Source organism: Chryseobacterium sp. 7, from assembly GCF_003663845.1.
Taxonomy (GTDB): domain Bacteria; phylum Bacteroidota; class Bacteroidia; order Flavobacteriales; family Weeksellaceae; genus Chryseobacterium.
Window position 1 is genome coordinate 2,883,570 of record NZ_RCCA01000001.1, and the last position, 115,343, is coordinate 2,998,912.

Annotated in this window: 95 protein-coding genes and 3 pseudogenes (2 of these 98 cut by a window edge); 36 read left to right on the plus strand and 62 right to left on the minus strand. The window is 35.7% G+C overall.

Translation table 11 applies throughout. From position 1 onward, the window contains the following. From CLU97_RS13325 to CLU97_RS13340, 4 genes are all read right to left on the minus strand, one after another. Window positions 1–1,036, minus strand: the 5' portion of a protein-coding gene (locus CLU97_RS13325; protein WP_121488362.1) for a hypothetical protein. Its footprint begins 1,733 nt before the window's first position; only the first 1,036 of its 2,769 coding nucleotides appear in the window; it begins with the start codon at window positions 1,034–1,036; the stop codon falls past the left edge of the window. Between the two features lie 65 nt (window positions 1,037–1,101). Next, window positions 1,102–3,012 (minus strand): vWA domain-containing protein, encoded by a 1,911-nt coding sequence (locus CLU97_RS13330; RefSeq protein ID WP_121488363.1) that lies wholly within the window; start codon window positions 3,010–3,012, stop codon window positions 1,102–1,104. A gap of 119 nt (window positions 3,013–3,131) precedes the next feature. Then, the gene (locus tag CLU97_RS13335; RefSeq protein WP_121488364.1) at window positions 3,132–5,537 is read right to left on the minus strand and encodes a vWA domain-containing protein; all 2,406 of its coding nucleotides are present in this window, start codon (window positions 5,535–5,537) and stop codon (window positions 3,132–3,134) included. Window positions 5,538–5,549: 12 nt separating this feature from the next. Beyond that, window positions 5,550–6,068, minus strand: a complete 519-nt coding sequence (locus tag CLU97_RS13340) for an RNA polymerase sigma factor (protein ID WP_121488365.1) — start codon at window positions 6,066–6,068, stop codon at window positions 5,550–5,552. Between the two features lie 205 nt (window positions 6,069–6,273). Here CLU97_RS13340 and CLU97_RS13345 point away from each other — a divergent pair, with 205 nt between their 5' ends. After that, window positions 6,274–7,476 (plus strand): aminopeptidase C, encoded by a 1,203-nt coding sequence (locus CLU97_RS13345; protein ID WP_121488366.1) that lies wholly within the window; start codon window positions 6,274–6,276, stop codon window positions 7,474–7,476. Window positions 7,477–7,563: 87 nt separating this feature from the next. On the opposite strand, the gene CLU97_RS24200 is transcribed toward CLU97_RS13345, so the two are convergent. After that, the gene (locus CLU97_RS24200; RefSeq protein WP_262690162.1) at window positions 7,564–7,695 is read right to left on the minus strand and encodes a hypothetical protein; all 132 of its coding nucleotides are present in this window, start codon (window positions 7,693–7,695) and stop codon (window positions 7,564–7,566) included. A gap of 87 nt (window positions 7,696–7,782) precedes the next feature. Further along, window positions 7,783–8,052: an ASCH domain-containing protein gene (locus CLU97_RS13350; protein ID WP_121488367.1), complete on the minus strand. Its 270-nt coding sequence runs from the start codon at window positions 8,050–8,052 to the stop codon at window positions 7,783–7,785. Between the two features lie 139 nt (window positions 8,053–8,191). Here CLU97_RS13350 and CLU97_RS23705 point away from each other — a divergent pair, with 139 nt between their 5' ends. After that, the gene (locus CLU97_RS23705) at window positions 8,192–8,350 is read left to right on the plus strand and encodes a hypothetical protein (RefSeq protein ID WP_183084568.1); all 159 of its coding nucleotides are present in this window, start codon (window positions 8,192–8,194) and stop codon (window positions 8,348–8,350) included. Window positions 8,351–8,536: 186 nt separating this feature from the next. On the opposite strand, the gene CLU97_RS13355 is transcribed toward CLU97_RS23705, so the two are convergent. Further along, complete coding sequence (locus CLU97_RS13355; protein WP_121488368.1) at window positions 8,537–9,598, minus strand: NADH:flavin oxidoreductase; 1,062 nt, start codon at window positions 9,596–9,598, stop codon at window positions 8,537–8,539. A 166-nt stretch (window positions 9,599–9,764) separates the two neighbouring features. On the opposite strand from CLU97_RS13355, the gene CLU97_RS13360 reads away from it, so the two are divergent. Then, the gene (locus CLU97_RS13360; RefSeq protein ID WP_121488369.1) at window positions 9,765–10,118 is read left to right on the plus strand and encodes a winged helix-turn-helix transcriptional regulator; all 354 of its coding nucleotides are present in this window, start codon (window positions 9,765–9,767) and stop codon (window positions 10,116–10,118) included. Window positions 10,119–10,195: 77 nt separating this feature from the next. Here the strand turns inward: CLU97_RS13360 and CLU97_RS13365 are convergent, their stop codons facing one another. Continuing rightward, window positions 10,196–10,483, minus strand: coding sequence for a hypothetical protein (locus tag CLU97_RS13365; RefSeq protein WP_121488370.1), 288 nt, complete (start codon window positions 10,481–10,483; stop codon window positions 10,196–10,198). Between the two features lie 109 nt (window positions 10,484–10,592). On the opposite strand from CLU97_RS13365, the gene CLU97_RS24050 reads away from it, so the two are divergent. Then, a complete protein-coding gene (locus tag CLU97_RS24050; protein WP_228437699.1) occupies window positions 10,593–10,847 on the plus strand; it encodes a carboxymuconolactone decarboxylase family protein in 255 nt (84 codons plus the stop codon). A gap of 163 nt (window positions 10,848–11,010) precedes the next feature. Here CLU97_RS24050 and CLU97_RS13375 read toward each other — a convergent pair whose 3' ends face one another. The 8 genes from CLU97_RS13375 to queA all read right to left on the minus strand — a co-directional run bounded on the left by CLU97_RS13375 (window position 11,011) and on the right by queA (window position 20,526). Continuing rightward, window positions 11,011–11,850, minus strand: coding sequence for a DUF7003 family protein (locus CLU97_RS13375; protein WP_147436484.1), 840 nt, complete (start codon window positions 11,848–11,850; stop codon window positions 11,011–11,013). A 126-nt stretch (window positions 11,851–11,976) separates the two neighbouring features. Then, entirely contained in the window at window positions 11,977–14,409 is a 2,433-nt protein-coding gene (locus tag CLU97_RS13380; protein WP_121488372.1) for a thiamine pyrophosphate-dependent enzyme, read from the minus strand. Between the two features lie 432 nt (window positions 14,410–14,841). Beyond that, window positions 14,842–15,819: a polyprenyl synthetase family protein gene (locus CLU97_RS13390; RefSeq protein WP_121488373.1), complete on the minus strand. Its 978-nt coding sequence runs from the start codon at window positions 15,817–15,819 to the stop codon at window positions 14,842–14,844. Between the two features lie 73 nt (window positions 15,820–15,892). After that, entirely contained in the window at window positions 15,893–16,801 is a 909-nt protein-coding gene (locus CLU97_RS13395) for a hypothetical protein (RefSeq protein WP_121488374.1), read from the minus strand. Window positions 16,802–16,995: 194 nt separating this feature from the next. Continuing rightward, on the minus strand, window positions 16,996–17,946 hold the full coding sequence (locus CLU97_RS13400) for a sterol desaturase family protein (RefSeq protein ID WP_121488375.1): 951 nt from the start codon (window positions 17,944–17,946) through the stop codon (window positions 16,996–16,998). A gap of 74 nt (window positions 17,947–18,020) precedes the next feature. Continuing rightward, window positions 18,021–19,055 (minus strand): 23S rRNA (adenine(2503)-C(2))-methyltransferase RlmN, encoded by a 1,035-nt coding sequence (gene rlmN / locus CLU97_RS13405; RefSeq protein ID WP_121488376.1) that lies wholly within the window; start codon window positions 19,053–19,055, stop codon window positions 18,021–18,023. A 34-nt stretch (window positions 19,056–19,089) separates the two neighbouring features. Beyond that, the gene (locus CLU97_RS13410; RefSeq protein ID WP_121488377.1) at window positions 19,090–19,437 is read right to left on the minus strand and encodes a four helix bundle protein; all 348 of its coding nucleotides are present in this window, start codon (window positions 19,435–19,437) and stop codon (window positions 19,090–19,092) included. A gap of 39 nt (window positions 19,438–19,476) precedes the next feature. After that, window positions 19,477–20,526 (minus strand): tRNA preQ1(34) S-adenosylmethionine ribosyltransferase-isomerase QueA, encoded by a 1,050-nt coding sequence (gene queA / locus CLU97_RS13415; RefSeq protein WP_121488378.1) that lies wholly within the window; start codon window positions 20,524–20,526, stop codon window positions 19,477–19,479. A 154-nt stretch (window positions 20,527–20,680) separates the two neighbouring features. Here queA and CLU97_RS13420 point away from each other — a divergent pair, with 154 nt between their 5' ends. The 6 genes from CLU97_RS13420 to CLU97_RS13445 all read left to right on the plus strand — a co-directional run bounded on the left by CLU97_RS13420 (window position 20,681) and on the right by CLU97_RS13445 (window position 26,803). Further along, on the plus strand, window positions 20,681–20,974 hold the full coding sequence (locus CLU97_RS13420) for a hypothetical protein (RefSeq protein ID WP_147436485.1): 294 nt from the start codon (window positions 20,681–20,683) through the stop codon (window positions 20,972–20,974). 26 nt (window positions 20,975–21,000) lie between these two features. After that, a complete protein-coding gene (locus CLU97_RS13425; protein WP_121488380.1) occupies window positions 21,001–21,693 on the plus strand; it encodes an AIM24 family protein in 693 nt (230 codons plus the stop codon). Between the two features lie 57 nt (window positions 21,694–21,750). Next, window positions 21,751–23,286 (plus strand): peptidase M61, encoded by a 1,536-nt coding sequence (locus CLU97_RS13430; RefSeq protein ID WP_121488381.1) that lies wholly within the window; start codon window positions 21,751–21,753, stop codon window positions 23,284–23,286. Between the two features lie 193 nt (window positions 23,287–23,479). Continuing rightward, a complete protein-coding gene (locus CLU97_RS13435; protein ID WP_121488382.1) occupies window positions 23,480–24,877 on the plus strand; it encodes a Gfo/Idh/MocA family protein in 1,398 nt (465 codons plus the stop codon). Further along, window positions 24,867–25,781, plus strand: a complete 915-nt coding sequence (locus CLU97_RS13440) for a sugar phosphate nucleotidyltransferase (RefSeq protein WP_121488383.1) — start codon at window positions 24,867–24,869, stop codon at window positions 25,779–25,781. Before CLU97_RS13435 ends, CLU97_RS13440 begins: the two co-directional genes overlap by 11 nt. Further along, a complete protein-coding gene (locus tag CLU97_RS13445; RefSeq protein WP_121488384.1) occupies window positions 25,772–26,803 on the plus strand; it encodes a phosphotransferase enzyme family protein in 1,032 nt (343 codons plus the stop codon). The genes CLU97_RS13440 and CLU97_RS13445 overlap by 10 nt, the downstream gene beginning before the upstream one ends. Before the next feature lie 160 nt (window positions 26,804–26,963). Here CLU97_RS13445 and CLU97_RS13450 read toward each other — a convergent pair whose 3' ends face one another. Both CLU97_RS13450 and CLU97_RS13455 read right to left on the minus strand, forming a co-directional pair. Then, window positions 26,964–27,455, minus strand: a complete 492-nt coding sequence (locus tag CLU97_RS13450) for a DNA-deoxyinosine glycosylase (protein ID WP_121488385.1) — start codon at window positions 27,453–27,455, stop codon at window positions 26,964–26,966. Window positions 27,456–27,586: 131 nt separating this feature from the next. Next, entirely contained in the window at window positions 27,587–29,581 is a 1,995-nt protein-coding gene (locus tag CLU97_RS13455; protein WP_121488386.1) for a S9 family peptidase, read from the minus strand. Window positions 29,582–29,889: 308 nt separating this feature from the next. On the opposite strand from CLU97_RS13455, the gene CLU97_RS13460 reads away from it, so the two are divergent. After that, window positions 29,890–30,729: an alpha/beta fold hydrolase gene (locus tag CLU97_RS13460; protein ID WP_121488387.1), complete on the plus strand. Its 840-nt coding sequence runs from the start codon at window positions 29,890–29,892 to the stop codon at window positions 30,727–30,729. 92 nt (window positions 30,730–30,821) lie between these two features. Here the strand turns inward: CLU97_RS13460 and CLU97_RS13465 are convergent, their stop codons facing one another. The 4 genes and pseudogenes from CLU97_RS13465 to CLU97_RS24370 form a co-directional block, all read right to left on the minus strand. After that, window positions 30,822–31,166 carry a phage holin family protein gene (locus CLU97_RS13465; RefSeq protein ID WP_121488388.1) on the minus strand — a complete coding sequence of 115 codons (345 nt, stop codon included), beginning with the start codon at window positions 31,164–31,166 and terminating at the stop codon, window positions 30,822–30,824. A gap of 118 nt (window positions 31,167–31,284) precedes the next feature. After that, window positions 31,285–31,707 (minus strand): PaaI family thioesterase, encoded by a 423-nt coding sequence (locus CLU97_RS13470; protein ID WP_121488389.1) that lies wholly within the window; start codon window positions 31,705–31,707, stop codon window positions 31,285–31,287. A 120-nt stretch (window positions 31,708–31,827) separates the two neighbouring features. Beyond that, complete coding sequence (locus CLU97_RS13475; RefSeq protein ID WP_121488390.1) at window positions 31,828–33,381, minus strand: GMC family oxidoreductase; 1,554 nt, start codon at window positions 33,379–33,381, stop codon at window positions 31,828–31,830. A 16-nt stretch (window positions 33,382–33,397) separates the two neighbouring features. Then, window positions 33,398–34,803, minus strand: a pseudogene (locus CLU97_RS24370) (aldehyde dehydrogenase family protein). Between the two features lie 102 nt (window positions 34,804–34,905). Here CLU97_RS24370 and CLU97_RS13485 point away from each other — a divergent pair. Continuing rightward, window positions 34,906–35,775 (plus strand): helix-turn-helix domain-containing protein, encoded by an 870-nt coding sequence (locus CLU97_RS13485; protein WP_121488391.1) that lies wholly within the window; start codon window positions 34,906–34,908, stop codon window positions 35,773–35,775. 308 nt (window positions 35,776–36,083) lie between these two features. Continuing rightward, window positions 36,084–36,563 carry a hypothetical protein gene (locus tag CLU97_RS13490; RefSeq protein ID WP_228437701.1) on the plus strand — a complete coding sequence of 160 codons (480 nt, stop codon included), beginning with the start codon at window positions 36,084–36,086 and terminating at the stop codon, window positions 36,561–36,563. On the opposite strand, the gene CLU97_RS13495 is transcribed toward CLU97_RS13490, so the two are convergent. After that, window positions 36,546–37,313 (minus strand): IS5 family transposase, encoded by a 768-nt coding sequence (locus CLU97_RS13495; RefSeq protein WP_121486240.1) that lies wholly within the window; start codon window positions 37,311–37,313, stop codon window positions 36,546–36,548. The genes CLU97_RS13490 and CLU97_RS13495 overlap by 18 nt on opposite strands. Before the next feature lie 87 nt (window positions 37,314–37,400). On the opposite strand from CLU97_RS13495, the gene CLU97_RS13500 reads away from it, so the two are divergent. The 7 genes from CLU97_RS13500 (at window position 37,401) to CLU97_RS24375 (ending at window position 45,518) form a co-directional block, all read left to right on the plus strand. After that, window positions 37,401–37,787, plus strand: coding sequence for a helix-turn-helix domain-containing protein (locus CLU97_RS13500; RefSeq protein ID WP_228437703.1), 387 nt, complete (start codon window positions 37,401–37,403; stop codon window positions 37,785–37,787). A gap of 200 nt (window positions 37,788–37,987) precedes the next feature. Then, window positions 37,988–38,482, plus strand: coding sequence for a hypothetical protein (locus CLU97_RS13505; RefSeq protein WP_121488392.1), 495 nt, complete (start codon window positions 37,988–37,990; stop codon window positions 38,480–38,482). A gap of 419 nt (window positions 38,483–38,901) precedes the next feature. Beyond that, window positions 38,902–39,777: a pirin family protein gene (locus tag CLU97_RS13510; protein WP_121488393.1), complete on the plus strand. Its 876-nt coding sequence runs from the start codon at window positions 38,902–38,904 to the stop codon at window positions 39,775–39,777. A gap of 60 nt (window positions 39,778–39,837) precedes the next feature. Further along, entirely contained in the window at window positions 39,838–40,566 is a 729-nt protein-coding gene (locus tag CLU97_RS13515; RefSeq protein WP_121488394.1) for a M17 family peptidase N-terminal domain-containing protein, read from the plus strand. Window positions 40,567–40,648: 82 nt separating this feature from the next. Next, entirely contained in the window at window positions 40,649–43,309 is a 2,661-nt protein-coding gene (locus tag CLU97_RS13520) for a DUF4365 domain-containing protein (protein WP_183084569.1), read from the plus strand. 83 nt (window positions 43,310–43,392) lie between these two features. Next, window positions 43,393–45,405 carry a DNA topoisomerase 3 gene (locus CLU97_RS13525; protein ID WP_228437705.1) on the plus strand — a complete coding sequence of 671 codons (2,013 nt, stop codon included), beginning with the start codon at window positions 43,393–43,395 and terminating at the stop codon, window positions 45,403–45,405. Further along, window positions 45,369–45,518 (plus strand): hypothetical protein, encoded by a 150-nt coding sequence (locus CLU97_RS24375; protein ID WP_410493426.1) that lies wholly within the window; start codon window positions 45,369–45,371, stop codon window positions 45,516–45,518. Before CLU97_RS13525 ends, CLU97_RS24375 begins: the two co-directional genes overlap by 37 nt. A gap of 163 nt (window positions 45,519–45,681) precedes the next feature. Here the strand turns inward: CLU97_RS24375 and CLU97_RS13530 are convergent, their stop codons facing one another. From CLU97_RS13530 to CLU97_RS24060, 8 genes are all read right to left on the minus strand, one after another. Continuing rightward, complete coding sequence (locus CLU97_RS13530; RefSeq protein WP_121488396.1) at window positions 45,682–46,266, minus strand: Crp/Fnr family transcriptional regulator; 585 nt, start codon at window positions 46,264–46,266, stop codon at window positions 45,682–45,684. 10 nt (window positions 46,267–46,276) lie between these two features. Next, window positions 46,277–46,588 (minus strand): hypothetical protein, encoded by a 312-nt coding sequence (locus CLU97_RS13535; RefSeq protein WP_121488397.1) that lies wholly within the window; start codon window positions 46,586–46,588, stop codon window positions 46,277–46,279. 279 nt (window positions 46,589–46,867) lie between these two features. After that, window positions 46,868–48,478, minus strand: coding sequence for a Na+/H+ antiporter (locus CLU97_RS13540; protein ID WP_121488398.1), 1,611 nt, complete (start codon window positions 48,476–48,478; stop codon window positions 46,868–46,870). Between the two features lie 213 nt (window positions 48,479–48,691). Then, complete coding sequence (locus CLU97_RS13545) at window positions 48,692–49,312, minus strand: alpha/beta hydrolase (protein ID WP_121488399.1); 621 nt, start codon at window positions 49,310–49,312, stop codon at window positions 48,692–48,694. Window positions 49,313–49,317: 5 nt separating this feature from the next. After that, the gene (locus CLU97_RS13550) at window positions 49,318–50,271 is read right to left on the minus strand and encodes a ring-cleaving dioxygenase (RefSeq protein ID WP_121488400.1); all 954 of its coding nucleotides are present in this window, start codon (window positions 50,269–50,271) and stop codon (window positions 49,318–49,320) included. 160 nt (window positions 50,272–50,431) lie between these two features. Continuing rightward, window positions 50,432–50,728 (minus strand): GNAT family N-acetyltransferase, encoded by a 297-nt coding sequence (locus tag CLU97_RS13555; RefSeq protein WP_121488401.1) that lies wholly within the window; start codon window positions 50,726–50,728, stop codon window positions 50,432–50,434. Window positions 50,729–50,787: 59 nt separating this feature from the next. After that, window positions 50,788–51,378, minus strand: coding sequence for a VOC family protein (locus tag CLU97_RS24055; protein WP_228437707.1), 591 nt, complete (start codon window positions 51,376–51,378; stop codon window positions 50,788–50,790). 32 nt (window positions 51,379–51,410) lie between these two features. After that, window positions 51,411–51,719, minus strand: a complete 309-nt coding sequence (locus CLU97_RS24060) for a VOC family protein (RefSeq protein ID WP_228437709.1) — start codon at window positions 51,717–51,719, stop codon at window positions 51,411–51,413. A 684-nt stretch (window positions 51,720–52,403) separates the two neighbouring features. On the opposite strand from CLU97_RS24060, the gene CLU97_RS13565 reads away from it, so the two are divergent. From CLU97_RS13565 to CLU97_RS13585, 5 genes and pseudogenes are all read left to right on the plus strand, one after another. Then, window positions 52,404–53,399, plus strand: a complete 996-nt coding sequence (locus CLU97_RS13565; RefSeq protein WP_121488402.1) for an EamA family transporter — start codon at window positions 52,404–52,406, stop codon at window positions 53,397–53,399. A 23-nt stretch (window positions 53,400–53,422) separates the two neighbouring features. After that, window positions 53,423–54,451: a methionine ABC transporter ATP-binding protein gene (locus CLU97_RS13570; protein WP_121488403.1), complete on the plus strand. Its 1,029-nt coding sequence runs from the start codon at window positions 53,423–53,425 to the stop codon at window positions 54,449–54,451. After that, complete coding sequence (gene metI, locus CLU97_RS13575) at window positions 54,444–55,100, plus strand: methionine ABC transporter permease MetI (RefSeq protein ID WP_121488404.1); 657 nt, start codon at window positions 54,444–54,446, stop codon at window positions 55,098–55,100. Before CLU97_RS13570 ends, metI begins: the two co-directional genes overlap by 8 nt. A gap of 98 nt (window positions 55,101–55,198) precedes the next feature. Then, window positions 55,199–56,007 (plus strand): annotated as a pseudogene (gene metQ, locus CLU97_RS13580) (methionine ABC transporter substrate-binding lipoprotein MetQ). 224 nt (window positions 56,008–56,231) lie between these two features. After that, window positions 56,232–58,495: pseudogene (locus tag CLU97_RS13585) on the plus strand (glycoside hydrolase family 3 C-terminal domain-containing protein). Between the two features lie 347 nt (window positions 58,496–58,842). Here the strand turns inward: CLU97_RS13585 and CLU97_RS13590 are convergent. The 4 genes from CLU97_RS13590 to CLU97_RS13605 all read right to left on the minus strand — a co-directional run bounded on the left by CLU97_RS13590 (window position 58,843) and on the right by CLU97_RS13605 (window position 64,417). Further along, complete coding sequence (locus CLU97_RS13590) at window positions 58,843–61,029, minus strand: outer membrane beta-barrel family protein (protein ID WP_121488405.1); 2,187 nt, start codon at window positions 61,027–61,029, stop codon at window positions 58,843–58,845. Window positions 61,030–61,406: 377 nt separating this feature from the next. Then, on the minus strand, window positions 61,407–61,958 hold the full coding sequence (locus CLU97_RS13595; protein ID WP_121488406.1) for a DUF2652 domain-containing protein: 552 nt from the start codon (window positions 61,956–61,958) through the stop codon (window positions 61,407–61,409). A gap of 203 nt (window positions 61,959–62,161) precedes the next feature. Next, window positions 62,162–62,911, minus strand: coding sequence for a metallophosphoesterase (locus CLU97_RS13600; RefSeq protein WP_121488407.1), 750 nt, complete (start codon window positions 62,909–62,911; stop codon window positions 62,162–62,164). A gap of 117 nt (window positions 62,912–63,028) precedes the next feature. Next, complete coding sequence (locus CLU97_RS13605) at window positions 63,029–64,417, minus strand: MFS transporter (RefSeq protein WP_121488408.1); 1,389 nt, start codon at window positions 64,415–64,417, stop codon at window positions 63,029–63,031. A 142-nt stretch (window positions 64,418–64,559) separates the two neighbouring features. On the opposite strand from CLU97_RS13605, the gene CLU97_RS13610 reads away from it, so the two are divergent. Further along, the gene (locus CLU97_RS13610) at window positions 64,560–65,030 is read left to right on the plus strand and encodes an Lrp/AsnC family transcriptional regulator (protein WP_121488409.1); all 471 of its coding nucleotides are present in this window, start codon (window positions 64,560–64,562) and stop codon (window positions 65,028–65,030) included. Between the two features lie 137 nt (window positions 65,031–65,167). Here CLU97_RS13610 and CLU97_RS13615 read toward each other — a convergent pair whose 3' ends face one another. Both CLU97_RS13615 and CLU97_RS13620 read right to left on the minus strand, forming a co-directional pair. Beyond that, the gene (locus CLU97_RS13615; protein ID WP_121488410.1) at window positions 65,168–65,674 is read right to left on the minus strand and encodes a hypothetical protein; all 507 of its coding nucleotides are present in this window, start codon (window positions 65,672–65,674) and stop codon (window positions 65,168–65,170) included. A gap of 17 nt (window positions 65,675–65,691) precedes the next feature. After that, a complete protein-coding gene (locus CLU97_RS13620) occupies window positions 65,692–66,708 on the minus strand; it encodes a hypothetical protein (RefSeq protein WP_147436486.1) in 1,017 nt (338 codons plus the stop codon). A 455-nt stretch (window positions 66,709–67,163) separates the two neighbouring features. Here CLU97_RS13620 and mnmE point away from each other — a divergent pair, with 455 nt between their 5' ends. From mnmE to CLU97_RS13650, 6 genes are all read left to right on the plus strand, one after another. Continuing rightward, entirely contained in the window at window positions 67,164–68,549 is a 1,386-nt protein-coding gene (mnmE, locus tag CLU97_RS13625) for a tRNA uridine-5-carboxymethylaminomethyl(34) synthesis GTPase MnmE (RefSeq protein ID WP_121488412.1), read from the plus strand. Between the two features lie 80 nt (window positions 68,550–68,629). Beyond that, window positions 68,630–68,746: a hypothetical protein gene (locus CLU97_RS24380; RefSeq protein ID WP_121488413.1), complete on the plus strand. Its 117-nt coding sequence runs from the start codon at window positions 68,630–68,632 to the stop codon at window positions 68,744–68,746. A 28-nt stretch (window positions 68,747–68,774) separates the two neighbouring features. Continuing rightward, window positions 68,775–68,879 (plus strand): hypothetical protein, encoded by a 105-nt coding sequence (locus tag CLU97_RS24385; RefSeq protein ID WP_410493383.1) that lies wholly within the window; start codon window positions 68,775–68,777, stop codon window positions 68,877–68,879. Window positions 68,880–69,407: 528 nt separating this feature from the next. Beyond that, window positions 69,408–70,205 (plus strand): LuxR C-terminal-related transcriptional regulator, encoded by a 798-nt coding sequence (locus CLU97_RS13640; RefSeq protein WP_121489746.1) that lies wholly within the window; start codon window positions 69,408–69,410, stop codon window positions 70,203–70,205. Between the two features lie 188 nt (window positions 70,206–70,393). Continuing rightward, window positions 70,394–71,440 (plus strand): threonine aldolase family protein, encoded by a 1,047-nt coding sequence (locus CLU97_RS13645; RefSeq protein ID WP_121488415.1) that lies wholly within the window; start codon window positions 70,394–70,396, stop codon window positions 71,438–71,440. Between the two features lie 998 nt (window positions 71,441–72,438). Continuing rightward, complete coding sequence (locus tag CLU97_RS13650; RefSeq protein WP_183084570.1) at window positions 72,439–73,059, plus strand: LuxR C-terminal-related transcriptional regulator; 621 nt, start codon at window positions 72,439–72,441, stop codon at window positions 73,057–73,059. A gap of 642 nt (window positions 73,060–73,701) precedes the next feature. Here the strand turns inward: CLU97_RS13650 and CLU97_RS13655 are convergent. The 4 genes from CLU97_RS13655 to CLU97_RS13670 form a co-directional block, all read right to left on the minus strand. After that, window positions 73,702–74,664 (minus strand): hypothetical protein, encoded by a 963-nt coding sequence (locus tag CLU97_RS13655; RefSeq protein ID WP_147436487.1) that lies wholly within the window; start codon window positions 74,662–74,664, stop codon window positions 73,702–73,704. Window positions 74,665–75,923: 1,259 nt separating this feature from the next. Then, window positions 75,924–76,424 carry a hypothetical protein gene (locus CLU97_RS13660; protein WP_121488418.1) on the minus strand — a complete coding sequence of 167 codons (501 nt, stop codon included), beginning with the start codon at window positions 76,422–76,424 and terminating at the stop codon, window positions 75,924–75,926. Window positions 76,425–76,444: 20 nt separating this feature from the next. Further along, window positions 76,445–82,003, minus strand: a complete 5,559-nt coding sequence (locus tag CLU97_RS13665) for a DUF11 domain-containing protein (RefSeq protein WP_121488419.1) — start codon at window positions 82,001–82,003, stop codon at window positions 76,445–76,447. A 62-nt stretch (window positions 82,004–82,065) separates the two neighbouring features. Beyond that, window positions 82,066–82,593 (minus strand): hypothetical protein, encoded by a 528-nt coding sequence (locus CLU97_RS13670; RefSeq protein WP_121488420.1) that lies wholly within the window; start codon window positions 82,591–82,593, stop codon window positions 82,066–82,068. 990 nt (window positions 82,594–83,583) lie between these two features. On the opposite strand from CLU97_RS13670, the gene CLU97_RS23710 reads away from it, so the two are divergent. Genes CLU97_RS23710 through CLU97_RS13680 form a run of 3 tightly spaced genes read left to right on the plus strand, consistent with a single transcriptional unit; the run spans window position 83,584 to window position 85,003 of the window. Beyond that, window positions 83,584–83,754, plus strand: coding sequence for a hypothetical protein (locus CLU97_RS23710; protein WP_183084571.1), 171 nt, complete (start codon window positions 83,584–83,586; stop codon window positions 83,752–83,754). A gap of 41 nt (window positions 83,755–83,795) precedes the next feature. Beyond that, on the plus strand, window positions 83,796–84,182 hold the full coding sequence (locus CLU97_RS24215; protein ID WP_262690743.1) for an FAD-dependent oxidoreductase: 387 nt from the start codon (window positions 83,796–83,798) through the stop codon (window positions 84,180–84,182). Beyond that, entirely contained in the window at window positions 84,170–85,003 is an 834-nt protein-coding gene (locus tag CLU97_RS13680; RefSeq protein WP_121488422.1) for a flavin monoamine oxidase family protein, read from the plus strand. Before CLU97_RS24215 ends, CLU97_RS13680 begins: the two co-directional genes overlap by 13 nt. 618 nt (window positions 85,004–85,621) lie before the next feature. Here the strand turns inward: CLU97_RS13680 and CLU97_RS13690 are convergent. The 3 genes from CLU97_RS13690 to CLU97_RS13700 form a co-directional block, all read right to left on the minus strand. Further along, window positions 85,622–86,041: a transposase gene (locus CLU97_RS13690; RefSeq protein WP_121489747.1), complete on the minus strand. Its 420-nt coding sequence runs from the start codon at window positions 86,039–86,041 to the stop codon at window positions 85,622–85,624. A 351-nt stretch (window positions 86,042–86,392) separates the two neighbouring features. Next, window positions 86,393–88,210, minus strand: a complete 1,818-nt coding sequence (locus tag CLU97_RS13695) for a hypothetical protein (RefSeq protein WP_121488424.1) — start codon at window positions 88,208–88,210, stop codon at window positions 86,393–86,395. Window positions 88,211–88,298: 88 nt separating this feature from the next. Next, on the minus strand, window positions 88,299–89,018 hold the full coding sequence (locus CLU97_RS13700; protein WP_121488425.1) for a hypothetical protein: 720 nt from the start codon (window positions 89,016–89,018) through the stop codon (window positions 88,299–88,301). A gap of 203 nt (window positions 89,019–89,221) precedes the next feature. Between CLU97_RS13700 and CLU97_RS13705 the strand changes: the two genes are divergently transcribed. After that, the gene (locus CLU97_RS13705; RefSeq protein ID WP_121488426.1) at window positions 89,222–90,190 is read left to right on the plus strand and encodes a helix-turn-helix domain-containing protein; all 969 of its coding nucleotides are present in this window, start codon (window positions 89,222–89,224) and stop codon (window positions 90,188–90,190) included. 19 nt (window positions 90,191–90,209) lie between these two features. Here CLU97_RS13705 and CLU97_RS24390 read toward each other — a convergent pair whose 3' ends face one another. The 18 genes from CLU97_RS24390 to CLU97_RS13795 form a co-directional block, all read right to left on the minus strand. After that, window positions 90,210–90,338 carry a LytTR family DNA-binding domain-containing protein gene (locus CLU97_RS24390; RefSeq protein ID WP_410493385.1) on the minus strand — a complete coding sequence of 43 codons (129 nt, stop codon included), beginning with the start codon at window positions 90,336–90,338 and terminating at the stop codon, window positions 90,210–90,212. A 269-nt stretch (window positions 90,339–90,607) separates the two neighbouring features. Further along, window positions 90,608–92,362 carry a hypothetical protein gene (locus CLU97_RS13715; RefSeq protein WP_228437711.1) on the minus strand — a complete coding sequence of 585 codons (1,755 nt, stop codon included), beginning with the start codon at window positions 92,360–92,362 and terminating at the stop codon, window positions 90,608–90,610. 10 nt (window positions 92,363–92,372) lie between these two features. Continuing rightward, window positions 92,373–93,728 carry a PKD domain-containing protein gene (locus CLU97_RS13720; RefSeq protein WP_121488427.1) on the minus strand — a complete coding sequence of 452 codons (1,356 nt, stop codon included), beginning with the start codon at window positions 93,726–93,728 and terminating at the stop codon, window positions 92,373–92,375. A gap of 28 nt (window positions 93,729–93,756) precedes the next feature. After that, entirely contained in the window at window positions 93,757–97,032 is a 3,276-nt protein-coding gene (locus tag CLU97_RS13725) for a SprB repeat-containing protein (RefSeq protein WP_121488428.1), read from the minus strand. Window positions 97,033–97,047: 15 nt separating this feature from the next. Beyond that, entirely contained in the window at window positions 97,048–99,135 is a 2,088-nt protein-coding gene (locus CLU97_RS13730; RefSeq protein ID WP_121488429.1) for a fibronectin type III domain-containing protein, read from the minus strand. Window positions 99,136–99,288: 153 nt separating this feature from the next. Continuing rightward, window positions 99,289–100,686, minus strand: coding sequence for a hypothetical protein (locus tag CLU97_RS13735; RefSeq protein ID WP_121488430.1), 1,398 nt, complete (start codon window positions 100,684–100,686; stop codon window positions 99,289–99,291). 40 nt (window positions 100,687–100,726) lie between these two features. Continuing rightward, window positions 100,727–100,954: a CPCC family cysteine-rich protein gene (locus CLU97_RS13740; RefSeq protein ID WP_121488431.1), complete on the minus strand. Its 228-nt coding sequence runs from the start codon at window positions 100,952–100,954 to the stop codon at window positions 100,727–100,729. Between the two features lie 46 nt (window positions 100,955–101,000). Next, window positions 101,001–101,189 carry a hypothetical protein gene (locus tag CLU97_RS13745; RefSeq protein ID WP_121488432.1) on the minus strand — a complete coding sequence of 63 codons (189 nt, stop codon included), beginning with the start codon at window positions 101,187–101,189 and terminating at the stop codon, window positions 101,001–101,003. A 14-nt stretch (window positions 101,190–101,203) separates the two neighbouring features. Then, window positions 101,204–101,554, minus strand: coding sequence for a hypothetical protein (locus CLU97_RS13750; RefSeq protein WP_121488433.1), 351 nt, complete (start codon window positions 101,552–101,554; stop codon window positions 101,204–101,206). Between the two features lie 34 nt (window positions 101,555–101,588). After that, a complete protein-coding gene (locus tag CLU97_RS13755; RefSeq protein ID WP_121488434.1) occupies window positions 101,589–101,951 on the minus strand; it encodes a hypothetical protein in 363 nt (120 codons plus the stop codon). A gap of 116 nt (window positions 101,952–102,067) precedes the next feature. Then, window positions 102,068–102,403, minus strand: coding sequence for a hypothetical protein (locus tag CLU97_RS13760; RefSeq protein WP_121488435.1), 336 nt, complete (start codon window positions 102,401–102,403; stop codon window positions 102,068–102,070). 9 nt (window positions 102,404–102,412) lie between these two features. Further along, the gene (locus tag CLU97_RS13765) at window positions 102,413–102,889 is read right to left on the minus strand and encodes a pentapeptide repeat-containing protein (protein WP_121488436.1); all 477 of its coding nucleotides are present in this window, start codon (window positions 102,887–102,889) and stop codon (window positions 102,413–102,415) included. Window positions 102,890–102,998: 109 nt separating this feature from the next. After that, on the minus strand, window positions 102,999–103,472 hold the full coding sequence (locus tag CLU97_RS13770) for a SitI3 family protein (protein ID WP_121488437.1): 474 nt from the start codon (window positions 103,470–103,472) through the stop codon (window positions 102,999–103,001). Window positions 103,473–103,486: 14 nt separating this feature from the next. Beyond that, window positions 103,487–104,059 carry a hypothetical protein gene (locus tag CLU97_RS13775; RefSeq protein ID WP_121488438.1) on the minus strand — a complete coding sequence of 191 codons (573 nt, stop codon included), beginning with the start codon at window positions 104,057–104,059 and terminating at the stop codon, window positions 103,487–103,489. Further along, the gene (locus CLU97_RS13780) at window positions 104,059–107,601 is read right to left on the minus strand and encodes a fibronectin type III domain-containing protein (RefSeq protein ID WP_183084572.1); all 3,543 of its coding nucleotides are present in this window, start codon (window positions 107,599–107,601) and stop codon (window positions 104,059–104,061) included. Before CLU97_RS13780 ends, CLU97_RS13775 begins: the two co-directional genes overlap by 1 nt. Before the next feature lie 31 nt (window positions 107,602–107,632). Then, window positions 107,633–112,330 carry a hypothetical protein gene (locus CLU97_RS13785; protein ID WP_121488440.1) on the minus strand — a complete coding sequence of 1,566 codons (4,698 nt, stop codon included), beginning with the start codon at window positions 112,328–112,330 and terminating at the stop codon, window positions 107,633–107,635. Between the two features lie 580 nt (window positions 112,331–112,910). Beyond that, window positions 112,911–113,609, minus strand: coding sequence for a DUF1826 domain-containing protein (locus tag CLU97_RS13790; RefSeq protein WP_121488441.1), 699 nt, complete (start codon window positions 113,607–113,609; stop codon window positions 112,911–112,913). A 157-nt stretch (window positions 113,610–113,766) separates the two neighbouring features. Next, window positions 113,767–115,343: the 3' portion of a T9SS type A sorting domain-containing protein gene (locus CLU97_RS13795; protein ID WP_121488442.1), read on the minus strand. Its footprint extends 286 nt past the window's final position; only the last 1,577 of its 1,863 coding nucleotides appear in the window; its start codon lies beyond the right edge, outside the window; its stop codon occupies window positions 113,767–113,769.

Sequence of the window (115,343 nt, forward strand, 5' to 3'; positions counted from 1 at the left end):
AAGATATGGGCGTAAGCAATGAATTCTGATAGGCTCTGTTGAACAATCCTATTCTGTTGGTGTTGGTTGCTTTATCTTCTTCGTAATTAAAGGCAAGATTTATAAAATATCCGGAAAAATTTGTATTTAATTTTGCTTTAAAGGCGTTAGCAATATCAAACTGATCTATGAAATACATCTGGTTCTTTTGCTGACCAAGGTTTAGTGAAAGGCGTATTTTTTCTTTATCCTTCTCTTTTATGATGGCATTTACATTCAGTTGGTTATTGTGTCCTATCGTAGTTTTAAATAGGGTGTTATTATATTTTTGTGCACGCTGAAGTCCGCCAGCCCAGGGAATTAGCTTTCCATTCTGATCGTATTCATAAGGCTGTCCGTTAAATCCCAATGCAGAAATATCGGGTCCAAAACTGAACATTTCATTGGTTTCAGGGCCTTTCCATACTAAGTTTCCGTTTTCTGATCTTCCCTGTGCATAGTTATTTTGAGTGCCCGGGATGGTATTTCTGTTTTTAATATCAACAGATGTTGTAAAGCTGCCATTCAACAGGAATGTTCTCTGATCGAGACTTTTTAAGATATAAATACTGTCATTTTTCTGCCTTACTTTTCTTACTTTATCAAAATACGGATAGGAATTTTTACTTAACCGGGTCTTCGCTTTTTCAATACTGAACTCATCTTTAGTCTCTTTTGAAACCAGACTGTCATAAGCTTTGCTGTAAATATTCTCTACACTTACCTTTGCCGTTTGATTTTCCAGAATCGATTTTAATTCTCTCAGCTCATAGGTAGCAATAACATGGGTATTTTTCCCTTGATTCCATACGAGCGTATCATAGGGCTTGGCAGCAATAATGGCAAATCCTTTATCATCAGTAAGCTCATAAACTCCACTGTTTTTATTATGAATCTTTAAAAAATTCTGCGCTTTATTTTTAGGTGTTAAAAATTTTCCAGAATAATATAATTGTGAATTTTGCGCCTGCAAAATAGTAATGGTAAACGGCAATAACAGCAAATAATTCTTTTTCATCCAGTTATTAGTATGCTTAAAAATAAGAAAAAAGAAATTTCGGGGGAAATTTCTTTTTTCAAGGTTTATTTTTGAATTGTTTTATAGCTCTCTATCAGCCTTATAAATTCTGATCGGTAGCCTTCTTCATCTTTATTTTTTCCTTGTTTAGCCAGGTTTTCAATATCTGAAAGATCTTTTTTTGTAATCAGTTCTGAGTTTCTGAGTACCAAACCGAACCACGCCACGGAAGAAGCAAATTTAAAATCCGGACTTATGGAAGAGGTGCTTTCTTTTTTAATCACTTTACTGATTTCCACACTTTTGTCTCCGTCAGGCTTTTTGTACCGGAATTTTACAGTTCCCAGTTCGTTTCCAAAATTTGTTGTTCCTGAAGTTTCAGAGTATTTTAATTTTGTTGCTTTTGGAGTGAATTCTGACTCTACATTGACCGGAATAATTTCATACAAAGCTGTAACTGTATGGCCGCTTCCCAACTCTCCTGCATCAATTTTATCATTGATAAAATCTTCATTTCTTAGTTTTCTGTTTTCATAGCCTATTAAACGGTAAGATTTTACAAACTTAGGATTAAATTCAATCTGGATTTTCACATCTTTAGCAATGGTATAAATATTTCCTGCAAATTCTTTTCCCAAAAATTTATTGGCTTCCTGCATATTATCGATATAGGCGTAATTTCCGTTTCCTTTATCGGCAAGGATTTCCATTTTATTATCTTTATAATTGCCCATTCCGTAGCCAAGACAGGTAAGGAAAATCCCTGTTTTCCTTTTTTCTGTAATCAGTTTTTCGATATCGGTAGTGGAAGAAGCTCCTACATTAAAGTCGCCATCTGTTGCCAGAACAACTCTGTTATTTCCTCCTTTGATAAAGTTTTCCTTTGCCAGTTTGTAAGCCAATTCAATTCCTGCTCCTCCTGCAGTGCTTCCTCCAACCTGAAGATTATCTAACGCCTTAATAATTTTGTCTTTTTCTCCTGCTGATGTAGAAGGAAGAACCATTCCTGCATTTCCTGCATATACTACGATTCCTACTTTATCTTTAGGTCTGAGCTGTTTCAGTAAAACTTTAAGAGAAGACTTCAGCAGCGGCAGCTTATTTTCCTCACTCATTGAACCAGACACATCAATAAGAAAAACAATATTGGAGGCTGGTAGTTTATCCATTGGAATATTTTTTCCCTGAAGCCCTATTTTAAGTAACTTATGCTTAGGATTCCATGGAGAATTACCATATTCAGTATTAATCGAGAAAGGATTACCCGTTTCAGGCTGGGGATAATCGTATTTAAAATAATTGACCATCTCCTCTACCCTCACTGAATTTTTATCAACTTTATTTCCATAATTAATCATTCTTCTGACATTGGAATAGGATGCATTGTCTACATCAATAGAGAAGGTAGAAAGAGGCTGACTGCTTGTCAGCTCAAATGCATTTTCAACTAACGCTGCATATTCTTCATTGTTATAATCAATATCCTGATTGGCTTTTTTTGCAGTCTTTTCAACATTTTTTTCTCCAACCTGATGGTTGTAAACCCTTGCTGATTCATAGAATCTCTCTGATCTGCTACTTGACACTTCCATTGCAGTCACTGATTTTGGTTTCGGACAGCCATTATACTCCGGCATTCCCGGAACTGTAGGACAGGCATCATCTTTATCCAAAATACCATCACCATCTGTATCTGGCCATGGACAGCCGTTATTTTCAGGTGGTCCGGGTACTGTAGGACATGCATCGTCTTTATCAATAACACCGTCTCCGTCCGACTCTGGCCAAGGACATCCGTCATTTTCTACAGGTCCGGCAATATCAGGACACTTATCCAGCTTATTAGGAATGCCATCCTGATCCTTATCTTTACGAATATTGTAAGTCTTTGGTTCACCGGATGTTTCAGTATTTTTTTGAGTTTTACAGCTTGTCAATGCGGCAAGCCCTAACATGGTTATTACAATTTTTTTCATCTACTATTAATTTCGGCAGGAAATTATTAAAATTAATTTAAACCTCCATCATTATTAAATAAAACAGATTCCTGTGAATGTAGAGGAGAAATTACCCGAAGAAATATCTCCTCTTAAAATCACTTCTGAACTGTTTTATAGCTCTCTATCAGTCTTATAAATTCTGATCGGTAGCCTTCTTCATCTTTATTTTTTCCTTCTTTTGCGAGATTCTCAATATCGGAAAGGTCTTTCTTCGTAATCAGTTCTGAATTTCTGAGAACCAAACCAAACCACGCCACGGAAGAAGCAAATTTAAAATCCGGACTTGCTGAAGATATTCTGTTATCAGTATTTTTAACGACCTGGGTTATTTCCCGGCTGATATCTCCGTCAGGCTTTTTATATCTGAATTTTATGGTTGCCAGCTCATTTCCAAATCCCTTCGAAGAAGCTTTTTGGGTATATTTCAAATCACTTTCTTTAGGAGCAAAGTCCGAGTTTACATCTGCAGGGATCACTTCATACAAAGCAGTAACGGTATGCCCGCTTCCCAGTTCTCCGGCATCTATCTTATCGTTTGTAAAGTCCTCATTTTTCAGTTTTCTGTTCTCGTAACCAATCAAACGGTATGATTTTACATATTCAGGATTAAATTCAATCTGAATTTTTACATCTTTGGCAATGGCATACATACTTCCCGCAAATTCTTTCCCCAAAAACTTATTAGCTTCCTGCATATTATCAATATAGGCATAATTTCCATTTCCTTTATCGGCAAGGGTTTCCAGGGTATTGTCTTTATAATTACCCATTCCAAAACCCAGGCAGGTAAGAAAAACTCCGGACTTTCTTTTGTCCTCAATCAACGTTTTAAGATCCGAGGTAGAAGACGTTCCTACATTGAAATCTCCGTCTGTTGCAATAATAACACGGTTATTACCATTCTTCACGAAATTCTCCTCTGCCAGCTTATAGGCCAATTGAATACCTGCTCCACCAGCTGTACTTCCTCCGGCCTGAAGATGATCTAATGCTTCAATAATTTTATTCTTCTCTCCTGCTGATGTAGGTGGCAAAACCATTCCCGCACTTCCGGCATAGACTACAATTCCCACTTTATCTTGTGGTCTGAGCTGATTCAGCAAAACTTTAAAGGAAGATTTCAATAATGGTAATTTATTTTCATCACTCATTGAACCTGAAACATCAATAAGGAACACCAGATTGGAAGCAGGTAATTTATCCATTGGAATATTTTTTCCCTGAAGCCCTATTTTAAGTAACTTATGCTTAGGATTCCATGGGGCGTCGCTGTATTCTGTATTGATGGAAAAAGGATCTCCGTTTTCAGGCTGAGGGTAATCATATTTAAAATAATTAACCATTTCTTCGATTCTCACAGCATTCTTATCAACGACCCGCCCATTATTGATCATTCTTCTTACGTTGGAATAAGAGGCATTATCAACATCTATAGAAAAGGTAGATAAAGGCTGGTTTCGGGTTAACTCAAAAGGATTTTCAACAAAAGCATCATAGCTTTCATTATTTTGAGTAGCCGGGGTAATCTGCTGCTGTTTACTGATTTCCTCCTGAAGCTTCTTAAGTTTTTTTCTTTCTCTTCTGGAAAGATCTTTGGTAGTCACTACAATAACTCCATTTGCTGCCTTACTTCCATAAATTGCGGTCGCAGAATTTCCTTTCAGAACATTAATGCTTTCAATTTTGTTAGGGTCTAATTTTCTGAAATCTTCGTCATTTGTCATCATTCCGTTCACAACATATAGAGCTTTGTTTTCCTGTTTTATAGAAGCCGCTCCTCTGATCACCAACTGATTCTTAATATTAATATATCCCGGAGCGATATTAGTCCCTTGATTCCCTGATCCATTGATTTGAATTCCCTGTGCAGTCCCCTGCAAGGAAGAATAAACCGCAGGCTGGGGCAGGTTACTGACAGAACTTGTAACGGTACTGGATACTGTCATTTCCTTTCTTTTAACCACTTTTGAATACCCCATTACTACAACCTCTTCAATCTGTTTTGTTTGTAAGGTATCATTATAAATTTGAGGTAAAGATGCTGTTATTCTATCAGGAGCTTCAACTGGCCGTGGTAAGCTGCAAGTAGGATAAGGCTTATAAGGTTCCATTATTACAATAGGCGGAGACTGATATGCTATAGGATTAGGAACAGTTACAGGCAGTTCTTCTTTTCTGATATTTTCTTTTATGGTACTTTCTATTTTTGCAATATCAGATTTGTTAATTGGGCCCCTTGATGTTGTATTTTCTGCTATCACAGGCTTTAAAGGTTCAGCAGATTCTTTTTTATTCATAAAATAAAATGCTCCCATGCCAATCACCAGACTCGCAGCAATACCATATGGCAGCCAAAGAGGAATCATTCTCTTTTTCTCTTCTTTTGTATCTAATTTTTCTTCAATTTTCCCCCAAACTTTTTCAAAACCAGGAAAAACTGTTGGTTCTTCTGAAAGCTTAGACGCTTCATTGAATTGTTGATCTATATGATTATTTTCCATTGTTGTAAAAGTTTAAATGTTTTGATTAACGAGAAGTTCCTGTAGCTTTTTTCTTGCAAAATTGAGCTGAGATTTTGAAGTACCTTCACTAATGGAAAGCATGGCTGCAATCTCCTTATGAGGATACCCTTCAATAGCGAAAAGATTAAAGATGGCTCTGCAGCCTTCCGGTAGAAAATTCAGTAAACTCAGAATGTCTTTTTCCAGGGAAAGGTTTTCTGTAGTTCCTGCAGAATGATCAATGAAGTTTTCTTCCAAGGAAATAAACAGTCCTTTATTGGTTCTTAATTTCTGCAGGCATTCGTTTACCGCAATTTTTCTCGCCCATGCTTCAAAAGTATCAGCATTCTGAAGCTGGTTAATTTTCGTAAAGATTTTGTAGAATGTATCGGCTAATACTTCTTCTATGTCTTCATCGTTTTTCAAATAGCGTCTGCAGACTGCGTAAAGCCTGCCCGCCATTTTCTCGTAAACTTTCCGCTGGGCATTGCGGTTGCTGCGCTGGCATTCCAATAATAATTCTTGTTCCATAGTCAGGAGTTATACTATTATAGATGCAGAAACTTTTGTGAAGGTTGGAAACATGGTTAACTTTTTTTATTTAAATAAGAAAAAGCAAAACTGTAAATCAAATTTCTAGTTTTTTAGTATTTTTTTTCATTTCAAATTTAACTTTTCCTTGTGTAACAAATCTCTATTAACAACGACTCTTAATATAAATAATCTTTTTATAGTAATGAAAAATGCCAAAATTGCATCATTACTTTTTGTTTTGTCTGCAGGAAGTATGATGTTTGCCCAAGATGACTTAATCAACAAGTTAAAAAACAACCAATCACAAAATGCTAATTTTCAGTTCACAACGTTAAAAGACGTGGGTGCAACTTCTGTAAAGAACCAAGGTTCTTCAGGAACTTGCTGGAGTTACTCCGGAAACTCATTCCTTGAATCTGAAATGCAGAGAATGGGCAAAAAACCTGTAGATCTTGCTGAAATTTTTACAGCAAGAAACTCTTATCATGATAAAGCAAAATTATACGTTCTGAATAATGGAGCTATCAGCTGGGGTGACGGAGGAGAACTTCACGATGTGATCAATATGTACAAGAAATATGGAGCGGTTCCTCAGGATGTTTATACGGGATTAAAATCCGGACAGACTACAAACAACTTCAAAGAAATGCAGGAGAAACTGAAACCGGTTCTTGATAGTTTAGTTCAGGCTTCTTCAAAAGGAAAACTGACAGATAACTGGATGGATTCCGTAGATGCTATTCTTGATGAGTATTTAGGAAAAGTACCTGCTAACTTCACCTATGAAGGAAAAAACTACACGCCAAAAACATTTGCTAAGGAAGTAGTAGGAATTAATCCTGAAGATTACGTAGAATTATCTTCTTATAAAGACTATCCTTATTTCCAGAAATTTGTAGTTCCGATTCCTGATAACTGGAGCCACGATTCTGACTGGAATATTCCGATGAAAGATCTTACAGCGATCATTGACAATGCAGTAACTAAAGGATATTCTGTAGGTTGGGCAACCGATGTTTCTGAGCCTTATTTTTCTTACAAAAACGGGGTAGCTTACGTTCCGGATATGGATCTTGATCAGATTACCGCAGAAAACAAGCAGACATTGTTTACTGAACCTAAAAAAGATAAAACCATTACTGAAGATATGCGTCAGAAAGCGTTGAACAACCTTTCTACAACGGATGACCACGGTATGCACATCGTAGGTTTGGCAAAAGACCAGACGGGTAAAGAATATTATATGGTGAAAAACTCATGGGGAGTAACCAATGATTTCGCCGGATATATTTATGTAACAAGACCTTATGTTGAATACAAATCAACGGCTATTCTTGTTCACAAAAATGCAATCCCGAAAAACATCTTAAAGCAATTGAAGCCAACTAAGAATATTGGTTTATAGAAGAAATCATTTCTGCCTGTTTAAGGCAGTTTTAGATATTTAAATCTGTTAAAACCCGCTTCCGGAAATTCCGGAAGCGGGTTTGTTTTATTCTGAAATATTGTTTTCTATCAGAGATTCTTTATACATTACTTTAAAATATTCACAGACCATAGGGATATTGGATCCAGGTATTTTTCCAATACGTTCATATTCAGCCTGAATATATTCCCAATACATTTCCCTCTAGCTTTCCAAAGTCCGGTCTCCTTCTCCACAGGCATAAGCAAACTTTCTTTCTACTTTATCAAAGGGAATTACCGACAGTTATATAGTTTCAATAATACAGACCGGACGGTCGTCAGAATCTGTAATGATATTATATTCTCCTACCGAAGGAACTGGATTATTTTCTGACTCAAACACCCAAAGCAATGAACCCGTAGCCGTTTTAATACCGGATATGACAAGTTTTGCAATAGATGTTGCATCTTCTTTTCCTCCAAAATGAAAGAAACCTGCTAATTCTGGTAATTCTGACGAACTACCGTTCAAACTGTTTAAAAATTGTATCCAATATGTTGTGATTTGAGACATGACGTTGCTGTTAGGAAGGTAAATATAATAGTTTCAAAAACATATGTATTAAAGTACAATAATATTTCACATTCTAGTGCAAAGTATTGTCCCGCTTCCAAAAAATATTATATTTGTATCAATCAACAAATTATTACCTATGAAAAATCTTAAAAAGCTATTAAAATCAGATTTAAAGAAAATTAATGGAGGGAATGCTCCAGAGTGTACGCCGGGAACCACAGCCTGCTATATCCCGGGAAGCAATGGAATTCCTCCCCGTTGGAAATGTGTACCAGATTCAGTAGAATGTCCATAAATTGACAAAATCGGCTTTCAGGAAATCCTGAAAGCCGATTCTTTAATAAATAGGTGAAAATTAAATATAAAATAAAGTGAATTATGCTGATTTAATACCGGTTGAATTGTCAATTTTACTTCGCAGTGAATAAATTATGCTGTTAAAAAACTGACAGCGAAGCGAATCACCAATTCATTCCCGGTATTAAAATAAAACGTTCATACTTTCTGCTGAAAAATCAAGAAGAGCTTCTGTGTTTCCGTCTTTGATTTTCTGTACCCACTGAGGATCCTGCAAAATAGCTCTTCCTACAGCAACCAGATCAAATTCTTCATTGTCTAGTCTTCTGATCAGTTCCGTAAGATCTGTTTTTTCTGTTCCCTGTCCTGCAAAAGCATTCAGGAAATCTCCGTTTAAGCCTACAGAACCTACTGTAATGGTTGGCTGCCCGGTAATTTTTTTAGCCCATCCTGCAAAATTTAAATCAGAACCTTCAAATTCAGGTTCCCAGAAACGGCGCTGTGAACAGTGGAAAATATCTACACCAGCCTCTTTTAATGGCAACAACCATTCTTCCATTTCGTTTGGAGTAAATGCCAGTCTGGTCTTATAATCCTGCTGTTTCCACTGTGAAAGACGGATGATAATAGTAAAGTCCTCTCCTACTGCTGCTCTGATAGCTTTTACTACCTCTACAGCAAATCTGCTTCTTTCTTTTAATGTTTTGCCCCCGTATTCGTCAGTTCTAGTATTGGTAACTTCCCAGAAAAACTGGTCGATAAGATATCCGTGAGCGCCATGAATTTCAATACAGTCGAAACCAAGATCTTTCGCTGATTTTGCAGAGGCTGCAAACTGGGCAATCGTATCCTGAATATCTTCAATAGTCATTGTTGAAGCTTTTTCCATTGGAACCAAAGGATAGTCTTCTGACATTCTTGTGTCTCCTACGTGCCAAATCTGAGGTCCCATTTTACCTCCATTCTGATGTACGGTATCAATGACGTTTTTCCAGCTGTTTAAAGCTTCTGTTCCATAGAAATCAGGAATATTCTGCATATTTTTGGATCCCGGTCTGTTGATTACCGTTCCTTCGGAAAGAATCAATCCTACTTCTGAAGCGGCTCTTCTTCCGTAATAGTCTGCGATATTCTGTGTAGGAACTCCATTATCAGACTGTGCTCTGGTCATGGGAGCCATTACAATTCTATTTTTAAGCTGTAAATTCTTGTATTGAAACGGTTTAAATAATGATGATGTGCTCATATTTAAATTTATATTTTATAATTGTTACACAAAGTAACTAATAATAGTTCACTTTTGTATCTTTTATTGAAAAAATAGTGGTAACTTCGCAGTAACTTACATTAGTAACATCCAAGTAACGTATGAATTCTAATTTCTTACGATTATTTAAAATAAATTTCGCCTTATGAAAAAGAATGAATTAATGCAATACAGCTGTCCTCTGGGTAAGGCAATGGCCGCTTTGGGAAGTAAATGGAAGCCTATTATTGTTCTTGTTATTAAAGACAGGAAGTTACGCTTTGGGGAACTGGCAGTACGCATTAATGTCATTTCCAGAAAGGTCTTGACTGATCAGCTGAGAGAAATGGAAACCGATGGATTGGTTATCCGTGAAGAGTTTAAAGAACTTCCTCCGCGAGTAGAATATTCTCTTACAGAAAAGGGATTGGCTTTGTTGCCTATTCTCTATTTGCTGGAAGAATGGGAAGCAAAATATCAGGTAAAAGGACAGCATGAAGATAAAGATTGTTCTTTTTGAATGAAGATGTAAAAAATAAAAAAGCTGTCAATATTTGATGGCTTTTTGCTTTTTAAAACAGTTCTGAATATCATTTATTAATTATCCGGCTTACTTTTTATAAATAGGGATAAAATAAAAAATGTAATTAAAAACATAATAAATTGAATCAAAAAAACGGGCCATATACTGGGATCAGCATATCTGCAGGCAAAACTTAAAACTGACACAGGAAATGTTATCAGCAAAGCATATAAAGTCCATTCACCATATAATGGATCGCTGCCGTAAGCTGAACATACTGCCAATGTTCCGGTTCCTACATAGAGTAGCGAAATAATGAGTGCCCATTTTCGGGACTTCAAAAATGAAATTATTTCTTTCATTTTTTATTTATTATAATTGAGCACTTTCAAAAAGGTAAGTATATCACCAAAATGTAAGCATATAGGTTCTAAATCATTTCTGATGCAAATTTGCAGAAAAATATTCATTATGAATTACAAAGACATTGCAAAGGAAACGATTGGGAATCTTTATAAAGCCCACCACAGCATTAGAAAATCCGGTATTGATGAAAAGCTGATCGCTTTAGTGGAGCTGCGTGTTTCTCAAATCAATGGCTGTGTTATTGCTGCAGTTATCACGCTAAAGAATTATCCGATTTTAGCTTTGAACAGGATGTCATCAACAGGCTTCCGGGCTGGAAACATACCCGTGCATTCAATGATCAGCAAAAGCTTGTTTTAGAATAGGCAGAGGCTCTCATTGACAGCAAAGATAATTGGAAAAGTACCAAAGCAAAGCTTATAGATCAATTTACAGAGCGGGAAATTGTAGAGCTTACTGCAAGTATCACCTTGATGAATACTTTGAATAAACTGAGGATTACTTTAGCAGAAAAGGATTAAAGTTATATGTTTCCGGATTCCCAGTTACTCCAATGATTATTAAAAGGCAATGTAGGTTTCCAATAAGAAGAATCTCTGGTAACCAAAACCTTGGCTATCATCTTATAGGTTTCCTGCTTGCTTGGTAAAATTGCCCTGTCATAATGAAACTTGTCTATAGTCATTATTTTTTTTAGTTTCTTGGGAATATGCATTTTTATTTCATCTTCTGAAGCATAGAGTAATGAAGGATTTGTTTCATTATAATATCTTATTAAATCTCCAAACCCTATCAGCCGCCTATCACTATCAAGGTTTTCTATTTTAATTCCTACTTTCTCATAATCTCTATAATCATAATTAAAAGGAACAAATTGATTGCGGATTTTTATTTCTTTAACCTGTTCTCCAATATGTTCGAATTTTTCTAAATCACTTCCTTCTTTATTTTCTATTCTTACGAATTCATCACCATCAATTAAAACAATATAATTAGTATTACTGATATAATTTATCTCTCCGTGTCTTTCTATTGAGTAACTAATACAATTACCAATATAATTAAGCTCTATTTCTGCTCTTGTTGCTCTATTTTGATATCCATTTTTTTCAAAAACTATAGCCCATTGTCCTTCATCATTTCCATATAAATGTATTCGGTTTCCCGCTGTCATAAAATAACCATGCTCCAAATCCAGAAAAAAATTATATTGAATTTCACCTGATTTCTTTTGAGGAAAATACTGACTTGGTTTACCATTAAAAGCCAAATCCAATTGATTTAAAATTTCAGCTTCTTTATAGTTCTGTGCTTGACAAAAAAATAATGCAAAAAACATATATATGATGGATACCCGTTTCATAGAATTGATTTAAAGATAAGCTAAAAAACATTATATAAGTCTTTAAATATACAAATTTCCTATAATGATAAAAACTAAAACCGCTCCCAAAAAGGAAGCGGTTTTAAAATTTATCTAAAATCCCAATTAGAATATCGCCGGATATTTCTGAGGATTTGTTTCATTAAACATTGCGTAGATCTTTTCTACCATATCATCTGTAGACGGCTTGCTGAAATAGTCACCATCACTTGCATAGGCAGGTCTGTGATCATTTGCAGAGATCGTCAACGGATCTGAATCCAGATATCTGAATGCTTTTTGTTTTTCAAGAATCTGCTGTAAGATAAATCCTGTAGTTCCTCCTTCCACATCTTCGTCAATTACGACTAATCTGTTTGTTTTCTTAACACTTTCAGCAATTTCATGAGATAAATCGAAAGGAATCAATGACTGAATGTCAATCACTTCTGCAGAAATTCCTAATTTTTCTAATTCGTTAGCTGCTTCAGTTACAATTCTCCATGTAGAACCGTAAGTTACCAACGTAACGTCTTTTCCTTCTTTAGTTACTTCAATTTTTCCTACTGGAACAGTGAAGTCACCTAAATTATCTGGTTGCTTTTCTTTTAATCTGTATCCGTTCAGACATTCTACAATGATCGCAGGCTCGTCTGTCTGAAGCATTGTATTGTAGAATCCGGCAGCTTTCGTAAGATTTCTTGGTACCAATACTAAAATACCTTTTGAAAGGTTAAGAATACCCGCCATTGGAGAACCTGAGTGCCAGATTCCTTCTAATCTGTGACCTCTTGTTCTGATGATCAATGGAGCTTTCTGACCTCCTTTGGTTCTGTAATGTACTGTTGCCAGATCATCACTCATTCCCTGTAAACAGTAAAGAACATAGTCTAAGTACTGGATTTCAGCGATTGGTCTCAAACCTCTCATCGCCATACCAATTCCTTGTCCAAGAATCGTTGCTTCACGGATTCCTGTATCAGCGATACGTAAAGCACCATATTTTTCCTGCATTCCTTCCAATCCCTGGTTGACGTCACCAATATTTCCGGTATCTTCTCCAAAGATTAGGGTTTCAGGATATTTTTCAAAAATTTTGTCAAAGTTATTTCTGATCACTACTCTTCCGTCTACATCTTCAGAGCTGTCAGAATATACAGGTTTGATTTCCTGAATATTTTCAGCTTTCCACTGAGACTGAGAATATAAGTGAGAAGAATAGTTGTCTTTTTCAACAGCTGCTACTTCATTGTATTTCTGCATCAGTTGAGTTCTTTCTGCAGAGTTTGTCCCTCTTGTTGCCAATAAAGCTTTTCTTACCAAATGGAAGATATCTTTTTTAGCTTTTGAAACCAATTTGTTGAATTGAGCAATATACGTTTCCACTTCAGCATTCTGACCTTTAAGGTTTTCCACTAAAGGTAAAATAGACTGAATAAGTTCTGAAATTGATTTCTGATAGTTTTCCCAGGCCGTTTTCTGTCCTGCTTTTGCAATCTTTTTGGCTTCATCATCAATGGCTTCCAGTTCTTCGCTGGTAGCAATTACTTCCTCTTTTCCTTCAATTTCAATAGAATAGTTCAGAATCCATTCTTTGAATTTTGCCAGACCGTCATACTCAGCTTCCCAAGCCAGACGCTCTTCGTTTTTATATCTTTCATGAGATCCTGATGTAGAGTGTCCCTGAGGCTGAGTAACGTCAATCACATGCACTACTACCGGAACACTTTCTGTTCTTGCAAAATGTTCTGCCTTAGCATACGCATCTAATAATGCCGGATAATCCCAAGCTTTCACCTGAATAATCTCACATCCCTGGTTTTCTCCTTCTTTTCTCTGGAAGCCGCTCAGCATTTCACTGATGTCCCCTTTTGCTCTCTGGTTTTTTGTAGGAACAGAAATTCCGTATCCGTCATCCCAGATAGAAACAATCATAGGAACCTGAAGCGCACACGCTGCATTCAGAGTTTCCCAAAAGTGTCCTTCTGCTGTAGAAGCATCTCCAATAGTTCCGAAAGCAATTTCGTTACCTTCTCTTGAGAATTTTTCTGAACCGTCAAATTTTACGCTTTTATAGATAGTAGAAGCCTGGGCTAATCCCAATAATCTTGGCATCTGTCCTGCTGTTGGAGAAATATCCGAAGAAATATTTTTTTGAGCTGTCAAATCTTTCCAGCTTCCGTCTTCATTTAAACTTCTTGTTGCGAAATGCCCGTTCATCTGTCTTCCCGCTGAAGCAGGCTCTCTTTCCACGCTGGTATCTGCATACATCTGTGCAAAGAAACTTTCTACTGTTAAGGCATCTATTGCCAATGCAAAAGTCTGGTCTCTATAATATCCTGAACGGAAGTCTCCATTTCTGAAAACTTTCGCCATTGCAAGCTGAGGAAGTTCTTTTCCATCCCCAAAAATTCCGAATTTAGCTTTTCCCGTAAGTACTTCTCTCCTTCCGAGATAAGACATTTCACGAGAAATCCTTCCTAACCTGTAGTCTTCAAGTATCTGATTTTTAAAATCTTGAAAGGATATTTGCTGTGTTTCAATATAGGTTGTTTGCATAGCTAAGTAAAAAAGTTTTTAATCTTCAAGTATTTTGCTAATATACACTTTTTAAATTAATTTTAATTTTTAATAATCTTTTTTAAAAATTTGATAATAAAAAAAATTGTGCTTTATTTTGATAAAAATTGTAAATGATGGAAAAAAAGTCACCTCACATTTTGAACGCTTCGAGCAATCTTTTAGGATTTTCACTGATTATTATTACTTCGTTAAAAATCGCTAAAATCAGTCAGAATACACATTTGGACGAATTTGCGGGATTTGCCTGTATTCTTTTTGCCTGCAGCTGTTTTTTTTCTTTTCTGGCGATCAGAACGAAAAATATAAAGCGGGAATCTACATTTGAGAACATTGCGGATTATTTATTTTTAATCGCTTTATTTTGTATAGTCCTAGCTGTTATTATTGTAACCCTGAAAATTATTTAATTTAAAATTTTCGCTCAATTACGTAATCCAGCATAATATGTAACGATTTTCTTGCTTCAGAATCCGGAAATTCATTCAGAATGTTTTTCGCTTTCTGCTGGAAATCTTTCATAACCGTAATGGCATATTCCAACCCACCGGAGCTTTTAACGAATTCTATAAGCTCTTTTACACGTTTGGGATTGTTATTATAACGTTTTATGGTATCGAAATAGTATTTTCTGTCTTTTTCATCGGCTATCTTTAAGGTATGAATTAAAGGCAGTGTCATTTTCTGTTCTTTAATGTCAATTCCTACAGGCTTACCGATCACGTTTGAACTTAAATAATCGAAAAGGTCGTCTTTGATCTGGAATGCCATTCCTGTAAAGGTTCCGAAATCCATCATCTTCCTAGCAAGAGCTTCGTCTGCATTATTAGAGAGAACTCCTATCTCACAGCAGGCAGCAATCAAAGTGGCCGTTTTCTGACGAATAATTTCATAATAAACATCTTCTGTGATATCCAGTTTTCTGGCTTTTTCAAGCTGAAGAAGCTCTCCTTCAGACATTTCACGGATGGTTCTGGAAATTACCCCAAGCAGGTCATAATCTTTATGGTCTGTAGATAATAAAACTGATTTTGACAAAAGGTAATCTCCTACCAAAACCGCAATTTTATTTTTCCACAAAGCATTGATTGAAAAGAAATTACGACGTTTAAAACTTTCATCCACCACATCATCATGTACCAGTGTAGCCGTGTGAATCAATTCGATCATAGAAGCACCACGATAGGTCTTTTCCGTCACTTCTCCCACCAGTTTAGCACAAAGAAATACAAACATAGGACGCATCTGCTTTCCTTTGGTGGTAACAATAAAACGGGTTACCTTATCCAATAAGGCTACTTTACTCTGCATTGATTCATAAAACTTCTGTTCAAAAAGTTTCATTTCGTCATTGATCGGTCGTTTAATCTCTTCTACAATGTTTGCCACAATCTGCGAATGCTGGGTGAATAATTATTAATTCTCACAAAGATAATTTTTTTCGCTCAATTTTAAGATAAAATTAATCTCTGAGTTGATCTTTGGGGATAAAATAAAAAGAGGGTTTTGTAGTTCCCAATGGAGATCTGAATTTTTCTCCAGAGATATAAATTCCCGTTTCGTCTACACTTATTCCTTCAATCTGTGATAATGAAAGCGCCGTTCCAAGGTAATAATGCTTTGGTTTTTCTTTAAAAAATATTCCGGGTTCTGTCTCTGTAAAGACATCTAAAAAAACCTCCGTTTTCTTGGTGTAGCCTACTAAATAAAGTTTTTTATCAAAATAAGAAGCATCTGTAACGACAAAACCCGTTTTATAGGTTTCTATTTTTTCAGCTTTTTGCAATTCTGATACTTGAGGATCTACAATATAATGAGAAGTTGCTTTTGAAGCCCATTCTTTGGTAAATATATGCAGCTTTCCATTCAGATAAATCATAGCTTCTGCATCAAAATCGTTCTTTGTATTTTTAGAAATAAATTCAGTCTGTTCAGGGTAATAAAATAAAATTCGTGTTCCGTCTAAAGACCTTTCCGAGCCTGGAATTTTAATGATATTGGACGAATCAAGACGCCCGTAAGGAACTTTATAAATCATCAGATCCTTCCTTGTTCCGGCGTTATTTCCGAAATCTCCGATATAAAAATTTTCGCCATCATTGGTCAAAGCTTCCCAATCCGTATTGATAAGGTTAGTTTTCAGTGTTCTGATAATCTCCCCACTCTTTTTATCAATTTCAAAAAGCTGAGCCGGGTTTCCGCTATCATTGAATGTATAGAGTTTTCCGTTTAAAATATTCAGCCCTGAGGTTTCTTCAATCTTGTCATCCAGATAATTAGCTCTGTACTTTTTTATTTTCAGAAAGTCGGTCTGCTGGGAAAATGCAGATTGAAAGACAACAAGAGTAACAATGAGAAGAAGCTTTTTCATAGGACAAAAATAGGGTTTTATTGTGAGCTGGTGTGTTTATGCGTTTGAGGGTTAAAGATATTTTTTTGCAAATTACCTGGCTCTTTTACCTTTTGCCTTTTACTTTCAACTTTTGTCATCCCCTTCTTAAAACAGAAAAACGAGCTAAAATAGCCCGTTTTTCCCTTAGATTTCTATTGATTTTAAATCAGAAGTTAAGCAGATTTCTGCTGTTTCTGATTTTGCTGTTGTTCTTTCTTTTTCGCTTGTTTTGCAAAATACTCTTTCTGATATTGCCTTACCGTTTTTCCGGTTCCGTCATGTCTCCATCCTGGTGAGTTGAAAATATAATTAACTCTGTCTGTGAATTTTAAACCCGGTTGTTTCAAATCTTTCCAGATCTTTCTCCATTCATAAAAAAGAACAGTATCTGGTCTATTATCCGGCATTTTAGGATAAATACCATATTTAACAGGAATATTGGGATCTTCTTTCTGAAAGGTTCCGAATATTTTATCCCAGATAATAAGACACATTCCCATATTTTTATCCAGATATTTCACATTACAAGCATGATGTACGCGGTGATGAGAAGGAGTTACCAGAATATATTCCAAAAATCCCATACTCTTCACAGTCTGTGTATGCACCCATGTTCCATACACCTGTCCGATAGCGTAAGCCACCATAATATGCCATGGATTGAATCCTAAAAATGCAAGTGGTGAAAAATACAAATATCTGTAAAGCGGCTGTAAAACAGGGCTTCTGAATCCTGTGGTAAGGTTAAAGTATTCTGAGCTGTGGTGTGTGATATGAACTGCCCAGAATGCTCTGGAACGGTGATCTACGTAATGCAAAACGTAATAGGCAAAATCTGTGATGATAAAGCAAGCCAGCAGATACCATACACTCAAATCCCATGAAAAAAGTCTGTGATCGTAAAAGAAAAACATTACGCCCATGGCAAATGCTTTCATAATAAGATCCAGACCAAAATTCATCAGTGCCAGATAAACATTGGTAGCAAGATCTTTTCCACTATATAGCTTAGCTTCTGAAACATGGCTGTAAATCATTTCAGCTAAAATAACAGTAGCATGCAACGGAATAGCCCATGCATATACATTTTCCAGCCCGTCCTCGCTCATTAGAAAATCCATCATCACAAAATAATTTGTGCAAAGGTAGGGTTTTAACCTATGTTTTAAGAAAGCCTTAGGATTTTTTTAAGGAAATTTTAATCTGTTGCTTTGTTGGCCAACTGACCACAAGCGGCATCAATATCACCTCCACGGCTTCTTCTGACCATTACAGTAATTCCTGCATTTTCAAGCTGACGGATATAATTTTCTTCCGCCTGTTTGTTGCATTGGTCATACTTTCCATCCCCAATTGGGTTATACTGAATAAGGTTTATTTTAGAAGGAACCTGTTTGCAATATTTAATTAAAGCTTTGATATCTTCGTCTCCATCATTAATTCCTTTCCATACGCAATATTCAAAAGTAATGACAGAGCCAGTCTTCTGATACCAATATTGCAGAGACTCCATAATATCCGTCAACGGGAATTTATCAGAGAAAGGCATGATCTCATTACGCTTGGATTCGATAGCTGAGTGAAGGGATAAAGCCAGCTTCACACGCAGTTCATCATCTGCAAGCATTTTGATCATCTTAGGAATACCGGATGTAGAAACGGTAATTCTTCTTGGAGACATTCCCAATCCTTCCGGCTGGGTAATTTTTTTGATAGCTTCCACTACGTTTTTGTAATTCATCATCGGCTCTCCCATCCCCATAAATACGATGTTGGTAAGCGGTCTGTCGAAATACATTTTACTCTGGCTGTCAATCAGGGCTACCTGATCTACAATTTCAGCTACTTCAAGGTTTCTCATCCTTTTCAGTTTGGCTGTGGCGCAGAATTCGCAGTTTAATGAGCATCCTACCTGCGAAGATACACAGGCTGTTGTTCTTGTTTCTGTAGGAATAAGGACAGATTCCACCATCAGTCCGTCATGAAGTTTCACTCCGTTTTTGATGGTTCCGTCAGAACTTTTTTGAAGAAGGTCTACGGAAACAGGATTAATGGTATATTCTTCCGAAATTTTCTCACGAAGTGATTTGGAAAGATTCGTCATTTCGTCAATCGAATGGAGGTTTTTACTCCATAACCAGTCGTAGACCTGTTTCGCACGAAACGGTTTTTCTCCTAAAGACACAAAGTAGTCTTTAAGCTGGTCTAGTGATAATATACGGATATCTTTCATAATATTAAAGAGCCAAGTTAAAAGTTAAAAGTTTTTAAAGTTTAGTATTATTAACTATTGCAGCCAAAATGTTTTTCAATTCGCTACTTTCAATTAGCAAAGCTTTAAATTCTTCAGAATCATAACCATCCAGTTCTTCTAAAACCCGAAGCCAAAAATGGCTTTCTCTTGCTTCTCTTAAAGCAATTTTCACTTTATTTCTAAAGTCAGCTTTAGAAGATCCGGCTTGGGATTCTTCATAATTAGCACCTATTGAAGTAGCAGATTTTCCAAGTTGAAATCTTATTAATTTACTTTCGGAATCATTTGGAAGTGTTCTTAAAAATTTAAGACAATTAACTCCAAATGTAAAAGTCCTTATCAGTAAATCATTTTGTCTCATCTCTACTTGTATTACTTTTAACTTGGCTCTTTTTACTTTTTATAGAATTAACATTGCGTCACCGTAAGAATAGAATTTATACTTTTCTTTTACGGCTTCTTCATAAGCATGCATTACGAAATCTCTTCCTGCAAATGCAGCAATCATCATCAATAATGTAGACTTCGGTGTGTGGAAGTTGGTAATCATTGAGGTAGCAACTCCGAAATCGTGAGGCGGATAAATGAATTTATTAGTCCATCCGTTGAAAGCAGAGATCTTTTTGTTTGAAGAAACAGAAGTTTCCAATGCTCTCATCGTTGTAGTACCTACTGCACAAACTCTTCTGTGAGAATCTACCGCTCTGTTGATAAGCTCTGCATTTTTCTCATCAATAATGATTTCTTCAGACTCCATTTTGTGCTTAGAAAGATCTTCTACCTCAATTGGGTTGAATGTTCCCAATCCTACGTGAAGTGTAACTTCTGCAAAATTGATCCCTTTGATCTCTAATCTCTTCATCAAATGCTTAGAAAAATGAAGACCTGCTGTAGGGGCAGCTACTGCTCCTTCTACCTTTGCATAGATTGTCTGATATCTTTCTGCATCTTCCGGCTCTACTGCTCTTTTGATATATTTTGGAAGCGGAGTTTCTCCCAATTCTTTTAGTTTCGTTCTGAATTCGTCGTAAGAACCGTCGAATAAGAATCTTAACGTTCTTCCTCTTGAAGTAGTGTTATCAATAACCTCAGCTACCAAAGACTCATCTTCTGTGAAGAATAATTTGTTACCAATTCTGATTTTTCTTGCCGGATCTACCAAAACGTCCCAAACTCTTGTTTCTTTATCGAGCTCTCTTAATAAGAAAACTTCAATTTTAGCACCTGTTTTTTCTTTATTTCCGTAAAGACGTGCAGGGAAAACTTTAGTATTGTTGAAGATGAACAAATCATTTTCATCAAAATAATCCACAACATCCTTGAATAATTTGTGCTCGATAGTTTGTGTTTTTCTATCAAGTACCATTAATCTGGCTTCGTCTCTGTGCTCTGATGGGTGTTCTGCTAATAATTCCGCAGGAAGATCAAAATTAAAATCTGATGTTTTCATTTTTTAAATTACGGTTTAAAAATTATTGAAATTACAAGGTGTAATTTTCGGAGTGCAAATATACGACATTGAACACCCCTTTGTCAAGTATTATTTACAATCAAATATAAAACCGTGATTTTACGGGGATTCTCAAGGCATAAAAAGAGTATTTTTGGAAAAATTTAAATTCAACATGGAATCTGTAAGTAAAATATATTTCATTGATAATCCGTATCCTAACGGTCACGCCATTGAAACATTCAGCTGGAGCGGAAGGATTGACGAATATGGATTTATCTGGTTTGATTTTCATTTAAAAACTGAAAACTATGACACACATGATGATGAAAACAACGGGAAGAAGATGAAGACTTACCTGAAATTGTATTCCAAATTGACAGATCTTAATCCTAAAAGTAACAAAAGGGAGTATAAACTCGACCAACTAAAAGCAACAACACTATAAAAACAACAAATTAAAAAATTATAATCATGAGTAAATATTCGATTGAAGCATTCATCAACGAAACAAAAGAGAATCCGCAGCAAAGAGATTATTTTGAACTGGAAACCAAACACCTTCTGGAAATCAATCTTAATAATCAGGCAGTATGGACGAAAAGAGGAAGCATGGTAAGCTATGTGGGAAATATCAATTTTGAAAGACAGGGAATGCTTTCCGGAGGAATTGGAAATCTTTTAAAGAAAGCAATCAGTGGTGAAGGAGCCAAGCTGATGAAAGCGGAAGGTACCGGAAAGCTTTATGTAGCCGATTCCGGAAAGAAAGTCCGTATTTTATATCTGAATAATGAATCTGTGTGTGTGAACGGAAATGACGTTCTTGCCCACGAACAAAGCGTAAAAAGTGACATTACTATGCTGAAAAGTATTGCAGGAATGATGTCCGGTGGACTTTTCCAGGTGAAACTTTCAGGAACGGGGCATATTGCTATTACCACTCATGGAGACCCTCTTACTTTACTCGTAACTCCAGACACTCCTGTGTTCACAGATCCGAATGCTACCGTTGCATGGTCCGGAAATCTAAGCCCGGAGCTAAAGACCAATGTTTCTTTTAAAAGCCTTATTGGCAGAGGAAGCGGTGAAGAGTTCCAGATGAAGTTCTCAGGACATGGATGGGTACTGATTCAGCCTTATGAAGAGGTGTACTATATGGAAAAATAAAACAAACCAATCTTAGAAGTGATTTAAAATATTCGTAATAAATAAAATTTGCAGCCTATGGATACTCTTATAAAGCTATTTGTCGTAATCATTTTACTACCTAATGTAATGATGGCACAGACTTCAAAGAAAAATTACGAATATAATATAGATCTTCTTCATATGTCTAATGATGAAGTCCGGGTATCTTTTTCGCCCCCAAAGAATACTCTTAAACAGGGCAAATTTATCATTCCAAAACTGGTACCCGGATTTTATCAGGCTATGAATTTCGGACAATATGTTTCTGATTTCACAGCCACTGATAAAAATGGCAAAAAGGTATTAACTGAACGTCTGGATAAAAACAGCTGGATGGTGCATGATCTTAATCATGTAAAGAAAATATCTTATCAGGTAGCTGATGGTTGGGATTCTCTGGAAAAGGAATCCAATGAAGCAAGGTCTGCCGGAAGTATGTTTATAAAAGACAGCGTTTTTGTCATCAATTATAATTCTCTGGTAGGATATTTTGAGGAGATGAAAGATATTCCTTATCAGATTACCATTACAAAAAACAAGGATTTCTATGCTTCCTCTGCTTTAGATTACAGGCAGAAAAATAATATCACGGATATGGTTTGGGCAAAAGATTACCGGGAACTGGTAGATTCTCCTGTTATGTATTCTGTTCCTGATACCACATGGCTCAAAATAGGCCACACCAAAGTGCTCGTATCATTTTATAACAAAAAAGAAAGGAATTATTCCAAAAAAATAGCGCATGAAATAGAAAACATCCTGAAAAATCAGCAGGCTTATCTTGGCGGAACCTTACCCGTTAACAAATATGCTTTTCTGATTTATTATGAATCTTCCAATGAAAACGGATTTTTGGGTGATGGACTGGAACACTCCCACTCTACAGTGTGTCTGTACCGTTCAGGAAGTATGAAGTTTCTTCCGAACGCTCTGAACAGGGTGGCTTCCCATGAGTTTTTTCACGTTGTTACACCGCTTAATATTCATTCAGGAGAAATTCAGCATTATGATTTTCTGAATCCTGTGATGTCTAAACATTTGTGGCTGTATGAAGGAATGACAGAGTATGCTACAATTCATATGCCCATCAAACAAAAAATGATCAGTATGGAAGATTTTGAAAAAAGTCTGGAAGAAAAGATCAAAGAAATGAAAGCATTTGACAATACTTTATCCTTCACGGAAATGAGTAAAAAATCTATGGAAAGGCAGGATCAGTATATGAATTTCTACATGAAAGGAGCATTACTCGGAGTATGCCTGGATATAAGATTAAGAGAACTTTCCAATGGAAAAATGGGAACCCAGGATCTGATGCAGATGCTCATGAAAAAGTATGGAGCAGGTAAATATTTCAATGATGATGAACTTTTTGATGACATTACCAAAATGACCTTTCCGGAAATCCGTACATTTTTCAGAGATTATATTGAGGGGAGCCAACCCATTCCTTTGAAAGAATACCTGGAAAAAGCAGGTTTCAATTATGATGAAGCTACCGGAAAAGTAACAACCCTTCCGAACCCTGATGCAAAACAACTGGCTCTAAGAAAAGCATGGATTAATCAATAATTTTTTAAGCGAAATAACAAGAAAGTAAAAGTGGCTAAAGAGTAAAAGGTTAATCAGCTATATTTCCACACTCTAATTCCCTCACACCCTCGCACCCAAATCCAATACTCACAAACTCTACTACCCTCCAACTTAATATCTCTCACAGCTTCGGGATTTACAAAAGTTTTAATATATTTAAGAAAAAAAATAGATGGACAATAGTAATTCCCGCAGGAACTTTCTTAAAACAGCAGCTCTGGCTAGCTTTGGGGCACTGGTTTTACCCAATTCATTATTTGCCTATTCCCATGATTTTAAAACAGATAAAAAGGTCCGCGTTGGTTTTATCGGGGTGGGTCTTCGTGGTCAGGAACATGTAAAATTACTGGCAAAACGTAATGATGTGGAGATTGTAGCATTTGCTGATCCGGAGAAAAAAATGCTTGCTGCCTCTCAAAAAATCTTAAAAGACAACAATAAAGCGGCGGCTCAGGAGTTTTCCAACGGGGAATATGACTATCGAAATCTTTTAAAATTAAAAACAATAGACGCTGTTGTCATTGCTACTCCATGGGAATGGCATCTGACACAGGGTGTAGAAGCTATGCGCGCTAAAAAAATTGTGGGCATGGAAGTTTCCGGAGCCATTAAGCTTCAGGATTGCTGGGAGTTTGTAAAAGTATATGAGGAAACAAAAGTTCCTATCTTCATGATGGAGAATGTATGTTACCGAAGAGATATCATGGCGATTCTCAACATGGTCCGTAAAGGGATGTTTGGTGAGCTGGTACATGGAAGAGGCGGCTATCAGCACGATCTGAGAGGTGTTCTTTTCAATGATGGGGTTACTCCTTACAATTCCGGTGCTGAATTCGGAGAAAAAGGATTCAGTGAGGCAAAATGGAGAACGGAGCATTATGTAAAACGTAATGGTGAGCTTTATCCTACCCATGGACTAGGCCCTGTCGCGATGATGATGGACATCAACAGAGGAAACCGTTTAACGAGACTTTCTTCATTCTCATCAAAATCTGTAGGACTCCATAAATATATTGTTGAACATCCTAAAGGCGGAGAAAACCATCCAAGTGCCAAAGTGAAATTCAGTCAAGGAGATATTGTAACCACTCAAATTGCCTGTGCTAATGGAGAAACCATTCTTCTGACGCATGATACAAGCTTACAGCGGCCTTACGATCTGGGCTTCAGAGTTCAGGGAACTGAGGGCTTATGGCAGGATTTCGGATGGGGAGAATTCAACCAGGGAAATATTTATTTTGAAAAAACCATGAACCACACTCACCGCTGGGACAATACAGAAAAATGGATGAAAGAATATGATCATCCAATGTGGAAGAAATTTGAAAATACTGCTGCAGGAGCCGGACATGGCGGAATGGATTTCTTTGTGATGAATACTTTTATAGAATGTATCAAACGAAATATAGAATTCCCGATGGATGTATATGATCTTGCCCTGTGGTATTCTATTACGCCATTGAGTGAAGAGTCTATTGCCAAAGGCGGTCAGGTAGTTGATATCCCTGATTTTACCAATGGAAAATGGAAAACCCGTAAACCTGTATTTGGAATGACCGATGAGTTCTAAGAAGACCTTACTTATATTAGCAGGCGGATTAGGAAGCAGATACAAAGGATTGAAGCAGGTAGACGGAATACTCAATAACGGTTCTCCTATTCTGGAGTATTCCATTTTTGATGCTTTGGAAGCCGGTTTTCAAAAAGTGGTTATTATTGTCAACAGACTGATTCCTGAAAGTTATATAGAGAGGCTCAATGGTATTTCAAAAGCTAAAAATTTTGAACTGCATTGGGTGTATCAGGAAACGGACAGCATTCCTATTTCACTGGAAGGTTTTGATTATCCCGATCGTGAGAAGCCATGGGGAACGGCCCATGCTGTTCTTTGCGCCAAATATTCTATACAGGAACCGTTTGTTATGATTAATGCAGATGATTTCTATGGAAAAGAAGCTTATCAGCTGGCAGCGCACGAAATAAATCATCACTCTATTTCAGACGCTCAACTAGGAATGGTTGCCTATCCTGTAGGAACTACATTGAGCGGAAACGGTGCTGTAGCAAGAGGAATCTGTACTTTGGATGCTGAAAACTATCTGATCAAAGTAGTGGAACAAACTACGATTCAGAGGGTAAATAATTCAATCATCTATATTGAAAACGGAGAAAATATAAAATTGGATCCCGAAACACTGGTTTCCATGAACTTTTTTATTTTCCATCCTCATATTTTCTGCTACCTGGAAGCCTATTTTTATGATTTCATAGAATCTGATCCGCTTCCGAATCAGGAATTTTATATTCCTTCTGCAGTACAAAGAATGATAGACGAAAACAGAGTAAAAGTAAAGGTAAAAGCCTCTCCTACCCAATGGATGGGCGTTACTTATGCCGATGATAAAAAAGAAATTAAGGATTTTCTGATTTCAGAGATTAAAAACAACAGATACCCGGAAGATTTATGGAGCTAAATGATATCGTTTTTGAATTTATCGGTACGGACAATTATGAAATCACTCCTATTACGGACGGATTAATCAATACGACTTATCTTTTGGAGAATAAAGATCTGGGAAAAAAATTTATCCTCCAGAAAATCAATAATCATGTATTCAGACAGCCGGAAGTGATTGTCAATAATCATTTAATGATTAATGAAATTCTCAAGGTAAATGATTATCAGTTTCAAATTATTGAGCCTATTCCTTCTCTCAATAATAGGCTTTTGACAGAAGATACAGATGGGCAGCCTTGGCGCATGCTGAGTTTCGTAGAAAACAGTATGACCTTTCTTTCTGCTCCATCTTTACAGGTGGCTTTTGAAGCGGCTAAAACATTCAGTTATTTCCTTACTACCATCAATACAGAAAAACTGCCGGCGATAGAAGATTCTCTTCCTAATTTTCTTAATTTCGAGAAAAGGGTTGCAGATTATAAAAATTCACTCAAGAATGCTGCATCTCATTTAATAGAAAATGCAAAGGCAGAAATAGAGATAACCAACCAGCTTCTGTCATTGCCAGATCAATGGATTGAAATGGAGAAAACCCATCAGATTCCCAAAAGGATTATTCATGCCGATGTAAAAATCAGTAATATTCTCTTTGATCAAAATCATCAGCCATTGGCTGTAATTGACCTGGATACGATGATGATTTCTACCATTTTGTACGATTTTGGAACGATGATTCAATCTTATACCAATACAACCCATGAAGATGACGGAAGTGCCCAAAATAATTTCAATCCTGAAATGTATAAAGTTGTAAAAGAAGGATTTCTATTTTATCTAAAAGAAAAACTGAATCCGCTAGAAATGGATCACCTTGATTATGCTGCACAGGTCGCCATTTATATTCAGGAACTTCGTTTTTTAACGGATTACCTGAATGGAAGCACTTACTATTCTATCACGCATCCTGAGCACAATCTGGATAGAACAAAAAACCAGCTGGAGCTGTTGAAAGGATTAAGGGAATACTTGAGAGTTTGAGAGTCGGAGAGTTTGAGGGTTAGAAAGTTGGATTTTTAAGTGAATAGATTCCTACGGAATGACAAAGTGTGCAGATAGATAAAGCGCTCTGTTTATCATTCTGTAAGAATCTGTTTCTACTCTCAAATCCTCAAACTCTCCTACTTTCAAAAACCTACTCTCAAACCAAAAACTCCAGAATTCTCTTCCATTCTTCCAGCTTCTTCTCAAAGGAAACGGTATGAAGCGGACTTGTAGACGGCAATAAAAAAATGGGCAGTTTATAATTTTTCCCAAGCAGTTTTTGTAAGTTTTTGTAGGATTTCCCGCCGTTGCAGAAAATAGCTTTAACGTTTGGATGTTCCTCCAACAGCTCAGCAATCTGATTGGCTTCTTCATTTTTGATTTCAGAATCCAGACTTCCTTTTCTTTCGCAGGAATCAATGACATCCCACAGAGCAATGTGATACTTCTTTATGATTTCAATTCGTTGAACGTAATCGTCGGTGAATTCTTCGTTCAGCAGTTCAAAAATAATTTTCCAGAATTTGTTTTGCGGGTGGGCATAATATTGCTGTTTTTCTAATGATTTCACTCCGGGAATTGATCCTAAAATTAAAATTTCAGATTGGGTATCAATAAGAGGTGGAAATGAAGAAATACGGTTTTGCATATTCAAATATAGAGATTTTATTACTTGCAGATTAGGAAGCTGGAAGAGGGAGGCTGGAAGTTAGCCAGATTATTCATTATAAAAAAAACGGGCAAAAGCCCGTTTCTATTGATCATAAATTGTTGTTTGTCTTATAAAGTTTCTTTCAGCCAATCGAAGAATTCTCTCTGCCATACCAATCCGTTTTGTGGATGCAGTACCCAGTGATTTTCGTTCGGGAAGTAAACTAATTTAGATTTTAATCCTCTTAATTTTGCAGCCTGAAAAGCTTCCTGTCCTTGCTCGTAAGGAACACGGAAATCAATTCCACCCTGAACAATCATAATAGGTTTGTTCCATTTATCTACGAAGTTACTTGGGTTGAACTCTGTATACGCTTTTGGCTGTGGCTTTTCCCATGGAGAACCAAGATCCCAGTTCGCAAACCAAAGTTCTTCTGTTGTCAGATACCAGGATTTCATATCAAATAATCCGTCATGAGCAATAAACGTTTTGAATCTGTTTTCATGAATTCCTGCCAGCATAAATACGCTGTATCCTCCATAACTAGCTCCTACAGCTGCTACTCTGTCTCCGTCTACATATGGTAAAGTTTTCGCAAAGTCTGTAGCTGCCAGATAATCTCTCATTGGCTGTCCGCCCCAGTCTCTTGAAATTTCTTCGTTCCATTTTGTTCCCCAGCCCGGCATACCTCTTCTGTTGGGAGCTACCACGATATAATCATTCGCTGTCATTAAGGCGAAGTTCCATCTTACACTGAAAAACTGAGTAAGAGCAGACTGTGGCCCTCCCTGGCAGTAAACCAAAGTCGGATATTTTTTATTAGGATCAAAGTTCGGTGGATAATGGAACCAAACTCCCATTTCTTTACCGTCTGAAGTTTTTACCATTTTAAGTTCAGATTTCCCCTGAGCTAATTTAGCATAGGTTTCTTTGTTCGCTTCAGTTACCTGCTTCATTTCTCCGTTTTTAACGTTTACAGAGAATATTTCTGTGGCATGGTTTACGTCTGTTCTTCCTACTAAAAGGGAAGTTTTATTGTCTGTAAAGATTTCGTTAACGTCAAAATCTCCTTTAGTGATCTGTTGTACTTTTGCTGATTTTGAATCCAGGGCAAAAAGCTGTTTTGTCCCTCTGAATGCTGCGGTGAAGTAGATTGTTTTTGAATCTGCTCCCCAAAGCACATCTCCTGAAACACTTTCATCCCAGCCTGAGGTAAGATTTGTGGTCTTTCCTGATTTCCAATCCAGGATTTTTACATCATTTTTGTCAGCTTCATACCCATCTCTCGCCATGCTTTGCCAGATTAAAGATTTTCCGTCCGGGCTGAACTTAGGGTTTACATCATATCCTTTGTTGGATTCTGTAAGATTTTTGGTTGTTCCTGATGCCAAATCGTAAGCAAAGATATCTGTATTGGTGCTTGTAGAATACTCTTTACCGCTTTTAGGTTTTGTAACATATAAAAGCTGCGCAGAATCCGGGCTCCAGATAAAATCTTCAGCACCTCCGAAAGGTCGCTGGGGAGAATCCCATGTTTTTCCTTCCAAAAGGTCTTTAGCTCCTTCTGCTTTATCAGAAGTATTCACTACAAATACATGATTGTATTTTCCTTCATTGAAATAATCCCAGTGTCTGTGGTTAAGGTCCGTATAAACCTGAGCCGTAGTTTTAGGCGTATCACTGAATTTATCTTTCCCCATCACTTTTTCTACCAACACCTGCTTGCTGAAAGCAATTTTCTTCCCATCCGGAGAAATTACGATATTGTCTGCTTCACCAATGGTATAGAATTCTGTCCAGGTTTTTCCGGCATCTTTAGAAAGATAGATTTTATCTCCTTCCTGAGCATAAATTCCGTTTTTATCCCACTGAATAAGGGCTTTTTTACCGAAATCTATTTTGGAAGACTGGTTATTAAGAACATTCAGAAAATAGTTCTCGTTTTTTGTTTTTTCTGTTTTCAGATCTACCTGTCCTACTTTATAGATAAGAGAACCCTGATCCGGTGAAACTGCCTGTACCCCAACTTTTTTCAAAGTCCAAAGAATTTCAGGCGTCATTACTTGTTGTGCATTCATTAAAAGCGGAGCTGCCAAAGCCAGCAGACTGTACTTAAGTTTCATATGTTGATATTCATTTTTAACGGATCTATGAAATCATAGTAATTTCACGAAATCCTTTTATTAAATTCAAAGATTGCCAAAGTTAATATTTAAAATAAAAACGTACGAAAGAATTAACATTTAAGTTTAGATTTTTATTCTGTATTCTTAAAAATAAATGTATAGTTAAGAAATATAAACAAGTACAGATGCCAAAGTAACTCCTATTTATATCTGGCAAGCCGTTTCAGTTCAAATTGCTGTTTTGTACAAATTGCTAATTATTTATATTTGAAAGTAAAAATAAACCAGAAAACTATAAAAACACTATGAATAACCGAAATTTAAAACAAATCCTGATCACTTTACTCGTCATTATCACTTCAAATCCGGTGCTTGCTCAGAAAAGTGAATTTTTGGATACACAGGTAGATAGCCTGACTTTTGTTACTACCAGGAAATTTTTAAACAGCTTAAATACAGATAATTTTCAGAAAAAGGTTTTCATCAAGAATGATATACAAATTCCCTACAGAATCCTGACTCCGAAAGATAATGACAAAAATCAAAAGTTTCCATTAGTTATTACTTTTCATAATTCCACAAGAATTGGAAACGATAATGAAAGCCAGCTTGAACCTTTGGCTAAAATATGGCTGAGAGAGGAAATATATGACAGGTACCAATGCTATGTGATAGCCCCACAATTCAGCACACGTTCTTCAGTTTATGCCAACAACACGGATAATGATCTGGTCTCAAAACCATCAAATGATGTCTTTGCCCTATTGGATCTGATAAAAAATGTAGAAAAAGAATACCGGAATATTGATAAAAACAGAATTTATCTGGTGGGATATTCTATGGGAGCTTCTACAGCACAAAATCTTATGAGCATAGAGCCTGACAAATTTGCTGCTATTGTTTCCATTGCAGCGGTTCCGGATTTTTCAAATCTGAAACAACTGGATCAAAAAAATATCTGGCTCATTCACGGTGAAAAAGACAATGAAAATCCTTATTCGGGAAGTACCAAATTGTTTAAAAAATTAGTTTCAAACAAAAATCTGACTTTTACAACATATGGTAACCTTAATCATAATACGATTACCATCCCGTTTTTAACAACAGAAGATATTCCCAAATGGCTGTTTGAAAAGAGAAAATAAAAACAGGTAACGGCATTCAGTTTCTACCTACAAAAAAGGCCTGCTATTTTCAGCAGGCCTTATAATTTTATATTGGATTTATTTCTGATCCGTTAATCTCCATCTGAGAACATTGAGTTTGCGAGGGAGGTTACAATTGATAATAATATACTGAAGATAAATGCCCACCAGAAACCATCTACTACCATGCTGTCTATGAAATAGTCGGCAATCAGGATAATTCCGGCATTAATTACCAAGGCAAAGAATCCTAAGGTAAGAATCGTTAACGGAAGACCGAAAAGGCTCAAAATAGGCTTTACAAATATGTTAAGAACCCCAAGCACAATCGCAAAGATAATGGCTGAAGAAAATCCTTCAAAATGTACTCCCGGTAAAATTTTAGTTAAAAGATAAGCAACAATTGCGGTTATCAATAATCGGATAATTAAGTTCATAGAGTTATTTTTTAATGTTGATGGAGTGTAAGGAGCAAAAGGTATTCCATTCCGGAAAAAATAAAGCCCCGAAACCCTTTATTCAAGGAATATTCTGTCTTTTATTTTCCTTAATATCTTATTTTATTTTCATCATGGTTACTAATGAAGTGGCTACATGGCTTTCAGAATCAGAACTTTCGGTGTGAACATAGATTTCTGTTCTCACCACAATAATTTTTCCTCCGCCTTTGATAACATAAGATTTTGAAACCAGGGCATCACCCATGGCAGGGCGAAGATAATTCACCTTCAACTCCACGGTCACTACATAACAGTCTTCCGGATAATGGCTCACAGCGGCATACCCTGAAGAAACATCTACTAGAGAGGCTATCATTGCGCCATTGAACATTCCTGCTTTTCTGGTCATCATCTCCATTTTGGGAATTTTCATGGATATAAAATCGGTTTCTACTTCCAGCAGTTCCGCTTTATAAAACTGTAAGGTTTCTGAACGGCCGAAGCTGTCTGTAATGAGTTTCTTTTTTTCTGGTGTCATGAATTTTATTTTAAACAAAGGTAAGCGCTGCAGCGTTTTTGATCTCAATATTCCTGAAAATTTCCATAAAAAAACCGTTTCATCCCTCATGAAACGGTTAAATTCCGGTTTGGAACCTTCTTACACAACAAGTGTTAATTTTTCTGATGAATCTGATGCTTTCAGATGATGATCTTCTTTAATCATATCGGCAGCTTTTTCACCAATCATAATGGTAGGTGCATTGGTATTTCCGGAAACAACATCCGGCATAACGGATGCATCTGCTACCCTTAATCCTTTTATTCCATATACTTTCAGTCTTGGGTCTACTACAGAATGGCTGTCGGTTCCCATTTTGCAAGTTCCTGTCATGTGATGGTAAGTGGAACATGATTTTTTAATATAATCAATTACTTCTTCTTTTGTTTTTCCTTCTCCCGGATAAATCTCACCATCGTTCCATTCTTTCATCGCTTCTGTTCTTCCCATTTTACGGCATATTTCTACACATTCATACAGTGCTTCCAGATCAGATTCTTCAGAAAGATACATTGGGTTGATCTCTGGTGATACGGAAGGATCAGAAGAAATCAGTTTAATATATCCTTTACTGGCAGGTCTTATAAATCCTGCGCAGAATGTAAACGCATTTTCCGGTCCTGTGAATCCCGGGCTGTAATAAGGAAGTCCCATGAAAAGAGGCTGCAGATCAGGGAAAGCCATTTCTTCTTTGCTTTTCCAAAATAACTGAGCTTCCAACAGATTGGCTTGTGGAGCAGGGATTTCTTTTTTAGCTTTAAAAATAACGCTTGTCAAAAGATGATCCTGAAGGTTCTTTCCAACTCCTTTCAAGTCTTTTACCACTGAAATTCCTACTGATTCCAGTTCTTTTTTATCACCAACTCCAGAAAGCATCAAAAGTTTGGCAGATTCAATGGTTCCACAGGATACAATGACTTCTTTTTCTGCTTCTGCCTCAACTAATTCACCGTCTTTCAAATACTGAATGCCTACACATTCGTTTCCTTCAAAAATGAGTTTCTGAGCCAGCGCATTAGTATGAATATGCAAATTAGCACGTGATTTCACCGGATCTAAGAATGCTTTCGCTGTTGAGCATCGCTTTCCGTCTTTTCCTGCAGTCAAATGATTAAGACCTACTCCCCATATTTCTTTGTTAAAATCATCCGTCAAAGGATAGCCCAATTCTTTACAGGCTTCAATAGCACTTATGGAAATGGCATTGGGATGTTTGATTCGGCTTACAAAAAGGGGGCCTTCACCTCCATGAGTATCATCTCTGCCATCTTCGTGGGTTTCAGATTTTTTAAAGTAAGGCAAAACACTGTTCCAGTCCCAGCCCACACATCCTTTATAAGCCCAACTATCATAATCCTGCTGATGTCCTCTGATGTAAATCAATCCATTAATGGAGCTTGAACCACCCAATGTCTTACCACGGGGCCAATATCTGGTACTTCCTCCCGCATGTTCCTGCGCTACGGTATGATATGCCCAATCTCTTTCTGTATTCCATACCGCGGGCCAGCCAGCCTGTTCTTGTACTTCAGCAACTTTATCATCGGGACCTGCCTCCAGCAGGAGTACATTTATATTTTCGTTTTCACTTAATCTATTGGCAATTACAGCTCCTGCCGAACCGGATCCGACAATTATAAAATCGTATTTCATGTGTTTTTTATTTGTTTTATTTTTTGATGCTGATTATTTTAGGAACGGTAACCGCTTTTAATCCTTCAATTCCAAATTCTACTCCATAGCCAGATTGTTTTACACCTCCGAACGGCACAAAAGGGTTAATGGCTCCATGCTGATTGATCCATACGGTTCCTGCTTCCAGTTGTGCCGCTACTTTCTGAGCTTCATCAAGATCATCACTCCATACGGAAGCTCCCAATCCGGTTTCTGAGTCATTGGCCTTGCTGACAGCTTCTTCCAATGTTTTGTATCTAATGATTGGCAATACAGGTCCAAATTGCTCTTCGTCTACAATTCTGTCTCCGTTATCTACATTTCCTATCAGGGTTACCGGAATGAAATATCCTTCCAGATCAGGTTTTTGTCCTGTGAAAACAAAGTCAGCCCCAATGTTTTCAGCATCACGGATCAGATCCTGAATTTTATCGTACTGCATTTTGTTCTGGATGGGTCCAAGAACACTGGTTTCATCCGCTCCGTTGCCCATCGGGATATTGGAAGAGTAATCTGCTAATGCCTTAACTACTTTTTCATAATCGTCTTCATGAACATATAATCTTTTAGACAGGCACAGGTTTGCCCCATATTCAGGAAAGCTCCCCAGAAAACATTATCAATATGCTTGGAAACATCAAGTCCCGGTAAGATAATTCCGGCATCATTCCCTCCACATTCAAGAGTTAAACGTGCCATATTTTTAACAGAGGCTTCAATGACTTTTTTCCCTGTAGCGATGGATCCCGTAAACATAATTTTTCCAATTTCCGGATGTGACGTAAGGTAACCTCCCACTTCTCCTCTACCGGTAATTACCTGTAGAACATCTTCAGGAAGCACCGTATTAATTACTTTGATCATCTCAAGGCTGCAGAAAGTTGTATATTCCGAAGGTTTGATGATGACTGCATTTCCCATTCTGAGTGAAGGAATAATCTGCCAGATGGCGATCATCAACGGCCAGTTCCAGGGAGCAATAGCAGCCACTACTCCTATCGGATTTCTATATAAAACGTCTTTTCTGGTTTCGTCTTCAAAAACAATTTCTTCCGGTAAGTCCAGCGATGCGGGAACTTGTGTCCAGCCTACACAAGCCTGCATTTCAAAATTGGCTCCGGGACCGTTAAGCGGTTTTCCCTGCTCGCGGGTAATCCATTCTGCAAGCTCTTTTGAATTTTGCTGTAAAGCTTCGGCCACTTGTAATAAAATTTCTTTTCTTTCTGCATCAGGTCTTGCCGACCACAGTTTTTGGGCTTTTTTTGCTTTTTCAATTTTAGCATCAATCTCTTCACGGGAAGTATTGGTAACTTCACCTATAACTTCTAAAGTAGAAGGGTTCAGGGATAAAAATGTGGTATCTGGAGTATGGGTTTCTTTAGCTGCTGATATATTTTCCATTGTTTCAAATTATTTTGTACTTTTCGTAATTCGAAATTGGCAATAACATGATATAAATCATTTACCTATTCTCTATTTTTTTTAACCTAAACTCTATCTATCATGGAAAAGATCGAAGAAAGAACTGTTTTCAGCATTCCTTTTGGTGAACTGAATGTATTTGAAACGAATGTAGTTTGTCATGATTTTCCTTTCTTTTTTGAAAAACCTGTCATCACACTGATGCTGAGTGGCAATAAGATCATCCGCAGTGAGGAAGAAACTTTTGAGTTTAATGAAAGAAGTGTATTTATCCCACCCTGTAATAAGGAGCTAAGTATAGATATCCACCCCGTTTTCAAAGAGCCCACCAAATGTCTGGTACTGAATATTGAGCAGGAATTTATTGACAGTGTATTTTCTGAAGTGATTGAAAACTGGCATCCGGACTGGGACAGAACAGGAATTATGATGAAAGAAAATACGGTAAAAAAGTTTGTAAGCTCAGATGAGTCTTTATGGAGAAGCCTTACTAATCTCTATAACAGAAGAATAGACGGAAACCTTCAGGGTACTTCAGATTTTCTTTTAAGCTTAAGCCTGAAGGAACTTATTTATGAACTGATGAGGACTAATGCAAAACATATTCTTTTGTATTCTGACAAGACTGGAAATGCACAGAATGGATTACAGGAAGTGGTTCATTTTATCAAAAATAATTACAAAGAACCAATTACCATCAAGAAACTTTCCTTTATCGCAGGGATGAGTGAGGCCAATTTGTTTAAAAAGTTTAAACATTCTTACAACTGCACTCCGGTAGAATATATTATTCAGCTGAGAATAGAACATGCCAAGCAGCTATTGATCAGCAATCCTGAAATTGGAATTAAAAATATATGTTTCGAGTCCGGGTTTAATACACTGGAGTATTTTTATAGAAAATTTACTCAGATCACCGGAAAGTCTCCGAAGAGATTTAAAATAGATTGATAAGGGATGGAAGCTGGAAGAAAAGAGTCTGCAGTTTTTTTTATTTTTGAACAGGCAACTATTAAAGTGTAAGACTGGATTCCTGCGGAATAACAAATACAACGCTTAATGTATCCGTACAGATTGTCATCCCGTAGAAATCTCTGTATGGATTTATTGGTTGAACACAAAGACGCGAGTTGTTTACTAAGCTATGCTTTTAGGGCGCAAGTATTTTATCTCCGATAAAATGGGTTATCGCTTTGTATTTGCAATGAAAATTTATTTAACTTTTCCAATTATTAAATTCAAGACGAAACTCCTTCATTATGCTGAATGATTACAAAAAATACGAATTATTTGGAAAAACTCTGATACAGAAAATTGATATAATAGGATCATTCAGATATGATTTTCCTGTTTCAGAGCAAGCTTGTTTTCTGTATGTTACTAAAGGGGAATTTCAATATAAAACAGATGAGCAGGAGTTTAATATCTCTGCTAATTATTCGCTGTTTCTTAATTGTATCACTTCTGGAAAGTATATGGAGAACTCAGAATCAGAAGATCATTGTGAAATTGTCATTGTTACTTTTTATCCGGATATCCTGAAAAGAATTTATGACAGAGAATTGCCTTTATTACTGCAAAAACCGGCAGATATAGTTTCGAACAAATCTAATGAGAAAATAAATAATGATTTTCTCATTCAAAAATATGTAGAAGGACTGCTTTTTTATTTTGAAAATCCTTCCCTTGTTAATGAAGATATATTAATTCTTAGAGCCTGTTTAAATTTTATTGAGTAATAATTTTATAGCGGATAATTTGGTCATATTTTCGGAAGACTCATGCAGTAGTTCATAGTTCCTACAAAGCCTTCTGTCATTATCAAACCAAGCAAAAGTTCTTTCTATTACCCATCGTTTACTTACGGGTTTAAACTCTTTTTTAGCTTGTTTTTCTTTATCCCGACTTACCACTTTTACCAGGTATGAATAAAGGCTATGAGCTTTATCTAGAAAATCTCCTCTATAGCCTGCATCAGCAAGAATACACTTGAAATTCATCAGCTCTTCCCTGAGTAATCTAAGCAAAAGCAATCCAGCCTTACTATCATGAATATTGGCTACACAAACCATCACTGCGATTAAAAATCCATTCTTATCTACTAGCACATGGCGTTTTATTCCTTTTATTTTCTTATTTCCATCTACGCCATGAAGACCTCTATTATTGCCCCAGCGTACACTTTGGCTATCCATTATTCCTAAGGAGGCTTCTGCTCGCTGACCCTTTTTTATACGAACTTTCATTCGTAGCTTTTCTAGAATTAAGTCAAAATATCCCAACTCCGTCCAACGGATATAATAGTAATAAACCAATTGCCATTTGGGGAAATCTTTAGGAAGCATACGCCACTGGCAACCTGTTTTTATCAAATACATTAAGGAGTTCCAAATCAAAAGAAGAGGATATTTTCTCTTTCTCTCTTTTAGGTTCATCGTTTTCTTTATATATTGCCACTGGTTTTCAGTTAAATCGGTTGGGTATTTCATTTTTTTTTTTCAAATATCCAACCTCTGAAAGCCTCTTAACAAAATTTTCTACGAAAATTTAAACAGGCTCTTAAGTTAAAAGAAATCATGTTGCTGCTGGCTCAGTCACAGAATGCTAAAGCCATCCGGCTGATCCTGTCACAGCTTTTCTCTCCTACAACTTATTCTTTTAAGCAAATTATTGAAGCGAATTTATTTTCACAGCTAACGGTTGAACAGCTTGCAGAACAAAGTAACCTAAGTGTATCATCCTTCAAAAGGGAGTTTGCAAAACTGTATAATGATACTCCTGCCAATTATATAAGAAACAAAAAGCTGGAAAAAGCTGCCGAATTACTGTTGATATCAGATGAACGTATTACAGATATTGCATTGGATTGTGGATTTAATGATCTGGCCACTTTTACAAAAAACTTCAGCGATAAATATCTTGCTACTCCATCCCATTATCGTCAGCAGCAAAAGGACAATTAATTGAAAAAACATTTTCATGTAATGGTACAGGTATTTCTTATTTTGATAAGGAATGTTTTTTGAACCAAAATCTCAAATTCTTGAACTAAATCAATAAATCATTTCTGTGATTCTATCGCAAATTTGTACCATCAGTTTAAGGGAATTAAAATATGCCCGCAGCACAAACTGAATGAGTATCAATTTAAAATAACACCAATATGAATCTATCAGGTTTAGGAATTTTTCATACCATTATTGGTATCACAGCACTTGTGGGTGCTATTACGGGCTTTATCAAATATGGTAAAATCAATCTGGCTCAGCTGTCAGGGAAGGTCTATTTTTATGCTACTGCTGTTACATCACTCACTGCATTGGGCATCTCAAAAAATGGAGGGTTCAACGCAGGACATGTATTCTCGTTATTCATCATTGCATTGATTTCTATTTCCTATTTTCTTTTCACTAATAAAAAAGAAGTAGGAAAAGCCAGATATTTTGAGAATTTTCTACTTTCATTCAGCTTTTTCCTGTCTCTTGTCCCAACGGTTAATGAGACTTTTACAAGAGTCCCGATTGGGCATCCTTTGGCTAAAGATATTAAAGATCCAATCATTGGCCAGACTCTTCTTGTTATTTTCCTGCTTTTTATTGTTGGATCTGTTTTTCAATTTATCAAACAGAAAAGAGAGAATCTTGAAATTTCAAAATGATTGTTTATTCAGGAAAGCTTTAAAACACCCTGTTAAAAATTCTTTGAATTCTTGCCACTCCTCCGTAGGAAGGGAATCTTTCACATCTCCAGCTAAAGTATTTGTAAATAGATAGCGATTCTAATTCTATAGAAAATGTAAGCCTTGGATTCCTACGGAATGACAAATACAACGTTTAGTTTATCCATACACTTTGTCATCCCGTAGGAATCTAAGTAGAGCCATTCCCTTGGTTTTTAATAATAAAAAGATTATTAAATCTTTTTATTTCCAACAACCCAATATACCCATACTGCCAGATACAAAAGTATCCGGCAATTTTTTTTTGATGCAAAGTCATTTATTAAACTAGTTAAATGTGCAGGGTTTCCGGTCTCTCTAAATTTACCCTGTCAAACAAGAACAAATAACAATCTGATATGGACAGAAAAGATTTTTTAAAGAAAGGATTACTGGGAACAGGAATGTTTGTAGCATCAGCTTCTTTGGCCAGCGCTATGAAAAATGACATCGATGAGATCGAACCATTAGAACCAATCGGATACAATCATCTTCCCAATACAGAATCAAAAATACAAGAAAACTCGGTAATTCACAGAGCGGATTCAAGAGGAAAAGCAGACCACGGATGGTTGTTGAGCCAGCATACGTTCAGTTTTGCCAATTATTATAATCCCGAAAGAATGCATTTCGGAGTACTGAGAGTACTGAATGATGATAAAGTGGAAGCTGGGAGAGGTTTTGGAACACATCCTCATGACAATATGGAAATTATCAGTATTCCTTTGGAAGGCGACCTTGAACACAAAGACAGCATGGGAAACACAGCGGTGATAAGAAGCGGAGACATTCAGGTGATGAGTGCAGGAACAGGAATTATGCACAGTGAGTTCAATAAAAATAGTGATAAACTGGTGAAATTCCTTCAAATCTGGATTTACCCGAAAAAGAGAAATGTGACTCCGGAATATGATCAGGTCACTTTAGACAAAACTAAAAGCCACAATCAATTTCAACAGATTCTTTCTCCCAATGCAGATGACGAAGGTGTATGGATTCATCAGGACGCCTGGTTTCATCTGGGAACTTTTGATCAGAATAAAGAAACTCATTACCAGATCAGAAAAAATGGAAACGGAATCTATGTTTTCATCCTTAAAGGAAGCGCACAAATAGGTAATGAAACCATAGAAGAACGTGATGGATTTGGAATCTGGGATATCCGGGAAATTACGATCAAAGCTCTTAAAGAAGGTACAGAGATCCTTTTGATGGAGGTACCCATGACATTATAAATAAAAATAACTCGCAACTCCAACGCTGAATCTCGTAACAACCAACAAAAAATAAATCACATGAAAAATACACTAAAACAATCACTGGTAATTGCAGCTTTAGCATTCTCTACACTCAACTTTGCACAAACTGCAACCACAGCTCCTGCAAAAACAACAGCCATCGGAACTTCCAAAACCTGGGGAACCGTAGACGGAATCTCCATGATAGGATTGGTACAGGGACCATCGTCTGCTGATGCCCAGCTTCAGGTAGCCTGTGTTTTCGAATATACAGAAGGTGATATTTTCAGTCCTCAGGCATTACCGGCAAAACTGAACGGATTGGTTCACCTTGATGAAGCTTTAAAAGGAGAACTGACCAATCTTAGAAAAACAGGACAGTTTCAGGGACATTCTTTGGAAACCATTTTAATAACACCGCCTGCAGGATCTATGTCTGCAAAGAAATTATTACTGATCGGTTTAGGTGATCGTAATAAGTTCACACCTGATTTAATGACTTCCGTAGGCGAAGTGGCAGCCCGTGAAGCTATGAGATTAGGCGTTACGAATTTTGCCTTTGCCAGCGACCTGAAAGATGCAGGAATAGATTCTCCAACTGCTTTGGTAGCCGGAAATGTAGTCAGAGGAATTGTACATGCTAACCGCTCTGAAAATTACCTGAAAGAACACAAATTATCCACCACAAAAAAATTAGAAAAAGTATACCTTCTGGCTGGTCCTGCTTTCTTTGAAACCGCAGGCGGAGGAATTTCCGATGCCATTTCAGAAGTAAAAAAGAAATAATGAACTAGTTTCATTACATTGTTGATCCGGCCCTCTTTTTATAAGGGGGCTTTTTGTTATATTTATGGATATAGATTTTAATATGAGAAAAAAAGACAACCCATACATAAGAAAGACAGCGAATAATTTACTTACAAATCAATTGAGAAAGTTGTTTTTTGATAATGATATGAATTTAAAGGAAAATCCATCTACTGCTGATGAAGATATGGGAATTGATTATTTTTTTGAGGTTTTTGATGATTGTAATTCAAAGGAAACTAAGCATTTATTTTTCTTATATAATCAAAATAAGGGAACGGAAAATCTAAGGATTATTAAAACTAAGAATGATGAGAATTTTGGAAAAATTGCTTTTTCATTATCAATTAGACATGTTGAATATTTTTATTATGAGCTAGATGAAAGATTGTTATTTACAATATGTGATATTAAAAATGATAAAGTTTATTGGTATGATATTCAAAATGACCATTTATTAGCTGAAAGAATTATTGAACAAAAAAATAAATCAATAAACTCCATAATAATATATATACCTCTAGAAAATATTTTAAATGAAATAACTTTTCCTACATTATTAAAGAATCTTAATTACGCAAAATATAATCAAACAAGAAAAAAAGATAATTTTAGCAATGCTACAGCCGACTACTCTGAAACTGAACAAGTTAATATAAAAAATATTTCAGATAAAATTCTGTATACAATAAATTTATTTGAAGGCATAAAAGTTCTTCCTGAAAATGTGATTTGTCAATTACATCCTTTTAAAGGATCCCAAGGAAGAACTAATATTTTTGAATCAACTTTTGAAACAGATAATGAAGATTTTTTTGAGTTTATGAATTCAATTTTTTTTGAAAATAATGATTTAAAGATTTTAAATGATCCAGACACAAATAGTACAAAGCTAAGAGAGATAATTGATTTTTTTCAAGTTAATGAAATATACCATATAAGATGGTCTGGAAAAAAGATGAAAAAGCAAATTTGTGTTCATAAGTTATTCCATTATTCAGAATGTGATTGTGAAAGATGTAATTTAGAGCGATTGAATCTTGTAAGAACTCAAAAACTTTTAAGAATTGATAAAGATGATACGGTTAACGCTCTTTTAAGAAAGGGTTATACCCATTATTTGTTAGGAAATTATATTGATGCTTATAAGGTGTTTTTTAGAATATATAAAGAGGCTAACAAAAAGCAAACTCCAGTTAATTATACAATTTCTAAATATAATCTAATTAAACTTAGAGGGTTTATTAGTTCATTTTATTATGAAGAAAATAGGAATGAAATTCTTAAAGAATTGGAAAAAATTAGATTTGAGAATGATGAAAGATTTATAAAAGAGCATGCTCCATATTTTGTAGACATATATAAAAATATTAAAGAACAGAAGTTTTATGATAATGTAATATCTAAAATTGACGAAAGTTTCTTGAAAATACAAAAATTTTATTATAAAGATAATAATGGAGGTAGTGGGTCTAATAATGCATACTATAAGTTAGAATCTTCCTTTTTAAGGTTTAATTCTTATATACATAATAACTTTATTATTTTTAATTACTACCAAGAATATACAGATTTATCAAAAAAAATTTTAGAAAGTTTATTGATACTTCATACGTTAAAAAACTCACAAACAGAAAAATATGAATTATTTGATTGGTATATTTTAGAAATTTGGATTTTCCATATAGAAGAGGAGCACATATCTTATCTATTAAAAAAATATGAAATTACTAATCTAAGAGTTAACCATAATATTTTAGATAGATTAGAATTATTAATAAATAATTTGTTTGATTCATATTCTGAATTTTCCAAACATTCAAGTATTTTCAGACCAATTAGGTTAGGTAAAATAATTAATAATATTATTGTTATTTTAAGTTTAATCAATGTTGACAACAACGAAAAAGAGAATTTAGTTTTAAAAATTCTAAGCAATTCTGATAAACTAAAAGAGTATAACTTGATACCTTTTGATGGGTTATATTTTTATGCAATGAAAAAAGAGACTTGTGTTAATAAGAAAACCTTAGAAAAGATATTTAATATTTTTATGTTAAATAATCAAAGATATAATTATATAGCTGTTCTGGAAAAATATTTTGAATTATGTGATGAAAATGAGATTGAAAAAATACTAAAAAGTATTTTCAAGATAAATGATTTTTTAGATATCAATACTGAAAATGAATATTTTGAAGATTTATTATATTCCTTTTCTCTTTTAAGTAAAGATAGTAAAGAAAAGTTGAAAAATAAATTTGATGATATCTTATCAGAAAATTTTGATTTTTCATTGTATACAGATTTATTACTATATGATTTAATTGATTTAGATAGAACAAAGTTTGATAACTATTTATCTTATATAGTAGACATGTCAGAATTTGATGAGAAAAGATTTCCTTTTCATTCATTTCAAAACTTAAATTTATATAATATTATGAGTGTTGTTTTTAAGTATGGATTAGAAGTGAATGAGGTAATAAAGTTTCAAATAAATAAGGTATATTATAAAGAAAAAGATTATTTTGAATGGTTGATGGATATTGATAATTTTGATTATTCAAAGTTTGATTCATACTGGATTCTTAGAAGTAGAACAAAATATTATAAAGAAAGATTTAGAAAATCAAGTAGATTAAAAGAGGAATTAGTAAAATCATTAAAAGATAATTATATTGAAGGCGTAGCTAAAATGTATTTTAGAGAACTTATTTAGCGAACAAATTTAGTTGCTATTAAAACTTTTCCCCAAGTCAAAAAAAATCCCGATTTTTGCACTCCTCCAATAAACCCATGTTCATGAAATTATGTATTGCCGAGAAACCCAGTGTTGCCAGAGATATTGCTAAAGTATTGGGCGCTACCATGCCTAAACAAGGCTATATGGAAGGAAACGGCTATTGCGTAACATGGACGTTCGGACACCTTTGCACCCTGAAAGAACCTCACGATTACGGTCCACAGTTCAAATCCTGGAATCTTTTTTCACTACCCATTATTCCCAATAGTTTTGGAATCAAACTAATCCCGAATAAAGGTGTTGAAAATCAGTTTAAAGTCATTGAAAGATTAGTGGAAGAATGTGATGAGGTCATTAACTGCGGGGATGCCGGGCAAGAGGGAGAACTCATTCAGCGCTGGGTATTGCAGAAGGCAAAATGCAACAAACCGATCCAGCGTTTATGGATTTCTTCCTTGACGGAAGATGCTATTAAAGAAGGCTTTGCGAGTTTAAAGCCTGCGGAAGATTACAAGAATCTGTATCTGGCCGGAAATGCCAGAGCCATAGGAGATTGGTTATTGGGAATTAATGCCACTAGGCTGTTTACCAAGAAATTTGGAGGGAATAAAGCTGTCCTTTCCATTGGAAGAGTGCAAACTCCCACATTAGCAATGCTGGTACAGCGTCAGAAAGAAATTGATGCTTTTACCACAGAAGAATATTGGGAACTCAAAACCAAATATCGTGACGTAATTTTCAATGCAGCGATCGACCGTTTAAAAACGTTGGAGCGTGCTGAAAAAGGACTGGAATACCTTAAAGTAAATCCATTTGAAATCGTTTCTTTCGAAATTAAAGAAGGAAAAGAAAAAAATCCACGACTTTTCGATTTGACCGGACTTCAGGTGGAAGCCAATAAAAAATACGGATATTCAGCAGAAAATACCTTAAATTATATTCAAAGTCTTTATGAAAAGAAGCACGTAACCTACCCCCGTGTAGATACCACTTACCTATCCGAAAGTTTGTATCCGAAAATAACAGGAATTCTTCAGAAAATGTATCCTTACCAGGATCTGATTGCTCCATTACTGGAAGCTCCGATTCCGAAATCAAAAGCTGTTTTCGACGATGCTAAAGTAACTGATCACCATGCCATTATTCCTACAGAAATTCCACCTTCTCAGAATTTGAGCAGGGAAGAGAAACTGATTTATGATCTGATTGCCAAACGTTTTATTGCTGTATTCTATCCGGAATGTAAAATTTCCAATACTTTGGTAGAAGGAAAAGTAGGAACCATTCCTTTCAAAACCAGTGGAAGACAGGTTCTTGAAGCGGGATGGAGAGCTGTTTACGCTAAAGAGCCTAAAGAAGAAACCACCGATAAGGAAAAAGAAAAAGAGGAAGAACAAACCATTCCTGAATTTATTGTGGGAGAAACCGGACCGCACGATCCAATGATCCACCAGGGAAAAACGACCCCTCCCAAACCTTACACAGAAGCAACACTGCTGAGAGCGATGGAAACCGCCGGAAAACAGGTTGAAGATGAAGAACTACGAGAAATGCTGAAGAACAACGGGATCGGAAGACCCTCCACCCGTGCCAACATCATTGAAACCCTTTTCAAAAGAAAATACATCGAGAAGAAAAGAAAAAATCTGATCGCTACCCAAACCGGAATCCAGCTGATTGACACCATTGAAGATGAGCTGTTAAAAAGCCCTGAGCTTACCGGAGAATGGGAATCTAAACTTCGTAAAATTGAAAAAGGAGAATATGAAGCCAATCTTTTCAAAGAAGAACTTATTCAGATGGTTACAGAACTGACGGAGAAAGTGGTGTACGGAAAAGGAAAAGTGATTACCCTTCAGGAAGAGGAAAAAGAAGAAGTAAAGGAGAAGAAAAAAGAGAACCTGCCCAGAAAAAAGAATTGCAGTCCTGGGAAGAAACAAAATGCCCGAAATGTAAAGAACATAACCTTATCAAAGGGAAAACTGCCGTTGGCTGCTCCGATTTCAAAAACTGTGGCTTTAAAATTACTTTCGAAATTTTTGGTAAAAAATTATCAGATAAACAGCTTTTAGATCTTGTATTAAAAGGGAAAACATCAAAATTAAAAGGTTTTTCCACCCACCCGGAAGCTATCATAGAAGGTGTTTTGTCTTTGAGTGATGACTTTCAGACTCAGCTTAGCTAAAGCAATTTTGACATTACCTATTTTTATCTAAGATATTCCCTCCCTTGAAGAGGTGGCGAAAATTCAAAGAATTTTTGACGGAGTGGTCTTACACGTAAAATCATCAAGAGCAAAAAATTAGCTTAGCACTGTATAAATCTGCGGGTAAAAGATTCTCAAAAATCTATTTCTCCTTTGAAGCGAGGCGTTTTCTGATCGTACTTACAAATTCTTTTGAAACCCCAAGATAAGAAGCAATATAGTATTGTGCTACTCTTTGCGGGATTGAAGGATATACTTTAATAAACTCAAGGTATCGGTCTGATGCGGTTTTGGAAATCGTATTGACCAATCGGCTCTGCAGGGTTGCCAGATTCCTTTGAACGAGCATTCTGAAAACTCTTTCGAATTTAGGAATCTTCTGCAGTAATTTTTCTTTCGTTGATGGATTCAACATATAGATTTCCGAATCTTCCAGGGTTTCAATATAAACCTTCGAAGGTTTTTGTTCCTGAAATGAGGCAATATCACTGATCCACCAGTCTTCGATAGCAAACAACAGCGTTACTTCAGAACCATTATCATCCAAACAATACATTCTCACACATCCTTTGTGAATATACCCTTCAAACTGGCAGATTTCTCCTTCTCTGAGTAAAACTGTTTTCTTTGGAAACAACTGGCAGGCAAGCAGATCTGTAAAAAAAATTTCTTCTTCAGAGGTGATTGAGACAAATCTTGTAATGTTTTTGATGATATTTTCGAACATAATGCAGCATTTATCCCTGCAAATTAGGAAAAAGACTGTAAACTTCATTCTTTAAAAGTCCACTTCCACCCCCATAATGGTCGATCACTTTAACATCTTTATCCAGACCAAAGCAAAATTCTTTGATATTTTTTTCAAAATCATCTTCCAACCCTGAACTTAAAAGGACAATATCCACCTCATTTTCTTTTATATATTCATAGCAGAAATTTTCATCACCTTGTATTTCTGCAGTCCAGCCTTCATTATTTTCTATAATTCTTTTTAAGGTATCCAAAATTTCCTGATTCTTTCCAATGACTAAAAAATGTAATGTTTTCATATTGTTGAAGGTTTAAAATTCAAGGTTCAATGTTCAGGGTTTAATGTTTATTTTGTTTACGTAAAGGATAAAATGACGATCGGGATTCCTGCGGAATGACAATGTGGGTGAATAAATAAAAATGTGTAATTTGTCTATTCCATAGGAATCTACACTCTTACAATATCAAACCTTCCTACTCTAAAGCTCTCCAACTCGTATCCCCCGAAACTCGAAACCTCACTCCCCGCACCCACTCTCAAACTCTCTTACCCTCTTACCCTCAAACTAGAACCTCTTCTACAAATGCTTATTTCCCGTAATTTTCAATTCGTTTAAATCCAGCTGTGATTCTGCTTTTCGGATCTCATCATCACTGAAGAGCTTTTCACGTTTCATTGTAAACAATTCTTTTCGTTGTAAAGCAAATATATCCAGCATCACTTTATGATATTCTGCCATATCGTTTTGCCTGTTGGTGCACATTTCAATAGAGCTTAAATGATTCTGGTGAAGTTTGATATCACTTTCCAGCGCTTTTTTAAGATTCTCCAGCAGACCATTGCTGTTTACGGCTTCATTGTATTCATTATCAAGTTTATGGACGGCAAGCTTATCCAGTCTCATCTGAATTCCGGCCTGCTGTTCATGGGAAGGAAGAATAGCATCAATCTCTCCTATTTTGGTTAATTTAATAATTAAAGGCAAGGTGAGTCCCTGAAAAACCAATGTGATAAAAATGACTACAAAGGTGATAAAAATAATCAGGTTTCTCATAGGAAATTCGGCTTGACTATTCATCATTACGGGTATTGACAAGGCTGTTGCCAGAGAAACAACTCCCCTCATTCCAGCCCAGCCTATAATCAAAGGATTTTTCCATCCCGGACTTGGATCACGGCGGGCCTTTTCACTGAACCATCTTGGGAGATGAGCTACAGGATAAATCCATAAAAGACGTACTGCAATAACGATCAAACTTATAGTTAAACCATATTTAATTCCTTCCATTAAAGAAATATCGCCTAATCCATTGATGATATCCGGAAGTTCAAGACCAATTAATACAAAGACTAAAGCATTCATCACAAAAATCAGCGTATTCCAGACTCCTGTCATATTGATTCTCGTGGTTCCTGTTTTAAAAATTTCATGAGCACGGAAAGACATAAATAATCCTCCACTTACAACCGCCATCACCCCAGAAAAATGAAAATGTTCTGCTGAAAGAAACAAAATATAAGGAGTCATTACAGTAAGTGCTGCATCAATTGCGGGTGTAGTGGGCAAAAAACGGTGAATAGCATAAAAAATATGAGCCCCTGCAATTCCTATAACAACACCCATTCCCGCTACCAGAAAAAACTGTCCGGTGGCTTCATGCATTGAGAAAGCGCCTGTCATTACTGCAGCCAGAGCAAATCTGAAAACAATCAGTGAAGAGGCATCATTAATCAGACTTTCTCCTTCCAGAATGGCAATCGTACGTTTAGGAACTTTTAATCCTTTTAAAACCGTTGTGGCGGCCACTGCATCCGGTGGCGAGACAATTCCACCCAATAAAAACCCTAATGCCAGCGTAAATCCGGGAATCAGCATTTGTGAAGTATAAGCAACTACCAAAGAAGTCAGAAATACCAATCCAAAAGCCAGCAGACTAATGGGACGTTTCCATTTCCAGAAATCATTCCATGAGGTATACCAAGCTGCTTCGTATAAAAGTGGCGGTAAAAAAATCATAAATATAATTTCCGGATCCAGTTTTAAAACAGGAACTCCGGGAATAAGACTGATTCCTAATCCGGCAAGAACCAGAAAGATAGGATAAGCAATTTTGATCCGCTGTGCCAGCATGACCAGCAGCATAACGAGTAATAAAAGGCCCAGGATTAAAAGGAGTTGTTCGTGCATGTTTTTTTAGAAGTTAGATTTTTTTTCTGGTTTTAGGTTTTGGCTAAAGCCCACCGCTATTGAATGCTAATTTATGATTGGGTTAGATTCCTACGGAATGACAGTTATTACGCTTTATCTATCCGTATACTTTGTTACTCCGTAGGAATCTCCACTTTACTTAAACACCTAAAGGATTATTAAAAATTATAAATACATTCAAAATTAAAATACTTATTTAAATATCACAGAATTAGCTATTTCAATTTCTTCCTCGTTAATAGAATGTCCGAAATTGGCATATACTTTCTCCGTTACATCCGCATTCATTTCTCTTAAAATATTGGCTGTAGCGTATACTCTTTCTATGGGAACATGAAAATCAGGGTTGCTGGTTCCCAAGAAAACTGGAGTTCCGGCAAAATCACCTTTATAGTTTTCACGGTTAATCTTCTCTCCTATCACTCCTCCAATAATGGCAGCTGCACCGCCAAACTTCTGAGCATTTCGGGTTAAAAATTCAAGGGTAAGACAAGCGCCCTGAGAGAATCCGAAAAAGTAGATATTTTCAGGTTTAATTCCAGCTTTTACAGCGGCATTCACTGTTTCTTCAACCATTTCAAGGGCTGATGATAACCATGGTTCGTTTTGTTCTACCGGAGCTATAAATGAAAAAGGATACCAGGTATGATTCAATGCCTGTGGAGCCAGTAATGCATATTCTTTTACATTCAGGTGCTGGGATAAACTCAGAATATCCTGAGCGCTTCCTCCACGTCCATGAACCATGATCAAAGCTTTTTCTGCCTGATTCAATGGTATTCCTGCTGTTTTTATATTTAAAATATGACTCATTATTTTTATCTGAATTTTTCTGTTGGATAATTGATTTTGGGAAGAACTTCTTTCAAACGTTCTCTTCTTTTCTCAAACTGCAGCGGCAATTGCAAATCTTCCCCTAAAAATGCAGCTTCTTCATCTACATCGAATCCGGGACCTGAAGTTGCAATTTCAAACAAAACACCTCCAGGCTCTTTAAAATATACGGAAGTAAAATATTTTCTGTCTTTCACTTCTGTATGTTCCAGTCCGTATGCATTTAATCTTTTTACCATTTCAAGCTGGGATTCGGCATCGGGAGTAGCAAACGCTACATGATGAACAGTACCTCTTCCGGCTAATCCTTTCAAAGCATTTGGAGTAGAAAGCAGATCTACATATTTCCCCGGCATATCTTCTGCTCCCAATCTCAGCCTGTCCGGACTTTCTCTGATTACTTTATGATCCATCTGAGTCGTCAGAAGTGCTGCTGTTCTTTCATAAGCATCCTGCCAGATTTCTACATGATGAATTCCTTTAATGGCATAATCTTTAGGAATATAGCCGTTGTAATATCCTTTTCTTTCGTCTTTATCATTAAAAACCAATTCCAGCCCCAGCCCATCAAAATCTTCAAGATAAATGAAAACTTCCTCAGAAAGTCTTTGCTGCGGTTGTTTAAAAGGAATATTAAACTGTTCCAGGCGGTTCATCCAATAGTCAAGAGCTTCCATAGAAACCGAAAAAGCAGTAGTATTGAGCATTCCTTTACCGTGTCTTCCATTGATCAAATCTTTACCATAAGGAAAAGTAGTCATAATGGTTCCAGGTGTTCCGTATTCGTCACCGAAATAAAAATGATAAACATCTGAATAATCAAAATTGACCGTTTTTTTAACTAACCGAAGTCCTAAAACGCCTGTATAGAAGTCAATATTTTCCTGTGCATTGCCGGTAATTGCCGTAACGTGATGCAATCCTGTAATAAGTTTCATTATGTTGAAATTGTTAATTGGTTATTATGATACATGTGAAATTTAGAAATACGGGATGTGAGTTGATAACTTCGAGAGTAGCTTTATACATCTTTTGTCTTTCCCTTCTGTTTGTAGCTCGGAACTCTCAAACCCTCTTACCCTTCGACTCTCAAACTCCCTACAGCACCTCTTTCAACCATACATCATTATATTCTTCCGGATGGCGTTTGAACTGTGCATGAACGTAAGGACACAGCGGAACAATTTTCAAATCATTTTCTCTTGCGTAGGAAACCAGCCTTTCCAGTAAAATTTTTGCAAAACCTTTTCCTTCATATTCCGGGTTTACTTCGGTATGGTATACGGTCAGTTTTTGTCCAATCACTGAGATGTCCATTTTACCGGCTTTTTGATCGTCCGAGAAAAGCTGAATTTCTCCTTTTCTTCCTTCTAAAACTATTTCTGTTCTTTCCATTTTCTTTGTTTTTAAATCTTAATTCAAAATTAGCATCTTTATAAGAGTTGACCGATGATCTATGATAAGTTCGGAAGTACGCCTTCTATTTTCTCACGCATTCCTTCATATTGAACGGGAAGTTTCAGGTTGGTTCCCAATTCATTTAAAGGTTCATCCACAGTGAATCCCGGATTATCGGTTGCTATTTCAAACAAAACGCCTCCAGGCTCACGGAAATACAGTGAATAGAAGTAATCTCTGTTGATCTTCGGAGTAATGCTTAGTCCTGCTGATAGAGCTTTCTCACGATATTCCATCAAAACATTGTCATCTTTCACTCTGAAGGCAATATGATGATTGGTTCCTGCGGCATTTCTTCCTGCTGGAATGGTATCATTTTCAATAATATCAACAATATTAGCCGTATCAATGGCATCAGTTGCCAATCTGTATCTTTCTCCCTCTTGTTTCTGTAAATCATATCCTAAAATATCGGTCAGAACTTTGATGGTTGGATCTGCTTTTTTTAAGGTTAAAGTGACATTATGAAAGCCTCTTAATGCATTTTCATCTTTGATATCATCTGTTGTCCATACTTTTCTGTTATCTTCACCGGATGGCTCTATCAACTGTAACTGAAGTCCGTCCGGATCTTTAAAAGAAATCATTTTTTCTCCAAAGATTTCGCCCTCTTCTGTAGCTACATGTAAGCTTTGTAAATGATTTTCCAGAATTCAAGACTTCCTTTGGGTACTGAATATCCAATATGAGTAGCCATACCACTTCCATTATTCCCCTTTCCTATTCCTTCCCATGGAAAGAACGTAAGAATGGTTCCCGGAGTTCCGTTTTCATTCCCGAAATAGAAGTGATACGTTCCCGGATCATCAAAATTTACGGTTTTCTTTACCAGTCTTACTCCTAAAACTTTGGTATAAAAATCCAAATTCCTTTTGGCATTGTCTGCAATAGCAGTAATATGATGCAGACCTAAAATTCTATTGTCCATGTCTTTTAATTTTGATGCTAAATTACAGTGAACGAAAATCCTGTGCATTTAACTAGTTTAATAAATAGAAAAAGGTCCAATGATCTTGTCTCTTTGATCTGATAATAATAATTTGATTTAAAATTCACAGATTTGATGGGAGTTCCGGCAATAAACAAATTAAGGTTTATAAATAATCTACAAAATAAAAATGCATCAGAATAAATTTCTATCTATTTTATTTTTAACAATATAAAAATTATATAATTCTCATAAATATCAATTTATATTACATTTTTAATAATGAAAAATAAATGACATTTTCTATATTTTTAAAACAACAGAAACTAAAACTGCTTCTGAAAATAATAAAATCCTTCAAACAAACTAACAACAAGACATTGAAATACAACACATTAAATCATTAACAATAAATTAATATTTAAAATGTCTACTTTTTTAGTGGACTAATAAAAATTAAATTATATATTTGCAAACGTATTCAGGAAATAGAACAAAATGAAGGCAGAATTAAACAATAATTCAATTAAGAAACATACCATCAAAAACATGATGAAGGATATGTGTATGCCTATACATCAAGAATACTGTGGTTGACCTTACTTTTATTTAGATATATTTTAAAGGCTTTACCACGCGGTAGAGCCTTTTTTCATTGAATACAACAACATTAAAAAAATAAAAATGAGCAATTCTAAAAACAAATGGTTGATTCCATTGGCGTTTACAAACATCTATGTGATATGGGGAATTACGTTTTTAGCTATTTCATTTGGCTTAAAAGGTTTTCCGCCATTCATTCTTTCGGGGTTAAGATTTCTGGTTGCCGGAATTCTGATGATAGGATATCTTCTTTCCAAGGGGGAAAAAGCAAATTCTCTGATCAACTGGAAGAAAAATGCCATTACCGGGATTCTTATTCTTACCGGAGGTACCGGGCTGGTGGCCTGGGGAGAACAGTATGTAACAGCTTCCGAAGCAGCAATCTCTATTGCAACAGGACCGTTCTGGTTCATTGCTATTGATAAAAAGAACTGGAAATATTATTTTTCGGATAAATTTATTCCGATAGGATTGGTGATTGGTTTTGTAGGATTGGTAATGTTTTTAAAAGGAAGTGTAAATTCGAATGCTCATGCAATGGCTGACGGAAGCCTGCGTATTACTGCATTTATAGTTTTGGGATTAAGCTCTATTGCCTGGGTACTGGGTTCTTTATATTCAAAGAAAAATCCGGCTTCTCAATCTACGTTTATGAATATTGCGCAACAGCTTATAGTAGCGGGATTAGCCTCTTTTATTATTGCTTTTTTCAGAAAAGAATGGACTGGCTTTTCAGTTTCTGCTGTTCCGTTATCAGCATGGTTTGGGGTTCTATTTTTGATCTTCTTTGGATCGATAGTCGCTTATTTGTCGTACATTTGGCTTCTGTCCGTAAAACCCGCTGCCTTGGTAAGCACCCATACCTACATCAATCCTATTGTAACAGTGATTGCAGGCTGGATTATTGCCAACCAAAGCATCAATGGAGGTCAGCTGTATGGTTTATTCATCATATTGCTGGGAGTACTTCTAACCAATGTCACCAAGTATTTCAGACTTTCAAAACGGTCAAAGGTCAAAATCAGAAGAGTTAAGAGATTTTTAAACAGAACAGGCAGAGGATACCAGCCTATTTAATTTAAATAGTATATAGAAACAGAATGATAGAAATCAAAAACATTTCAAAAACATTTCATCAGAAAAAGCAGTCTTTCAAAGCACTGGATAAGGTGAGTCTTACTATAGATAAAGGAGATATCGTAGGAATCATAGGATTTTCGGGAGCAGGAAAAAGTACCCTGATCCGTACTGTAAATCTATTGGAAAGACCGGATGAAGGACAGATTATTATTAATGGAAAAGATTTTACCAAGCTTAGCTCTAAACAGCTGGCTGACGAACGCAAAAAAATCGGAATGATCTTCCAGCATTTCAATCTTCTTTCTTCAAGAACTGTTTTTGATAATGTAGCGCTTCCTCTGGAACTAGACAATACCAGCAAAGACGAAATCAACAGAAAAGTAAATGAATTGCTGAAAATCGTAGGACTTGAAGATAAAGCCAACGATTACCCTAAAAGCCTTTCAGGAGGGCAGAAACAAAGAGTAGCTATTGCCAGAGCATTAGCCAATAATCCTCACCTTCTGCTTTGTGATGAAGCCACCAGTGCGCTGGATCCGGCTACCACACAATCTATTCTGCAGCTTTTAAGAGATATTAATCAGAGGCTGGGAATTACCATCCTTTTAATTACCCACGAAATGGAAGTCATCAAAGCAGTCTGCAACCACGTTGCTGTGATCGACAAAGGAAAATTATTAACAAAAGGAACTGTAAGCGAGATTATTTCGGACAAAGAGAACCCGATCATCCGCCAGTTCATCAATTCAGACATCATGACCCTGCCACAGGAATTTATTAACAGACTTCAGAAAGAACCCAAAGATGGTTTATTTCCGCTTGTCGAAATAGAACTTAACGAAAACATAAGTGTTGAACAAATTCTTTCAGCACTTTACAACCAATATAAAATCCCTTATAAATTGTTAAAGGCAGACGTAGAGTATTTTGGAGATTCCAATTTCGGTAAACTACTTTTGCAGCTTCAGGGTGAAGCCGAAGAAAACCAACAGGCGATCTATTATTTCAATCAAAATAAAATTCAAAATACAGTAAAAGGATATGCTTAGTGATACGGTAATTGCCCTTTTGGCAAAAGGAACCTGGGAAACGGTTTACATGACATTTTTATCCGGATTTTTTGGATTTGTATTGGGACTTCCGGTTGGGATTATGCTGTTTTTAACCAGAAAAGATCAACTGTTGGAAAATGCTTTGTATCATAGAGGTCTTTCTATTTTGGTTAATATTTTCCGAGCAATTCCCTTCATTATTTTAATTGTATGGATGATTCCTTTTACAAGAGTTTTAGCAGGGACTTCTATTGGAGTGAATGCAGCTTTGGTTCCTCTAAGTGTGGGAGCTGCTCCGTTTATTGCAAGACTTGTAGAGAACAGCCTTATTGAGGTTCCTCATGGTCTCATAGAAACGGCAAGAGCACTGGGAGCTTCTCCGTTACAGATTATAAGAAAAGTATTGCTGCCTGAGGCACTTCCTTCATTAATCAACAATGCTACTATCACTTTGATTACTCTGGTAGGTTACTCTGCAATGGGTGGTGCTGTAGGAGCAGGAGGACTTGGACAGGTAGGTTACCAATATGGATATATCGGGTATGATATTGTTATTATGAATACCGTTTTAATTTTGCTTGTTCTTTTGGTTTTCATCATCCAGTTTATGGGCGACAGATTGTCAAAAAGATTTGATCACAGGTAGTTTTGAGTTGGAGAGAAAATGAGTTGGAGAGTTTGAGCAGGTTAGAGTTCACTCATCCTTCATTTTTTACCTCAATATCATTTAAAATAAAAAATAGAATGAAAAAAATAAAGATTTTTGGTTTTTTGGCTGCGGGAATGTTACTGCTCACTGCCTGTTCGGGAAGAAAAGATGACCCGAACTTTATCCGTGTAGGAATTACTTACGGTCCGGAACAGGAAATTGCCGAGGTTGCCAAAAAAGTAGCTAAAGAAAAGTACAATCTGGAAGTGGAACTTATTCCTTTTAATGATTATGTAGTTCCCAATGAAGCACTGACTAACGGAGATATTGATGCCAATGCTTTTCAGCATATTCCTTATTTAACAGAACAATCAAAGCAAAGAGGTTACAATCTTGTACCGGTAGGAAATACATTTGTTTATCCTATTGTGGCCTATTCAAAAAGATTAAAAATATCAGTGAATTAAAAGAAGGCAATACGATTGTTATTCCCAATGATCCTACCAATGGAGGACGTTCTTTACTTCTTCTTCAGAAAAGTGGTCTGCTGAAATTGAAAGACGGTGTCGGGCTTCTCCCTAAAGTAACAGATATCACGGAAAATCCGAAACAGCTGAAAATTATGGAAATTGAAGGAGCACAGATTCCAAGGGTTTTGGAAGACAGAGATGTTGTTGTAGGGATCATCAATAACAACTTTGCAGCTCAGGCAGGTTTGGATCAGGAAAAACAAGGAATTCTTGTTGAAGATAAAGACTCTCCTTATGTCAATGTAGTCGTTGCAAGGCAGGACAATAAAAACAGCCAGAAAGTAAAAAACTTTGTAAAAGCATATGAGTCTCCGGAAGTGGAAAAGAAAGCCAAAGAAATCTTCAAAGGAGGTGCTGTGAAAGGATGGGATTGATGAGTTTGAGGGTTTGAGAGTATTAGAGTTGTGAGAGTGTATTCAGAGTTTTGCTTTTCACCCGTTGCCTCCTTTACTTTTTTCGCCATTACCAATACAATATTTAATAATGAGCTGTCTGCAAATAAGCAGACAGTTTTTTATTCGCTAAAATTTTATTTTCTCAATTTGAGATAATAAAGAAATTTTCTTTATTTTTGTTTTCAATCAAAATGAAAGGCATTATGTTAAAGAAAACCGTCATTATAAGTTTATTCACCCTTATTTCTGCTTCTTATATGGCTCAGACCAATACTACCATACCCGTTTATTTAGATGAATCCAAACCTGTAGAACAGCGTATTCAGGATGCATTATCAAGAATGACACTGGAAGAAAAAGTAGCAATGCTTCATGCTCAGTCGAAATTCAGTTCACCGGGTGTTCCAAGATTGGGAATTCCTGAATTCTGGACCACAGATGGCCCTCACGGGGTACGCCCTGAAGTAATGTGGGACGAATGGGATCAGGCCGGATGGACGAACGATTCTATTATCGCCTACCCTGCTCTGACTGCTTTATCCGCAACCTGGAACAAAAAAATGTCATGGAACTATGGGAAAGCATTGGGAGAAGAAGCCCGTTACAGAAAAAAAGATATCCTTCTGGGACCTGGAGTGAATATTTACAGAACTCCACTGAACGGAAGAAACTTTGAATACATGGGTGAAGATCCTTATCTGACCTCAAAAATGGTGGTTCCTTATATTAAAGGGGTACAGTCTAATGGCGTGGCAACTTCTGTGAAACATTTTGCTTTGAACAATCAGGAAATGTTCCGCCATACCAGCAATGTAAATGTAGATGACAGAGCTCTTTATGAAATTTACCTGCCTGCTTTTAAAGCTGCGGTAACAGAAGGAGACTCATGGACGATTATGGGAGCTTATGACATGTACAAAGGCCAGTATGCAAGCCAGAATCAGTATCTTTTAAATGATATTTTAAAGAAAGAATGGAACTATAAAGGCGTAGTAGTATCCGACTGGGGCGCTGTAAACAATACTGAACAGGCCATCCATAACGGGCTTGACCTTGAATTCGGATCATGGACGAACGGACTTTCTGCAGGAACTAAAAATGCTTATGATAATTATTACTTAGCAAAGCCTTATCTTGATTTGATTAAAGCAGGAAAAGTAGGAACCAAAGAACTGGACGATAAAGTAACAAGATTGCTTCGTCTTGCTTATAAAACGACAATGAACCGTAATAAGCCTTTCGGGAATATTGCTTCTGAAGAGCATAAAGCTGTAGCCAAAGAAATTGGAGAAGAAGGAATCGTTTTATTAAAAAATCAGGGGAATGTTCTTCCTATTGATATTAATAAGGCTAAAAAAATAGCCGTTATCGGAGAGAATGCCATTAAAATAATGACCGTTGGTGGTGGTTCTTCATCATTAAAAGTAAAATATGAAACACTTCCTTTAGACGGAATTAAATCCAGATTTGGAAAACAGGCAGACGTACAGTATGCAAGAGGTTATGTAGGTGATATCGGAGGTGAATACAATGGTGTAAAATCCGGACAGGATTTAAAAGACACCCGTTCTGAAGCTGAATTACTGAATGAAGCTGTAGAATTAGCCAAAAAATCAGATTATGTAATTTTTGTGGGGGATTGAATAAAGCAGACTTCCAGGACAGTGAAGGAAACGACAGAAAAAGCTATGGGCTTCCATACAGTCAGGATCAGGTGATTACTGCTCTTGCAAAGGCAAATAAAAATCTTGCTGTAGTTTTAGTTTCCGGAAATGCGGTGGCAATGCCATGGATCAAAGAAGTTCCAACGGTTGTACAGGCTTGGTATCTGGGTTCTGAAGCCGGAAATTCTATTGCTGCAATTTTAGCCGGAGACGCCAATCCTTCAGGAAAACTTCCGTTTACATTTCCTGTAAAGCTTGACGACAACTCAGCACATCGGCTTGGAGAATATCCTGGGCAGAAAGATGAACTGGCAGCAGGGAAAGGTAAAGATCAGAAAAATCCTATCAATATTACATACAACGAAGGCATTTTTGTAGGTTACCGCTGGCATGATACCAAAAATATAAAGCCCCTTTTCAGTTTTGGGCACGGATTGAGCTATACCACTTTTGAATTCGGGAAAGCAAAAGCAGACCAGACGACGATTTCACAGGATGGTAAAATTACATTTACCGTAACCGTTAAAAATACAGGTAAAAAAGCAGGTGCTGAAGTTGCCCAGCTTTACATCAGTGATTTAAAATCAGCTGTTCCACGCCCTGCAAAAGAATTGAAGGGTTTTGAAAAAGTATATCTGAATCCTGGTGAGCAAAAAGAAGTCACTTTCACCATTGATAAAACGGCTTTAAGTTATTTTGATGCTCAAAAGCATGATTGGGTAGCTGAACCGGGAGATTTTGAAGCGCTGATTGGAAATTCTTCAGATGCCATTAAAACGAAAGTGAAATTTACGCTTAAATAAATGGGAAATTCAATTTGAGGATATCCTCTTAAAAAGAATGTTTCACATTATATTAATTTATTTGGTTGAATTAAACAGATCCCGAATTGGGATCTGTTTTTTTATTTTATTGCAGCTTATATTATTTTTTGAACCATTAAGATGGTTTAAGTTTTTAAGGAACACTAAGGTTCAAATAAATTTGAATGAAGTGATCTGCAGAAAAAATATCTAAGATATTTTCTTAATTCTCTTAACAGCGTAATATATTCTTAATGGTTCAAGAATTTGTGAATAGTTTCCCACTTAAAATAAAAAACAGATTTCAATTTGAAACCTGCTTTCATTTTTATCTAACAAATCTTGAGTTATTTTCCACCGCCGCCATTTTTCTCTACGTCGGTTTTTGTGTTTTCTTTTACCTTCTGATTTCCGAAACGTTTCACAAAAGTAAGAGAAACACCATACCAGTCCCATTTTGAGTATTCTCTGAAAGTTCCGTCCGGGCTGTAAGTGGTGTTATCACCATAAGGTCTTTTAAAAATATTCATCAGCTGCATGCTCAGCTCCATCTGTGTTTTCGGGAATATTTTGGTGACTGAAATATTGTGGAATACGTTGGTATTATTCGCATAAGAGTTTCCATTATTCTGGTTCGCAAGCTCTACCCATGCACTTAGGTTAATATTTTTATTGAAAAGATTCGTGTAAGATACGTTTGCGGAAGCTCCCCAATAACTGATATAATCTTTTCCTCCCAGCTTATTTTTCTCATTAAAGTCTTTATTATTAATATAGTACCATCCGAATCCGGCATTTACATTCAGTTTATTTTTCAGGAAGTTCTGATTGGTGTTGGCAAAAAGATAATATTTCTCCACTTTTCCATCGAAGTTTCCGGGTAATGAAACCGTTCTTCCGTTTTCCGTCACATATGTAGTCCAGTAATCCTGATTCGTGTGCATATATCTTGCAGAGATAAAGTACTTTTTCAGAATTCCGAATTTCATATACAATCGGTCATTCGGATTGGGATTCAGATAAAGATTTCCTCTGGAATACGTTCCGTTAATTTCAGGCACGAGGAAAGGATTAAATTCAGAATACCATGGTCTCCAGATAGTTCGGTTATAGGTAAGGCTTAAATCAAACTTCTCTGAAAAGCTGTACTTCAGCAACAAATTGGGAAGAAATGTCCCGTATGCATCTCTTCTCTCCGTACCTGCTACATCCTGTCTTACTTTATAATCAATATATTCATAACGAACCCCGATTCTTGTTTCTAATTTTTTGAAGAATGTTTTGCTGTAGTTGGCATATAAAGAGCTTAAATTGTCTTCATAATGAAAAGTATCATTTCTCGCCAGATTATAAAATTCGGAGTTTACATCCGCCATACTGAATCCATAAAGGCTATTGGGAATAATATGATTGTTAATTTCCGTTTTCCCTCCTACTTCTATGGTACCGCCGGATTTCCCTAAAGGCTGGGTATAATCTACTTTCAGATAATAATTACGCATCTGATTGGAACTGATAACTCCAAGCTGCTGAGCAGAACTCCCGGTCTGATTAATAATCTGCTTATCAATTAAATTATCATTGTCATTGCTGGAATAGTTGGTTCCTAAATTAATATCTAAAATTCTGTTCTTTTCCTTATCATAATACTTGTAAAAAGCATTTGTTCCAAGATTACGGTTGAACCCCCAGATATTTTGAGTCTGATTAAAAGAGTCACCAGGCTCTCCATTATTGAAGATCATTCCATTAGATTCTGCCAGGGACAAATTTCTGCTCTGTGAATACTCCGCTACAAATCCGATATTATTTTTATCATTCAGTTCGAATTCTGAAGTAGAAGAAAGAGACGGACTTTCGTTTCTCATGACGTTCTCCAAATTGAACTGAGTCAGTTTATTTGTAGCATACCGGTTGTCCCATGTTTGAGTCTTTTGTACATAATTTCCACTATTGTAACCTCCAATAAAGGTTTGAGTAAACTTTTTCTTATGGTAATTCAGGTTGAAGTTTGTGTATTGTGAATTTTTGGTACTTTGTCTGTTATTGAGGGAGATGCTCCCTTTTATTCCTTCGTCATCTCTTTTTTTCAGAACAATATTGATCACAGATCCTGAAGTTTCATAACGGGAGGAAGGGCTGGTAATCACCTCAATTTTCATAAGGTTGTCAGCAGGAATTGTTTTAAGATATTCCTTCAGTTCTTTTCCGGTAAAAACAGATTTTCTGTCGTTGATGTATACCGTTACCATTTGCCCTTCGGCTTTTACATCATCATTGTTATCAATACTTACCAAAGGAGTCATTCTCAGGACATCCCATGTTGTATTTCCGGCCAGAATTGCACTGTTGGCTACATTAAATACAGTTCTGTCTATCTTGGATTCTACAGTCGGTTTTCTGGCCACCAGAGTAACCGCTTCTATCTCTTTTGCATTTCCTTTTACAGTATCCTTTGCAGCCGGAGCCGGAGCTTGCTGAGCCATTGCTAATGAACCTGCTAATATTGCTATTGGAAATATAATTACTTTCATGTGAAATTATAGTTTTTCTATAAGACCACTATCTTCATACATTCGTTACATCAAAAAATAAAATAAATACTTAATTCACAGCAAGATACCGAAGTCACTTTTAAACATAAAATTAAAAACAGTATAAATTTCTCAAAAAAGAAACTCAATATAAATCACTTTCGTAATAATTATTCTTAAAAATACTTTTTATCTTCAATTTAAATTTTATTGAAAAATCTTTAAAATTCACCTAAAAAATATGATTTTTTTAATGATTACCCATAAAGCAAACAGATCTTAACCGAATTTTCAAAAGAGGTATGAACAAAAAAGCCCGGATCTCACCCGGGCCGCTAGCAATAGCAAATTTACAAGGAATATTATTAAAATATATGCTAGTTTAAACTTTCAAAATAATGGATAACGCCTACTTCAGGCAGGCGATACGGATCTTTATTAAAGTCAGATTTCTTATTTTTACTGCTTTCCAGAAAAGAATTGCTGAAAAGTGCATAAGAAGGCTGTTCTGCCATTCCGTTTTTCAAAAGCTGATGAGCTTCTACAATTGTTTTTCCATATAATTTTCTGAAGTTTCCAATATTATATTGTGAAAAAGATCCGTAATGAACAATAAACTTAAGAGCCAGATCAATTTTTGTACTTAAACTTTTACTCAATTCTTCTATCTTTCTGTTAAAGGCACTTCTCATCTTCCACAGCATTGTTGAAATACTCTGGTAAGACGGACTTTCATCATAACGGTAAAATAAAATGGCGTCTCCTTCAATCTCGGAAATTTCAAAATACTGATCATTCACATCTATGAGTGTAGACAATAATTGTCGCACAATATACTCGCCTGTATACAGTTTTGTATTGAACACAAATTCCGTAAATCCGCTGAAATCCGGAATTAGAATGATCCCCTCTTGTATATTTGTTTCCATAATGATAGTGAATTAAAAACCTGATTCATCATTACAGACGAAGCAGATTTAATTTTACCTTATGATTTCTGATATAAATTAGGAAGTATCATTTTTTAGGTGTAAAATATATCAAAACCATTAAGAATAGATTTAAGAATAAAGTATAGTTAAGATGAATCATTCTGATTTTTAAGCTTAAAGTGAAACTCATCTTCAACACATTACTCAATAAAAACAATTAATTCTTTATCATAGCCATTATATTTTTCATCAATATAGCCATGAGGATTGCAAATGATTTCTGTTTCTCCGATCTTATATCTGCATGGTGTATGAATATGTCCGTGAATCCAGTACAAAGGTTGATATTCTGAAATTAAATCTTCCAGATCAGAAGCATAAGCCGCTGTTAACGGATCTTCTTTATAATGTTCCGGAACAGATTGTATACTGGGCGCATGATGGGTAACAACAATATTTTTAAGCCCTTTTGAATCTTCAAGACTTTCTATAAGCCATTGTTTTGAAAGCTGATGAATTTTAAAGGTATCTATTGTCTTCATTTTTGAGTAAGAAGGATCTCTTCTGATCATTTTATAGTCATTCATTTTAGGCTGGCACAGCATTCCATACTGAACCGGGTTCCCAAAGATTGAAAAATCCGTCCATAAAGTTGATCCATGAAAACGAATATCATCAATATCCACAAATGAGTTTTCAAGCACATGAACATTAGAATTCAATGCTGCTTCCTTGATCTTATCGAGTGTTTTTGGATATGACCCTTTATAATATTCGTGATTGCCCAAAACATAGATTACAGGTTTATTGGGTATCGCTTTTTTAATCCATTCTATGCCTTTGGTTCCCAAGTTAACATCACCAGCCAGCACAACAATATCTGAACGATCAAAACATAGTTCCGTACTTCCAAATTCCCGGTGAAGATCGCTGATGACCTGTATTTTCATGATATGCAGTAAATGGCAAAGGTAATAAAGGGAAAATAGAATGGCAAGAAGGCAAAAAAAGAACCGGCACCTAAGCACCGATTCTTTCGTCATATAGTTTGTATATTTTTAAGACTATTATGAAACAGCAACTTCTGTGTGCTTCACTTTTACGCTTTTCAATATAAAATAGAATAGCATTCCGAGTGCTAAGAGAGCATAACTGATCAAAATAATCAGATTCAGGCTTCCAACTGATAGTTCTGACGGAAAAACCTGGCTCATTAACGTCATGAAAGACAGCCCGATTCCCGCTCCCAGAAAGTAACTTGTAGAGCTCAAACTTGATGCTAATCCGTAATGTGCAGGCTCAACATCCTGAATTCCCATGACTGAAAGCGCGGTAAAACAAAACGTCATTCCTACTCCGGAAATACATGCTGCTCCCAGTAATACTATTGTTAGCGGATGTCCTGTATAAACGGAAATCAACAGTAATAATCCTCCAGCCAGCATAAATGACCATCCTAAAATACCCATTTGAGAAGAACTCAGACGTTTTGATATTTGTGGCAGAATGAATTTAGCCGTTAAAGCAGACAGGACACTGAACGGAACCAACATTAATCCTGCGGAAGCAGCACTGTGGCCCATATCTTTTTGAAGCATCAGTGAAATAAGAAATAAAAATCCAATAAAAAATGCTCCCAAAGTAAAGAATACAGCATTGGAAACTACCAGAGATTTATGTTTAAACAATTGTAAATCCACCAAAGGCTCAGCAACGGATTTTAAACGGTAATAGACCATTACAAGCAGCACTAAGGCCAACACCAGAGAACCTGTTACTAAGAAAGGCTGCTCTTTGATATGAACCAATTCGTGAGTTCCGTATGTTAAACTTAATAATCCTAATACCATTAATACCCCTGAAACCAAATCTGTTTTCTGCACAGTTTCGTTTTTTTCATCTACAGGCAGGTAATAGCAAGACAGTATAAGCGTAATTAAAAGAATAGGGACATTAATAAGGAAAACCCAATGCCAGCTTAAATAAGTACTGATAATTCCGCCTACTGAAAGACCGCTTCCGGAACCAATAGCCGCAAATGAGCTGAAAATTCCGATGGCACGATTTCTCTCCTGCTCTCCTCTGAAGGTATTGGTCACAATGGATAGTGCTGCTGGCATTACCAATGCGGCTCCCAACCCCTGCAAAGCACGGAATATTGCCAATACTTCAAAATTCTGGGATAATCCTGCCCCTAACGAAGTCAGCATAAAAATCAGGGCTCCCCATAAAAACATTTTCTTCCTTCCGATTTGGTCTGAAAGCTTTCCTCCAATGATCAGAAATCCACCAAAAAACAAAACATACAGGGTTTGTAACCACTGAACCGTTTCTGCCCCAATATGAAACTGCTGCTGAATAGAAGGAATTGTTAAATTAATAATGGCAATATCCAACGCCTCCACAAATGTTCCTACCGATGCTAAAATTAATATTAAATTCTTCCTTGTATCCATGTTTCAAATTTCCTGCAAAATTAAAATTAACAGAACGAATTTGAAAATTTAACCTTAAATTTGGAACAATATTTAAAATATAAAATATATAAAAGAACAAAACACCTGAATTACCAAAAACAATCTATAAAAACAGAACAAAATGGCAACTGAAAATTACATTCCTGACGAAAAAGACCTGTCTATCCTGCGCCTTCTTCAGAAAGATGCAAAGATGAGCGTCCGTGATATTTCGGCGAGAATCAATCTGAGCCCTACTCCTACTCATGAACGCATTAAGCGTATGGAAAAACAGGGAATCATTAAAGAATATACTGCCGTGGTAGACCGCAAAAAGGTCAACAAAGGAATGATGGTAATCTGTATGATCGCTTTGAATGTTCACAATAAGAAAACAGCAGGAAAATTCATTGAGGAAGTTAGTAAACTGAAGGAAGTTGTAGAATTTTACAACATCAGCGGAGATTTTGATTTTATGTTGAAAATCCTTGCTCCCAATATGGATGAATTCCATGAGTTTTTTGTGAATAAACTATCAGAAATTGAGGGAATTGGGCAGACTAAGAGTATTTTTGTGATGAACAGCATTAAGGAAAGTGTGCAGATTGTTTAAGCTAAAAATTCTGCATTGTGATTTCAGAAATGAGTAAGGAATATTACCCATTAGATTTCCATGGGATTTTTCCTATATAAGAATGACAAAAGCCAAATTATTTGGCTTTTGATACAGTTTCATTCTATTATTTTAAGTTATTTCCAGTAATTCCAGACTGATCCGTCAAAAACTGCCAGTGTTTTGCTGGTGGTATCATAGCAGATCATACCCGGATAAGGATTTTTTACATTAAGATGTGGTGTAGCTATTTTGGGAAGGATCATTGCTTTATCCTGAGATTCCAGAACCAATACGCCATCGGCAGCACTTGTCGTTTCTCCCATAATTACTCCTTTACCTGTTTCTGCAGAATTATTTGTAGCAATTGCATTTGAATTTCCGGTATCTGACAAGGACTTCCAGACGTCATTTTCATAGACTTTTACTTTTTTATCTGTAACATCAAAGATGAAGGTTCCGTTTACCAAAGCTCCTGTAGGAAATCCGGATGTGGCAGGAAGAATTAAACCTTTTGTATTTCCGGCTCCATTATCAAAATCCAACACAGTACTTCTTCCATCTATATTCTGCTTGCCAATGCCTATCTGAGCAAAGAATGAGTTAAAAACAACCAAAGCCGCAACTATACTTATATTTTTCATACTATTTACCGGTTAGATTAATCATTACAGCTTTTTTGTACACATTTCCATTCGGTGCCATTATAAAGCTTTACGCATTTGTCCTGAATATCATAAAGAAGCATTCCTTCTTTTGGCTCTGCAATGGCATCTCCAAGCTGTGGTGTCTGACTTACATGCTGAACCCTGGTAATGACAAAACCTTTATTTTTTGATTCCATAGCTAAGAATCCGTTAGGGATATTTTCCGGCCATGCATCACTTTTCTGCTGTACAGTAATTCCGAATTTGGTAAATCCGTCAGGAGTTCCGGAAAGTCCCGGTTTTGTACAGAATCCATCAATATCATCAATAATCACAGGAGCATTCCCACAGCTTGATTTATCTTCAGACAATCCATCGGGCCATAAGGCTGGACACATCGCTTTTGTTGCGTTGGGCCCGCAGAAGCTGGAATTTCCCATTCCTAAACCGGTTACAGATCCCATAGCAATAGCAACAACCTGACTGTCATCACTAATGATGGAAGCTCCTCCCCCTCCACTTACATCTGCTTTTGCAATACAGTAAGCTTTTCCGGTAGGAATTCCGACATATTCAACAGATGGATAAGTGGTAGATTGTTGGGTAAATGTTCCACATATTTCTACAACACTGCTGGTTCCAAGTTCTATAACTGAAGTTGTTCCGGGATAAAAACCACCAAAGGTTGGATCTTCCTGAATAACAGATCCTACAAGGGATAAAAAGGACTTTGTTCCTAATGTAATTTTTGAATTTTTCTGAGATCCGAAAGTTCCTACTTTCACGGTTCCTGTTGCCTTTACACTGGTTCCGTCACCAATCTCCAATACTCCATCAACCTGAATACTGCTAGACTGCAGCTGCCCGGATTGAATAATAAGAGTTGCACCATTTGGGATACTGATATTGGTACTTACGCTAAGGGTTCCGTTAAGACAATAAGTATTTCCGCCTGTCATGGCCTGCCCCGTGTAAGGAATGCACTGAGCGTAGGCTAAAGCGCTAAAAGCAAGCATCAATAAAAAAATCATTTTTTTATTAATATTTAAAAAGAATAGGTTATTCATATACATTTATAATATTTTAACAAATTATCACCGTTTTAATGAAAAATATTTAAATTTTCAACATCATCGACCGACTATTCAACAATTAACATACCAAACAAGTGTTTAACTTTTTGTTAATTAAGAAATTCATACGAACACTATATACTTTTGGAAACCTTCAAAGAAGTCAATAAAATGCTACATTACACTATCTTATATTCAACAGGAATCTCAAAAACCGAAAGACTATTTTTTACATAAAAATTATTATTCTTACCTAATTCTTATCATAGTTTAATAAAAATTTGCGCTTTATTTTAACCAAAACAAATCTTAGCACACGTTGATTTTCTTTATTTTCCCACCGAATAAAACAATAGATAATCTGAATGGCATACCTCAGCTAAAATTCACATTAAAAACCGTAAATTTGCAGCATGAATAACGATACGATATGTGCGCTGGCTACTGCCAATGGAATAGGTGCTTTAGGCATCATCCGGGTTTCTGGAAATGAAGCTTTATCTGTAGTTCAGAAAAGTTTTCCGGCGAAAAAACTGGAAAAACAGAAATCCCATACCATTCATTACGGTTATTTTATGGATGAGGAAGAAGCTATTGATGAAGTAATGCTGTCAATTTTTCTGGCTCCGAAAAGTTTCACCACTGAAAACTCTGTGGAGATCGCTTTTCACGGCTCCCCGCATATCGGAAAACGTATTCTTGAAACACTGATCAAAAATGGAGCGAGAATGGCTAAAGCGGGTGAATTTACACTCCGTGCTTTCATCAATGGAAGAATTGACCTTTCCCAGGCAGAAGCGATTGCTGATGTGATTGCATCTGATAATGAAGCTTCAAGAAAAGTAGCCATTAATCAGCTGAAAGGAGGAATTACCAATGAAATCTCCCTGTTAAGAACTGATCTTCTGAATTTTGTTTCTTTGATTGAGCTGGAACTGGATTTTGCAGAGGAAGATGTAGAGTTTGCAGACAGAAGTGCTTTAAATGGGTTATTGGATAAAATTGAATTAAAATTAAATTCTCTGATTGAAAGTTTCCAATACGGAAATGCCATTAAAAACGGAACTGCCGTTGCCATCATCGGAAAACCGAATGCCGGAAAATCTACCCTCCTGAACTCTCTTTTAAAAGAAGAAAGAGCCATTGTAAGTAATATTGCAGGAACAACGAGAGATACCATTGAAGAGGTTCTTCACATTAAAGGACACGCTTTCCGACTGATTGACACGGCCGGACTTCGTGAAACGGTAGATGAAATTGAAGCAATCGGAGTAAAAAAAGCTAAAGAAAAGGTAGAAAATGCCAATATCCTTGTTTATCTGGCGGATGCTGCTACTAAAGATTTTTCAGAGGATATTGAAATGATTCGGTCCCTTTTGAGAGAAGATCTGAAACTGATTATCTGTGCAACAAAGATAGACGAAGTTATTCCAACCCAATACGAGGCTGTAGAAGACATTTTCAGAAATGCAATTTCTCACGAGTTTGACTTCATTAAGATATCAGCTGTTGAAAATCAAAACATCCAGGACCTGAAAAATGAGCTTTCATCCTATGTGGAACATTTGAAATCTGAAGAAAATAATGTTGTAATTACTAATCAACGCCACTTTGAAGCCTTAAGAAAGTCTATGGATGCTGTTCACAAGGTGAAAGAAGCTATTTCTTTTCAGATTTCTACGGAATTGCTGGCTTATGAGCTGAGAAATGCACTGGAACATCTCGGAGAAATTTCCGGAGAGGTTACCAATGATGAAGTACTGGGGAATATTTTTTCTAAGTTTTGTATCGGAAAGTAGAATATGTTCAGGGAAAGTTTTATTAAAAAAATACAACAAAAGCTAAAAGCACTTTCCTAAATTATTTTGCTGAAAAGATAATGGAAAAGCAGGAAAAAGATACTTCAAATAATTATGGCAATTGGTTTTCAGCACTTCAGCATCTAAAAAAATCATTCCCAAAAACACTATTTTTGATGAAATGGATGAAGATTTGATCAAAAAGTTCGGCACTATTTCAATAATGTGTCCCGGACAAAAAGTGACTTACCTTTTTCCCAAAACTCAAAATATTCATATTTCAGCAAATTTAAATCAGCTTTAAGAAACGCATTTGATGAGAAATATTGATCTATAAACTATGCTTCGAAAATCAAGTCTTTCGAGTAAGCCAAAAACTATAGAGAATATTTAACTTTTGAGGAGTTGCAATCTTTAGCGAAAGCAGACTGTAAATATAATGTTCTAAAAAGGACATTTCTATTTTCTTGCCTATCTGGTCTTCAATGGTCAGATATTAATACATTAGTTTGGAATGAAGTAAAAGATGAAGGTGAGATTTCGAAAATAAATTACCGTCAGGAAAAAACTGAGGGTGTAGAATATCTTTATATTTCTGCTCAAGCGAGGGAATTATTAGGTATCAAAAACATTCAATTTTACAAGATTTAAAATGTCTGTCCTTTATCGGTTTTGTGTTTTTAACAATGTTTATTTCATGGAAAATTTCACCTATTATTGAATTATTCTTAAACAATTTGTTTAAATTAAATTTAAAAATAAAAAGTTTGGCTTTGTATTTGAATTTTTCAAATACACTTAAATTACATGTATTTTATAAAGTACATTTTAAGTTATAATAAAAAAGCCGTTAATGCTATGAAGAAAAATATTGATCCTATTAATATTGAACAACTTTTTGATTTTTTTTCTAAAAAAGGAGATTTGGACAATAATTACTACGATTTTTTCGAAGATACAATAAACAGTGCAGAAAATTTTGCCATAGGTCCCTTCTTTTGGTTCATTACAAACAATATCAAAATGAGGACGGAGGTTGTAAGTCCAAACATAAAGCAATTTACTCCTTTTACCAAAAATGACTGGATCAACTCTGATACCAATTTTTTCATGAGCCTTTTCCATCCGGATGACAGACCACAGATTATGGGAGCCTTCGTGTTTAGCGCAACAATGCGGTTAAATCTCTTAAGGTCAGGAAAAAAAGGTATTCGATTCAATTATTACGGCAGGATGCTTGATTCAAACGGTGCTTACCGTTGGATATTATTGCAATCTCCGCTACAGCGCATAAACGATAATTTTGAAATTCAGTCTTCCCTAGTCTTAGTATATGATCTCTCCCATTTTGTGATTCAAAGTCTGCCATTATTATCAGTTATTGATATGTCTAATAAGGAGGTGCATTATTTCAGACATGTGAATCAGGATGTACACAAAGAAATAGATGTTGACATCCCTGCTATTACTGCTCGCGAAAAAGAGATACTAAAGCTGATGGCCCTGGGACTGAATACTCCGCAAATAGCAGAAAAGCTTTTTATATCCTATCATACGGTGGAAAATCACAAAAGCAATCTCAGAAAGAAAACCAATACTAAAACCTCTGCAGAGCTTATCGCTTTTACCATGAAGTACAGTCTGCTCATGGTATGAGATTAGCTGTGTCTCTTAAATTTCATGTGTAAGGTATTGTCACTTTTAAAGTGGCTGGGTTCCCAGATCCTTATTCAAATCATATTTACAATAAACTTATTTAGAAAGTAAAAATGATTTATATCCACTATAATTATATTGCTTCTATTTTTATAATTTACCCATGTAAAAAATTAATGTAATATTTAATGAAACAAGGTAAAATAAAAAACAACATAATAGATCTTCGCAGCGACACCTTAACAACGCCTACTGAGGAGATGGTGCTGTTTATGAACAAGGCACCCTTAGGAGATGATGTATATAAAGAAGACCCCACGGTGGCACTGTTGGAAAAAAAGGTAGCTGAGATGTTTGGAATGGAGGCTGCTCTGTTTTGTGTAAGTGGTACAATGTCAAATCAGCTGGCCATAAAAGCCCACACTAGTCCAGGAGACGAGGTGATATGTGACCGTTCTTCGCATATTTATTTATATGAAGGCGGAGGCATTGCCGTCAATGCATTATGTTCGGTCAAGCTCATCGATGGGGATTCTGGACGTATTGCTCCACATCAAGTGAAAGAATCAATTAATAACCCGTCTGATGTACACCAACCGATCAGCCGATTGGTGTCATTGGAAAACACAACCAATAGAGGAGGTGGTGCTTTTTATGATTTCGAAGATATACGGAAAATAAAAAAGGTCTGTGAAGAAAATGGGCTGATACTGCACCTGGATGGTGCTAGGCTCTTCAATGCCATATCAGAAACACCACAGTCTCCCAAGGATTATGGAGAGGTTTTCGACAGCATTTCAATTTGTCTGTCAAAGGGGCTGGGCTCACCTATTGGGTCAGTGATCATTGGCAAAAGATCATTTATTGATAAGACCCGTCGTTTCAGAAAATTGATGGGCGGGGGATGGCGGCAAGCAGGATCGCTTGCGGCAGCTGGGATCTATGCTCTCGATCATCATATCCCTTTATTGAAAGAAGATCACCGGCGGGCAAAACAGATTGGTGAAATATTAAAAAAAAGCGGATATGCCGAAGAAGTAATGCCCATTTCTACCAATATTATCATGATAACCCCAAGGAACTGTAATGCTATAGATTTTGTGGCAAAAATGAAAGATAAGAATATACTGTGCACTGCATTTGGAGATCGGTTGGTACGATTTGTCACCTACCTACAAATAACAGATTCTGATATAGAGGAGTTTAAGAGAAGAATGGTAGGGTGTTCTTCTTAATAAAAGCTGTTTACACTTTATAGAGGAAGCTAAATAATACAGGCTTATCTATGTGATATGTAACGTTTCAAATATAACCAATTACACTCTGAACATATCTAACTAAGCATTAGCTTTCTCTATTTACTATATTATTTTTTTATCTAAACAATATCTTTTCCCATATTACTATGGTGAAGATTTGCATTATCTCTTTTCCTCTAAAAAATCTCTCCATTTTTATAATTAAATCCAGGATCTGTGTTATAAATGATCTTTATAATCTAGTCTACTTTCCCGAATAGTAGCTAAAATTATTTATCCCTGAATATCACATAGAAAAAATAGTATTGGTTGAGAAATTATTTATTCCCTTATAGTCTGCAAATCATACTGTCTTATTCTTAGATGAAGGGTCTTTCTATGATTTTATAAGTAATAATGTACTAAGCTGATCATTAAAAAGCTTGGGTGATATATTGGTTTCTGTTTTTCTTTCTATGACTTCATTAGTTGTTAATAGTAAGATTTTGATGTCTAGATGACAATTCAGTCAAAAATTTATTAGATATCAATATTTTCTATATATCAAAAAAAGTTTATCAGCTGTAATTTCTCCATCATTAATATCCATTTTTTTTCAGTTGAGTTTCTTTATTACAAAAATTATTAGAACAACTGGTTAAAATAAATAATGGAAATCTATCATTTTATATTTCTATGGCATTAGCTTACTTTGTCTTGTTGATGGTTGGAAATATCAGTCCTTTTTTTATTACCAATTTTTTGCTGTAGTTCGTGGACTGGTCTGCTGAACAAATGAAAGACACAAATAAACAATGGAGAAATTAAATTATATTGATAGTGATGCTTTTATTCGTTTTTTTAAAATAGAAGAAGAGGGACACGGCATAGATTATTACAAGATTTTTGCTAAGGAAATAGATAGGATAAAGGACTTTGCAATTGCACCGTATTTCTGGCACATATCTAATAATTACAACTTAAACCTGGAGCGGGTGAGTGATAATATTGATGAGTTTACACCCTATACCAAACAAGACTGGCTCAAGCAGGACTTTGATTTTTTTAGTGAACTTTATTATCGTGATGACAGAGTCTTTTTAAGGTCGGCCATTCACTTTATAGCAACTACCTACCTTAGTATGGATGTAGTATACAGAGAGGGTATTAGATTTAGTATTCAGGTCCGTATGCTCAATAAGGCCGGAACTTATCGCTGGGTGCTGATGCAGTTCGCACAGCCGGTTATCAACGGAAATCAGCAAATTGAAAGTGCCCTTACAATATTTTATGATCTTAATGGAATGCAAATTAGAGATACCCCACTGCTCTCAATGATGGATCATAATATCAACAAAGTCACCCATTATATCTATACAGAGCAGCAAATCCAACCTGTGCAGATCAGTCCACTGATCCTTACCAAAAGAGAGAAAGAAATAATGACCTTGATATTTAAGGGTTACAATACACCGCAAATCGCAAAGGCATTATTCATTTCTTACCATACCGTAGAGAATCATAAGCGTAATCTGAGACAAAAGACCAATACCAAAACTACCGGGGAGTTGGTAGCATTTACTATGACACACCTTGGCGGAGACCTGAAGGGTTAATCGTTGTGCGATTTTAATTTTGATATTCCCGAACTTTACAAGTAATAACAACCAACTAATTATCATATGCCAGAAAAGGCCGTCCCATAATTGTGGAACGGCCTTTTATATGTTGGATTTATAACTCATATTTGTAGTGTTTTACAAATAGATTAGCAGGAGTGGGTCTTTATTTTTCATGCTTTAAGAAGCCATATAAATCCTGTGCCTATAATATCTAAACTTGTGATAAAAGAGCGATATATTGTTTAATATTTTTCAAATAAAAGTCAAAGTTCGTCTATTGATAGAGGTATTCATTTTCAATCGATTTGAAAATAGCAGGTATCAATTATTTAAAGTTTTAAAAAGAATAATCGACAGTATGCTAACGATAAAATTTTTGACCTGATTTATAAAAAACACAGCAACATCAACAATTAGTCAGTGATAATTATTTTGTGCATTTACTAAGAAATTGTCAGGATGAATTTTAGCAAAAAACACCAAAGATTAATCTCTGGTGTTTTTTTTAAATGCAGATATAGCTCTGTAAACATTTTAATTTACTATTCTAAGTTTTTACTATAGCTTATTAGTGTACCTCCATAAATTTATCATGATTTTAAAATAAATGTATATAAATTTATAAGTAAAAAAATTCTAAAACTTTTCCATTACCAAGTTATATAACCTTTCTTGGCCGGCAATATCAGAATTTTTGGTAACATAGCATGTCACTCTGTATAGATCAAGGGAGCCTGGAATAGAAAATGTCAGGATATTTTTCTCATCTATATTCAAAGTTCCATTTCCCACAACTTGCCAATTATTGTAGTTTGCTGGTGTAAAGTTTAGTGTTGCTACTGATCCCTGAGTTCCACCAGAATTGTATGTTTCATCATCTAATACAACTACAGAAATATTTGATGCGGGCGGGGAAATCAATCGTAATTGCGGATAATTATACTGTGTATTGTTACCATTAAGAGGAAAAATCCTTACCTCTACAGCTCCTGCTGTTATGGTTTTAGTGCCATCAGCCATGGTAGCAAAATACTGGTTTTTAAGAATTGTTGAGCCTGTGGTATTAGTATCACCAACAGTCTGTGGGGTCAGGGTAGTTCTATGCAGTACACCATTTGAATCCGCAGATAAAATGTATTCTGTATTTTGCCCGGTGATCATTGTTCGAACTCTTAAATCTCCATTGATGTCAGTTTTATTAGTCGGTGAATCAATTCCAATACCTACATTACCTGTATCCAGTATCACCATTTCTGTTCCTAGAGGTCTTGCTGTAGATCCGTCAGATTGAGAATTTAATTTAACTCTTGTGTTTACAGCATCATTAATCCAGGCATCATTGGTGGTATCTTCTGCTTTAGCATTCCCAAAACCAACCCATGCAGCGCCATTCCAATAATAGAATCCTTTCTTGAAAATTCCACTATCTGCTATGAGATAAACCAATTGTCCATTTATAGAACCACTAGCCGATAAATCATTCACCCTTGGAACAAGTACTCCGTCTTTAGAAGTCACCGCTCCCAAATGATTTTTAGCCCTAACATCTAATGTTGCTTCAGGTGATGGTGTATTAATCCCAACTTGGGATAATAGCATATTGCCAACAAAAAGCAATATAATGTTTAATTTTAACTTTTTCATCCTTGAATATATATGTTTATAAAATTTTTTAATTGTAATTGATCACTATATAATATACAGTAATTAATTGCACACGTAAAGAAACAGTAGTTGATAAATTATTTATCCTTGGAACAAGTACTTGATTTTTAGAATTTGCAGTACCCAATTAATTTTTAGCCTAGGTATCTAAATTTGATTATATAAATTCTTAATTAGAAGAATATTACATTGCCAACAAAAAGAGATACAGTTCTTAAGTTACATTTTTAATCACCTATGTGTTTCATAATACTTTTCACAAAACTATTGATATTCAGTCACCTAAGAAATAGTAGATATCTGCTATTTCTTAGGTGATTATGAGAAAATAGCATACTATTTATTACACTAATAATCAGTGTTACTGTAGAATAAAATAAATTAAAATAAAAATAAATATGAAAATATCATATGAAAATTAAAAATTAGCATAAAATATGAAATTTTCTCTATATCTCGAGAATAAAAAAGTTGAAAGAAATAAGTCAATCGAAATTCCGGTAAAGACTGTTAAATCAATATTATCCTATCTAAAAGAATTTGAGAATAAAAATGAATTCACAGATAAAAATGTCAATCTTATCTACCCTATAGTAATGGTTAAAGTTTAGGTGTTGATGATAGAGCGATAAAAGAATATATCAAAATTACAACTTCCGAAATTATAAAATGAAGAAAATAGGTTTCATTATTGTAAGCAATTCGTTTAAAGCAAATTTTGATAGTTTCATCAATGAGATCTCTTGGAATACAGATAAAAAATGTTTCAATTTATTAAGCTCAGAAGCGTTATTATATTTTTTAGCTTACAAAACAAAAGATCATATATAACCTTCAACAATTATAGAAACCTTAATTAGTCTAGGTAATCCAATTGAGGCTAAAGATATTATTCAAGAGATAGTACTACTTATGTACCCTTCTATCTTAAAAATATGTACAAAAGTACCTCTCAAAAATTACACGATGAAAAAAAAGCTTATAACAAAAAAAGCTAAAAGATGGACTAATAAGTCTTTATCTTGAATTCTACAAAGGTTCATCAACAAATTCAAATAGCATATCTTCGAGATTTTGAGTACTTGAAGATATAAAGGAGATTCTCATAGAAACAACAGCACAAATTGTTAAATTTATAATAAAAAAGGTCAGTACAAATGTACCGACCTTACTTATTTACTGTTAAAATAGTTCTATTTCCAGAAGCTCCATTTTACTCCATCAAATACAGCCATTGTTTTACTTACTGTATCATAGCACACTGTTCCTGCTATGGGACTTTTCATGTTTGCTACAGGATCGTTAACTTTTGGCAGAACTAAAGCCTTGCTGGCAGATTCAAGTACCAAAACACCTTGTGCCGGAGAGCTTGCAGCGCCAATAATGACACCTCCTCCCTGTTCGGCAGATGTATTCGGCATTGTGCCTGTAAGATTTCCTGCATCCGATAAGGAAACCCACAGATCATTTTGCCGCATTTTTACGATATTGTCTGTTTTATCAAGTAAAAATGTTCCGTTACTGGCTGCAACCCCAGTTGGGAGTGCGTCTACTATCGGAAGGATAATTCCTGCATTGGATAAAGGAAAATCCAGAATAGCATCTCCGTCTACAGAGGCTTTACCCATGCCCACCTGTGCTGTCAGACAGGAAAAGCCGGCAAAAATGACTGTTGTTAATATTATTTTTTTCATTGTAGTAAATTTAAATATTATTATTCATTACAGCTTCTAACGATGCAGTTCCAGCTTGTTCCATTGTAAAGCTTCATACATTTATCCACTGTGTCATACATCAGCATACCTTCTACAGGATTTACAATAGCGGAACTCTGAGAACGGGTAATAACAAATCCTCTTGTTTTGGATTCCAGTGCCACGGCACCATTAGGAAGATTTTCCGGCCATCCGTTTTGTTTTGTCTGAATAGTGATACCAATTTTAGTGAACAAATCAGCAGGAGATGTATTCGGGTCTTTTGTACAGAAAGTACACGCCAGAACTTTCAATAAATTGGAAGATACTGAATTCGAAGCTCCGCACTGTGACTGAGGATTTACGACAACAGAAGCCAGATTATTGAAATACTTGCTACCGTCTACATCTGTATAAGCTATTGCAGCCGAAGTATTGGTATTCACTTTAAATTTAACCACAGCTGTTTGTCCTGCTGCGATGCTCATTCCTGATATATAAACCTGATCTCCGTCAAATACCGCCGTTCCGTTTGCTGTAAAATTGGTTTGTATTAAAGAACCTGCGATATAAGTCTGTGCTGCGTCCAGATTATCTGTAAACTCAACATTGGTAATAGGATTAGTATCATTATTTGTAATATTAACCGTGTATTCCAGCTCTGTTGAGGTTGTTCCGAAACATCTGTCCACAGATTTTGTTACCGTTGGTTTCACAATTGCCGTAGAAGCAGTGTACGTAATGCTTGTATCCTGGTATCCCGCAGCTCCGCTGTCGTCATCACTTCTGTAAGGATTCGGATTGTTTATTCCGCCATCAACTGTAAAATTGAAGTGTGTAGCGTAGGTTCCGGCTCCTGATGGTCTCACCTGTATATAAATATAGGAGTTTCCTGAAGGTACCGTTAGATCATTTAATAAGAAATTCTGACCTGCATACGTTGGAGCTTCAGTTCCAAGGCCTACATAACTGTTTGCTACATATTGCAATCCTGCCGGCAGAACATTATTAATATCAATTGTTTTAGATGAACAGTTATTATTTTTAATATTTAATTTTAACGTTGCATCCTCACAAGTTGGCAGCTGATTCTCAATATAGGAAGCAATAATATTGATGTTGTCCGGAACCGGCTCAATCGGATTATCGCAAACAAATGACATATCACCAATATAAAGGTAATCAACTTTACTGAATACCGGACTTCTGTCAATCGTCCATTCTATCACAATTTTTTCAACAGGTTTTTCAAAATCTACATTCACCGTTGCAAAATCTGTAATATCCAAATAAGGCTGAGTTCCCGTTGCGGTTCCTGTAGAAGCGTCAATGGTGTATCTTCTCAACTGATTATTCAGCGCCGGAGTTGAATTATAAGCATAATTCATTTTCGGAGTTATCTGATTTGCACCGCAGTATCCGATAACTTTTACAACAGTAGACTGTCCTGCCAATTTGGTAATACCTGCAATCTGGAAGCTTGCTTTTGCAGCTTTTGTTCCGCTGATATCTTTTAAATTTACAGTATAAGACACTTTTCCTGCTGCACCGCTCATATTATCGTATCTTGATAATTGAGTCCATGTACCATACATCCTTGGGAAAATTGTAGGAATCCATTCTACACCTGAAGGATATGTAACACTGATATCTGCTGATAATGCACCACTCGCAGGAGCTGCTCCATTTAAAGGAACATTATTTAAAGCATTGTTTGTGGCACCTGTTGCCCCTCCGTTAAACCAAGCCATTCCGTTTTGCAGGGTTTGTTTTCCTCCCAAACATGTCTGGCATGCTGCAGGTCCAACTTTTCCAACTACTGTAAAGTACTGTCCGTTTTTAAAATTATAATAAAAAACAGCTTTACCTCCGGAAATTGATACTGCAGGAGAAATTCCTGTGTTGGTTGTGAAACCGCTGTCATCTGCAAAGTATAGAGAAACTTCGCTATTAATATTATAAGTGGATAAATCTACCTCAAAATAAGAAGCCCCAACGGTTCCTGTTTCCTGAACAAGCCAAGTTTTGTTGATTCTCATAAGACCGTCTGACAAAGCAGGACAGCTCACAGGATTTACAGCCGTAGTTCCTGTATTGATATTATTATCACCAAACATCATAAATCCTTTATCGGCCAATGATGTTCTGCTAACATTAGAATTTGGTGACGCAAAATCATTAATAGTAGATGCAGTAAGAATGCTGTTGTCATTAATACTGTGAGAAACTTTCTGGTCTAAATTACCACTAACATCTCTTGCAATACCAAAGATATTGTTGTTGAAAGCATTATTGGTAGCAGAGTTCCAAACAATGGTAGCATCAGAATTAAGATAATTTTGAGGCTGGATTAATGTAATACCATATTTTATGGCAAAATAAGAATCCACCTTGTCTCTGTCCTGTGTTGATAAGCTTACGTTATAATATGCAACTTCGGGTATTCTTCCTGCGAAACCAAAGACACTTCCTCCAATTTGCATATTCGGATTAACATCGGCAGTTATAGCATCCGAAAAAGTAACAAAATTACCATTGAAACCAACCTGCTTATTATTACCGCTAACAATTGAGCTTACTTGCCCTCCCACTAATGTCATTCTATTTAAAATAGCATTGAAGGCTGTATTTTGCCTGTTGATGGTACCTCCATTATCGATATAGTGAAGAGTAGCAAGATTACTAGCTGTATTAATCCCTAAACCATACCTGTGAAGAGTTCCACTTCCGCTCGCTAATCCAAATCTGAAAATATGGCTATAAGTAGGGTCAATATCTGCTGATTTTGCTCCTACAGCGAAAGTTGTATGCAATCTGCCCAATGCTACAGGGTCTATAACCCCTGTAAAGTGCGCATAATCTGTTGAAGAGAATGTGTAGAATGGGTTGTAGTTACTATTTTTATCACCGCTGGATAATGTCACTGCTCCACCATTTTTATTCAAAGTAAATCCGTTTGCTCTATCAGCCCAGGTGGTAAGAGTAGCAGTAACCCCTGCATCATACCAATACCCCAATCCTGCTACAACACCCGCCGGAGCATTGATGAACCCTGCAAAGGTAAAGAACTGGCCATTCGTCAATGTTACATCTGCATAATTGTATGTTACACCATTGATAACCTGTGTATTGGCCGACATATTGGTAACCGTATCTGTATTATCAAAAACGGCATCGGAGCTTTGAACCAATCTCAGGTTTGTGATACCTTGTGGCCACATTACTCTTACGGTTCCCACTGAAGCTGTATTCTGAACCTTCCAAATGGCTGCAAAGCGTAAATTAACTCCAGAAACTCCTGTAAATGGAACCGTTAATGTTCTTGCCAAACCATTATCTCCCCAGATTACATATTGCTTATCTGTAGAGAAACTGTTCACATTTAATGCATTTGTATTGGCTAATGCGCCACCAATTCCTATAGCAACCTGGGAACCCGTGTTGATACTTTGAGATTGTTTTTGATTTAATGCTGTGGCATCATCCCGGCCTATACCGGTAATGTTTTGATTGTAAGCAGCATTGACCGTAGCATCCCAAATTACACTTGCATCAGTAGCAACATAATTTGTAGCAACAGTCTGATCCATTGTAACACCATATTTTACAGCTAAATAACTTTCAATCCTGTTTTGTTCGGCTGCAGTTACTTGTCTTTCATAACCAATTACCTCCTGATAGTCAAACCCTCCTCTTTCGGCGCCACCATCTGTATCTGTATTCAGATGGAAATTTCTGCCTGTAAATGCAAGCTGGTTATAACTGCCGGATGGAGGATTACTTTTACCATTTATCTTATAAGGATAGGCGCCTGCCGTACCTGTAGTATAGGCAAATCCTAAAATATTATTAGTAGATGGATTAAAGAAATTAGTGGTTGTGACGTTTCCGGGAAACACAAACATTCCTGAAGATGTGGCACTATTAATATATGGGCCCATTTCTCCTATATTTGAACCTGCGGCACTTAATGTTGCTGCACTTACATTCATCTGTACATTGTAACCTACTGTAGGCGTACCACCTGCTCCGGCTTTGGAGACATTATAAAACGTTCCTCCCGTTCCAGATGTTGTTACATTGGTAGAAAAAGCATTAAGCATTCCTAATCCCGCACCCTGAATCATCCTTACCATAGGGTTGAAATTAGATCCTAAATTCATGTAAGTAGAAGCAGCCGTATGTAAAGAAAATCCGGATAATGCCTGAAGCTGTCCTCCGGCCGCCGCAGAATTAGTCCAGGATGTAACGGTACCACCTTCTGCTGTTGTATTTGTTCCAAAGTCAGCTTTATTCCAAACCTGAAGGTTATTAATAACACCTCCCGGAGCCTGTACAAAAGCTGCTAAAGTAAAAAACTGTCCGTTAGCCAGAGACACATCAGCGTAATTATAAACAACTCCATTGATAGTCTGTGTATTGGCTGACATATCAGTAACAGTATTTCCTACTGTAAAGGTGGGATCCAGATTATTCTGAACAAGTTTTAAATTATTTAATCCCTGAGGCCACATTACTCTTACTGTCCCTACTATTCCGGTATTCTGTACTTTCCAGACAGAACCCAAACGATAATTGACTCCTGCAATACCACTGATTGTAGCTGAAGGTGTTTTTGCCTGTCCGTTATCTCCTACAACAAGAAACTGCTGATCAGTGAGTATACCGGTATTGGCGGTATTTGTATTAGCCATTCCTGTAAGACCAATCAAAATTTGCTGTCCCGGGTTTATACTCATAGACTGCTTTTGATAAAGCGCAGAATTATTATCTCTCCCAATACCTGTAATGTTATTATTATAACCAGTATTTGTTGTAGCATTCCAATAAATTGTTGTCCCGTTTGAAGCAACATAATTGCCTGATTTTGTAATTCCATACTTCAGCGTAAGATAGCTTTCTATCTGGGGACGTCCTAATGTCTGTGTGGTATTATAAATTACAATTTCCGCAATGTCGGAATTTGAAAATCCGTTAGTTCCCTGAGCTCCTATCCAGAAACTTTGGGTCCCGGCAGAAGCAGTGCCCGAACCTAATGAAGAAGACATTGCAGTTCCGTTAAGATAGGCTGTAGCCGCATTTGAATCTCCATTCAGTGACTGTAGCCGAACTTCATTTGCAGCAGGGGCAGACGTGTTTACAAATCGGTTAGTGATCAGCATACCTCCTGCAGAGTTTGCTCCTACATTCCATGTTCCTCCGCCCCCATCAGAATGACTGTAAAGCGGATTTGAAGACGCTCCCAATTTTCTGTAAACAATGTATTGGGATGTTTGATAAGGAGCTGCCGCAGAAGTTGTTACATTTTGCGGAACTCCGGAAGTAAATAAGCGGTCATCTGTACCATCAAACCTTACAGAAGGATTAAAATTGATCTGGTTTGTATTATAAGCCGGCACAGTACTGGCACCACCTTGCTGTATTAAATTATAGGACCCGGAAGCACTGTTGTTCCATGTAGTAACAGTTCCTGAAACGGGTGTTATAACGTCAGCTTTATACCAAAGCTGGGGAGCTATTCCGCCGGGACTTTGAGCTTTTGTGAGTATGAGCATACTCCCCATTAGGAGTATACCCATTAGAATATTGATTTTTTTCACTTTGATTTTTATTTAGAATTAAATATGAGTATATTTTTTCTTTAAAAATAAAACTCAGAAGGCGGGGGACGGCTTGTATAAAGTGAGAAATAGGATTCTTTAAAAAGAAGAAATCCATTCTTAGTTATTTTATTACTGGTATTACTTGAATATCCGTGAATAGACTTAAATATTATATTTTCAATTAAGAATTTCAGATTATATTGAAGCGGAATAAATCCGGAATTTGCGATTCCTTTTGAATTGGGAGAAAAAAAGTTATCTGGACAAATATTTACAAATATAGCAGGCTCAACTGCCGGGTAATTTTTTACTTTTTCTTTTAAAGACTTTGAAACAGATTTTTTTTGATCTTTTCCGGAAAGAGTTTTGATTTTTTTATCATTAAATACAACTTGTTTTGCTTCATTTAAAGATTGTATCTGCGGAGTATTCTGCTCCTCAAAATCTTTCAACGTTATTTGGTTTACGATTCCGGAATCTACAATATAGAGTGTTGTATTTTCACGAATTGTAATTTCAGTACCTTTTTGATAATATAAATGTTGCGAATGAAAGTTCGAAGCCATTAAAAAAACTAACAACAGTAACAAAGTCCTCTTGCAAAAGGACAAAAAGGGATTAACCTGTTGTGTTGAGTGTTTCATAATGTGTGCTTTATTATCGTAAAAGACAAAGTTGATTGTCTTATTACATACTCACTCAAGATATGATCCTGAATCAGATTAAAATGAGGGAATTAAGGCTTTTCTTTATTAAAAAAAATATATTCTATCCTTTTACTTATATATTATTTACTTCTTATTTAATATTTATAAGCTATAATAGTGTCTGGATTATATTGAGCTTGATCTTCTAGAATTTGGAAACTACTTTTTTAAAATCAATATCAATACAAAGCATTTTATAAATTTTATTCAACGTATTAAATGTAAGAAAATATTTTTATATAAATAAAAAAAACAACATTTTTTATTTTATTCACATAAATATGATATTATATTTACAGCTAAAGTAAGCTACAATTACCTCCGAAGGATACCACACTCCTATACTATAAAAAAACAATATTTATATTCAGATTCGATCTCTGATGAATTTACATTTATTTAAGGTATTGCTCATATAATATTCATCCTTCCTTACCAAATACATCATATCAATCCCTCTATTTAAATTCAGACACCGCACTGTAAAAAATGATGTCTCAGGAGCCGCACTTAAAGCACTGTTTACTTAAGGAAGAATAATTCCTTTGCGCTGTGGTCTGAAATTTTTTTGTCCAAAGGATTTAGGGCCTACCATCAATAATGGCATATAAAATTAAAAGTAAAATATTTCTATCAAAATTTCAATTTCGAAATAATTGTCATTTCATTAATTTCAATTATTTATTATAATCTTAATTAGAAAATTTTAGAACACCATAAACAAATAACAAAACAACAGTTAAAATACACTAGCATTAAAATAGTTAACTCCTTTATAGATCAGGTATTTTCCTATTCTAATTATGATTTTTGTACGTTTTGATTTGCTATCTTTAGAAAAAACTACAGATGGACCAGGAAGACTTTAAAACTATTTTAGAGAATACTACGGTTTTCTCTAACTCAGAATCTCCAAATGAAATAGAAGAACTTTATGATGTAGTGATTATTGGTGCAGGGCTAAGCGGACTCAATGCTGCTAAAATACTATCTAAAGCAGAAAAAAAATTCTTGTTTTAAAAGCACAAGACAGAGTCGGAGGACATACATGGACTCAACCCATTGGTTCGAATGATTTTGTTGACTTGGGTGGACAGTGGATAGGCAAAGGTCACGATCAAATGTATAAACTTGTGGCAGAAGCAGGATTGCAGACTTTTCCAACCTATACTTATGGGAAAAATATATTGCGGTTAGATGGAAAAAATAGCTCATACAAAGGAGAAACACTTCCATTGGGCTTGTTTGCCTTATTATCAGCACTAAAACTTATGTATGTTTTTGACCGAAAATCATCGAAGATTTCCTTAGAAAACCCCTGGCTTATGGAAAATACATATGAAATGGATAATCGGAGTATAGGAAATTGGATTGAAGAAACAATTTCAAACAAAAAGGCAAGAATTCTGATAAAAAGAACAGCTGAAGCAATGCTATGCAAAATGTAAAAAATGTTTCATTATTCCAGGCATTGGTGAATGCAAAGGCTACAGGTTCTTTAAAACAAACGGAAAAGGTAGAAGACGGAGCCTTAAGTGATCGAATTTCAGGAGGAGCACAGGGGATCAGTAATTATATATATAATCTGGTAAAGGATGCCGTAAAACTGAATTGCCCGGTTTCATTTGTAACACAATTGGAAAGCTACATTCTTATCGGAAATGATGATCTTTCGGTAAAAACAAAAAAAGTAATTGTAACAGCTCCGTTACCTGTTGTAAAAAATATAAAATTTACTCCGGAATTGCCAATTGAAAAGCAAACATTAATCAATTCTATGGAAATGGGTACTGTAATTAAATGTAATGCTATTTATGACAGACCATTTTGGGAGGAGACAGGCTTGAGCGGTTCCATGGTTTGTCTTGATGAAATAGTAGAGCTCTCCGTTGACAATTCAGTACCAGGTTCGGATCGTGGAATTATTACTTCATTAATTCATGCGAACAGAGCAAAAGAGCTTCTCCAGTTATCTGAACACGAAAGAAAAGAAATTTTATTGAAGGCTTACGCCAATATATTTGGGGAAAAAGCTTTAAATCCTATTATGTATATAGATTATTCATTCACCAATAATCCTTGGATTGGCGGGGCTTACTCCGGACTTTTTAAAAATGGTATTTACTCAAAATATGGAAAATATTTAACTAAACCTTCCGGTAATATTCATTGGGCTGGCACAGAAACATCTACTCTTTTTAAAGGGTTTATGGAAGGAGTAGTTTTATCAGGCGAAAGGGTTGCTAAAGAAATTTTAAATCAAAATTAATTAAATTCTTTAAATATCCTCTTGTTATTACTCCCAATAAATAAAACCCTCCCTATCAATACAATAAATCAAATTTGAAAGTTATCTTAAGGTTTCGTTCAAACTTTACTATAGCTATAAAATACTATACTAGCTTTGCAAAAAGATAGAGCATATTATTTAATAAAAAATATTTTTTTTCAGACTTTAAGTTTTTAGACAGCCTTTGCGCTGTCTTTTTTATATCTCTATGTATGAGGAGTGCATCAAAAAGTTCCTGCCGTTTATATACCGGGAAATAAAAAAGGAGACAATGTCTCCCTTTTCATACCAAAAATATTTTTTTCCATTTCGCAACCGTATTCCTACTTAATTTAAAATGACTCGCCAACTGGCTATTATTAAGTTTGTGTTTTTTCTGGTAATCTAATATTATTAAAATATCAGATTTTCTATAGGAACGATACTTCTGGTTATCATTTTCAGTTTGATTATTTGTTTTTCCGAAAATTATTGTATTGAGTTCAATAATATTTAAGACAGATAAATTATCTTTCTCCAGCAATTTTTTACATCTCTCCTGTTTATGAGGGAACTTCTTAATAAGTATATCTGTATAGATAAGTTTATAATCTGGTATCATTTCTTATACTTGTTTATCCATTTATAAAGTGTAGTCTTAGGAATCTTATATTTTTCCATTATCTGAATCTTACTCATTTCACCGGTATGGATTTGTTCTAAAATAAAATCAATAACTTCTTTTGTATAGACATTCTTACGAAACTTAGGAAGGCTTATTGTTTGATTTTTTGTTTTAAGACCTGTTGTAGGCGGTGCATATAATATCAAGTGCTGTGAATAAAGTCTAAAAAAATCATATTCCAAGAGTTTACTCCACCTCAACAGAATTTCTGAATCAAGACTTTTTTGAAGGTACATTTCTCTTACTTCTTTCTGGGAACATTTAAAAAAATTACAGATACGTGATACCTCTATTTCATTATTTTTTACTCCTTGTTCAATTAATTGCCCAATGTGGATACTTTTGAAATTCATAAAATATAGTAGATCTTTGATTGAATTTGGTAATACTCTTTCTATTTGAATCACCGTTAGCGTTGAAGCCATGCAGTGATGTTATTGAAAATCTATTTTAAGATGTTAGGGTATTCTATTAAAAAAATAAATAGGGATAATTCTTTTTAATATGAAACATCTTATTATTTCGTTTAATTTAAATTTTTAGACTGCATTTTAGAATATTTCATTAAAAAGCTGAATTATTTATATTTTTTAATAGAAAGCCCCCGTTTGTTCTATCATTTGATTCGTATAATAATAATTTAAAAACGAGGGCTTTCAGAGTAATTATAAATTAAAATAGATTGTATTCTCTTTACTTTACAATTAGTGTGGATTAATTCCTGATACAGCAGCTTTCTTTAGCCCCCATGCTACAGCATTCATTTCTAATGCTGAATTATAAACGTATGGTGAAGCTGTGTTATCACCATTACCGTATTGTTTTGACACAGGAAGCCAAGTGCTATTGTTGAATATTGATGGATATCCACCAGGATCCGTATTACCTTGAGTTGCTACTCCTACAGTATCTCCCAGCATAAAGAAATTATAATTATCGTTATACCAAACAGTAGAATAAGAAGGATTTACTTCTATATGTCCCCAATTATTATTAGCCGGAGCTACCTGAACTGATCCTGCAGGAAGAGATCTCATTACAATAGTTCCGGTTGTAGTATTATCTTCACCCCAATATTTACCTCCCAGGTTACCGAAAGGTCCATTTATTACCGGATCGTTTGGTAAAATATTGATTGCGTAATTATTATCATCATTTGGTACTGCAGGACAATTTACAGTACAGGTTGTCTGCCATGCTAATTCAGATGTTGGCAAATTAAAGATTCCGTTTATTAAAGTCTGAGCATCTGTTAATCCTGTACCAACCGGGCTGCCAAGACCAGTTGAGTTACTAGCATAGATAAGTACCCCCCCTTTTCTTACATAATCTCTTAGTGCATTTGTTAAAGCTGCACTGTTTGGAGCAGCATAAGAAAAATACATAATAATATCCGGTGGATTGTTAGTAATATTTGTAGTTGCTGTTGCAGCATCATTTGTACTCCAAGCCTGGGTAAAATTCACAATTTTCACAACCCCATTAGGACTAAAGTTTGCATTAAGTGCACTATTTCTTGTACCAGTCCATGAATAAGTACCATCATTTCCAATCAGAGCATATGTCATAGCAGGTAATATTACTGGTATAGTAGCAGAACATGTAGCATTTCCGCTAACTGTATTGGCAGTTATTGCAACCTGAAAATCAGTGTTTACTGTAGGTGTTCCACTTCCTATCAAAGTGATTTGCTGTGTCCCTGTTGAAGTAAATACACCTGAAGCTGAGAAAGTAACACCATTTACATTAGGTGTAGAGATATTATATGAGCCTAATGTATTTACATTAACGTTCATCGTAATCGTATTACTAGCTGTAAGCGCTGTCCCTTTTACATAGTTACCGTTAACAGTGATAGAAGAACAATTAAGTGCATAAGCTGCAATATCCGGGTTTACAGTTACAGGAACAGTACATGCTGTTTGGGATGTGCTTCCTGAAGAACTGATAATGAAGTTATTTGTCCCTACAGCTGTAGGTGTTCCTTGTGCGTACAGTCTTATAGTCTGTGTCCCAGTTGTTGTTAAAGTACCTTGCCCTACAAACGAATACCCGTTTTCAGGATTAGAAGATGCTGTTATAAGATAAGCACCGGGTTTTGTTACGTTTACTAAAGTGATTGCTATATAATTGGTACCATCTGTTTCTTTTCCTTTTACATAGGTTCCTTTCAGAGATACGTTAGCACAATCGAAGGTGAATTTAGCATTCCCCATATTTCCACAAAGACTTTTCCATTCCAGCTCAGGAGCATCCCAGTAATTATAACAGTTCTCAGTGGTATTAAAGATCATCATACTGTTTTCTGCCGTTGCTACTGTGATATTATCTCTTTCTGTTGCAGTGTAACGCTGTATCATCACACCGTTGTATTTATCTGGTACTCCTGTACTTGCTGGATTCTTTCTTTCCGACACATGTAATCCCGCATTAGAATTTGGGCGGTCCGTATTGATACCCACCTGGCTATATGCCAATACGGAGAATAATACAGCAAAAATTAAGATTATATTTTTCTTCATTTGTTTTTTAATTGTTGTGATAACAGAAATATAATATCCTGTTAATCCATTTCACATTTAATGTTTTAGAATTGTATTTTATTTGGTCCTAACAACTTTTAAAGCTTGTTAGATCCTGAACCTTATAAGTATTTGATATATTTTTATACTTAAAACAAATAGGTGGGGGTCTGATTCTAAGATTTTTTATAAAAAAATATAATGGAGAGTTGGTGTTATACACAAGCCATAGATCTAATAAAAAAACAAAAAACGGAATCTGATTTAACCAACTAAAAGTCAGTAATTTAAAATAGCAACCAGATAATAAGGACATGCAATATCTGCCATTTGAAACAGAAAGCCTATAATGTAGACTATTACAGTTTGAAAAGTAAATACTTTTAATTTTTATACGTTTCTTCTCTCTTATTCCATCTATATCTTCATGCAATTTTGTTTTCTGATTAGAAGACTGTACAGACCTTATATCATTAGCTTTTATTTTCCTGTTAATAAGAATATCCTGTAAACTGTATAAAACCGTTTCTTTCAAAACAAAAAAGACATCATTTGTTTTTATTTCTTTATTCCTATTCTTTAAGAAAGAAGAATTTTTTGTTTGGATTGGCAGTTGGACTTCATTAGAAATGTAAGATTCTTCCGAGACAAAAATTAGATCCGAATCATTATTTTGATTATTTTTGCCGCACTTAATTTGTTTCTGTTTTTTTCCAGATTGCACCCTCGTGCCACAGATAAATACTGCTCCCGGTATAGGAACACCTACTAATATCTTTTTTGCTATAGGCACAATATTTTTTATCATTTGTATTTCCCTGCAAAGTTATACGAACCAATAGGGAATGGGAAAATAAATAGGAAAAAGCATCAATGAAAAGTGATTACTTATTGAAAAAAGCAAACATTATCACTCAGAAACAAAATACAATATAACCTACTGAAAAACAAAAAATTAAACAAATGAAAATTGATTTATTATTGGGTATTTCATAAAAAACACAAAAGAAAATGGATAATATAAAACTGAGAGAACAGGAAGCTTTACGACTTAAAAAAGAATTGGTAACCAGATATAATTATCTGATGGCAATTATTTTATTAATATATACCCTTATATTCTTTTTCATTATTAATGACAAACTGGTAGGATATTATTGTCTTGTAGGAACATTTTTTTTAGTTGTCCTGATGTATATTTTCAAAGACACTACTTTTCCATCAATATCTTTAGAAAAAAAAGTACAAACTTATCTCATCTTTGCACCATTGTACGTGTTTTTCTTAATATTTTATTTCTGGAAATATACTATTGTTAATTTTTGCTGGCTGGTTCCCATTCCTTTTGGAGCATATATCTTTCTTGGGAAAAGAAAAGGTTTTATTTATTCAATATATTCATTATCAATATTTATTGTACTGCTTTTTATAACTACTTTTTTTTCATTTAATTCTATAGAGATTTCATACACAAAAATTCGGTATACAGATATACTTGTAGTCAGCTTCAATATTATAATCAGCTGTTTATTTGTTTATTATAAAGATAAAATGAAAGAACAGGAGCTGCTTTCTACTATAGAAAAAAGAGAGCAGATCACTCTTCCTATCACATTAGATGAAGAGGATATTTCAGATGCAAAATCATTGTTTGAAAAAATAGAAAATGAGATGATCACACAAAGATATTTCATTAATCCAAAATTTAATATTTCTCTGCTAAATACTATTTTAAAATCAAATAATAATTACATATCGAGAGCAATAAGGCTACAAGGGTATCCCAATTTCAACACCTATGTGAATTCACATAGAATTAATTATGTGAAGGAACTGATTGAAAAAAACGATCTGGAAAAGATAACACTCATGTATATTTACAGCGAAGCGGGATTCATCAACCAATCTACTTTTAACAGGGCTTTCAAGCAAATTGTGGGGATGACCCCAAGTGAGTATATACGGGAGGTAAAAAAATAAGCCTATCAATATGTTACAACTAAATTCTTAATACATACTGCTTATTGACAAGATGTGACTGATGACATCTTATAAATCCAAAAGGTTTTAGCATTTCATCATATTCATATATGGGTTTAGAAATTAAATATGCGGTGTTATCTTTCAAAAAAAAGTAGTATAATTATTTGATGATTCATATCGCAGAATATCCTGAACAGGGATGAATAATGCTTCTTTCTGACTTAGCTATGCCATTTTTTTATGATCAAGCGGTAATTTAATAGTACAAAACCAGGTACACTACTAAGTGAAGAGTTATCGGAATGTGTAAAGATGTAAGCCCAATGTGAATTTGGAATAAAACAAATCAGGACGAGTAATACATTCTCGTCCTGACATTTTTAGGATAATATTATTCTTAGCTGACTTTTTTAGTTAAAAACTGTAATTATAACCTACGGTACAGGTCATTTCGTTTACGTTTGGATTTTCAACAGCCTGGTTGCTGCTTCTGAACATCTGAATAAAATTCAGGTCAAAACTATGTTTTTTCCAAGGAATATAGTTAGCGCCTAGTCTAAAACCGGTCACGTTAATATTAGCTGTACGGCTTCCCGAATGGTTATAAGAAGTACCAAAACTGGTTTTAAGTTTATCTTCTTTAAGAAAAGCTTTAGTTACCGTCAGAGCCGGCCCCCAGATTGTGGAGGTCTGAGAGGCAGCAAATGTATGGGTATAATTAAAGGAAGTACCAATACTCATTTTTTTCTCCGGAAATCCTAAACTGTAGTTGATATTCGCATTATGAAATCTGGACAACCCTCCTTTTCTTACAATTCCATTTTCCCGGCTTACCATATCGTTAAGTGAATAATTAATATTAATATTCTGAACCTTTTCTTTGGTGCTGGACAGAACGTAATTGACATTGATATTGGTATTCTGTGAGATCTGTTTATAATCTATAGAATCTTTGGGCTGCTGAATCAGCAATGGATTATTGTTGATATTATTAAACTGGTTAAGCTGCCTGTTGGTAAACATCGTAAAATTGGAATAGCTTGCCGTGATCATCAGCTTATCAGACGCTTTCAAATTTGCATTTACAGCGCCTACCCAACGGCTGGTCTGCTTGAATTTCTGTTCGTCAAGATTATCCCTTTGTCTGCCTATATTTCCGGAAAGTGCCAATTTATCTTTCCAGAAAGTAAAGGCTGTATTCAGCGTAATATTTTCAAGATCATTATTAAAATAATAAGCCCCTAACGTTCTGTAGCCGGGATCTATTCTTTCATACTTTACACCAATCATTCCTTTTTTAAGTTTTAAATTGACCCCTCCGTTATATACAGAATAGCTTTGAAGCGAAGAATTTGAAGTAAGAAATTTTGATGCAATTCCTTTTTTCACAGACGCATTTGAGGAAGCTCTTAAATCCTCCACTAAAGCAGAATTGGCATATTCTCCATATACTTCCAGATTTTTATCAATCATAAAACTTCCCGTCATAGACAGTACGAGATTTTCCTGCGGCAGAACTCCTTTTGCATCGGGAGCTACGGATAAAGAACTTACATCATCTTTTGCATAAAATCCTATTAGCCCTAATTTATATTTTTCTTTTTCCCACCTGATATATGCTCCGTAGCCCATTCTTCGGTACGCCGGGATTGTACTCGGGTTTCCGTCATCTTCCACTGCTTTGTTAAGCCTTCCCGTCATTAAAGCCACTTTAAGAGGAATATTCGGAGTAAGTTCTACTCCTGCTCCTGTAAACAAAAGTCCATTAAACGTATAGGGCGAAAAGGTCATATTGGCGTCACCAATATATGCCTTGATCCATTTATATTTGGGAGCAATGCTTAATCTGTTGAATTTAAAAGGAACCTGATATCCTAACTGGCTTCCCTGGTTGGTAAAGCTGTAGGATATGGGCATCGTCCATTTATAGAGTCCTAAATTGAGATTTCCATTGAGAAAATAGGTAAACGGAGCTCTTCCATTGTACACATTAGAATTGTAAAAAACTGAGTTGGCAGAAATTCCTCCACTTATTTTAAAGGGATTCTTTTTGAGCTCTTCCATGGTTCTCTTTCCCAGGTTTTCGAGATCTACTTCCTGTGCATTACTCATCGTAAAAGCTGAAGTCAAAAGCAATAAAACAGTGCTTTTTGTATAAATTTTCTTCATAAAAAAAGCTTTAAGGTTGTTTTTGTACTTTGATATCCACCACAATATAGGAACCTGGGCCATTAGTCACAAAATTTTTGATTTTAATGGCTCCTTTTCTTCCATCTGTGGTCTGGAACAGAACAATTCTAGGAACGATGGAATTGGTAAATGGTGATTTTCCCGCATTGGTTTCCAATACATTTACAGCAGCAAAATCATCCCCGGAATCCAACGCATCAAAACCTGCCGGAGAAAGCTGTACACCCACAGATTCCTGGGAATTGATCACTTTCGTGTGGATCGCATTGGGAATTGCCATAAAGCCGGTATTCTGAACCTCATCCGGTGAAACAAACTGATTGTACAGAAATGATGAATTAAGCCCGAAGAATGCAAAATCTATTTTGGAACCATTCGTCTGATCCACCTCTCCCTGCTTAATGACAGTTCCTAATTCTGATGAAAAGAAACATCCTACCGAAGCGTGTGCACTGTTGATTCCCAGTTTGATATCTGAGAATGATAATAAATTAGTATCTGCTAAAACCGTTACCTGTTTTTGTAAGGTTTTGGTTTCTTTATCATTGGTTGATTTTAAAATGATCGTATAAGTTCCCGCAGCAGGCAGATTGATATCCGGACTGGCAGCTGTGGAAACAGCCGGAACCGCTCCTGCAATTGTCCATTCATATGAAGTGGCATTTGTGGAGAGGTTGTTAAGATGAATCAATACAGGCGCCTGATAATCATTATCTATTGCATGTACTGTCCAATTGAAATCGATGGTCATTGCAGGTTTCACGTTGACAGTCTTCTGAGTAGAATAGGTTTCCAATCCGTTGGAAATAGTAAGCTTAATGGTATGATCTCCGGGTGTTGTAAATACTACCTGCGGGTTTTCTTCATTGGACGTGGCTGGATTTCCTCCATCAAATTCCCAAAGATATTGAGTAGCTCCCAGTGATTTATTGATCATTTTTAAGGTTACCGGAGAGATATCACTTCCCTGCATCTGCCAGTCAAAATCTACACTCACAGCTGCATCTGCTTTTACTTCTATTTCTTTTGTATCTGCATTGCCGTCTTTATTGGAGGCTTTTAATTTTATTTTATACACTCCCGGAGCAGCATAAGTAATCGGCTGTGGACTTTTCTCTGTAGAACTTGTGACTGATGCTCCCTCAAATGACCATTCATAGGTTTCTGCACCTGTAGACTTATTGGTAATTTCTACTTTTACAGGAACTGAAAAATCATTATTAATCACTTTTATACTAAAATCAGCCTTTACAGGTATACTTTCCTCTACTGCGCATGCATTGAAAACAGATGCTATTGCAGCAATAAGGAAAATATACCAGCTTAGGTTTTTGTTGAGTTTCATTGTTTCTTTACTGTGTTTGTCATGGTTGTTATTGTACGAGCATTCTTTTCACCAGCGCTTCATTTCCGGTTTCCAGAATAATCAGATAAGATCCTGCAGGAAGTGAAGTATTGTAAGGAATGGTAAAGTAAGTAGATGGTGTTTTCTTCACTGCCGGATAGGCTTCGTGAGAAACCATATCTATAATTCTTACATTGATGATCGCCGCTTTGTCTAAACCTACCAAAATGCTGAATATTCCATTATTTGGATTCGGAAGAATGGTAAATTCTCTTACATTGGATGCTTTCTCAGGATTCAGATTTACTCCAGTTGTATTTTCTTCTACAATTACTTTTTTGTAGAATATTTTTTCGCATTCTCCCTGTGTTCCTTTAAGCCCAATTTCATAAGCACCTAATTGTAAGAATTTAAGTTCTATGAAATCGTCTGTTTTATTAATCACCTGGATATCTGGTGTATTAGGAATCACCCATTCTACAGTTTCAGGTTTAGTAGGAGAAGTATTCACCAATACTACTGTAGCTTCCCTGTAAGCATGAGTTGTCAGCATAAACTGCGGGTTCAGGACTTCTGAAGAATTTTTAATCACAACGGTATCTGTTGCCGTACATCCTTTAGAGTCTGTAATGAGTATAGTATATGTTCCTGCAGCAGATATTGTGATGAAAGGATCTGTAGAGATTATGTTTCCATTTTGGTCTTTCCACTGGTAGGTGGCAGCCGGATCGGTTATGGTTACATTATAGGTTTGGGTATCTCCCAGGCACAGTGTTCTGTCTTTGCCTAAATCTACGGTAAGCTGCACCGGATCCGTTAAAGTATACTGTCTGAAAATACTGCATCCGTTAGCATCCGTAACAGTAACTGTGTATTGTCCTGCAACAAGACCTGTATTATTTTCTCCCGTTATTCCATTGGTCCAGGCAATTGTGTAAGGTGCTTTTCCACCTGAAACACTTATTTTAATTTCACCGTTAGCTGCTCCATAGCAAATGGGATTCTGTACTAAAATATCATCAATCGCCAATTGGTTTGGCCCCTGAATCTGTACACTTCCACTTACTTTGCAGTTTTTGGCATCATTCACAAGAACAAAATAGTTGCCAGCGGATAGTCCTGTAACCGTAGGAGTTGTATCATTGGTATTCCACTGGTAAGAATAAGCTCCTGTTCCTCCGGTAGCTGTAACGGAAACCTGTCCTCCATTTTGTCCATAACATGAAATAGTATTGGCTGCTAAGGTAATAGCTAATTCAGAAGGGAAAACAAGAACATATTGCGCATCCGTTGTATTATTTTTTGAATCTTTCACTAAAACTTTATACGTTCCGGTTGTAAGATTATCCAAAGTAACCTGATTAGCTCCCGGAATATCCTGAAACAATCCGTTATTCAGAATCTGCCATTGGTATGTATAACTTCCTACTCCACCAGTGACTACAGCTTTCAGAATTCCGTCTTCTGCTTCATCCGGGATACCGTTATTATTCACATCCGGTTTGAACTGATAATTATTGGCTATATTACAGGATATTTGTTTTTCAAGCTGAATATTAGCCACCAGAGGATCCGGCTGATTTACAATAAATTCCTGAGATATAATTCCGCAATTCCCCAATTGGCTTGAGGCTACCGAATAGTTTTTATCCTTTACCGTTAAATAATAGGTTCCCGCAGGAAGTCCGTCAAGCTTAATAGTATAAGGATTATTCACTGCATCAGTAGTGATTCCTGATGTAATCACAGTTCCTGAAGGGGTGTCTTTTCTCCATTCAAAATTGTAAGATCCATCTGCATTGGGTGTTCCTCCAATGACTCTCACGGAAATATATCCATTGCTTAAACCATATCCTGTAGGTTGCGAAACCTCTGTTTCAGCTGCCGGAAATGCAATGGCCTGAGAAGGCTGCGTGATTGTTACGGTTATTTCTTTTTCGCTGCCATTATCTTTTGCCACGCACAGGTTAGAATCTCTTACTTTTATTTTATAGATTCCTGCGTTTAATCCCTGAATTATTGTTGTATTTCCACTGCTAAAATTCGTCCAGTCTACGTAGGGCTGTCCGTCTTTTGTAACCAAATATTGATATTGATTTTGTCCACCACCCGCTGTTAAAGAGATATTCCCATCATTTCCCTGAAAACAGTACACATTAGTTTGTGAAGTCATGGAAAAAGTGACTGGCGTTGGTTTGGTGATCTCAAAACTAACAGTATGGCTTGAGGCATCGGTATAAGTAGCATTAGCGTTATAAGTTCCTAATAGTCCCAACTTATATTTACCCGGCTGAAGATTCGGAATAACAAGTGTAGTATTGGTCTGTAAAAACGGGGTCAGATCTCCATTCGGGAAACCTGAATTTGATAAATCGACTGCTGCTCCAGTGTCTGTATTTAATAATGAAACTTTTAAGTTTTCACCTGCAATTAATGTTCTGTCAAAATTTAAAGTGATACTTCCATCCGAGGTGTCTGAACATTTGGTTGGACTTACTGTATTTGTTGGGATATGAGGTGCTGATTTTAACAGAGTTAAAACAACAGGAGAAGAAACCGCTTCATAAACTCCATTTGAAAGACATGAAGCTGCTCTGAAATAGATATTCTGTCCTAAATATTGTGAATAGTTGTTTCCAAAAAGGTCTTTAGCAGAAACACTCAGTTTGTTCAAAGTAAATAAAGAAGGATCAATATCAATCCAGTTTACGTTATCAACGCTATACTGATAATGGTATAAATTGGCAGCAAATCCTTGTTTCGCATATAAATTCACTTTATCATCTGAGGGTAAAATGGTATTGGGCTGGCTGGTACCAGGAAGGTTTTCAGAGATAAGCGTATGTACCGGAAGAAATCTCAGATCATAATTAAAAGGAGGATCAAAGTGATCACTATTTTCAGCATTAGGAAAATACTCTACCACGTGTATTGGAGTACATATATCTGTTGTACGAAAATAATCTCCTTCATGAACTTCAGTATTACTACTTTGTTTGATCCAGTTTATAAACATGTAATAACGGATTCCCACCGGCTTTTTAGGCGTTGTATATATATTAGAATAGTTATAGGTAGAATTTCCGGGATTGTCATTTAACAATTGTTTGTAGAAGATTTCATCTCTGGAGCCATCCTCATAATACATAAAAATATGCATCTCTGAGTTACTTGAATTGTTCTGTATATTGTGTGTTATAACGGCATTAAAGTTCTTAAACTCAACTTTATATTCTGCCTGTCCTCCCTGTCCCCAGAGAAAAACATGAAATATGGTCAGTAGTAATAATAAAATTTTCTTCATTCCCTTTTTGTGTTTTTAATATTCGATTGTAATTTTTTCTGTTTTCGCCAGCTGATTCGTTTTTAGCATAGGTTTGATGAGATAGGTGTAAGAATTACCTGTCTGAACAGCCTTATCTTCAAGGAAATTCTGAGCTCCGTTGAGGGTTCCCCACATGGTTGGCTTTTCGGTTCCTTTTTGGCGGTAGACTATAATTTCTCCTACATCCTTGCTGTTAATTTTCCAATTCAGTTCTATCTGTTTTTTATTTCTGTTCGCCGCGCCGGAAAGATTGGTTAATATTGATAATGCTTCAATTCTGCTGCTTCTGAGTGTCATTTCCTGGGACTTGTCAGATTTAAGTTGGCTTTTATCAATGGCCAGTAAATAATAAGTATAACTTTTATCTGCTTCTACCTCTTTATCGGTATAGGTATAGGCAGGCTGTATATCTTTAGTTTCATAAATCATTTTCCAGCTTTTGTCTGTTCCTTCTTTTGCCTGGCGGAATAATTGGTGGGCAACAACATCATCACTGTGGCTTCTCATCCAGCTGATGGTGATTTTACCGTCATCTTCAAGTTTATATTCTGTGAAAACAGGAGTCTGAGGTTTTACTTTATCTGGTTTTTCCAGTTCAAGAATGATGGATGGTCTGGATTGATTTTTTCTTCTGTCTGTTGCAGTAACGTAATAATATACTTTCGAGTTAAGGTTTTCCAGCACAACTTTATCTTCAAAATGATTTTCTGTGATCGCCTGAGGCGTTACACGCACCATTTCATCTCCTTTTTGGATTCCTCTGAATATGTGATAGCCTTCCAGATCCTTTTCAGTATTGGCTTTCCATTCCAGATGGGCTACTCCCAACGTATCTATTTTTCCTTTAAATTCTAGCGGAGTATCAGGAGGTGTCATATCATTAGGTTGTGCAAGAATCGAAAAAGATTCCCTTTTGTCTCCGGATTTTCCAACGGCCTGTATTTTATAATAATTGGAAGGAGCCAGACTTTTTGTAATAAGGCTTCTATCACTCACAGGAATCTTGTTTTTAACTACTTTATAGCTGTTTTGCAAATCGGTTTCCGAATGCAGTAATTCGAACGATGCAATATTTTTTTCGTCTTCCTTAGGAAATTCCCATTCAAGCTTTATGCTTTCATCTTCATCGATAATAACGTTTGAAATCCTTGGCGTTGCTTCAAGGCTTTTTTTACCTGCTCCCGATACGATATCAGAATAAGGCCCATAATCTCCAAAGATTGTTTTCCCTCGGATACGGTAACTGAATTCTGTAGTATTCTGAGCCAAAGAATCCACAAAGGTCATTCCCTGAACCTGTCTTCCGTCATTATCATTCATATTCATCACCGGAAGATTTCCCAAAGGCTTAAAGCTTCCTCCATTCTGCGCTTTTTCAACAAAATAAGCGGTATAAATATCTCTCAATTGCAAATATTCCCATGAAAGCGTAACGGTTTTATCTTTAAATATCCCTATAAAATCTAAAGGTTTGGGAAGCTCTGTATTGGCTGAAACAGTGGCTAGTGCATCGCCTTTCTGTACCAGAAGGCTTCCTTCCGAGGTATTGATGCTTACGGTATAAAGATATCTCTCGTTTGATTTTACGCTGGTATCCGTATATGCCCAGCCTGCCAGTTTTGCGACTTTAAAATCAAGATCGGCAGCCATTAATGCATAGGCAAATCTTTGCTCAACTTCTTGAGATTTGTTTACAACTCCTTCAAGTTTTCCCTGTTTCTCTCCCATTTCAACCTCAAAACCGTCTCCGAAAAGCGATTGCGCAACAATGGCTGCATTGTCATTTTCCTGGACCATTTTCTTCCATTCATTTTCGGAGGCGGGTTTGAATATCCCCAGATCTTTTTCTTCGGCTTTCTCCAGCACTTTTCCGTCACGGGAAAGCGTGAATCTTTTTAGGGAAAATCCAATTTTATTGGCTTTTTGCCAGACAAGAGGTTCATCTACCGCCCATCGTAAAGAAATATGGTCGTTTTTACTGTCTACTTTCAGACGAATGTGAGGAATAATGTTTTTATCACTATTCTTTTGCTGTCCCCATAGTAAACTACAGAAAAACAGGAGAAATAAAAATTTTTTCAAAATTGCGTTTTTAAATGTTTAATGTAAGATCATTCACATGGTTTTTGTCATCGGGTATTTCTCAGAAACCCAGATCAAATGTAGTTTTGTTTCAATATCATTTTATTTATATCATCTTCCTGCTTTATAAAAACAGGAAGATGAATGGTTTATTTACTTTTTACAGCTGGTCTGATAGTCGTTCAGAACTTTGATGAGCCCCTCTTTCGTTGTTGTATCATAGCTGGAGAAATTCATTGCCGGACAGTTGACATATTCATCGAATATTTTTTTCATTTTTTCCGGTTTTCTTTTTCCAAAACCTCCTTTTTCTCCTAAGTAAACAGCTTTTGGTTGGTTGTTTAATTTCAGATAAAAATCTTCCGGATTTCTTACATCATTAAGAACATAGCTTCCGTTATTCTCCGAAAGGATTTCCGTAAACTTGCTTCCAAACATATCGGTTCCCGGAACTCCTACAAAACATCTTTCGCCTGCACAGAATTTCACTCCGTCTTTGGCTTTGAAAAATTCATTTTTACCTTCTGCATTCAGGGTTACAGATCCTCCATAATTGGTAAGGTCACCCATTCCTTTTTCTCTTCCCATTTTAGCATCAAGGGATTCAAATTCTATAGTAATATTTCCTTCTTTTTTGGCTCCGCTTTTGTCGATAACATATCCGGGAATGTTGTAGATATTTAGAGAATTTGCTTTTGCCTGATTTTCCGCAGCTTCATTTCGTTGATTGACAGAGTCTACCACAGTAGATTTCATATCTCCCAATGTATATCCGTTGAAAATGAGTCTCTTTACCATACGGTCTGCCACTTTATCTTCTGATAACGGCCCCGAGAAGCTGTTGTTGGTTACTGAAATTTCAGACACCTTATTATCATATGTCATGATTTTCATTCCTCTTTGAGCATTAGCACGGTCATAGTTTGTACAATTTAGGGTAGCTATCTGAATTTGATTAGTATCATACACTCTGTACTCATAATCATTGAAGACTCCGTTATATCCTAGGTCTACTCTTTTAATAAAGCCAGTCAGCTCTTTGTTTTTATCCCATATTTTACCAGAATTATCTATTCTGATTCCTCTTTCATTGGCTAATACATTTTCATTATCATCTACCTTTTTTTGTGCCGCTTTATTGTTCTCTCTATCCTGTGTTAAAGAACGGTCAGTGGTTTTGAAAAATTCATTTACCTTGGCCTCGTCAAAACCATCTTTTGTAAGAAGTCCCTGTGATAATGTATTTTTAACAATAAGTTTTCCTTCACTTAACGTAAAACCTGTATCAGCAAACTCAGTTTCTTTTACATTCCCGTTTTGTCCTGTAAATTCAACCCAGCCTTTTTCAGTACCTATTGTGGGAAATACTTTGACACTGAATTTTGGCTGACCATTTAAATCACTAAAGCTATAGACCTCTTTTTTATCCTCTACTTTAGCAACTACTTTATCATCCAAAAGCAGCTCTCCTTTTTTAATTTTAATTTCCTGCGAGAATACAGAAATACCCACCAGCATGGTGGAGATTACGAAAATTTTTGTGTTCATCATTTGTGTTGTTTTTATTTGTCAAAAATTATTTCCAGAGTATTTATCTTTTTTCAAAATCGTTTTTATAATCGTTTAATGTGCTTCCGTTTGGATGACTAAACCTATCTACTTCATCAGGTAAGGTTCCATCATCTTCCCAGTAGCATAATCTACAGATACTATATTCTCCAACAGTATTTAATGTAAAATGTTTACAGCAACTACATCTATAAAGCTTTTCGTTCTCGCCAACTATTTCAATATCATGATCAACAAGATGCTTCTCCATGATGTTTTTTAAATAGGAATTGGAAACACCTTTTAAAATTATTTCTTTATCTAATTAAAAATTTTGAAACAGCCTTATCGTAAATTGTATTATACTTTATATTTTCTCCTTCACTCTTTCCGTTTCTATAAATATAATCAGCATCTAAAATCTGTTTCAGATATTCTTCATCAGCATTTATGATTTTATCAATAGCCAATTGAGTTTTTGCATATTCTCTGCTAATTTTTTTCATTGTATTTCTAAAAACTATGGTGTTTCAAAACATTTTATATAGCAATCATTTGTTATTATATTATCTAATGCTTCTATATAAAATGAAAAGTCTGTATTTATTCCATTCTTTATGGTTTTGCGATTAATATTTAAATTAAGCGCAATATTATTTTCATTTATAAAAACAAAACCAGCTCCTGTCTTATCTTTATATAAGAAATTAATAGCTACTATTTTTCTTTTGAGATATTCAGATTTTATTGTTTCCATAACTTTTGAAAAGTTTTCCAGAGAAGCAGTTTGCCACTCAGACTCTTCATCAATCATATATCTTATTTTTTCATAATCGTTATAATGCCATTCGGAAGAAATTAATTTATCCATACCCTATCTATCCAATGCATGGGTAAATATCCTATTATTTTTTCTTATAATATTGAATTAAATAATCTCTCCAATCTCGCATTAATTCATAGATACCTTGCGTAGGTATTTCTGCAATAGATCTCCAACCATCATATGTATCAATTACCTGTGATAAGTCTCGTCTACACTCTATGGAATACACCTCATACCCAAAATCATATTGATCTACTTCTTCATTAAGTACCTTTTTTAATGAAGGTATTATCTCTTCAAGATATTCAAATCGTAAGTTTGAGATTTCTGTAAGAAAATAATCACCATATTTCTCATGATTTTCAATATGAAGTAATGGACTCTCTTTAGATAATCCATCTCGCTCATCATAATATTTATAAATTTCAAATGTATATTCCATCTTATAATTATCTTTTTTTAGGGAAATATGAACCTATTGTCCCATCATTGTTCAAGTAAAAGTGTATTTCTACTTTTCCATTTCTTGAAAAACCAAAATACTAAACCAGTTTTCAGTCAATAGTTTTCAATCGATTTTATTAAAATATTTCTAAGATCTGATATTGAGCTTTTATATACTTGAATTATATTTTCATTCAAACGATCTTCATATATCTCATCAAATTTTTCAATTAGCATATCCACTAAAGACGAAAAAAGCAATAAATCCGATAATGATTTATTTCTATAATCTAATGTCCATGTATAGTAAAATATTGATTTGTCTATTTCTAATTGTAGTATGTCATAGTCTTTTTTATCTTTAATAATATAAGAAATGTCTTCAAAAAAAGCTTCAGATATAGCTTTTTTTGGCCCCCAAACTACATTGTTGTTTAATATTATTCCCATCAATATGTTTTAATCTATAAAATTATTTTTTGCAAAAGCATCAGGAGAAAATATTAATCCCGAAGTATCGCAGTCAATAATTCTACAATTTTCAAGAATATTTCCTGAAATATCAAAATAATTAAAATTACATTTTATAAAATGAGCGTTTATGAATGAGCTTGACAATACATCTGTTTTATAAAAATTAGTTTTATAAAAAATCACATTTTCAAAAAGAACTTCAAATAATCCAAAATCTATAGATTCAAATTCACAATTATTAAACAAGCATTGTCTGAAAACAGATTTACTAAAGTAAACTGTTTCAAATTTGATATTTTTAAAAATACAGTTTTTGAAAACATTATTTCTCAATCCGGTATATTCAAACCTTATATTTTCAAATTTGTAATCTGATATATGTAGATTATCAATATCTGATTTCACATCTTCCTGATAAGATTTAATCATAGCATTTAAATTATCAACATTCATTTTTTTCATATTCTACTACGATTCATTACAATCCTGATAACATCCAATGCTATCCATTCAATAACATTAATCCATTCCATCATAGATTAATGTGCTTTGGGTTGTTAGCATAAGCATATCATTTATTTTTTAATAATATAAGTTTTTTCTTGCTCAACATTTCATCTGTATTCCAAAATCCCATTTCATTATTTATATTAATTTCATTTTTTTCTCGCACTAAAATCATGACATCACTACTATATAACAGAATACTATCTTCAGAAGTATGATTTAAAATATAAGTAATAACATCTAACATATTTAATTTTGCATTCAAATAATCATAATCTTTATTTAGCCTAAAACATATTACATAGGAATGAACCCACTCTCTAAATATTACATTTTCTTTAGAAATTAAATATTCAAAATAGCTGTTATTATTTTTATAAATAGTTATTATGAAGCCCTCAACATTATATAAGTCAAAAATTACTGTTTTATCTAAAATTTCTTCTTTAAGTAAAATATTTTTTAGAGTCAGATAATTCCTTATAAGATTGAACTCAAAGTTTTGACTTTTAATATGTAAGCGATATTCTATTGCCATTATATTTAATCATATTATTCATTAATCTTCTCAAGATGTAAATAAGACCAATCCTCATAACTTTTAAAATTATCAGAAAATAAATCATTGTTTTTGAAAAATTTATTAATCAACTCATAATCAATAGCATTAAAGTCTTCTCCTAATCTGGGTATATTAAACTCTTTTTTAATAGGATATGATACCCCGAAATTATCAGTTAAATAAATTTTTTCAAACCCATCATAGCTAGAATAATATTGAGCTATAGATAGCTCAAGTCGCCCTTTACAAAATCTTGCAATTCTACCATTTCCTATAGTTGACTGATAATATCCCAAAAGAATAACTGTTTCAAATTTCTCTGAAAGTCTTCTCAAGAATTCATCATATAAATAAGTAGAAAAATTAAATTCCAACTCTATTTCACACCAAGATTTATTATAATTATTAGAAAGTATCATTGTCTCATTCCCATTTTCTGAATAATACCAAGATTTGGGTTCATTCATAGTTTCATTTTTCCCAATGATATAATATTTTTTAATTTCATCTAAAATTTCATTTAGATTCGTTAATCTGACATATGCTTTTGAAAATGTACTCATTATTTTAATATTTGACCAAGTTCATCTAGGGAATTTACGACAATTACTCCTTGCTGTTTAATTCTGTTTATCATATTTATTTGTGATTGTGTTGCTTCATTTACCGGCTTATCAATATAAAGTATCACCTTTTTTTGATGAGGATTACAAAAATTATCCAAATTTTCATCTAACAATTTAGCAAATTGCCCTTCTTTTACTGAGCTGAAAGAAGCTTTTACTTCGATAATTTCATCAATGGTTGAAACATCTAAGTCTGTAATATTAGGATCTATCTTTTGTCCAAAACCAACTATTTGTTTTTTATTTTTTACAAATTCTCCTACTTTACCTTCTGTAATCCTACCAATATTATTGGAATTTAAAGGATCTAAATTTCTTGAAGCCATAATAGCATTGTCAATATCTTTAACTCCTTGTTCACTCCATTTTAAAATTTTACCTGCAGGATTGGTATACTCTATTTTATTACCATTTTTGACTATTTTCCCAAGAACCTCAGAAATCTCATCAACTTCTTTCTTAACAAACTTCTCCCCCGTATCTTCAATTCCATCCTTCAATCCATCTGTTCCTTTCTTAAAGAAACCAGCACCCATTGCCAGCGATACAACAGTAACACCATCTTTACCCATTTCATGGTAAGTGATGTGTCCCGGACTGTTTGTATAAGCATTCCACTTATTTTTAAGTACTCCGGTAGCAGCCGTTTTAATACTTCCTAAATTAATATTTTTTACGGCTTTCCAAAGTCCTTCTCTTACTTCCTGTTTGGTAGAAACATCATACCCCAGTTTTATAAGCTGTGGATAATCTGATATTTCTCCGATAACGCCATCACCAACTCCTGCAAATGTAGGAGGAATATGGATATTAGAGGCACTGTAATTTTTATCTTTGTTCCAGTAGTCTTCAGGCATGGTGGCATTTTCCCAAACACTTACCCCAAGGTTCTCAAGGGTGCCCAACCATTCTTTGCCGTTCATTTGTTTTACATAAAACTCTCCGCCGTCTTCCGTTGAAGTGTTTACAGACGGTGATGTTTTATTGTTTAAACCTCCCAGCTCTTTCAGCTTTTCATCTATCAGGGTTTGTACCTGCTGTTCTATCTTCTGTTTTTGGGATGCTGTTTTAGAATCTCCCTGCCCTGTCAGCTCAAACTTAGAAGAGATTTTTCCATTGTTCTCCGTTACCGTGACTTTGTATCTGCCCTCAACATTTTTGGTATAAAGCGTTCCTTTTCCTAAGCCTTTTCCTTTATCTTTATTACCAGAAGAACAATCTTTCATGGCAATTTCCTTCTGCCCGCCTATCGTAATTTGATCATCTGCATTTTCATTTACGCTTATTGATATTGGCTCACTTGCATTTTCAAACTGGTAATATTTAACAACATCTTTAGTGGTAAACTTACCTGTACCTGCCTCAGGATAGTAAACCTGTCCGTTACTGCTAAAAGTATATACGTTTCCAAACCTGTTAAATGATAATGGGAAATCACCTGACTTTAATTTGTGCAATGCCTTATCTTCAACTTTCTGTTGGAAATAAAATGTTTTACCTTTTAATTCTTCACGTTCTCCAACATTCCAGATACAGGCATTTCCTGAGGTTTCTTTAAGTTCATTATTATACTGCGCTATTTTTTCTTTTAGTTCTTTCTCTTTCTCTTCACATTCATTTTCAATAATACCGTCAGAACCTTTCTGTTTTTCGCCTTCTTTTACAGCACAGGTAAGATTTTTGAGCAATTCGTCAATTTCTTCTTTCAGCTTATCAAGCTTTTCCTTTTGTTCATCAGTTACTAACCCCTGTTCGTATAATCCGGAAGCGGTCTGCCCTCCTTCATCGGTAAAAGTATTAATATCATCATACAGCTTTTCCCATTCCGCTTTTGTCATTCCACCATTACCTAAAGCATTGTTTATTGAACTGATAATTTCAGTAAATAAGTTGCCCAAATCATTTAATCCACTACTTAAACCGACAACATTTTTTTCCTCCGGATCATAAGTAGTTTCAATTACTCCTGCAATCAGCTTTTTATCGGTGTTAAGCTGGATATTATTAAGATCAACTTTTACCTTAACACCAGATAAATAAGGAATATCAATCCATCCTTTTCCACTGTAAGTACCATTTCCACCAGATATTTCCAGAATGGTAACAGGAAAATCACCTGCCATAAAGACATCATTAATTCTTAATGGATCTTGCAGCGGCGTTTTATTCGCAATATCAATGGCAGGCATAATCCCACACTGGTAGTTACTGTCTACCTCATTGGAATCTGTAGTAAAATACTGTACTCCGCTGTACGAATAGGCGTTTCCTCCGGAATTTCCATTTTCAGATGGATTGGTATTGTTAAAAGTCTGTACATTTCCACATACGGAACCGATACGGTATTCGTATTCAGTCTGGTCTTCAAGCCCTGTAATAATGGCAGATGGCTGATAACTTTGCTGGGTTACCCATTCTGTGGTACTTCCTTTTTTACGGTATTGAACATTGTATAAACCAGCGGGCTGGCCTGCAATACTCCAGTTCAGTTCCACTCTTCCACGACCGACATTTTTAGCCATTAAAAGTGTTGGGACCGCACAGTTTTCTACGTAATCGAAATAATAGATCTCAGACAATCCGTTATTTTTATAGACTCCGTTATCATCCGTAGGATTGGCTCCCAAAACAGGGTTTCCTGATTTTGCCTGTACCTGCCACGCATATCTTTTTCCTGGTATTAACTGGGTTTTATCAATTCCATAATACAAAGTCGGAGCATAAGTTTCTTCCGTCCACAATGCTGGTGAGGAAAGGAATCCTGAAACAGGGCTCTGCCCCATATCCCAAAGTTCTTTTAAGGTAAAAATATACTTTGTGTTAGGAGCTATCTGTCTGGGCATCCATTGGAAAACAATACCTGCTCCTCCGGTGTATGGAGACAGTGTCTGTACTTTCTCTGCATTTTGCGGAAGGGTAAGCATTGGCGGATCATACTGCACCAGAAATACGGGAGCACAGGTTTTAGAAGAAAGATTATTTTTAGTATAATAATCATAAGCCTGAAAGCAGAACTGATATACTCCGTCTGACAATGGTTTTGAATATTGCACCGCATTGATTCCCGATAAATTCTGCAGCTCAAATAAAGACCTGAGATCTACATTGGTAAGGGTGATATTGTTACCGGGATAGAGCATAAACGGGTTCATACCCACAATAAAATCGTTGGATTTTGCTATGGGTACGGCATTCAGTCCTGCTTCTAAAGAAAATTTAATTCCCGTCTGATGCTGGGGTTCCAGCAAATCTGTCATTAAGACCTGCAGCTGAAGCTTGTTGTCTGTACTTGTAGCGTAATCTCCAATTCTTAAACTGTAAGGAGGAATTACAACAGGAACTAATTTAACAGGATACTGCTGAGCTTTTGCTATAGGCAGTAAGCTGTAAGCTGTAAGCAAAAGCAAGGTGATAAGCTTCGAATAATAAGAAGCCCATCTTTGCTGGTTGTTTTTATAGTGTTGAAAATAAATTTTCATTTTAATCATTTTTATGTTTTTTGCTTACAGCCTATTTAAATTCATAGTTAATTTGTTTTTCTGTTCCCTGCTTATTCCCCGGAAGGATGTATTTTGCTTTTACATTGTATTTCGTTTCCGGAATAATCCCATAGGTAGATTGCAATAAAGTGTTGATCAATGCTGGTCTTGTATTGGCCGGAGCTCCTACATATTTGGAAGCGGCTTTTGAGATCAGCTCATACCAGTCTGATTTATAATAACTGAACAGATCATATTTGAACGGGAATGTCTGCTTCAGGAATCCGTTTCCTTTTTCATTACCCAAATACTGCATATAGGAAGTGAAAACCGGAAATGCCTTTACCGGTGGAATTCCAGCAGTGTCATCTTCGTTTTCAGCTCTGTTCAGGGTGAGTTCATCAAAAGGATAGCTGTTATAAATCAGTCCTTTAAATTTATTCGCAAAAGAATCATCCATCATTGCCGTCAGGTTAATCAATGGCAGATTGTCTGTATATTTTGACCCTGAAATTTCAGTAGCATCAAAATATTCATCTGCATTCATATTATTCTGAAGGGTCACCACATCCGAACTTACTCTTATCCACAGCGGACTGAAACGTAAGCCGGACATTTTATCTGCAAACGTATTATACTTACTGGTTCTGAAAACAAAGGCCAATCTCTCAATCTCTCCGTTTTTAGAAAGACTTTGAGCTTTTTTTACTTCTGTTGTTACAGAAACGCCGGAATCTTCCTGATTTTCTTCATTTTTAACCGTCTGCTCTACAGTTTGATTTCCTCCTTCTGCTCCATTTCCGTTTTTATTTTTTGCGATCAGGGCAAATGTATATTCTTTCTCTTTTCCAAGATTAGGTGTATTGAAGTTCACCGTATTTTCATTGGTATTGTAAGAGAAATCACTCTCTGTTGGCGATTCGGCAGCAAATGCTGTTACTGTATTCCAGTTAGGATCATCAAATAAATAATCCTGTCCGCGCTTAAGTTTTATATATCCTTTATTGGCCTCACCCGTATAATAATTTTCCTGGTCAGGAACCGGATAGGCATACTGTATATTCTGTAAAGGAATAACGTTCGGAGCTCCTCCTGTGGTAAATACTCTTTCTTCAACCTCAACGGCTTTCTGGCCGTCTGCCATGACCACTTCATACATCCCGTTCTTTTTCTCCATGAAACTTACCTGAGTAATGGCTTTTAATGTTTTATTCGGAGGAAGGATATCTTCTGAAATGAAATTAGCAACGTCTTTGGATGGAGTATATTCAATAACACCTTTAATTTCTTTCCCCTGATCATCAATAACGGTCATTTTATCTACCACCACTTTATAGGTATGATCACCATCGTCTTCAGGAATGACAATAGGTTCGTTAACACGTACAGCGAATGTAGCTTGTGGAATGGCAAAAACGTCCACATCGGTTTCATCTTTTTTAGGGGTAAGGTCTGAGATGATTTTCATACCTCCCAGAACGGAAGAGTTTTCCAATACACATTCTTCTCCAAATTCCATCTTGAATCTGAATTTTCCTTTAATCATCCCTCCCAACAGGTTATAATATCCTCCAAGATATCCACGCACCCAGAACGGATTCGGACCTTTTGCCTGTAATAAAGATGCAACCCCCGCTTTAATAATCGGGATTTTCTTTTTGATAAACCAAAGTTTTATTTTGATTCCAAGTTCACCCTGCAGATACACATAAGCCTGTCCGTTGGCATACCATCCGTTGATTCCGATCTGATCTCCTCCACGGTTGGAACATTTGGCTTCACCATAATCTTTAAGCATAATATCTGTTCCTAAACCTGCCTGGAAACGTGCATATAAAAACAATGCCGTCATATCCCCCGTATCAAATTTCAGGTGGGTTCCGAACGCAAATCCTTTCCCGTCTCCTAAGGCATTGAGACTGCTCATATAATCGATATCATTGAGCTGGAGACCAAGAATGTCAGCCACTTCCTGTGGAGGCGGTGGGCTTCCCGGAATTCTGTTTCCTACCATAAAGTAGCTGCCCGACTGCAGGTAGAAATTTCCGAAACCGACTTTAAGGCCGATCATGTCTGTAGGAGTACCGATGTGCATATACCATTCATCCGGTGAAATATGTACAACTGCCCATCCTGCTCTCCCGTTTGGACCAATTCCTTTGATAATTCCGTTGGCTATATTAACAAAGACATCTAAACTTGCATGAAAAACACTGTTATTGAAGTCATAATTCATGGCAAGCTTGGCATGGATGGCTCCTTCCATATTTTCTGTAACAGGATATTCATTATCTACATCTGCTACATCCAGCACAGAATTCAGCCTTTTATCTTTAAGCTTTTCAAGGAAGGCAGGCTTCCCGACCATTTCTTTAAACTTATCTTTAAGACCAGCCATAGGATCACCGGGAACTAATTTTGATAAATTAGCCATCACCACCGCTTCTCCTATAAATCCGATATTGGCCAGCCCTCCATTCGGGTTCGTGGAAATATTGAATCCAGCCATAATATCAATGGTATTCTCTTTAGGTATTGAGCCAAAAATTCCGGCTCTTAATGCCAAACCAACTGTACTATCTGGTCTTAGCACCAATGCTTTATCTGCATATGCCGGATCCAGAGACATCTGTCTATCCGGAACCATATGATAAAATGCTCCTCCTGTAAATCCTGTAATTCTAAGAGCTGATGCCTGAATGGCAAGCCCCCGTACTGACCCTTCAAATCCCCAGTATCTGAACGTACTATACCCATAGGCTGCATTAACGCTTACTGTTATTCCTTTAACAGCTGTAAGTTCCGCCTTGAGGAATGCTCTAAAGCCATTTCCGTACAAAGGATCCTTTCTCATGAGCTGAAATTCACCCGTTACTATGGCAACGCCTATATCAACCTTATGAAGTCCAAGTTTAGTTAAATCAAAACCATCATATTTCCATCGCTGCCTGTTATTTTCATTGGTAACCAGCCCTCTGATGATCATTCCGCCGGATGCTGAAAAACGGTCTTCCTGCAATCCGACAGATATACCAAATCCTAAACTCACCTGAGAACCGTCTGCTATAACCTGTATGTCTTTGATACTTGCGGGAAAATTAGCCAGTTTCTGCTCTCCTTCAACACCGAAATATTGTACTGTGATGTAAGGAGCTTTGGTCTGAAGGGTTAACCCCTGAAATTTCACTCCTTTAAAATCAGCATCTTTTTTCTCATTCGGGTTATTATTATCAGCAGCTGATGCATTTGCACCAATAGCTAAACTTCCGTTAAGAATCGCTTTGGGCAGAAACTCTCTGTTTTTCACCCGCATTTCAATGGTAGAACCTGGTGCAATGGTTGCTTTGGCACTCCATATATCAAAATTGATATCATTTAATGTCGTCACAGAAATAAGATATTCTTCTTCTGTGATCATTCCTCTGTATCCGAGATACTTTGGAATTCCATTGTTTGAGATGTCCGTATTATTTTTCTGAATCGGAAGCTGGATAGTGCCTTCTAAATTTGCTCCTACAATTTTAGAAGCAGCCAGATCTACTCCTATTTTATCCAGAGAATATCTCCATGCATTTTCTTTATTGGTAACCCCTCTGTCTATCGGAAAAAGATTATTGGCGGCAAAGCTTCCGGAAACCCCATAGGAATCAATCAGAAGATTGTTGGCTTCAAAAGAAACCCGGCTGTCTATATGATCTTCCGTTTTGAATTCCTGGGGAAGACCTATCTTTAAAGTTTGTACATACAGTCCTCGCCAGGAGTCCGTTCCCCCGATCAGATAACCGTGGGTATTATAATATTGCGGAAACTGAACATCTGGATCTGTCCTGAGATCACTTAAATCCAGAACAGCATTGTTGACGAAGAAAGAGAAATATCCTTTATCCTGATTTTTGATCTGTGAAGTAATGGCGAAAGGGCTTATGCTCACTTTTACCAGCAGATCATTCCAGTCTGTTGCCTTAATGGAAAAATCGCCCCTAACCCTGTTTGTGATTCCGTTTGCTCCTATTTCAGGAAGTACAACACCGTTTCCATCTAAAGGAACCAACACATTTCTGGAAATCTGAACATTCCCTTTCAGAGAAAGTTCTTTAATCCCATCACAATCCATGACGATATAGGTATTGTCATTTACACTTTCACCATTAGACCTGTTAAGCCTTCCCCCCTCAAGGGTAAGCATCCATTGGTTATTGTTAAAAGGTATGCTGACGTCTCCCAGCAGAGAAAGTTTGGCATCTCCTATGATTTTTCCGTTATAGGAAAGCTTTATACCTTCGGCTCCAAAAAACAGGGTTTTCTTTCCTCCTTCTGCTCCCTGCTGTGGGGTAACCACTCTTCCATATACGTTAATAAGTGCATATTCAGGGGTAAATATTGCCTTGTTAACCACCAGACTGTATTCTACACTGGATATATTTTCTTTAAGCCCAATAGGAAATTCTGTGAGTTCATTGGGATTTATGGTACTGGTAAAGTTTCCGCTCTGTTCTACGGCATCGAATGCTACAGTAGCTTTACCAATCTCCTGATCGGTATCCGGATCATTTTCCGATAGTACAGAAAAATGATCTAAGGGAAATTTTGAAAGAGAATACTTGCTGCCAGGCTTATCCGGAAACGATAAGCTCTTGTATAAATTGAGAGAATCACTTTTATCATGACTATTAGCTTTTGTGGAAACAAAAAATAAGAGCATAATAAAAATAGAATATATTTTTGTCATGCATTGTGTTTTTGCAAAAGTATATTTTTAATTCTATTTTTAGAAATTTCGCAAAGAAAACATCTCATTTTTTAACAAAAACAACTATGCATCAAATAGTAATACAAGTCTTAAATTACCAATACCAACATGCTCATTTTAAAATAGTTATATATAAAATTTATACATACTAATTTTCCATAATATGTATATTTTTATATAAATTCAAAATATTTTAGGATTATATAAATCGAAACAAATAAGTGTTATTATTATCATTTATAATAAATAGCTCATTTAAAAGTCAAATAAAAAATTTATGAAAAAAGTTTTAATTATGAGACATTTGTTAATGATGAAAAAAGTATCTGGATACAGAGAATAAGAGACTTCCAGTCGTTTTTTATCCTAATAGTTTAAAAATGAGTCTGTTTAAAGTTTTTTTGAACCATTAAGATTGTTATTAAGGTTTTAAGAATAGTAAGATGAGCTTCGCTTTAAGCTTACCATCAGAATGATTTATCTTAATGATGCTTTATTATTTAAATCCTTTTTAATGGTTATCAATATCGGATTTTTCCTATTTAAATAGTTTTTAAAATCAGCAAATCAACAGCAGTCTATACTCTCCATCGTTTTCAACAGGTGCTCTGTGTACACAGGGTAAAGCTTGCTGTTCGGGATGATCTACTGCCAAACGCCAAAGATTTCCTATTCCTAAATTAACAGGTTCGGCATTGGGTTTTGGCTGATAATGCAGATCAAAGAAGTATTCTTTCAGGAAGTTTTCAAATTCTTCTTCCGGACCGTCATGTAATTTTTTTAGTTTTTCACGGATTTCCGGAATTAAAATTTTCTGTTCAACCTGATCATTGGCGATGATATCACTTGCCGCTCCGTGATAGGTGCACAAAAACGTATCTGTTCCAATGGGCGAACGGTCCACATGATAGGAATATACATCTGTTGAAATGAACCCCAATTCTTCGTCCCGATCATAATATGTAAGCAAATTAAGAGATGGGGATGCACCAAAATCTGCCAACAGCTTCATATCATTTAAGATTGTTTCTCTTGCCACTATTCCTTCTTCTGAAAGGTTTAATCCTAACAGGTCTTCCGGAAAAATTTCTGTAATATTATCTTCCAACTGAAGTTTTGAAACAATTTCCTTAAAATCTCCGGTAAGGTTTCTGTGCCAGCAAATTGCATTCATAGCTCCATGAAAGTGGGTGTTTACTAATTCAGAAAAGGAAGAAACTACCTCAATTTGGCTGTTATCAGAAAATATTGTGCTCATATTCTGGAATAAAGAATTTAGTCTGCAAAAATACGGAATAGCTGATCAAGAAACGTTATTATTAGAATGTCCGGATATAAAACTGCATAAAAAAACAGTGCCCTCCATCAGAGAACACTGTTTATATATAAGGTTATTAATTTTCAGTTTTGTTTTTTTACTTCTTCAGGAGTTTTTCTGTTACTGTAGAAGATTTTGTTTTAAGTTTAATGTAATATACTCCTGTCTGAAGAGAAGATAATACTATTTGTTCCTGCATCATATTCAAAGCTCCCTGCTTTACGAGTTGTCCTGCAGCCCCAAAGATTTCGTAAGAAACCAAAGGTTCTTTACTTCTGATGGTAAGCACGTCCTGAACTGGATTCGGGAATAGTTGGATTCCTGCCTGAATGGCTGTTTCTTCTACTGACATCTGGCTGCATGCTGATTTAGAATATTTTGTAATGAAAGACTGGGATTTTCCACCCGTCACATTTACTGTCATGGTATTGACATTATCATTGGAATCTGTAAACAGCTGATCATGGAAAAGACCTCCTAACACATAATTTCCGTCTTTATCTACAGCAATGGCTGTAAACTCATCCTGAACCTGAAAGTTACTGTGAATTTCTCCGGTACCAATTACCGCTCCTGTATCTTTATTGAAACGCACCAGCAAAGGATCTGATAAATCTGAATTGGGACGTGTCATTGAAAAACTTCCCCAAACTTCATTCCAGCTTCCTTTAGCAAAGGCCAGTTCATTTCCGTTCAGTGCAATTTTCCCCTTCATGAAACGGTACGCAGAAAAGCTTGTAAGCCCATCCGGAACTTTTGCCCATTGCACTACTCCATCCGCATTCAGCTTCATTACAAAAGGAGTCTGCCCCTGATAATTTTGTACAGGAAAAGAATAGTTTCCGAAAGTGGTAGGAACTGTTCCTGAAAAATAACGCCCGGAAATATAAATATCTGAAGAACCTGAGCCTTTAATTACGGAATGAATTTCATCATCCATAAATCCTGGCAAGCTATTATCAAATTCTTTTCTCCACAGTTCTGCTCCGGTAGTTCCGTTCAGTGCAAGTATATAGGCATTTTTTGTAAAAGGAATATTATTGTAAGAAAAATCTTCCAGATTACTGGTGTAGTTTCCTAACATTCTTTTACCTGCCAGATAGTATCTGTTTAAGCTTTCATCATACAGCAGATTCACTTTACCATCTGTTCCTCCTGCGGTTAATCCTCCTGTAATAGGAAGTAATAAAGGAGTTGCTGGGGTCATATTTCCATTGTCATAGTTGAATTTAACCAAATAATATTGAAGCGATGTAGTGAATGTTGAAGGCACCGTAATTAAGCCATTTAAATGAGTTCCCGCTCTGAAACCCATCACAGCATGAATATTTTTGGACGAATCCATATACATCATCTGCACATCACAAAGTCTGCTAAGATAACTGACATCTCCCTGTAAAGCTTTGCTCCAATTTAATGTGCCGTCAGAGGTTTTATATTTAAGCAGATAAGCTGCTTTATGTGCCGACTCCACCGTCTGATCATAATATGTATACAAGGGCATTGTGTGAGTACCGTCAAAATGCATAGGAACAGCAGTAGGATCTCCGCTATATGAGTTATTATAAAGAGTAGCCATTACATAGAGACCGCCATTATTATCCACTTCTATATGCCAGGCATTTTCTCCATCTTCTGATCCTCCAATCACGGTAGACCATAGTGTATTACCCT

What these genes read in the sequence shown, in the direction of transcription:
- CLU97_RS13640 (WP_121489746.1), top strand. Translation starts at nt 69,408, where the DNA reads ATGAAGAAAAATATTGATCCTATTAATATTGAACAACTTTTTGATTTT.
- CLU97_RS13450 (WP_121488385.1), bottom strand. Translation starts at nt 27,455, where the DNA reads ATGCAAAACCGTATTTCTTCATTTCCACCTCTTATTGATACCCAATCT.
- CLU97_RS13745 (WP_121488432.1), bottom strand. Translation starts at nt 101,189, where the DNA reads ATGAAAAAAATTAGCAGAGAATATGCAAAAACTCAATTGGCTATTGAT.
- CLU97_RS13565 (WP_121488402.1), top strand. Translation starts at nt 52,404, where the DNA reads ATGAGCAATTCTAAAAACAAATGGTTGATTCCATTGGCGTTTACAAAC.
- CLU97_RS13660 (WP_121488418.1), bottom strand. Translation starts at nt 76,424, where the DNA reads ATGAAAAAAATAATATTAACAACAGTCATTTTTGCCGGCTTTTCCTGT.
- CLU97_RS13610 (WP_121488409.1), top strand. Translation starts at nt 64,560, where the DNA reads ATGGCAACTGAAAATTACATTCCTGACGAAAAAGACCTGTCTATCCTG.
- CLU97_RS13445 (WP_121488384.1), top strand. Translation starts at nt 25,772, where the DNA reads ATGGAGCTAAATGATATCGTTTTTGAATTTATCGGTACGGACAATTAT.
- CLU97_RS13440 (WP_121488383.1), top strand. Translation starts at nt 24,867, where the DNA reads ATGAGTTCTAAGAAGACCTTACTTATATTAGCAGGCGGATTAGGAAGC.
- CLU97_RS13620 (WP_147436486.1), bottom strand. Translation starts at nt 66,708, where the DNA reads ATGATTTTTTTATTGATGCTTGCTTTTAGCGCTTTAGCCTACGCTCAG.
- CLU97_RS13720 (WP_121488427.1), bottom strand. Translation starts at nt 93,728, where the DNA reads ATGAAACTCAACAAAAACCTAAGCTGGTATATTTTCCTTATTGCTGCA.
- CLU97_RS13605 (WP_121488408.1), bottom strand. Translation starts at nt 64,417, where the DNA reads ATGGATACAAGGAAGAATTTAATATTAATTTTAGCATCGGTAGGAACA.
- CLU97_RS13755 (WP_121488434.1), bottom strand. Translation starts at nt 101,951, where the DNA reads ATGGAATATACATTTGAAATTTATAAATATTATGATGAGCGAGATGGA.
- CLU97_RS13435 (WP_121488382.1), top strand. Translation starts at nt 23,480, where the DNA reads ATGGACAATAGTAATTCCCGCAGGAACTTTCTTAAAACAGCAGCTCTG.
- CLU97_RS13465 (WP_121488388.1), bottom strand. Translation starts at nt 31,166, where the DNA reads ATGAACTTAATTATCCGATTATTGATAACCGCAATTGTTGCTTATCTT.
- CLU97_RS13455 (WP_121488386.1), bottom strand. Translation starts at nt 29,581, where the DNA reads ATGAAACTTAAGTACAGTCTGCTGGCTTTGGCAGCTCCGCTTTTAATG.
- CLU97_RS23710 (WP_183084571.1), top strand. Translation starts at nt 83,584, where the DNA reads ATGGACCAGGAAGACTTTAAAACTATTTTAGAGAATACTACGGTTTTC.
- CLU97_RS13470 (WP_121488389.1), bottom strand. Translation starts at nt 31,707, where the DNA reads ATGACACCAGAAAAAAAGAAACTCATTACAGACAGCTTCGGCCGTTCA.
- CLU97_RS13430 (WP_121488381.1), top strand. Translation starts at nt 21,751, where the DNA reads ATGGATACTCTTATAAAGCTATTTGTCGTAATCATTTTACTACCTAAT.
- CLU97_RS13645 (WP_121488415.1), top strand. Translation starts at nt 70,394, where the DNA reads ATGAAACAAGGTAAAATAAAAAACAACATAATAGATCTTCGCAGCGAC.
- CLU97_RS13330 (WP_121488363.1), bottom strand. Translation starts at nt 3,012, where the DNA reads ATGAAAAAAATTGTAATAACCATGTTAGGGCTTGCCGCATTGACAAGC.
- CLU97_RS13535 (WP_121488397.1), bottom strand. Translation starts at nt 46,588, where the DNA reads ATGAAAACATTACATTTTTTAGTCATTGGAAAGAATCAGGAAATTTTG.
- CLU97_RS13530 (WP_121488396.1), bottom strand. Translation starts at nt 46,266, where the DNA reads ATGTTCGAAAATATCATCAAAAACATTACAAGATTTGTCTCAATCACC.
- CLU97_RS13490 (WP_228437701.1), top strand. Translation starts at nt 36,084, where the DNA reads ATGCTGAATGATTACAAAAAATACGAATTATTTGGAAAAACTCTGATA.
- CLU97_RS13740 (WP_121488431.1), bottom strand. Translation starts at nt 100,954, where the DNA reads ATGGAGAAGCATCTTGTTGATCATGATATTGAAATAGTTGGCGAGAAC.
- CLU97_RS13695 (WP_121488424.1), bottom strand. Translation starts at nt 88,210, where the DNA reads ATGAAGAAAAATATAATCTTAATTTTTGCTGTATTATTCTCCGTATTG.
- CLU97_RS13750 (WP_121488433.1), bottom strand. Translation starts at nt 101,554, where the DNA reads ATGGATAAATTAATTTCTTCCGAATGGCATTATAACGATTATGAAAAA.
- CLU97_RS24380 (WP_121488413.1), top strand. Translation starts at nt 68,630, where the DNA reads ATGGAAAAGCAGGAAAAAGATACTTCAAATAATTATGGCAATTGGTTT.
- CLU97_RS13350 (WP_121488367.1), bottom strand. Translation starts at nt 8,052, where the DNA reads ATGTCTCAAATCACAACATATTGGATACAATTTTTAAACAGTTTGAAC.
- CLU97_RS13395 (WP_121488374.1), bottom strand. Translation starts at nt 16,801, where the DNA reads ATGAAAAAGCTTCTTCTCATTGTTACTCTTGTTGTCTTTCAATCTGCA.
- CLU97_RS13765 (WP_121488436.1), bottom strand. Translation starts at nt 102,889, where the DNA reads ATGAAAAAAATGAATGTTGATAATTTAAATGCTATGATTAAATCTTAT.
- CLU97_RS13545 (WP_121488399.1), bottom strand. Translation starts at nt 49,312, where the DNA reads ATGAGTCATATTTTAAATATAAAAACAGCAGGAATACCATTGAATCAG.
- CLU97_RS13780 (WP_183084572.1), bottom strand. Translation starts at nt 107,601, where the DNA reads ATGAAAATTTATTTTCAACACTATAAAAACAACCAGCAAAGATGGGCT.
- CLU97_RS13735 (WP_121488430.1), bottom strand. Translation starts at nt 100,686, where the DNA reads ATGATGAACACAAAAATTTTCGTAATCTCCACCATGCTGGTGGGTATT.
- CLU97_RS13615 (WP_121488410.1), bottom strand. Translation starts at nt 65,674, where the DNA reads ATGAAAAATATAAGTATAGTTGCGGCTTTGGTTGTTTTTAACTCATTC.
- CLU97_RS13725 (WP_121488428.1), bottom strand. Translation starts at nt 97,032, where the DNA reads ATGAAGAAAATTTTATTATTACTACTGACCATATTTCATGTTTTTCTC.
- CLU97_RS13665 (WP_121488419.1), bottom strand. Translation starts at nt 82,003, where the DNA reads ATGGGTATACTCCTAATGGGGAGTATGCTCATACTCACAAAAGCTCAA.
- CLU97_RS13590 (WP_121488405.1), bottom strand. Translation starts at nt 61,029, where the DNA reads ATGAAAGTAATTATATTTCCAATAGCAATATTAGCAGGTTCATTAGCA.
- CLU97_RS13515 (WP_121488394.1), top strand. Translation starts at nt 39,838, where the DNA reads ATGAAAAATACACTAAAACAATCACTGGTAATTGCAGCTTTAGCATTC.
- CLU97_RS13760 (WP_121488435.1), bottom strand. Translation starts at nt 102,403, where the DNA reads ATGGGAATAATATTAAACAACAATGTAGTTTGGGGGCCAAAAAAAGCT.
- CLU97_RS13785 (WP_121488440.1), bottom strand. Translation starts at nt 112,330, where the DNA reads ATGACAAAAATATATTCTATTTTTATTATGCTCTTATTTTTTGTTTCC.
- CLU97_RS13500 (WP_228437703.1), top strand. Translation starts at nt 37,401, where the DNA reads ATGTTGCTGCTGGCTCAGTCACAGAATGCTAAAGCCATCCGGCTGATC.
- CLU97_RS13775 (WP_121488438.1), bottom strand. Translation starts at nt 104,059, where the DNA reads ATGAGTACATTTTCAAAAGCATATGTCAGATTAACGAATCTAAATGAA.
- CLU97_RS13525 (WP_228437705.1), top strand. Translation starts at nt 43,393, where the DNA reads ATGAAATTATGTATTGCCGAGAAACCCAGTGTTGCCAGAGATATTGCT.
- queA (WP_121488378.1), bottom strand. Translation starts at nt 20,526, where the DNA reads ATGAAAACATCAGATTTTAATTTTGATCTTCCTGCGGAATTATTAGCA.
- mnmE (WP_121488412.1), top strand. Translation starts at nt 67,164, where the DNA reads ATGAATAACGATACGATATGTGCGCTGGCTACTGCCAATGGAATAGGT.
- CLU97_RS13715 (WP_228437711.1), bottom strand. Translation starts at nt 92,362, where the DNA reads ATGAAGAAAATTTATACAAAAAGCACTGTTTTATTGCTTTTGACTTCA.
- CLU97_RS13690 (WP_121489747.1), bottom strand. Translation starts at nt 86,041, where the DNA reads ATGAATTTCAAAAGTATCCACATTGGGCAATTAATTGAACAAGGAGTA.
- CLU97_RS13595 (WP_121488406.1), bottom strand. Translation starts at nt 61,958, where the DNA reads ATGGAAACAAATATACAAGAGGGGATCATTCTAATTCCGGATTTCAGC.
- CLU97_RS13555 (WP_121488401.1), bottom strand. Translation starts at nt 50,728, where the DNA reads ATGGAAAGAACAGAAATAGTTTTAGAAGGAAGAAAAGGAGAAATTCAG.
- CLU97_RS13410 (WP_121488377.1), bottom strand. Translation starts at nt 19,437, where the DNA reads ATGAGACAAAATGATTTACTGATAAGGACTTTTACATTTGGAGTTAAT.
- CLU97_RS13360 (WP_121488369.1), top strand. Translation starts at nt 9,765, where the DNA reads ATGAAAAAGAATGAATTAATGCAATACAGCTGTCCTCTGGGTAAGGCA.
- CLU97_RS13460 (WP_121488387.1), top strand. Translation starts at nt 29,890, where the DNA reads ATGAATAACCGAAATTTAAAACAAATCCTGATCACTTTACTCGTCATT.
- CLU97_RS13475 (WP_121488390.1), bottom strand. Translation starts at nt 33,381, where the DNA reads ATGAAATACGATTTTATAATTGTCGGATCCGGTTCGGCAGGAGCTGTA.
- CLU97_RS13355 (WP_121488368.1), bottom strand. Translation starts at nt 9,598, where the DNA reads ATGAGCACATCATCATTATTTAAACCGTTTCAATACAAGAATTTACAG.
- CLU97_RS24060 (WP_228437709.1), bottom strand. Translation starts at nt 51,719, where the DNA reads ATGGACAATAGAATTTTAGGTCTGCATCATATTACTGCTATTGCAGAC.
- CLU97_RS13340 (WP_121488365.1), bottom strand. Translation starts at nt 6,068, where the DNA reads ATGGAACAAGAATTATTATTGGAATGCCAGCGCAGCAACCGCAATGCC.
- CLU97_RS13770 (WP_121488437.1), bottom strand. Translation starts at nt 103,472, where the DNA reads ATGGCAATAGAATATCGCTTACATATTAAAAGTCAAAACTTTGAGTTC.
- CLU97_RS24200 (WP_262690162.1), bottom strand. Translation starts at nt 7,695, where the DNA reads ATGTATTGGGAATATATTCAGGCTGAATATGAACGTATTGGAAAAATA.
- CLU97_RS13510 (WP_121488393.1), top strand. Translation starts at nt 38,902, where the DNA reads ATGGACAGAAAAGATTTTTTAAAGAAAGGATTACTGGGAACAGGAATG.
- CLU97_RS23705 (WP_183084568.1), top strand. Translation starts at nt 8,192, where the DNA reads ATGAAAAATCTTAAAAAGCTATTAAAATCAGATTTAAAGAAAATTAAT.
- CLU97_RS13570 (WP_121488403.1), top strand. Translation starts at nt 53,423, where the DNA reads ATGATAGAAATCAAAAACATTTCAAAAACATTTCATCAGAAAAAGCAG.
- CLU97_RS13670 (WP_121488420.1), bottom strand. Translation starts at nt 82,593, where the DNA reads ATGGCTTCGAACTTTCATTCGCAACATTTATATTATCAAAAAGGTACT.
- CLU97_RS13680 (WP_121488422.1), top strand. Translation starts at nt 84,170, where the DNA reads ATGCAAAATGTAAAAAATGTTTCATTATTCCAGGCATTGGTGAATGCA.
- CLU97_RS13705 (WP_121488426.1), top strand. Translation starts at nt 89,222, where the DNA reads ATGGATAATATAAAACTGAGAGAACAGGAAGCTTTACGACTTAAAAAA.
- CLU97_RS13345 (WP_121488366.1), top strand. Translation starts at nt 6,274, where the DNA reads ATGAAAAATGCCAAAATTGCATCATTACTTTTTGTTTTGTCTGCAGGA.
- CLU97_RS24050 (WP_228437699.1), top strand. Translation starts at nt 10,593, where the DNA reads ATGAATTACAAAGACATTGCAAAGGAAACGATTGGGAATCTTTATAAA.
- CLU97_RS13380 (WP_121488372.1), bottom strand. Translation starts at nt 14,409, where the DNA reads ATGCAAACAACCTATATTGAAACACAGCAAATATCCTTTCAAGATTTT.
- CLU97_RS13400 (WP_121488375.1), bottom strand. Translation starts at nt 17,946, where the DNA reads ATGATGGATTTTCTAATGAGCGAGGACGGGCTGGAAAATGTATATGCA.
- CLU97_RS13375 (WP_147436484.1), bottom strand. Translation starts at nt 11,850, where the DNA reads ATGAAACGGGTATCCATCATATATATGTTTTTTGCATTATTTTTTTGT.
- CLU97_RS13600 (WP_121488407.1), bottom strand. Translation starts at nt 62,911, where the DNA reads ATGAAAATACAGGTCATCAGCGATCTTCACCGGGAATTTGGAAGTACG.
- rlmN (WP_121488376.1), bottom strand. Translation starts at nt 19,055, where the DNA reads ATGAAAGATATCCGTATATTATCACTAGACCAGCTTAAAGACTACTTT.
- CLU97_RS13540 (WP_121488398.1), bottom strand. Translation starts at nt 48,478, where the DNA reads ATGCACGAACAACTCCTTTTAATCCTGGGCCTTTTATTACTCGTTATG.
- CLU97_RS24055 (WP_228437707.1), bottom strand. Translation starts at nt 51,378, where the DNA reads ATGATTTCTTTTAAAGATCCGGACGGACTTCAGTTACAGTTGATAGAG.
- CLU97_RS13655 (WP_147436487.1), bottom strand. Translation starts at nt 74,664, where the DNA reads ATGCTATTATCCCAAGTTGGGATTAATACACCATCACCTGAAGCAACA.
- CLU97_RS13335 (WP_121488364.1), bottom strand. Translation starts at nt 5,537, where the DNA reads ATGGAAAATAATCATATAGATCAACAATTCAATGAAGCGTCTAAGCTT.
- CLU97_RS13790 (WP_121488441.1), bottom strand. Translation starts at nt 113,609, where the DNA reads ATGAGCACAATATTTTCTGATAACAGCCAAATTGAGGTAGTTTCTTCC.
- CLU97_RS13505 (WP_121488392.1), top strand. Translation starts at nt 37,988, where the DNA reads ATGAATCTATCAGGTTTAGGAATTTTTCATACCATTATTGGTATCACA.
- CLU97_RS13425 (WP_121488380.1), top strand. Translation starts at nt 21,001, where the DNA reads ATGAGTAAATATTCGATTGAAGCATTCATCAACGAAACAAAAGAGAAT.
- metI (WP_121488404.1), top strand. Translation starts at nt 54,444, where the DNA reads ATGCTTAGTGATACGGTAATTGCCCTTTTGGCAAAAGGAACCTGGGAA.
- CLU97_RS13520 (WP_183084569.1), top strand. Translation starts at nt 40,649, where the DNA reads ATGAGAAAAAAAGACAACCCATACATAAGAAAGACAGCGAATAATTTA.
- CLU97_RS13485 (WP_121488391.1), top strand. Translation starts at nt 34,906, where the DNA reads ATGGAAAAGATCGAAGAAAGAACTGTTTTCAGCATTCCTTTTGGTGAA.
- CLU97_RS13700 (WP_121488425.1), bottom strand. Translation starts at nt 89,018, where the DNA reads ATGATAAAAAATATTGTGCCTATAGCAAAAAAGATATTAGTAGGTGTT.
- CLU97_RS13365 (WP_121488370.1), bottom strand. Translation starts at nt 10,483, where the DNA reads ATGAAAGAAATAATTTCATTTTTGAAGTCCCGAAAATGGGCACTCATT.
- CLU97_RS13550 (WP_121488400.1), bottom strand. Translation starts at nt 50,271, where the DNA reads ATGAAACTTATTACAGGATTGCATCACGTTACGGCAATTACCGGCAAT.
- CLU97_RS13495 (WP_121486240.1), bottom strand. Translation starts at nt 37,313, where the DNA reads ATGAAATACCCAACCGATTTAACTGAAAACCAGTGGCAATATATAAAG.